Raw genomic sequence first — 115,343 nt, forward strand, 5'->3', positions numbered from 1 at the left:
AATAACGCCTTTATCATCCTGGATGAAAGCCAGAACACTACGCCGGAGCAGATGAAGATGTTCCTGACCCGGATCGGGTTCGGCTCAACTGCAGTAGTAACCGGGGACCCCACCCAGGTCGACCTGCCGAAAGGCGTTCCATCCGGTTTGGTTCAAGCATTGAAAGTGCTTGAAGACGTCAAAGGCGTCAGCGTCACCAAATTCCTGAGCAAAGACGTAGTGCGTCACCCACTCGTACAAAGAATTGTTGATGCGTACGAAGCATTTAACAAAAATTCCATTTGAAAAACGCCGCCGAAGCCCATATAAACGAAGCAAACGCATCTAAATAAGCAGTTTATGAGTCTCGACGTCGATATCCAGATAGCCTCGGAAGAGGCTGACCTTCCAAGCGAAGAACAGCTGATTCTGTGGGCGCAGGCAGCCCTGCGCGAAACGGGCGACCGTGAGGTGACCATCCGTATCGTTGACGCGGAGGAAAGCCGGGAGCTGAACGCGCAGTATCGCGGCAAAGACAAGCCGACCAATGTCCTGTCCTTCCCTTTTGAAAACCCGCCAGGATTAACTTTACCCCTATTGGGGGACTTGGTTATTTGCGCGCCGGTAGTGTTCAACGAAGCCGTGGAACAGCAAAAAACCGCCGCCGCGCACTGGGCGCATATGGTCATTCATGGGATGCTGCATTTACAGGGATACGACCATATAATTGACGAGGAAGCAGAGGTTATGGAAAGTCTCGAAACAGAACTGGTGACCAGTCTGGGCTTTCCCCCTCCCTACGCCACCAACAGTTCGTTAGCTGAAGGGTAACACAACATCAATGAGTGACGATCATTCGGGTAGCCAGCAAATCTCTCGCTCATGGCTTGACCGTATAACCCAGGCCTTTTCCGATGAACCGCAGAACAAGGAAGAACTCCTGCAAATCATGCGGGAGGCGGAAAACCGCAACATCATAGATCCCGACTCCCTGAGCCTGATTGAAGGCGCCATGCAGGTCACAGACATGCAGGTCAGGGAAATCATGATTCCTCGCGCCCAAATGAGCGTCGTCAAGGCCTCACAAAGCCCTCAGGAATACATGGACGAGCTGCTTGAGTCCGCTCATTCCCGCTACCCCGTCATCGGCGAGTCCAAAGACGAAGTAGTGGGCATTCTGCTGGCCAAGGACTTGCTTGGACTGGCGTTGAAAAACGAACTAAACAAAAGCAAAGTTCAGGATATCCTGCGCCCTGTATGGTTTATTCCAGAAAGTAAGCGCTTGAATCAGTTGCTGAAAGAATTCAAGGAAAACCGCAATCACATGGCGATTGTGGTGGACGAGTATGGCGGTGTAGCAGGTCTGGTGACAATTGAAGACGTGCTTGAACAAATAGTAGGCGAGATCGAAGACGAACATGACTTCGACGAAGAAAGCCTTATCAAGTGCACCGGCCACAACCAATATGTCGTCAAGGCGCTGACGCCGGTGGAAGAGTTTAATGAATACTTCACCACCAAATTGGACGAAGAAGAGTTCGACACAATCGGCGGACTGGTCATCAAGCAGTTTGGCCGCCTGCCGAAACGAGGCGAAACCGTCTCCTTCCACGGCTTCGACATCAAAATACTCAATGCAGACAGCCGCCAGATTCGCCTGATTCAGGTCAGCCGCACGGCATGAAGTCCGCCTTGCTATGGAACTGGGTGGCGCCGGCCGCCGCAGGCGGGCTGTTCACTCTTTGTTTCGCCCCCTACAACCTGTGGTTCTGCGCTTTTCCCGCCGCCCTGATCTTGCTGAACGTCTTTCAGTTCGGCAAGGTCAAACAGGCCCTCGCGCAAGGCTGGGCGTTTGGCCTCGGACTGTTTGGCTCCGGCGCCTCCTGGGTTTACGTCAGCATCCATGAACACGGAAACGCCAGCGCAGTGCTGGCCTTTATCCTGACCGCCGCCTTTGTCGCGGGCATCGCTTTATTCCCTACGCTGCAATTTGCAATAACCGCCCGCCTGACCCGGAGACGCTTATCACCAAGCTTGGAAGGGCTAATTTTTATCGCTATGTGGGTTTTGTTCGAGTGGGTCAGGTCCTGGCTGCTTACAGGCTTCCCCTGGCTGCTCCTCGGCGTCGCTTTTATTGATGCGCCGTTAGCTGGCTGGGCTCCTGTCTTTGGAGTCTATGGGGTCACGCTCCTGCTACTGTTAACTTGTCACGCGTTAAGCCTAAGTTACCGCAACCGCAAATCTCCCACTGTTCTGGCTTGTAACGCGGCGCTAATTGCGGGGATTTGGGGCGGAGGCGCCTTACTGCAGCAGCTGGAATGGACAACGCCGCGAGGAGACCCCATCCAAGTCAGTATGGTGCAAGCAAACATTGCCCAAGAGGTAAAATGGCTCAGAGAGAATCGCGAGGTTATTACAGAGACCTATCTGACTCTCACCGAGCCGCTATGGGACAGTGACCTGATTATCTGGCCGGAAACCGCTCTCCCTTATTTCAGCAGCCAGGCGGGCCCACTGCTCAAACAGCTGGACAAGCAAGCCACAGAAAACAGCACTGCCTTGATGATGGGCATTCTCAGCGCGGATAGAGGTGAAGACGCCAGGATAAATGTTTACAACAGCTTTATCGCGCTGGGTCAGGGCGAAGGCGCCTACAACAAGCAAAAGCTGGTGCCATTTGGTGAGTATGTACCCTTGGAATCATGGCTGCGCGGGCTCATCGACTTCTTCAATTTGCCTATGTCCAGCATGCAAAAAGGCTCTCCAACACAAGCCCCAATTCGTTTTCGGGACGCAACCCTGATGCCTTTCATCTGCTACGAGGTCGTGTATCCGGATTTCGTTGCAAAGTTGGCGCAACAACCTGAGCTATTAGTGACGGTCAGCAATGATAGTTGGTTCGGCGCCTCTATCGGCCCGCATCAGCATCTACAAATCGCACAGATGAGAGCCCTGGAGAACGACAAGTACATGTTACGCTCCACCAATAACGGCATTACCGCCATCATTGACCCCCATGGCCGCATTGCCTCCCGGGCGCCGCAGTTTCAGGCGACAACCTTAAGTGGAACGGTAGAACTGCGCCAAGGAGCCACCCTCTTCTCACGCCTGGGGTCCTGGCCAATCCTGATCATCGCGACGCTGTTGCTGGCTGGCGCATTACTGCTGGGACGGCGCGAGCAGACTGAGGCTCCCGCCGCCGCTTTGGAACAGGCGGGCTAATCTCCGCCTTCCGAATCTCTCTCTCCTTCAAGCTCCGGCTCATAAGGCCAACGGGACGTAAGCCGTTGAAAATAGATACCCTGGCACCGGTGACAGGCGTCGATATGCGAAGTTTCCACCAAGCAAACCATTTTGCCGCACTGATCACATCTTAGGACACCAGGGCAAGCGACCTCTCCGGCAACATAGGTTCCCGGATCATGGTGTAGTTGATAGTCCAACTTTTCCAAGTCCACCAATGTCTTATCAGCGATAGACAATAACGCGTCGCCGATGCGCTGCTCAATCAGGTCAAGGTCCAGCTTCAGCCACTCGCGCAGCCCCTTGCCGGTCTCTGCGACAAAGTGGTAAAGCTCTTTCATGTCGCGTTTGACGTAGGCTTCCAGAAGATTCCATTCCTCCTTGGTCAGTTTCGCCAGCCCCTGCTCAAACTCGACAGCCTGATCAATCTCCTGCTTAATGGTCTCCCATGTCTTTACTTCAACATCAGCGAGAGATTTCTCAACGCGTTGCAGAATATTGTTGTACGCCTGCACGACATGTTCAGGCGCTTTATCCTCCTGCTTCATACCTTAACCTCCCGGATATGCGAGATCTTGTTTTCAACCCTACTCCAACCCTATCTGTAGTCAACACTATTAGGTTAGAATAAACGGCTTTCATGGCGGAAAGTCCGCCATTAACCCATTGTGTTTACACGCCCCAGCGCCTTGCCGACGCAGAGTCCATCAGTAAGGATTATGTCATGCTTGCAAGCCGACGTTTTTGATCCGGGGCGATAAACCTTAATTAAAGCGATCAGGCGACAAAAGACGACCGATGGAAGAACTGTACCACCCAAAAAAAGTTGAGCAGGAAGCGCAAAAGTTCTGGGAAGAAACCGATGCATTCAAAGTGGACGAGGAGCCAGGCAAAGAGAAGTTCTACTGCCTATCCATGTTCCCCTACCCCAGCGGCAAGCTCCACATGGGCCATGTCCGTAACTACACCATCGGCGACGTCATCTCCCGCTACCAGCGGATGCAGGGTAAGAACGTTCTCCAACCCATGGGCTGGGACGCATTCGGTCTCCCGGCGGAAAACGCAGCGCTGAAAAACAACGTCGCGCCAGCCAAGTGGACTTACGAAAACATCGCTTACATGAAAAACCAGTTGAAGCTGTTGGGCTTCGGTTATGACTGGAATCGCGAGCTGGCCACTTGCCGCCCGGAATACTACAAATGGGAGCAGTGGTTCTTCACCCGTCTTTACGAGAAAGGGCTGGTCTACAAAAAAATGTCCACGGTCAACTGGGACCCCGTGGATGAAACCGTATTGGCCAATGAGCAGGTTATTGACGGTAAAGGCTGGCGCTCCGGCGCGGTTGTGGAGCGTCGCGAAATCCCGCAATGGTTCATTAAAATCACGGATTACGCGGAGCAACTGCTCAATGATCTGGACAAGCTGGAGAATTGGCCCGAACAGGTCAAAACCATGCAGCGCAACTGGATCAACAAGTCAGAAGGGGTCGAGTTTCACTTCAAACTGAAAGATCACGATGGCGATCTGCAGGTATACACCACGCGTCCAGACACGATTATGGGCGTGACTTATGTCGCTATCGCGCCGCAACATCCGTTGGCGCTGGAAGCCGCCGCCAGTAATCCCCAGTTGGCGAAGTTCCTGGATGAGTGCAAAAACACCAAAGTCGCGGAAGCCGACATGGCCACGATGGAAAAGCGCGGCATGGACACCGGGTTCTTTGTCATCCACCCGCTTACAAATGAGCCTGCGCCAATCTGGGTCGCCAATTTCGTCTTGATGGACTACGGTTCAGGCGCTGTCATGTCTGTCCCTGGTCACGATGAGCGCGACCACGAATTTGCGCTGAAATACGGCTTGCCCATCAAGCAGGTTATTTCCGTCATCGACGCCGATGAGGTGGATATTCAGGAAAAAGCCATTACAGAAAAGGGTATCCTGGTCAACTCCGGCGAATTTACCGGCATGACTTCCCAGGAAGCTTTCGATGCGGTCGCTGAAAAACTGACCGCCATGGGAATCGGCGAGAAAAAAATCAACTATCGTCTGCGTGATTGGGGCGTATCCCGTCAGCGTTATTGGGGCGCGCCAATCCCCATGATGACGCAGGAAGATGGAACAGAAGTTCCCGTTCCTTTAGCGGACCTTCCAGTAAGGTTGCCTGAAGACGTGGAAATGGATGGCGTCAAATCCCCCATTAAAGCCGACCCTAACTGGAGCAAACGCAGCTACAACGGCCAGCCCGCCACTCAGGAAACCGACACTTTCGACACCTTCATGGAATCCTCCTGGTATTACGCGCGTTTCTGCTGCCCCAACCTGGAGTCAGCCATGCTGGACCCTGCGGCCGCCAACTACTGGTTGCCTGTAGATTATTACGTAGGCGGCATCGAGCACGCCATTTTGCACCTGCTGTACTCGCGCTTCTTCCACAAATTGTTGCGTGACGAAGGCTTGGTGGACAGTGACGAACCATTCAAGAAGCTGTTGTGCCAGGGTATGGTGATCGCGGAAACCTTCTACCGCGAAGATCCATCCAGCAAGAAAACCTATTTCAATCCCAGGGACGTTCGCGTTGAGCTCGATACCCAAGGCAATTCGCCAAAGGCGTTTCTCATCGAAGATGGTCAGCCTGTTATCATTGGACCCAAGGAGAAAATGTCCAAGTCCAAGAACAACGGCGTTGATCCGCAAGAGCTGATCGACAAGTACGGCGCCGACACCGTTCGACTGTTCACTATGTTTGCGGCCCCGCCCGAGCAATCGTTGGAGTGGTCAGAGTCCGGCGTTGAAGGACAACATCGCTTCCTGCGCCGCCTGTGGAAACTGGTGCATACGCACGTTGAAAAGAAAGGAGCTGCGCCGCTGAATGTGGCCGAGCTGAACGAGACCCAGCGCACACTGCGCCGCAAAACTCATGAAACCATCAAGAAGATGACCGATGAGTTCAATCACCGCATGGCGATCAACACTGGCATCGCTATGGTGATGGAACTGTTGAATGAGTTAAGCCGTTTTGAAGATGACTCCCCCCAAGGTTTGGCGGTTGTGCAGGAGGCGCTTGAAACAGCAGTGCTGGTGTTGGCTCCGATTGTTCCCCACATCAGCCACGGCCTGTGGCGCGAGCTGGGACATGAGGACGTCGTCATGAACGCCCCCTGGCCGCAACTGGATGAAAAAGCGCTGGAGAAAGACAGCATCGAACTGGTCGTTCAGGTGAACGGAAAACTGCGCGCGCGTATTCAGGCGGCGGCAAGCGCCAACAAAGATGAGCTGGAGAAACTGGCGTTCGATGATGAAAACGTTCAACGTTTCATGGAAGACAAAACCGTCGTTAAAGTCATCGTCGTACCAGGAAAACTGGTCAACATCGTGGTGAAGTAAAGCGATGCATATCGGTATCAGACTAATGCTGGCGGGGATTGTCAGCGTTCTCGTCAGCGCCTGCGGCTTTCATTTGCGCGGTCAGATGGAGCTATCCCCTTCCCTCCAGGCGCTCAATCTGAGCTGCCCGGAGGGCGACGCCAGGGTGCTTTGCGGACAAATTCGCGAGCGCCTGCAGAAAGCTTCCGTTCAAGTCAGCGATGGTGGAGCGGATGCACCCACCCTGGCGATAGGCGGCATTGAAAATAGCCGTCGCGCCGTCAGTTTGGACAGCAGCGCCAACGCCGCAGAATATGAGCTTTCCCGCAAAGTCACTTTCAGCCTGACTGACGCTCAGGGAGAATCGTTGATTCAAACAACGTCGCTACAGCAATTCCAGTCTTACCAATATGACAAACTCAGCGTACTTGGCAAAGAAAAGGAAGAGAACAGCATCCGCGACGATCTGGACAAGTTACTCGCCACGGAAATACTCAATCGTCTGGCGGTATATAGCGAGCAAGCTTCGGCGCCGGCGGCGAACTGAGTCTTTCTCATGCGCATCAAACCGGAGCAGCTGCAAAGTAACCTGAACAAACATCCCCCCGCCGTATTTGTGGTGAGCGGGGATGAACCACTGTTGCGTCAGGAAGCCTGCGACGAGATACGCGCATTCAGCCGTAAACAGGGATTCAGCGAGCGCATCGTCTTTCACGCTCCCAAAAACTTCGACTGGAGCGCTCTTGACGAGCACACTCAGTCTTTCTCCCTCTTTGGCGAGAAGAAGTTACTTGAAGTTCACTTGGACAGTCTGCCAAACGATGGCGGCAAAAAACGGCTCGCCGCCTTTAGCGAAAACCCACCTGAAGACTGCCTGATGCTGATTATCAGTGATCGCATTGAGTCCTCCACCCTTAATACAAAGTGGTTCAAGTCAATTGAGACACATAGTCTTCACGTTCAGGTATGGCCGGTCAGTCATGATCAACTGCCCAACTGGATAAATCAGCGCCTGCACAAATTAGGATTCACCCCTACATCCGGCGCAGTGAAAGCATTATGCGATCATGTTGAGGGCAATTTACTGGCGGCCCGACAGGAGATGGAGAAACTGCGTCTATTGTCCGACGACGCCAATCTGGACGAAGAGCAAGTCCTGCGCGGCATATCCAACAGCAACAAGTTCACCGTGTTTAATCTGGTGGACGCCTGTCTGGAGCGAAACCCGAAGCAAGCGCTGAAAGTCCTGCAAACTCTGCAGGCGGAATCCTTCGAGCCCAGCATAGTACTTTGGTCATTGGCCCGCGAAGTGCGACTGCTCGCCAAACTCTACAAACACTCGCAAACCTCCCAGGGCTTGGAGCAGGCGCTGCAGAAAGAGAGGGTTTTCAAGAATCGCTGGACCTTATACAAACGCTTTATACCTCGCTTTAACGCAGCCCGACTGCGAAACATCCACCAAGCCTGTCAGGCCGCTGACAGGTCCATAAAGGGCTTGGATAGTACTCCTGTTTGGTCTACCCTGACTTACGCCGCGTTGGAGCTGGCGGGCGCAGGATTATCTGCTTCCTGACCGAAAATCCGTCACTGAAAAGCCACCCCAGGTTGATGCAGATCAACCATTTAACGCCGTTGCTGTCTATGATTAATGGAACTTAAATCATCGGGAGAGATGAAGCATGAGCACACTGCAAGACGAAATCAAAAGACTTAAAGACTCACTCAAGCAGGAAAGGGACGAGTTACGGCTACAGCTGAATCTGGCCAAGGCGGAAGTCCGGGACGAGTGGGAGGATCTTGAAAAAGAGTGGGATAAGTTTGTCGGCAAACTGCAGCAGGCAGGCCAGGAAGCGGGCCAAACTGGCAAGGAAATCAGTGAAACCGCAAAAAAAATGGGCGAAGAGTTACGTAGCGGCTATCAACGAATCAAAGATCGCCTCAAGTAACCCTGCCGGGGTTAACGCCCTGCGCTTAGTCGCCCCACCGACCCCCTATCATCGGAAGCGGGCCTGTTTACACTGTACTTTGCTGACAATTTGTAATATAGGTGTAAATGGGTCCGCTTAGCCCTGACCATGTCAACGGCCCTGCGTATCACCGAATAAAAACAATCAGATTACGGATCCGCAAATGAGGAACACAGTCACCGTCCTACTGGGTGTTTTCATGGCGGGCTTGCTTAACGTCACCCATGCCCAGACCAAATTCAATGATCCCAAGCAGACACTCAAGGAAGAATTCTGGGGCAAGCTTTATGCCGATGGCGGCAAGACTTTCTTTTGCAAAAAAGAGTTCAGCAAGAAAAGTATTCTGGTCACCGAAAGTTATATCTATTCGTCGCTTTGGATCAGAGACAATCTGGAGTGCGGCACACCCCGACAATGCAGGGAGAACAACGAGGCATATCGCCGCATGGCGTCTGATCTGCACAACATCTATCCGGAAGACGCCCGTTTTGAACTGGAGCGCCGTGCAGCCAAATTCGAAGAGTTAGGCAATGAAGTCAAAGCCGACGAGTGCGGCATCCGCCAGGTATTCGGCATTATCGATCCTCCTGACGATATAAAAGGCGACATTGCTCGAAGCCTTCTCTATATGCACACGACTTACAATCTGCCTTTATACGGCAACCTGGACCAATTAAAGCGCTGGTCCCGCGCCGATCCTCCTACCCCGGAGGAGATCGCTCGAGATATACAGATTCGCGAGCTGCAGGGCAACAGCAACCCCTTTATCACCCATCCCGAGTCCGCCGACCGAGTCACGCTGAATCGCTGATTTTCTTTACAGCCAAGGCTCGTAATTGCATTCAGACAGCCACAAAAAAGCCCGCTAAGCGGGCTTCTTAAGTTATTTCTCAGAGCAACTTAGAACTGTTCTACATCAAGCGCCATCATATCGCTGCTACCGGACTTGATGGACTCAGCCAGAGACACAGTACGCGGCAGAAGGCGACGGAAGTAAAAACGAGCGGTTTTCAGCTTGGCGTCATAGAAACCAGAGCTGTCGCCAGCCTGTTTCTCAATCGCCACTTTCGCCATCATCGCCCAGACATGCGCAAATGCTGCATAGCCGAACAGATCCAGATACTCAACACTGGCCGCGCCGACAGCGTTAGGATCCTGCTCGACCGTCTCCAGCACATACTCCGTCACATCTGACAGACGTTCAAAGACAGCCGCCAGCGGTTCTACAAACTCCTGCAGCTCACTGCGGTCCCGGTTGGCTTCAATAAAGTCGGCCACTTCGCCAGCGTATAACTCGACGAATTTGCCGCCATTCATAGCCACTTTACGCCCCATCAGGTCAAGCGCCTGAATGCCATTAGTGCCTTCGTAAATCTGCGCAATGCGCACATCGCGCACCAACTGCTCCTGCCCCCATTCACGGATGTAGCCATGGCCGCCAAAGACCTGCTGGCCAAGCACAGTGCTATCCAGACCACGATCCGTCAAAAACGCCTTGGCGACTGGCGTCAACAGAGCCACCATCGCTTCAGCATGCTGCTTGGCGGTAGCGTCGTCGGAGTACTTGGAGATATCCAGATACTTCGCTACATAGGTGGAGAACGCCCGGCTGCCTTCAATCAGGGCGCGCATGGTCATTAACATTCTGCGTACATCTGGATGCACAATAATAGGATCAGCCGCTTTGTCCTTAGCGACCACACCGGTGGCGGAACGCCCTTGGATACGGTCTTTCGCATACTCAACCGCATTTTGATAGGAACGCTCCGCCGCCGCCAAACCTTGCACGCCAACGCCAAGGCGCTCATAGTTCATCATGGTGAACATACAGGCCAGCCCCTTGTTCGGCTCGCCGACCAACCAACCTTGCGCGCCATCAAAGTTCATCACACAGGTAGCAGAAGCTTTAATGCCCATTTTGTGTTCGATCGAACCGCAAAACACTGGGTTGCGCTCACCAACGCCACCTTCTTCAGTAACTTTGAATTTAGGCGCCAGAAACAGGGAGATACCTCTTGAACCTGCTGGAGCGTCAGGCAATTTCGCCAGCACCAAGTGAATGATGTTTTCACTTAGGTCATGCTCACCGCCAGTAATAAAAATCTTTGTGCCAGTGATAGCGTAAGAACCGTCGCCATTAGGCTCGGCTTTGGTTCTGATAATGCCAAGATCCGTTCCCGAGTGCGGCTCAGTCAAACACATGGAGCCCGCCCATACGCCTGAATATAGATTCGGCAAATAAGTTTGCTTCAACTCTTCGCTTGCGTGAGCGTCAATCGCCAGACAAGCGCCAGCTGTCAACATGGGGTACAAACCAAAAGAAATATTCGCGGATTGCACCATCTCTTCAACCTGGGCGCCCAACATCTTCGGCATGCCCATGCCACCGAAGTCGGGGTTGCCGCCCAACCCGCACCAACCGCCTTCGATAAAGGTGTTATAGGCCTCTTTAAAGCCCTTGGGCGTTGTCACGACTCCCTCATTCCATTGGCAACCTTCTTCATCTCCGCTCCGGTTGAGGGGCGCCAGCAAAGAGGAGGCTATTTTGGCGGCCTCTTCCAGGATGGCGTCCGCAGTATCCGGGTCAACAGTGTCGCGCGCGCCCGGCAAGCTGAGCCAAAGTTTATCGGCTTCAAACACTTCTTTGAGTAGAAACTGCATGTCACGAAGCGGCGCAGAATAATCAGCCATGGTTACTCCCTCGAGCTAAATCGCTTTGTCTGAATGAATGTCTTTCTGTTTGTGCTTATTGTCGCGCTATTATCTGGCTATTACGAATCCGGCCACATACCGGTTCGCATCGATATGTAAAAAAGCCCGCAACAGCGGGCTTATTTTGTCCCTACACGGAATCAGAACGCAAAGTTTTCCACTTCCATATCCATCATGCAGCCAGCGCCGTTGAGCGCGGACTGGGCATGAGACAGGGTACGGGGCAGGATGCGTTTGAAGTAGAAACGCGCAGTTTGCAGTTTGGCTGTGTAGAAACCAGTTTCTGTGGTTCCTTCCGCCAGCTTCTGCTGCGCCACCAGCGCCATACGCGCCCAGAAATAGGCCAGTACGGCATAGCCGGAGTACATCAGATAGTCAACGGAGGCGGCGCCTACTTCGTCGCGGTTCTTCATCGCAGCCATACCGATCTTCATAGTGAGGTCTCCCCACTCTTTGTTCAGCTTGGCCAGCGGCTCAACAAACTCGTTCATATCCGCATTTTCCGCCTGCTCTTTGCAGAATACGTGCACCAGCTTGGTGAAGCGCTTCAGAGATTCACCCTGAGTCATCAAGATTTTACGACCCAGCAGGTCAAGCGCCTGAATGCCAGTGGTGCCCTCGTACATCAATGCGATACGAGTATCACGAACGATCTGCTCCATACCCCACTCGGAGATAAAGCCATGACCGCCATAAACCTGCATCCCCAAATTAGCGGATTCATAACCGATTTCGGTCAGGAACGCTTTAGCGATTGGAGTCAGGAAACCCATCAACTCGTCTGCTTCATTGCGAACTTCTTCAGTAGCGCCATGGTGAACGAAATCGCCTTGCACTGCTGTGTAATAAATCAGTGCGCGTGAACCTTCAGTAAACGCCTTTTGCGTCAACAACATACGACGTACGTCAGGGTGTACGATAATGGGGTCGGCAGGACCGTTCGGGTTCTTCACGCCGGACAGAGAACGCATCGCCAAACGATCTTTTGCATAGGTCAAAGCGCCTTGGAAGGACAGCTCGGATGCACTCAAACCTTGAATGGCAGTTCCCAGACGAGCAAAGTTCATGAAGGTGAACATGCACGCCAAGCCTTTGTTCTCTGGTCCGATCAGGTAACCTTTGGCGCCATCGAAATTCATGACGCACGTAGAGTTGCCATGAATCCCCATTTTATGTTCGATAGAACCGCAAGTAACACTGTTACGCTCGCCCAGGCTACCGTCTTCATTAACCAGGAACTTAGGAACGATGAACAGGGAAATGCCCTTGGTGCCTTGCGGTGCGTCTGGCAAACGCGCCAAACAGATATGGACGATGTTTTCCGCCATGTCGTGTTCGCCAGCGGAAATAAAAATCTTGGTTCCAGTGATGCTGTAGCTGCCATCTGCATTCGGCTCAGCTTTAGAGCGCAGAATACCCAGATCGGAACCGCAATGCGGTTCAGTCAGACACATAGTGCCAGTCCATTCGCCGCTAACCAGTTTAGGCAGGTACATCGCCTTCTGCTCTTCAGAGCCATGCAGGATGACGGTGTTAACCGCGCCATGACTCAAACCTGGGTACATACCCCAAGCCCAGTTGGATGAACCAACCATTTCACTCATAACCAGACCGAGAGACTCGGGCAGACCTTGGCCGCCGAAATCTTCTGGCGCAGTCATTGAAGGCCAGCCGCCTTCCACGTATTGCTGATAAGCTTCTTTGAAGCCGGTGGGGGTGGTTACGCCGTCTTCGCTCCAGGTACAACCTTCCTCGTCTCCCACCCGGTTAAGGGGAGACAAGACCTGCTCACAGAACTTTGCTCCTTCCTGGATTATTGCGTCCACCATGTCTGGGGTCGTCATTTCCGCACTCGGTAATTCCCTGTAATGAGACTGCACATTCAACAGTTCATCCATCACAAACCTGATATCGCGTAAAGGAGCTTTATATTCCGGCATAACGTTTACCTCAATCTCTACTCGGCGCAGCAACACGAGGCCGCTACCTTTTTATTCCATGTTCTGGATTTTTTTCACAGTGAGCCACAATACTCACCGATATATCAAACAAGTGTTTGAAACATACGTTTGCTTACGGTGATTGTCAAGAACGATTAGAGTTAAAGTTCCAATTTTTAATAGCCGTTCGTCAAAGGGTACGCAACAATACTTATCATGGTTTTTTAATCTTTTAAAAAACAAATACTTATGCGTTACAAAAACCGACTTGGCACCCAACGCCAGAAGTGATGAATGGGTAAAATTTTGTAAGTGAAGGCCTTTGCCTAAGCGGCGCAAACAAACGCCGGACAAGGTTAAGAATCAGTAAAGAAGGTTTAGATCACTTCGTCTAATTGAATGCTGGGCTGTAATCCCTGCTCGAAAGCTTGTCCTATACGGATCAAGTCAAGATAGGTGCGAATGGCTTCGCTTTCACGCTCACTGGAAGAACCGCGACTCTCCTCCTGCTGCCGCTGCTCACGTTCCTGTTGTTGTTCAGCCTGCAACTCCGCGCGCTCATCCGCCTGTTGCTGTACAAGCTCGGAACGCGCCTGCAAAATGGCCTGAGTCGCACGCGCAGCGACAGAGCGGTCCTGAGTAGAAGGCTCCGCCGGCGCCAACGCCGCTCTTCGAACCTGCTCCATTTTCCTTATAGTGGCCTCAGGGTTCCCAGGCACTAACGACACATCAATCGGCACTTCACCGCCAACAGCGTAGGAGCGTCCATCCGGCCCACGGGAATAGGAATATTGGGGAGCGCCCGCATAGAGACCGCCAACAGACACGTGCGCCTGCTCATGCTGCCGCACTTCAAGATCCCGTCGCGCCAATTGGGAGATTGCTGCTAAATCACTTTCACTCAGCCCACCACCAGAGTCGTCAGGGGCCGAGCGCCTGGGCTGCTCAGCCTGGCTCGACGCTGCAGGCGCTCCATCTTCACCGCCTCTTTCCTGGATAGCTCCAGACCCCCCTTCAACCGCTTCTCCACCATCACCATTATTTGGCGATACAGGCGCGGTCTGTACAGCAGGTGCTTCTTGACCAGTAACCACCACCGCCCCATCCTCCTCCGTAGTTGTGGGCTGGACTACCTGAGGCGTCACGCTTGAGGTTTGCGCAAAGCGATTGTAGATAACAGTAGGAAAAGAGTTGGAGGAGGAAGAAGAAGCGCTGGGCTCCAATGGTTGCACCGGCGGCAGGGTGGATTCCAGGTCAGAAATAGAGACAGCCGAGCTGCTCACCTTCGTGGGAGGCGAGTATGGGGTAACAGAACTGATGGCGGGTTGTCCCGCTCCGGCTATCTGCACCTTATGCTCCCGTTAACCTCGCTAAACCCTGTTGCGGCCGCAACTATTCAGGCTTTGATATCCAGCAGCGTTCCCAGGGTTTCGTCGGCGGTTTTAATGACTTTCGCCGAAGCTTTAACGCCATTCTCGTACAACTTAAGGTCCACAATGGACTCCACAGCATCGTCTACTGTGCGCAGTTCACCGGACTCTTCGACGGGTTGTCCTACTTTGGCGATTTCAGTCGCCGCTTTTTCCATCCCTTGGAGATTTTGCTTTACACCCTGCACTCCGCTTTGCAAAACGCTTGAAATCATCGCATTACCACTCGGCGATCAGACTAACTCAACTTTGATTGTACCCACCAATTCGTTTAATTTTCAACCAGCGGTAAAGTTTCTTCACAATCTTGCAACCCAAACGCGATTCCTGTCGGGTCTATACTTCAAACAATGGAGCCAGCCGCAAGGCGGTCTGAACACTGGGACTGTCCGGCGCCTCAGCTCTGGGAACGACGCCCAGGCAGGGTGCGGATATTCTTGCGCTCAGCGTCTCGAGATTATCCGACAATTGGGGCATGGTTTCCTCCGAGACCTGATTCGCCACCCATCCCGCCAGCTTCAAACGGCGACCACGCAGCGCTTCTACTGTCAGCAAGGCGTGATTGATACAGCCCAAACGCATGCCCACCACGAGAATGACAGGAATATCCAACATCGCGGCGAGGTCACTTAAATATTCCCGCGGATTCAACGGCGTCAACCAGCCGCCAGCGCCCTCCACCAAAGAAAAGTCATGCGGCGTCATCAAGGCGCCTCGACACAATCCGACCAAGCGAGGAGCTGATAATGTTCGCCCCGCCTGCTGCGCAGCAATATGGGGCGCAATCGCAGGCTCTAGAGCAACCGGATTTACTTGAGCGTAAGGAAGCTTCACCGTGGCGTACTGCTGTAATGCTAATGCGTCTTCATTTCGAAGCCCTTCAGGCGTCTGCTCGCACCCGGACGCCACCGGCTTCAATCCTAGCGTACGCTTCCCCATCGCCGCCGCCGCGTGCAGTAACGCAGCGGAGACAAAAGTCTTACCAACTTCAGTATCTGTCCCGGTTACAAAAAACGTTTTAGCCATGAATTAGATCCTGCTGTATACACAGACGCCAACATGATATGTAGCGGGCACACCCTGCTCCTGTCTGCATTTTTCATAATTCTCGATAACACGACGGAGTCGGCGCTTACCAGTCAGTCCTTGCGGGCGCTCAGATTGAATATTATGGGCGCCGATGCCTTTAAGTTCTTTCATTACATCAAGCGCTGAGTCATGAAAGCGTACGTACAAAGACTCTCTGCATTCCCCTCGCAATCCACAGGAAACCGCAGCTTCGGCAACCTGTTCAGCACTCAGAAAGCGATTGACGTGGCGGCCCCCATCCACTCCATGCCATGCCTGCTCCAGTTCAAACAGTGTTTGCGTCAGTAATGTGGAGCAAATCAGTCGGCCTCCAGGCCGTAACACCCTGCTCGCCTCGGCAAACCAGGCACGAGGATCATCCAGCCACTGCATCGCCATATTGCTGAACACAAGATCCTGACTCGCATTGGCCACAGGCAGGGACTCCATATCGGCGACAGCCCAGATCTCCGCCACGTTATCGTGATGCGCAAGGGCGTACTCAATCATCCCAGGCGACAGGTCATAGGCGCATAATCTCGCTTCAGGAAAGCTGTTTTTCAGGCGATGAGTCAACCACCCCGTACCACACCCCACATCGATAATATCTTGCGGACAGCCTTCCCGACTGAGCGACACCAGGCTCTCACCCACTTCTTTTTGCATGCCGGCCAGAAGGTCATAAGTCGCAGCCGCGGCGCTAAATGATTCCGCCACTTTGGATTTATCCACGGCGCCACGCTCCAAATCTGAAAGAGGGGAAGTCGATACAAAGGATTTAATAGTTACTGCATGATTCATCGAGTTAATCCACGCGTTTCATCCTGACTGCAAGCTTTCCGCGATGAAACGGCTTGCTTCCGCATCAGGGAAATGGCTCATACCACCCACTATTTCCACTTGGTGGCAGGGATAGTTTTGTTGCAGGCATTGCGCTAGAGCGACCGGCGCAATGGCATCCGCTTCCCCTAGAAAGTGGGTGACCGGGACATCAAGGTATGCCAATTCATCACGTAAATCCCAGCTCCGCAACCACTCTAACGAAGCGCTTAACTGCTGCTCTGACCAGGACTCGATTGCAGAAGCGAAGTTTAAAGTCTGCCGAGCTTGCGCTCGCGCCGCCGCTGCGCCCTGTGTCTGCAACAGATTGAAACGCCTCAGCAATCGCACGCGATCAGAGTTCAAGTCGTCGGCAAAGCCGTCGAGCAATTCCAAACCAACCCCTGGCCACCCACTATCCCCGGCGAAAAATGGATTACACGCCACCAGCGCCAGGCGAGCTACTTTCAGGTTTTCCGCAGCTAACCTACGAATCGCCAAAGAACCGCCTAACGACCATCCCACGATCAGGGTTCGTTCATTCCACTGGGCGGATAGCCGTCGAGTAAGCGCGGCATAGGAATCACTCAGCGTCCAAGTCGTAACGACTGAAATTCCGCCTAATGCCTGCGCTAAAGGTTCGAGCGCCGCCTGTGGTTGCGCCCAGCCGCCAATCAGATGAACCGAATCAATGCGTCCGTCAGGCATTCGCCACTCCAGCGATATTGGTGGCGCCACGGTATTTATGGAGAACTTCCAATAATTGGTTCAGGTCATCATCCGTATGAGCGGCGCTAAACGTGACGCGCAGGCGTGAGGTGTTTGCCGGAACAGTTGGGGGACGAATCGCTGTTATCAAAATGCCTTCTTTACGTAACGCCTGGCTCAGTTCCATTGCCGCCGCTGCGTCACCTATAAAAACAGGTTGTATTGGAGTGGAAGAGGCCGCCAACTGATAGCCCATTCCTATTGCCTCTTTACGGAAGCGCGTCACCAATTCATTCAATCGTTCACGGCGCCAAGTCTCCTCCCGGCTTATCCGCAGACTGACGCGCGCCGCCGCAGCGATAGCCGGAGGCATGGAAGTGGTGTAAATATAAGTCCGGGCGAATTGCACCAGCGTTTCTATCAATTCGCCAGAACCAGCAACGAAGGCCCCTGCCGCGCCATAGGACTTTCCGAGCGTTCCCATCAGTACTGGAACCTGAACCTGGTTCATCTGAAAATGCGCAGCACATCCTCCCCCCTCGGTTCCCAACACGCCGAAGCCATGAGCATCATCCACCATCAGCATGGCGTCTTTGCTGTGACATACCTGCGCTATCGCATCTAAGGGAGCTATGTCGCCATCCATACTAAATACGCCGTCCGTAATGACCAAAGCCCGACTATCGCCCACCTCATCCAGACGCAACGCCAAATGCTCGGCGTCCGCATGGCGATAGCGCAGCAGTCTCGCCCCGGATAACATTCCCGCATCCAACAGCGAGGCATGGTTCAGTTTGTCCTCAATGACATAATCGCCCCTACCCAATAGGGCAGACGCCACGCCGAGGTTAGCCATATACCCGGTTGAAAAAAGCAAGGCGCGGTCGCGCCCGGTGAATTCGGCCAGATCCAGTTCCAGCTCATGATGGGCGCGGTGGTGTCCAATAACGAGATGGGATGCCCCGCCGCCAAGACCAAACTCGCTTAAAGCCTGCTGTGCGGCGGCGATGAGCCGCGGGTCGTTGGCCAACCCCAGATAATCATTACTGCAGAAAGCGAGATACTCTCGCCCCTCTATCATGACCCGAGGCGCTTGAGGGCTATCTATCGTCAGGCGACTGCGATAAAGATCCTGCTGTTTCCGCGCAGTCAGCGTCTGCGCCAAATGCCCCCATTTCGACATGACGTTTACGCAGTTTTTGTCGCGTCGTAGAACATGCTTTCCATGCGCTGTTGCTGGTCATGCGCCTGAATGACGTCATGCAGGTACGCTTCCTGCTGGTCCTCTGAATGCGCTTGCTCGCGCTGCTCTGGACGAATACCCAGTTTCTTGAACAACATCATATCTTTATCTGCTTCCGGGTTGGGCGTGGTCAGCAGTTTTTCACCATAAAAAATAGAGTTGGCGCCCGCCAGGAAGCACATCGCCTGCATCTGTTCGTTCATATCCTCACGTCCTGCGGACAAGCGCACATGAGACCTGGGCATCAGGATGCGAGCTACAGCGATGGTGCGGATGAAATCAAACGGATCTATGTCTTCCTGCACTTCCAGTGGCGTACCCTTAACTTTGACTAGCATATTGATCGGTACGCTTTCAGGATGGCTGGGCAGGTTCGCCAGTTGAGCAAGCAAAGCAGCGCGGTCGCGGGCGCTTTCACCCATGCCCATAATGCCGCCGCAGCAGACTTTCATGCCCGCGTCTCTAACATTTTGCAGCGTTTCCAGACGATCGGAGTAAGTCCGCGTGGTGATAATTTCACCATAGTAATTCTCGGAAGTATCCAGGTTATGGTTGTAATAATCCAAACCTGCGCCAGCAAGCTCCGACGCCTGATCAGCCGTCAGCATGCCCAGGGTCATGCAGGTTTCCATGCCGAGAGACTTCACCTGTTTGACCATCTCAAGGACATAAGGCATATCCTTGGCGCGGGGATTTCTCCAGGCCGCTCCCATACAAAAACGGCTGGCGCCTTTCTCTTTGGCGGCCTTGGCCTCGTTCACCACTTTTTCCACTTCCAGCAGCTTCTCTTTCTCAAGACCAGTATTGTAGTGGCCGCTCTGTGGACAGTATTTACAGTCTTCAGGGCAGGCGCCGGTCTTAATAGAAAGCAGAGTACTGACCTGCACTTCATTCGGATCGAAGTTCCGCCTATGCGTGACTTGCGCCTGGAATAGTAAGTCATTGAAAGGTAGCGCGAAGAGAGCTTCAACCTCTTCCAGAGACCAGTCATGGCGGATGGGTGATTGCATGGTGCTGTCATATCAAACTCTTGCTGTTATACAAAACTAGCCGGGGCCTGAGATATAATCCGCCTCGACACAGGAAAGTGGACCCAAATACGAGAGAAATTCATGGAAGACATAATAAGCCGGACCAAAAAGCTGTCAACCTTTCTCAGAGAAAAGGTTAACAGCTTACAACTAAAGCATTGCCTGCTTTGCCTCGAATCAGGTGGTAGCGCCCATATTTGCACCGCCTGCTCCACAGACTTAACGCCTCCCAAACATCCCTGCTCCCGCTGCGGCGTCAGCCGGATAGCCTCCGACGCAGTTCCCTGCGGTCGCTGTCTTCGACAACCCCCACACTTTGACGCCAGCACCAGCGCCTTTGACTATATCTTTCCAATGAATCACATCATCGGACAGCTGAAGTATGGAGACAAACGATATTGGGCCAGGGCGTTAGCGCAGGCGGCCCTCCCTGCGTTTCAACAGGCCTACGCACACATTTCCGCCCCCATTCTGATACCGGTTCCAATGCACAAGAGCAAGCAACGTAAACGCGGATTCAACCAGGCGGAACTGCTGGCTCGAAGCCTCGCTCGCTACGCCAATGCAAAGTACAGCAACAAACTGTGTCGCAGGATAAAGGCGTCTCCTCCTCAAACCGGACTAAATCGAAAAAGCAGACGCAGTAATGTGAAGAATGGATTTGAGGCCTCATCCAAACTCCCTCAGCAGCCGCTGATTATTATTGACGACGTCGTCACCACCGGCAGCACAGTAGATGAGCTTGCGCGCACGCTGAAACAGGCGGGCGCGCTTGAGGTTTATGTTTTTAGCATTGCGAGACGCTCCATGGACTGATCGTTTAACGATTTAATATCCGTTTCGACACCGTCTCAGCCAGAGCAAGCGAAGCCGTCAAACCTGGGGATTCAATACCGAACAGGTTATACCATCCTGCAACACCGTTGTGTTCAGGCGTATCGATGACAAAGTCCTCTGCGCGCGCGCCTTGCGACGACAATTTGGGGCGAACTCCTGCATACGCCGGCTGCAGCATGCCTTCCTGCAGCGCAGGCCAGTAATTGCGTATAGCCTGAGCGAACTTAGCCATCCGTTGGGGGTTTACACTGAACTCCGGCCGATCGACCCACTCAACATCCGGGCCGAACCGCGCCTGTCCGCCCATGTCCAAGGTCAGGTGCACTCCCAGTCCGCCTGCTTCCGGCACAGGGTATATCAAACGTTGAAAAGGGCTGCGCCCTGATAAAGAAAAGTAACTTCCTTTGGCGAAATAGATCGGAGGAATTCCAGCAACAGGATATCCATCCACGTTAGCAAGCACTCCCATCGCATCCAGTCCAGCGCAATTCACAACCACTTCCGCACGCACCTGGCAGGGCGCCGCGCCGCCAACGTTCAAAGCAACCCGCCCCGCATCAATACGCCCGCCCAGCAGTGGCGCATTGAACGCTGTCATTCCGCCCGCGCGCTCAAAGTCGCCCTGCAAAGACAACATATACTGATGACTGTCGATAATGCCGGTGGAAGGAGAGTGCAGCGCGCCGACAGAACTTAACTCGGGCTCCATCGCCAGGGCTTGGGCCTGGGTCAACCACTGCAAGTCCGTCACGCCATTGGCGGCAGCCGTCTCAGATATTTGCTGCAAGGCATCCATCTGTTCAGGGTGAGTTGCAACAATGAGCTTCCCGCAACGCTTATGAGGAATCCCGCGAGAAGCGCAGTATTCGTACAACAACGCTTTACCTCTTACGCAGGTTTCGGCTTTCAGGCTGCCTTGCGGATAGTAGATACCTGCATGAATCACTTCACTATTGCGAGATGATATACCGGAGCCAATAAGACTCTCGCGCTCCAACAGCAGCACATCCTGTCCACCTTCCGCCAAAGCTTTGGCGACGCTTAGTCCCACGACGCCTGCGCCAATCACTACAATGGATGTTTCAAAAAGCTCCATAATCAGTTCGTCGCTCTCATCTGCTTAATGATTGATATAAACGGAAAAATTGGCCGAACAGATAGAATTTATCCTAGAATTGGAAGCCCCGGAAGCCCTTACAGCAGGACCCGGCGTTCTCCCGCCTTGCCAGCAACCCAAAAGGACCCGCGCAGTGAGCGACGTCAATGCCTCAGATTCACTCTTTTTTCGAATAGCGCCTTACCTGGGGCTGGCGGGAACGTCATTATTTTGGGCGGGCAACGCACTGGTGGCGCGCGGTTTCAATGACAGCATTCCTCCTTTGGCGCTGTCATTCCATCGCTGGCTGGTTTGTGCGCTCCTTATCTCACCATTTATTTTACGGGCTTTCCTGCGCCATAAAGACATCATCAAGCAGCACTGGGGCAAGATTGGCGTGCTCGCTTTTCTCGGCGTGGCGACCTACAACTCGCTGCTGTATACCTCCGCGCAATTCACCTCTGCGCTCAATATTACGCTGGTGAACTCGTTATTGCCGGTAGCGACTCTGGTCTTGGCGATGCCTTTGCTTGGCCAGCGCCTGAACCTTAAAAGCGGGGTCGGCGTGTTGTTCGCCTTTCTCGGCGCGTTATACGTGATACTACATGGGGAACCAAGCGCATTGCTCTCTTTGCAGATGAACGCCGGCGACAGCATCATGGCGGCGGCGATGGTTATTTGGTCACTGTATTCAGTTTTATTGAGGAAATGGGCCATCCCTATCCCCGGCTTCGACCTGTTCGCTATCTTGCTGGGATTGGGGCTGCCGATGATCCTGCCCTTTTATGTACTGGAGCATCATATTAAAGGCGGATTCGAATGGAGTTATGACTTAGCGGCGGTTATCGCTTACGTGGCGATATTTCCATCACTCTGCGCATACCTGTTGTGGAACTACGGCGTCACCAAGACTTCTCCCAGCACCGCCGCTTTATTCGCTTATTTGACGCCGCTGCTTACCGCATTGTTATCCATCCCGTTTCTTGGCGAGCACCCTGAGAGCTACCATCTAATCGGCGGCGGAGCAATTCTAGCCGGGCTGTGGCTCTCTCAGGATATGGGCAAAAGCGTCAAGCCGCCGACTCCAAAACCTCGAACTTAACGCCTCGTTGCTGTAATCGATCCATCAATGAGCGCCCCATCGCCATGACGGGGGTGATTACACCGTATGATTTGGGTAATTTGCGTCGATCCAGCGCCAAGCACAAACCGCTTTCCGCCAGCATTTTTGAGGTTTCTCCATAACCCGGGTCGCCACCGCTGACCTGTGTCTTTATCCGGCGACCGTTACAGGAACCAATAAACACTACCTTAAACCAGCCCCGGCTACGCTGCTCTGGCGTTGGTCCCTGCCCCGCCGGCTTGAGACTTAAAAGCCAGTTACGCGTAGGCTTGAGTTGAGCCAAGGCGAATACGCCACCAACAAACGCCGCGCCTGCGAGAACCCTCGGCAGTTTTTTCACCTGGACATAATGGCCATATTTGAACTCTTGACCATATTGCTCAAGCGCCCTGGCGCTGCGTTTCACTACTTGAGGGTCAATCGTAGGAAAGGGGCACGCCCAAGCGTTAATTTCCTTACGAAAACGCAAATTGAAATCCACACTTCCAACTTGGCGGGTGGATTCAGGTATGCGCGGCCTGTTGCGTTTATTGGCTTGCGCCTGCCGGGCTCTGGAAAATGCGTGGACGGCGGAGTGCCAAGTCCCACCGGAAAAAGCGCCGCCTGCGCGTACAAATCCTTCCAGTTTTACTGGGTTGGCGGCCAAAGCGTCTGCCGGCAAGCCCTGGGTCAGTTCAGTCACCGTATAATAAGCCCCCAGATCGTGGGGGATACTATCAAAACCGCAGCAGTTTACTATTCTGACTTTGTTACGTTTGGCGACTTCATCGTATTGACTGATCATTGCGTCTACGAATTCCGGCTCTCCTGTAAGGTCTGCGTAATCCGCGCCTTGCGTAACGCAGGCCTTGATCACCGGCTCCCCAAACTTGATATAGGGGCCAACCGTATTAATCACCGCCTTGGCGTCTTTGGCCATCGTATCCAGGCTGGCCTGGTCTTCGATATCCGCCTGAATCACATGCAAACGACTGCGCACATCCGGATTGATAGAGCAAAGACGCTTTTTCAGTCGTTCCAGCTTTTCCGGATTCCGACCGGCAATCGCCCAAACGAAGTCCTCACGCATCATCGCCCTCGCCAGATACTCGGCGGTCAACTCTCCTGTGTATCCTGTCGCTCCAAATAGAACCAGATCATAAATTTTCTTGTTCGCCATGTGGAATATCCTTGTACCGACTTGACAGTATGCTTAGCGCCACGCGTTAATAAGCCGTTCGACCTAGGACGCGAGAATCCGCCTATTCTCATCTGAATGCAAATACATACATTAATAATCCGGTTATAATACCCCCCGCCCAAGGTAAAACAACAGACAATCCGGGGGCTTAACGCTAATGAAACTTGGAATAGAATTACCGACATGTCGGATAAAAAACAATTTGCCATAGTGATGCTGGTATCGGCGCTGTTTGTATTATGGATTTTATACGGCAGCCTGGAGATAGTTTTCATAAACGACGAGCTCAAAGAAGACCCTGTACTTTCAAAATACCCTTACAATTTCAGGGTCATAGAGAAAGATGGTCGTGTCGCTGTCATGGGCACCCTGCATTCCAATCAGAAAACGCTAGCAAAAGCGTTGCGTATTGTGTTTCCAGAGCTAAGGGACGAGAGGGACAACTCACGCGCTTTGCTACAGGCTGAAAAAGATTTCGCCAGGATGCAGACTTATGCGCAGGATCTCGTGTTAAAGAATGAAGCTTTCGATTTTGTTCGCTGGGAGCTTGATGAAAACTGGCTTCGAGTTCAGGGCGTACCTTTTGAAATGCAAGGCCCGGACGCAGCGCCTCCCATGTCTGAGGCCGACGCCAACTAGGCCCGCATACGAAAAACGCCCCAAAAGGGGCGTTTTTTATATCTCTCAGCAAGGGGCTAAACGCCCCTTCAATTTATGCTGAGAATGGGTGTCTCAATGTGATCGTTTCGTTCCGATCAGGGCCAGTGGAAATAACATCGATCGGCGCTTCGATCTGCTTCTCCAAGAAGGCAATATAGTCTTGCGCGTTCTTAGGTAGATCCTCTACGCGCTTGACGCCAAAAGTACTCTCTTTCCAGCCTGGCAGCTCTTCGTAAACTGGCTCCACTTCACCAAACGCCTCACAGTCGATTGGCGGACGCGTAATTTCAGCGCCATCCGCAGTGCGGTAGCCAACGCATACTTTCACAACATCCAGACCATCCAAAACGTCCAGCTTGGTCAGGCAGATTCCAGATACGCTGTTGATTTGGATGGCGTGACGCAGAGCCACGGCGTCAAACCAACCACAACGACGAGGACGGCCAGTCGTAGCGCCAAACTCATTACCTTTCTTCGCCAAATAGGCGCCAACGTCATCGAACAGTTCCGTGGGGAATGGGCCGGAGCCTACGCGCGTCGCATAAGCCTTGGTGATGCCCAACACATAGTCGAGATACATTGGACCGAAACCGCTGCCGGTCGCAGTGCCGCCCGCAGTGGTGTTGGAAGAGGTCACATAGGGGTATGTACCCAGGTCGATGTCCAGCAAGGAACCTTGAGCGCCCTCAAAAAGCACGTTCTCGTCACGCTTTCTGAATTCATGCAGCATGTCGGTGACGTCCGCCATCATCGGCAGTAACTCTTCCGCCATTTTCAGGGTTTCGTCAAGCGTCTTCTGATAGTCGATCGGGGCGACCTTGTAGTAGTGCTCCAGAACAAAATTCTGGTATTGCATGATTTCCTTCAGCTTCTCAGCAAAGCGCTCAGGCTTCGCCAAATCGCCAAGGCGCACGCCGCGACGCGCCACTTTGTCTTCATAGGCGGGACCAATGCCGCGTCCCGTCGTACCGATTTTCGCCGAACCCAGACGCTCTTCCCGCGCCAAGTCGAGGGCCTTGTGGTAAGGCAAAATCAGAGGGCACGCAGGGCTCAGGAACAAACGCTGACGAACAGGCACGCCCTTGTCTTCAAGAGTCTTGATTTCCGACAGCAATGCATCCGGCGCCAATACTACGCCGTTACCAATAAGGCAGGCGACATTGCTGCGCAAAATCCCTGAAGGAATCAGGTGCAGAACAGTTTTCTGTCCGTCTATCACCAAAGTGTGCCCGGCGTTGTGTCCGCCCTGGAAACGAGCCACCGCAGCGACTTCTTCCGTCAGCAGATCCACAATCTTACCTTTGCCCTCGTCACCCCATTGAGTGCCGAGAATGACCACATTTTTGCCCATGATAATTAAATCTCTATTTAACGTGATTAGGATTGAATTCGGTTAAGGGCTTTACGATCCATTGCCCCGACTCGTCCCGTACGATTTGGCGATCGCAGTGGGAGGCCCAGTGGCCGGCTTCCTCACCGGGCATCAGTTGTATAACTCTGTTGCTCCGCCGCAACTGCCTGATCAGCTCCCATAACTCTGCATCCTGACCGTTTGGAGCCAAAATAGCGCCCGCCGGTTGCGCCCATTCGCGCTTACCCATGCGGTATAAAGCTTTCAAATCCACGCTGAAGCCCATCGCGGGGCGTCCCCGTCCGAAATCGCGCCCTACTTCGTCATAACGCCCGCCTTTCGCCACCGCCTGCCCCAAGCCTTCGGTATAGGCGGCGAACACCAGACCGGTGTAATACTTGTAGCCGCGCATTTCACAGAAGTCGAAGTAAATCTCCACTTCAGGGTAGCGCTCGCCAATAACTGCGGCGACCTGGCTCATTTCGTCCAACGCGTACTCAATATCTGGATTGCCCGCAAAGATTTTGCGCGCCTCTTTCATTTTCTCTTTGCCGCCCGCCAGCCTCGGCAGCGCCATCACTTTCTGGCGAATCGCCTTATCAGGAATGGTCGCAGCAATCTCATCCACTTCGGGAATCGCCTTCCTGCGTAATGCCTCGAACAACTCTTCAGACTGAATTTTGGACAGCTTCGCTTCCGCAAGGATCGCCTGATAAACGCCAACATGAGCGATATCCATGTGTAGAGGGCTGATTTTCGCCAAATTCAGCGTCTCCAACATCAAAGAGATAATCTCAATATCGGCGGCGGACCCCACCACGCCATAAAGCTCGCACCCAGTCTGAATTGGAGTGCGAGAGGAAAACATGCTGGGAGATTTAGTGCGCAAAACGCTGCCGATGTAACAGAATCGACTAGCGACATCATGTGAACGTCGTGAGTCTATACGAGCCACCTGGGGCGTCATATCCGCTCGAATCCCCATCAAACGGCCGGTGAGCTGATCTGTAACTTTGAACATTTCCAACTCCAGGTCGCGTCCGACGCCGATAAGCAGAGAGTCCAAGAATTCCAGCAGGGGCGGTACGATCATTTCGTATCCCCAGGAATGATACAGGTCCAGCAACTGTCGTCTCAGTTCCTCAATACGTGTGGCCTCTGGCGGTAATAATTCTTCCACGCCATCAGGGAGAAGCCATAAATCAGATTCGGACATTGACTGCGTATCGCCAAACATTCATTTCACCTTTTGGTGCGCAACGTTTTGTGTGGACGGAGGGTCACTGATTGATCAGATATAAAAGGGCGGTTCCCACCAACATGCTTACAAGGCCTGCAATCCGCATGGTCCTATCGTCAACCTGCGCCAATCTGGCCACCATGTTCCGCCAGCGTCGCGGATACAGAAAAGGGATGACGCCTTCCAACACCAATATCAGACAGAGCGCAATTCCCAGTTCCCGCCACATTGGGGTCACCCGTTACCTCGCTTTGCGACACTCAAATGTGAGAGCAAAGCCACACAAATATATACAGTTGCCAGTATTTAATCACAAAAAAACCGGGATAGTTCCCGGTTGCAGAATATTACCACTATTTCGACGGCTTCCCAATGCTTTTTACGGCTGGGTTAATTCCCCTGGGAAGCGCCTTGTGGTTGTTTCAGGTATCTAAGAAATTCACTGTCCGGCTGCAGGATCAGCAAGTCTCCCTTACTGGAGAAGGTCTGCTCGTAAGCGCCCATACTCCGATAGAAAGAATAGAACTCTGGATTTTTACTGAATGCGTCAGCGTAGATTTTGGAAGCGACGGAATCGCCCTCGCCTCGAAGCTGTTCCGCCTCTTTGTACGCGTTGGCGTCAATTACCGTTCTTTCCGCATCCGCAGCGGCGCGCACAGCTTCCGCCTGCTCTTCACCTTGCGAGCGATGCTGCTGAGCAATTTTTAGACGCTCAGACTCCATTCTTTCGTAAACAGAGTCACTGACGCGAGTTGGCAATTCAATCGCACGAACGCGGATATCGTTGATTTCGATACCAAATTCAGCGCGGGCAATCTGATCCAGACTCTTAGTCAGTTCTTCCATCAGTTCTTCCCGCTCGCCCGCAACCACTTCATGCATGGTGCGACGACCAAATTGGTCACGCAAGCCGTTGTCTATACGTGACTCAAGCAAACGCACCGCATTGTTTTCATCACCCGCAGTGGAGCGATAAAACTGGCCGACATTCACAATGCGCCATGTCGCATATGAATCCACGTCAAGCGGTTTTTGCTCGCCAGTCAGATAGCTTTTAGTTGGCAGATCCATCACTAGTACGCGGATATCAAACTTGCGCGCCACATCCACAAACGGGATTTTAAAGTGCAGTCCAGCCTCGATATCGGATTCAACCATGCCGCCAAAGCGCAACAACACGGCTCTGTGCGTTTCCGGAACAATGTATACGCCCTGCATGACAACAATAATGGCCAGCAAGATAGCGCCGAGAGAAATTGCAAATCTTGTAGTCATTATTGCCCCCTGCTTCTGCTCAGAACTTCATTACGGGAACGGAAATCTTCCACCGCTCGAGACGCTCCACTGGAGCCCGTATCGACATTACGCGGAATAATAGCGCCAGCCGCGGGAGCAGCATCCGCACGATTCAGCATCTTATCCAATGGAAGATACATGATGTTGTTCCCTTGCCCTTGGTCCACCAGCACTTTGCTGCTGCCAGACAGAACTTTCTCCATCGTATCGATGTACAGACGCTCGCGGGTTACCCCAGGCGCACTCTCGTAGACCTCAAGCACTTTCAGGAAGCGCTGGGTTTCACCTTCAGCTTGCGCGATAACCTGATCCCGGTAGGCCTTGGCTTCTTCAATAACCCGTTGCGCCTTACCTCTTGCTTCAGGTACGACCTGATTCTTGTAAGCTTGCGCCCGGTTGATCACCTTCTGCTCATCCTCTTTCGCGCGTTGTACTTCTTCAAACGCGGACTTAACTGCGGCAGGAGGCTGCGCGGCGTTGATGTTGACCTTCTTCACCTCAATGCCGGAACCATAGAAGTCAAGATAGCGCTGCAAACGGTCTTGTACATTAATAGCCAGAATCGCGCGCCCCTCTGTCAGGACTTTATCCATAGATTCAGAGCCGACTTCGTGACGCAGAGCGCTGTCTATCGCAAAGTCCAAGGTTGTCACGGGGTCACGCATTACCAGAGTGTACTTGCGCAGGTCGCCAATGACGTACTGAACGGTCAGATCAATATCAACGATATTTTCGTCTTCCGTCAGCATGTGTCCTTTTTTCTTCTGATTGCGAACCGAGGTGACTTCCTCGATAAAGACTTGGTCGATCAGGGGGATTTTAAATTGCAGACCAGGCTGACGCGTATCCAGATACTTACCAAAACGCAGCACAATTGCGTTTTCCTTTTCGTCCACCCGGAATACGGAACTGGAGACAGCGAGCAGCACCAATACGACGATTATAATCGCCGCCACGCCGCCGGAGACTCCCCCTCCACCAGAGGAGCCGCCTCGGGAAGACTTGCCGCCAAACAATCCACCGACTTTTTCCAAACCTTTGCGAATCACCTCATCGAGATCCGGCGGTCCGTCATTCTTGTTGCCGCGACGGCCTGAGCCCCATGGGTCCTGATTATTATTTCCGCCTGGTTCATTCCAAGCCATTTTATTCCCCTTCGTTGTGAAGATTTAAAACCTGCGCGTAATACTATTTATCTATGTCTCGATCAGCAAGGCTCTGAAATGTAATTAAGATAACGCCGACATACAATACAGCGCGCCCAGATGGTCGATACGCACAACTTCTGAGCTTAGCAGACTTGTCCGGTAAGCTGCTCAAGTTTCACGCCTTCCTTATGCGCTAATTGCAGCCAGTCAGTTTTCGGCATTTTTATGTGTACAGAAAAGGAACCGTCCTCCCTCACCTCTTCTGACAGCACCGCCTCTCTTTCATAAAGCCTGGCCCTTAGGCGACCCAATGCAGGCGGAATGCAAAGTGTCTCATCGACCATATCGGCGCCCAATAGCTTTCCGGTCGCCTGCTCCAGTAACTTAAGCCCTTCTCCGGTGACAGCCGAAACCCAAACACGAATCGGCTCACCATTTTCATTCAATTCCAGGCGAGGCTCAGCGACCTCCAGTCGGTCCACTTTGTTAAAAACAAATAGGGAAGGAATATCGTCAGCGCCAATTTCCTTCAAAACCTCCTCAACTTGCTCGATGTTTTCCCTGCGCTTCGGGTCACTCGCATCCACGACGTGAAGCAATAACGAGGCGTTACACGTCTCTTCCAGTGTCGCACGAAACGCATCAACAAGCTTATGAGGAAGGTGGCGAATGAATCCAACCGTGTCGGCCAAAACCACAGGTCCGTAGTTTTCCAGGTTAATACGTCTCAACGTCGGGTCCAGAGTAGCGAACAATTGATCCGCAGCGTAGACATCAGATAAGGAAATACGATTAAAGAGAGTAGATTTGCCGGCGTTAGTGTAGCCAACAAGAGAAATAGTCGGCACTTCCGCCCGACGGCGGGCGCGACGCCCTTGTTCACGTTGTTTGCGAACCTTTTCCAGGCGCTTATGTATGGACTTGATACGACCGCGAATGAGCCGTCTGTCAGTTTCGAGCTGGGTCTCGCCTGGCCCACGCAGACCGATGCCGCCTTTCTGACGCTCAAGGTGGGTCCAGCCCCGCACCAGTCTCGTCGACAAGTGCTCAAGCTGAGCCAGCTCCACCTGAAGCTTGCCTTCATGAGTGCGCGCTCGCTGGGCGAAGATATCCAGGATCAGCCCCGTCCTGTCCAGGACCCGTACTTGCAGATCCTTTTCCAGGTTTCGTTCCTGACTAGGAGTAAGAGAATGATTGAACAGTACGACTTCCGCCTCATGTTCAATTACCGCAACCCTGATTTCCTCCAGCTTACCGCTGCCGACAAAATACCGCGGACTGGGCTGATTACGGGTTCCGGTGACCAACGCAACAGGCTCTGCGCCGGCCGATAAAGCTAGTTCCGTAAGCTCGCGAGGGTCTTCTCGATCTTTTTCTTCCAGCATATCCAGGTGAACAAGTACAGCTCGCTCACCCGCTTTAGGACGCTCAAACAATCAGGCGCTGCTCCGCATTAAGCGTTAGATGCTTCGTTTTCTCCTTCGCCTTGCGCGGCGATACGTACGTTCCGGGCAGGGACGACGGTGGAGATAGCGTGCTTGTAAACCATTTGGCTGACGGTGTTTTTCAACAGAATTACAAACTGATCGAACGATTCAATTTGTCCCTGCAGTTTGATGCCGTTTACCAGGAATATGGATACCGGGATGCGTTCCTTCCGTAGCGCATTTAAATAAGGGTCTTGTAAAGACTGCCCTTTTGACATTGGAATTCTCCTACTTTTAGTTCTAATTATCGGTGATTAAATTACTAACTCGTGTATGTATTATCACCAGGGACGGTTTGCCAGCACTTTGGACAGCATTGAGTAATAGTATAGCGCTAACCTGCGATCTGACCTATAGTGGATTACACGATTGTAACCGTTGTGAAATCAGTCGCATAGCGGCTTCGACTAATTGTGTATCATCTGCAGACAACCAATTTATCTCGGGCCAGGAGCGCAACCAAGTCATTTGCCTTTTCGCCAACTGGCGAGTGGCCGCAGTCGCTTTTTCCACCATTTCTTCCCGACCGAACTCCCCTTCGAGATAAGACCACACCTGACGATAACCTACCGCCCTGATAGAGGGCAGCTCCACATTCAAATCGCCTCGCCGACGTAACTGTTCGACTTCATCTATCATTCCCTGCTCCAGCATGATTTGAAAGCGTTTGGCGATACGGGCGTGCAAATCCTCCCGCTTAACGGGAGCCAGAGCTAAGTTTAGCGCATTGTAAGGCAAAGCTGCGCCATTCACACTGTCCCAATTGAGTTCATTTTCTGGATTCGCTCCATCCGCCGCCCAATAATGCGAGAGCGGCTTCCCCGTCAGTCGATACACTTCCAAAGCGCGCTGAATACGCTGACGGTTATTCGGGTGGATTTTAGCCGCCGCCACCGGATCAACTTGGCGTAACTGTTCATGCAGCGCCGGCCAGCCTACCTGTTCAGCCTCAGCCAATATCTGACCACGCACATTCTCGTCTGCGCTGGGCATATCGCCCAACCCCTGGCACAAAGCTTTATAGTACATAATTGTGCCGCCCACCAGCAGAGGAATCCGTCCGGCGTTAACGCTTTGCTCCATAAGACGCAAAGCATCGGTGCGAAACTCTGCTGCGGAATAGGGTTCCGCCGGGTCGCGAATGTCAATCAAATGATGGGGATAGCGGGTCAGAGTGTCCGGGTCCGGCTTGGCGGAACCAATATCCATACCGCGATACACCATGACGGAGTCAACGCTTATCAAATCACAAGGCAGACGCTCGCTCAGCGCCATAGCGAGGTCCGTTTTACCTGACGCGGTTGGTCCCATTAACAGTATGGCAGGCGGCAGCGCCTTGTTATCCGACACTATCGCCCCCGTAAAAACAGTTTATCCAACTCAGACATTGTCAACTGCACCCATGTTGGTCGGCCGTGATTACATTGTCCGCTGCGCTCGGTGTCCTCCATGTCACGCAACAGCGCATTCATTTCTGCAATGGTCAACTGGCGATTGGCTCTGACAGCGCCATGGCAGGCCATGGTCCCCAACAGCTCATTCATCGTCTCTTCCACTTTGCGGGTGGAGCCATGCTCTGCAAGTTCCGCTATCACATCCCGCACCAAAGCCTCAACATTCGCATTCCGCAACAACGCCGGAACTTGCCGAACAATTATAGACTCTGCGCCGGCTGCTGTGATTTCCAGACCCAATTGCCGCAACGTCTCCGCATTTTCTTCTACCGCCAGCGACTCCCGGCGACTGACAGCCAGATTCATCGGCACCAACATAGGCTGCGTGGTCACACCGCTATTGTGCAGGGAGCGCTTCATCCGCTCGTAGACAATGCGCTCATGCGCCGCATGCATATCAACCAGAACCATGCCTTGTGCGTTCTGCGCCAGCACGAAAACGCCATGTAGCTGTGCAATCGCATAACCCAACGGAGCTTCAACAGCGTCATCGACGACAGACAAGACCTTCTCGGGCGCAGCGCCAAACATATCGCTAAGCCCGGATTTATCATGCAACTGTCCGTAGGCGGAAATCTGATCTCTGACAGCGCTGGCCGGGGGATTTCCGGTCATAGAGAACCCGGAAGCCGCAGGTTGCTGTCTTAAAGGCAGGGCGTCTTGCGTAGGCCACTGCATGACCGGCCGTTCTTGCTCCACTACCGGCAAGGTTTCCACCGCGGCGGCTTGAGGCTTTACTTCAGCTAACGCCCTATGCAAACTGCGAAACAGGAAATCATGCACCATACGCCCTTCGCGGAAGCGTACTTCGTGCTTGGTGGGATGAACATTCACGTCGACCGTGGCGGGGTCCAGCTCCAAGTACAAAACAAATGCTGGATGACGTCCGTGATAAAGCACATCCTGATAGGCCTGCCGCACAGCGTGCGCCACCAGCTTATCGCGAATTACGCGACCATTTACAAAGAAGTACTGCAAGTCAGCCTGACTACGTGAAAACGTCGGCTTGGCCACCCACCCAGTCAGAGACAGTCCCGATGCAGAAACATTAATGGGAATAGCGCTCTCAATGAAGTTGGCGCCGCAAAGCTGTCCTATGCGACGAATGTGGTCCTCTTCCGACGCGGCTGGACGCAGCTGATGCACGACCTTCTGGTTATGCCGCAAAGTAAACGCGACGCTTAGCCGGCCCAGCGCCTGCCGTTTGATGATTTCCTCAATATGTCCGAACTCTGTTTTTTCGGTGCGCATAAATTTACGGCGCGCAGGGGTGTTGTAAAACAGGTCACGGACTTCCACTGTAGTGCCGGGAGTATGCGCGGCTGGAGAAATTTCCGGCTTCATCTCGCGACCTTCCACTTCCACCTTCCAGGCTTCCCCCTGATTTTGCGGGCGCGAAGTCAGAGCAAGGCGGGAAACGGAACAGATACTGGCGAGCGCTTCGCCGCGAAACCCCAATGTAGCGACCGCCTCCAGGTCCTCAAGGGTTTCAATCTTGCTGGTGGCGTGACGCGACAGCGCCAACGGCAAATCCTCTCGCGGGATACCACCGCCATCGTCGCGAATTCGTATCAGTTTGACGCCGCCATTTTCGATATCGACTTCTATTTTGCGCGCGCCAGCGTCAAGCGCGTTCTCCACCAACTCCTTCACCACAGACGAGGGCCGCTCGACGACCTCTCCAGCAGCTATCTGGTTAGCCAATCGGGGGGAAAGTAAATGAATCTTCGACATCAGGTATTTCGACAAATTATCAGGAAGTGAGTCGCCCCGGCGCTAAGTGGACAGGTGCTCAGCGAGGGCGCACAGTTGTCGCAGATGGTAACAGATGTCGACAGGCAACAGAACCGGCGCCGCCAAGCGCCGGTTCAATAGTGGCAGGCTCGATCAGGTAGCGGGAATCATCAAGACCTGCCCTATCCGCAAGGATTCAGTGGTCAAGCCGTTGTGGTTCATCAGATCATTCAGGCTGATATTGTTTCTCTGGGCGATGCTGCTAAGCGTATCGCCCTTTTCGATCACATAAGTCTGCCCAAGCTTGCCCTGCCCAGACTGTTTTCGCCAAGCCATCAAAGTTCCCGGCGGCGGCGCATCGACAAAGTACTTTTGCAGCCCGCTGTAAATAGCCGCGGCGATTTTCTTCTGATACTTGCTGGTTTTCAGCCGCTGCGCTTCCGATGGGTTGGAGATAAAACCGGTCTCCACCAAAATGGAGGGAATATCCGGCGACTTCAACACCACAAAGCCCGCCTGCTCTACCCTTTTCTTGTGCAATCGGGATACCCCGCCCATCGATCTCAGCACGCTGTCGCCCACGGTAAGACTGGCCTTCAGGCTGGCGGTCATAGACAAATCCAGCAATACGCCCGCCAACACCTGATCCTTGTCCTCCAGACTCACGCCGCCTACACCGCCAATCAAGTCGGACGTATTCTCCTTTTCCGCCAGCCAACGCGCCGTTTCACTGGTGGCGCCGCGTTTGGAGAGCGCAAAGACGGAAGCTCCGCTGGCCTCTGGACTCTTGAACGCATCCGCGTGCACTGACACCAATAAATCCGCATTGTATTCACGGGCCAACGCTGTGCGGTTGCGCAATGGGACAAAATAGTCGCCTTTACGGGTTAAACGGCTGGAAAAGCCGCGCTCTTGGTCCAGCAGCGACTGCAACTCGCGGGAGATCGCCAACACCACATCCTTTTCACGAACGCCTTTAGGGCCAAGCGCTCCGGGATCTTCACCACCATGCCCCGCATCTATGACAACTATGATATCGCGCTTCTGCGTATGGTCGTCAGCCTGCTTCTTGACCTGCTGCACGCCGCCCGATCCATACAGGTCGATGACCAAACGATGTCCGTACTGATCATTCGGCTGTAGCGCAAAACTTTTTGGGTTAACGCCTTCTCTTAGGTCCAGCACTACGCGCAGGTCCTTGGAGCCGCGACGGGCGCTGCGGATACGCTGAATCGGCGTCCCCTCGTAACTGACGGCGGAAAAGTCAGTTTCCAAAGAGGCCTGCGATATATCAATCACCAACCGGTCCGGCTTCGCCAAAGCGAATACTTTGTGATCCACCGGCCCACTCATATCAAAAACCAAACGAGTATGGTCAGGAGCCGGCCAGACACGGACATTACTGACCGTGGCCGCTCCCGCAACGGAAGAAATCAGTATCACACTGAGTAATATCAGTCTGAGCGCTACTGTCATCTTATAAACCTCATTGCCCAGTATAGTGGTTACTCCCGGGACTGTTTTGCGTCATACGCCTCCAGCCATTGACAACCTCGCGTGGTGTGCGCCAGCAGCTTGATTCTGCGGCCTTTCATCAACACCTGGATATCCACCGTGAGGTCAGGCTCCGGCAACAATGGAGCGCCTTTATCCGGCCACTCCACCAAACAAATCGAATTCTCGTGGAAATAGTCGCGGATGCCGAGAAACTCCAGCTCCTCGGGGTCCGCCAATCGATACAGATCAAAATGAAAAACCAGCTTATCTTCCAATTGATAGGGTTCGACCAGAGTATAGGTGGGACTCTTAACCAAACCTGAATATCCCATTCCTCGCATCATGGCGCGCGTCAGCGTGGTTTTACCTGCACCCAGTTGTCCCTGTAGATAGACCACCCCGGGCGCGGCAAAGCATTGCGACAACTGATCGCCCAAGACCGCCATAGCCTCCTCATCAGGAGCCACTACCTGCCTGGATGAAAGCATTTGTGTCATACCCTCGCCTCGCGCATTACCGCCCCTAACTGCTTTAATAAGTCGCCGGCCATTAGCGATGCCTGCGCAACACTTTCCGTCGCCGAGTCCGCCGCCGCACCATGCCATGCCGCCGCCAGTTCGGCCGCCGCCAGCGGCGCCATGCCCTGCGCCAGCAACCCCGCCGCGAGACCTGTCAACACGTCCCCCATACCCCCGCACGCCATCCCCGGATTACCCGCCTGTACGACGACCAGCTCTTCTTGATCCGGAGCCGCCAGCAATGTGCCGACGCCCTTCAATAGGACATGACAATTATAGGACTCCGCCAAATCCCGCGCCGCCGCAAAACGGTCCTGCATGACATCCGCCACTGAGCACTCCAGTAAACGCGCAGCTTCTCCCGGATGCGGCGTCATTAACGAACGCGGATTGAGCTGAAGCTTGCGAGCAGCAATCATATTCAGGGCGTCAGCGTCGACGACCATAGGTTTATCAGCATCCAGGCAGGTTTGCAGACACATCTGCCCCCAGGGCTCCTTCCCCAAACCGGGACCAAGAGCGATTACCTCTGCGGCGTCAAGCATGGCCAATAGCTCACCCCGACTGTTGATTTCCCGAAACATGACCTCAGGGACTCGAGCCAACCCTGCGCCAACGTGCGCAGCGCGGGTGGCGCAGGACACCAGCCCACATCCGGCGCGATATGCGGCTTCCGCCGCCATGATCGCCGCTCCGCCGAAGCCTGTATCTCCACCGACCACCAACACGCGACCGAACATGCCTTTGTGCGACGATGGCTTGCGAATGGGCGCCAAACCGACAGCCTGAGAAAAATCAGAACGCCGGCAAGCCGTCGGCAGTTTACTATAAATGTCTGCAGGAACCTCTAACTCGTCAAATACAAGCTCGCCGGTGTAATCCGGCGCCTCGCCCGTTACCAGCCCTCGTTTCATACCGATAAAAGTCACCGTCATCGCCGCGTTAACGGTAGGCCCCAAGGGCATGCCAGAATCCGCGCACAAGCCGGAGGGGATATCCAAAGCGATGACTGGCCTGCCAGCCGTGTTGATGGCGTTAATCGCCGCAGCATAGTCTTCGCGTACTGCGCCGGACAGGCCTGTCCCCAGCATGGCGTCGACAATCACATCGCCGCTTATTAGACAGTCAGGAGACCATATAGCGACATCGACGCCGGCCGCACAGCAACTTGCAAAGGCCTGCGCCGCCTCGCCTCGTAATTTCTCAGGGTCGCTTAATGCGAATACTTCGACCTGCAGGTTATGACGGCGCGCCAGCTCGGCCACCACATAACCATCGCCGCCGTTATTGCCGCCACCGCAGAACAGGGTCAATCTTGCCGCTTCAGGCCAACGACGCACCAGCGCGCGGAACGCCGAACGTCCCGCCCGCTGCATCAGTTCATAGCCGTTTTCAGCCGCCATGGACTGTATGGCCAGCGCATCGAGCTGACGCACTTGCGCCGCTGTGAATAGGTCCTTCGGCATAGGATGGGAGACCCGCACAGATGACATTTCAAGAATCCACTTCAATTAATAGCGCTATACATATGTAAATTTTAGCAAAATACTCGAAAAAGACCATTTCGTAAACAACCATGCGCCGATGTGTCACAATAGCCCCCTGGATGAAAGCGGTAACTTATGACGAACGATACTTACAGCCAACCTCAACTTAATCAGTTGGCGGGCGACATCAAGCAGTGGGCGCAAGAGCTGGGATTTCAGCAGTGCGGCGTCACCGATGTCGACCTCGGCCACCATGAAGATGCGCTCAAAGACTGGCTGAGCAAAGGCTACCATGGCTCCATGAATTATATGGCGGACCATGGAAATAAACGCAGTCGCCCAGCCGAACTGTTGCCTGGCGCACTGCGCGTCATCAGTGTGCGGATGGACTACTGGCCCGAACAAAAAGGCAAGGCGCAAGCGCGTCTGGAGCAGGATCAGTCCGCCTATGTCTCCCGCTACGCCGTCGGCAGAGACTATCACAAACTCATGCGTAAGCGGCTCGCACAGCTTGGCAAGCGTATTCAGGAAGAAATTGCGGAGTCCGCTTATCGGGTCTTTGTCGACAGCGCGCCGGTTCTGGAGCGGGCTTTGGCGCAAAAGGCGGGCTTGGGATGGATTGGCAAAAACACCATGCTGATCAACCCCAAGGCGGGATCTTACTTCTTCCTGGGCGAGCTGTTCACCGACCTGCCCCTGCCCATAGACGCACCTTATCCCAAGTACCATTGCGGCAGTTGCAGCGCGTGTCTGGACTTATGCCCCACCAAAGCATTCGTGGCGCCTCATATTCTGGACGCCCGCCGCTGCATCTCCTATTTAACGATAGAATTAAAGGGCGATATTCCGGAAGAGCTTCGTCCCATGATGGGAAACCGTATCTTCGGCTGCGATGATTGTCAGATGGTTTGCCCTTGGAACAAGTTCTCCCGGCTTACCGGCGAAAAAGATTTCTCGCCCCGTCACCGTCTCGACAGCGCAGAATTGCTGGAGTTATTCGAATGGACGGAGGAGCAGTTTCTCAACAATACAGAAGGATCAGCGATACGCCGTACAGGACATGAAAGCTGGCTGCGCAATATCGCCGTCGCGCTGGGCAATGCGCCGACTACGCCAACTATTATCGCCGCATTGAAGGGCAAGCTATCGCACCCTTCCGTCATCGTTCAGGAGCATGTACGCTGGGCGCTGGCGCGACATGGCGAGCCGCTCGCAGAGACGACGGAGCGACAAGAAACGGACAAATCTTCAGTCCGTTAAACGCAGGAAGTGTTCGCGGTAGTAACGCAGCTCTTCCACAGACTCCCTGATATCTTCCAAAGCCTGATGCGAGCCTTTTTTCTTGATCCCTGCGGCCACTTCCGGCCGCCAGCGACGAGCCAGCTCTTTCAGCGTACTGACATCCAGGTTGCGATAATGGAAGAACTTCTCCAGATCCTTCATATAGCGGGCGAGAAAACGCCGGTCCTGACCAATGGAGTTGCCGCACATGGGGGAACACCCTGCGTCCACATGTTGCGCCAGAAAATCCAGTATTTGTTTCTCCGCGTCAGCCTCTCCGATTGTGCTGCCCTTGACCCGCCCCGTGAGTCCGCTGGCCCCATGCGTGTTGCGATTCCAGTCGTCCATCAGCGCTAATACGCTATCTGGCTGATGCACTGCGATAACCGGGCCTTCGGCGACCAACTCCAGGTTGCTAGTGGTGACAACCACCGCCATTTCGATAATTCGGTCCGAGTCCGGGTCCAGTCCGGTCATCTCCAAGTCGATCCAAATCAGGTTATCGCGACGTGACATAACTTCTCCATCGTTTTACAGTAGCACCGGCGTCAAACGGCGACTTCAGAAAAATCAGGCAGTTTAGCGGCATCCATGGCCGTTTGTAAGCTTTAAGTCGCCAGCGGCATGCATACCGAAGGCCATCAGGCTGTATATTAAACTAGTGTAGTTCATAGGATAGTTAAGCCCCCCGATTATGGCGAAGCGAAAACTCAGCAAACAGCAAAAATGGCGCATCCAGAAGATCCAGGACGAGCGCACCAAGCGCGCGACCCGCAAGGAGACGCAACTGGAAAGCCAATTGAGCGGAGGAGAACTGTCGGCGGAGCAGGAAGGTCTGATCATCGCCCACTACGGCCAGCAACTTGCGGTCGAAGCCCTGGAGCCGCCTCACGCAGGCCAGATATTTCGCTGCTACGTCCGCGCCAATATTGATTCCCTGGTCACCGGCGACCTAGTGATCTGGCGCGCAGGTCCTGATAATTCCGGCGTCATAGTCGCCCGACAACCGCGCGAGTCGGCCCTGAAACGTCCAGACAAGTTCGGCCAACTGAAACCCATCGCCGCCAATATTGACCAAATTCTGATCGTCATCGCGGCGGAGCCGGAACCTCATCACAACCTGGTTGATCGCTATCTGGTGGCCTCAGAGGCTGTCGGCATTCCCCCCCTGATCATTCTTAACAAACAGGATCTGATCAACGACGCCAACCGCGACGCGCTGCAACAGTTCAAAGATCAGTACCAGCAATTGGGCTATGAGTGGATTGACGCCTCCACCAATACACAATCAGGCCTGGACGACCTCAAGCAACACTTGGCCCACAAGACCAGCATCTTCGTCGGTCAATCCGGCGTTGGGAAATCTTCGTTGATAAAAATGCTGCTGCCGGAGGAGGACGTCAAAGTTGGCGACCTGTCGGAGAACGTTCGCAAAGGCACACATACCACCACCACGGCCAAACTGTTTCACCTTCCGTCCGGCGGCGACTTAATCGACTCCCCCGGCATCCGGGAATTCGGCTTGTGGCATATTGATGAGCACACCCTGGAGGACGGCTTCGTCGAGTTTCGCCCCCATCTTGGCCATTGTCGCTTCCGTAACTGTCGGCATATTCAAGAACCGGGTTGCGCCTTACAGTCAGCGCAGGAAAGCGGGGAGATTCTGACCAGCCGCATGGAAAGCTTTCTGCGCATCAGAGAATCGCTGCAGGAACAGGATATCCACGAGGAAAATCTTTAGGCCATTTACCAGGTCAGACCATCGGTGTTCGGCGCAGGCTTATCGTCTACGGGCAGATCTTTGTCTGGATCGAACTCCGGTTTGCGTCCCTGACGGTCCAAAGTGCGATCTAACTCTTCCAGTAAATCCGATGTAGAGATGGCGCTGTCCGCTTGTTCAGCGCCTTCAATGTCCTCTTGCGTCTTTTTATTCAGCACCAGGATGGAAATACGGCGGTTGACCGGGTTGTAAGGGTCTTTTTCATCGAACAGCACTGATGACGCCAACCCGACCACCCTGGCCATGCGCCCCTCCGGCAGCCCTCCCTCCACCAATGCGCGGCGCGCAGCATTGGCGCGATCCGCCGAAAGCTCCCAGTTGCTGTAGTTGTCTCTGCCTAAAAAAGGCTGCGCGTCAGTATGCCCCGATACGCTGATCTTATTTCTGACTTTGGCGATGCTTTTCGCCAGTTCAAACAAGATTTCCTCAAAGTAAGGCTGGAGTTCAGAGCGGCCGCTGTCGAACATGGGACGCTGGCGCTTGTCGACAATCTGAATGCGCAAGCCTTCATCAGTGATATCCAGCAGCAGTTGATCTTTGAACGCATTCAGTTTGGGGTTTTTCTCGATCTGCGCCATGATTTCCTGCATCAGCTGGGTCAGCTTCTGCTGCTCAAGTTGCGCCGCAAGATCCTGAATGGTGTCTTCGCGCATGCGCACTTCCGGTTGGTCTTGCGGCTTACCGGCGGTGTCCTGAGTCACCGTAACAGTGACGCTGCCTCCGAGATCAATCACATAGGGGCTGCCGCCTTGCTCAAAGCCTACTGGATCTGTGAAGTAGCCGGAAATCGCATCTTTCTGCTCCTTGGTGGCCGCCTCGCTCAGCCAGAGCACCAGAAAAAACGCCATCATAGCAGTGGCGAAGTCTGCAAACGCCACCTTCCAGGCGCCGCCGTGGGCGTGGTGACCTTTGCGGACGCGACGAACGATAATCGGCGGACGTTCCTCCATCATATCCCGCCTCCTTTACACTTCCGCCAGCGCGCTTCAGACATAACCGCTTTCGCCTATTTGGAGCGAACGTAGTCGTTAAGCTCCTGAAAACTGGGACGTACGTCCGAGTTCAGGGCCTTGCGCCCAAATTCGATGGCCAATTGCGGCGCCAGGCCGGTCATGGTCGCCAGTATGCTGACCTTGACGCACTCATAAGCTTTTATTTCCTGTGCGGCCAAGTTATGCATCGCGTGGGAGGCGGGGCCGACAAAGCCATAGGCCGCCAAGATCCCCAGAAAGGTCCCAACCAGGGCGGCGGCGACATGCACGCCCAATTCATCAGGCGGCCCTCCGAGCGATTTCATCGTGATGACGATCCCCAACACAGCGGCGACAATCCCGAATCCCGGCAGAGCGTCGGCCACACGATTGACCGCATCGGCGGGCTTTTCCAGCTCCTGCATCCGGGTTTCCAGCTCCATGTCCATCAAGCCCTCCAACTCATGAGGGGCCATATTGCCGGTGCTCACTATGCGCAGATAATCGGTAATGAAATCGCGTAGTTTATCCATGCGCACAATGGCGGGATAACGATTGAATATTTCACTGTTGAGAGGATCGTCCACGTCCGCTTCTATCGCCATAACGCCGGAGCGCCGCGCTTTATCAAACAGGTCGTACATCAAACTGAGAAGATCCATATACACTACCCGGTTGAAGGGCGACCCCATGATCATTTTCGGAATGGTATGAAGGATCTGTTTGATAACTTTGAAGGGATTGGAGATCAGAAAGGCGCCAAACGCCGCGCCGCAGATGATAATTAACTCGAAAGGCTGCCACAGAGCGGCCAGCTCCCCGTGCGACAACACATATCCGCCCAACACGCTGGCCAGAACGACGATCACTCCAAGAATTAAAAGCATACCAGGAACATTCTCTGCTTAAGTGACAAGGCAGCCACTATTAACTACTTTTATATTGATAGTTAAGTTCAAAACCAGCGATTTCACAAATACTTATGCAGGATACCGCACCGCCCCAGCAATCTACGGCGTGGGTGGATCAGTTGGTTAAAAAACCGCTGCCCCCCGTTACCGCCACCAATAAAATTCTGTTGGGACTGCTCAGCAAATCCTCCTTGTCCTACCAGGGGATGAGCGACTTCATAAAAAACGACCCCGTGCTGGCGCTGACCGTTCTCGGCAAAGCCAACGTGGCGATTCGCAGCGACGAAAGCCTGGTGAAAACGCTGGCGCACGCCATCAGTCTGCTGGGAGTGGGGTTTCTGGAAAAACTACTGAAAGAGACGCCGCCGCCTGAATCGGATCGAGAAGAACCGGTGCGACGTTACCATCAGGCCATCGCCACCAGCTTTTTCGCCGGTCATCTCGCATCCTACATTGCTGCGCACAAACACAAAGGTAAGGAAGAAGAGTATTTCTGGGGAGGCCTGTTCTGGGGGGCGCCGACCTGGTATCTATGGCGCTACACGCCCAAGAAAATGCAGGCCTGGACGCAAAGACTCGAGCACTCTTCGACACATCGCCGCTCTGTTGAGGAAAAAGTGTTTGGTGCTCCGTTTATTGCGGTTTGGAGCAAAATCCAGGAAGCGTTCGCCTTGCCGCAGACAGCCGTGGATGAACATTACCTACATGATCTTCCTCTGATGAGGCAGCTTGTGCGCATCTCCCGTCGCTACAAAAGCACCGGGTCCGGCGATTTATCCGAAGACCGCGACCTGCGTTTGTTTGTAAACAAGCCGGAATTCATCGTTGGTTTAAGCAACCTTATCGCCTTTCATGCTCAGCTCAATTGGCGCAGCAGCATATTCAACCGCCTCTGCAAAGTGCTGGCGGTGTATCTGAACAGCTCTCTCAGCGAGGTGATTCGGCAAACGCATCTCATCGCCATCGAATCGGCGCGCCTACACCCATTAGCATCAGGAAACCGGCTGGCGGAGTCGCTCTTGTGGGACCCGAAGCTACCCAATCGTCAGGAAGAAGACGCGCCCGCCGCCCCTGTAGCCGCCCCTGTAGCCGCCCCCTCTCCCGCTCAGGAGCCCAGGCCCACCCCAAGCAAAGAACCCAAAGTCGCTATGCCGCCTCCGCCACTTGTAGAAGAGGACAATACAGAAGAGCCCTTTTTTCGCGCGCAAACCGAACCGAAAGAAAAACCCGTTCCGCCCACTCGCCAGACCGCCCAGGCCGATGTCAGAAAATTACGCCATGGCAATCGAGACCTTTACGCCGAACTGACCAACATGATGCTGCAGTCGCCGCATCAGTTTAAAGACATCGCCTTTCTCATGAACAACGCCGCCCGCTGCGTAAAATACGGGGTGGGCCTGCATACCTGCGTCATCGCCCTGATCAACACCAAGCGCACACGCCTCAAGGGATATTATGCAGTAGGCGCGGAAGATCGTCCCGACCTGCCTCGTATCGACCTGGACCTGACTGAAGCCAGCCTGTTCAGCAAGCTGATGGAGAAGCCATCCAGCCTTTGGGTCAAGCCCGGCAGCTCTCCCAAAGTAAAAGCCATGATCCCCGACAGCTTCAAGGCGCTCAACAAAATGGACGACTTCTTTCTTATGTCCCTGTTCGTGAAAACCCGCCCCGTTGCATTATTTTATGCGGACGCAGGCCTTGGTAGCCTGCCTCTCAGCGAGTATGAATATGAAAGCTTCAAGCATGTCTGTAGCTCGGCGACTCATGTTCTGCACCACTTCGCCGTACGCAATCAGCAGAATAAGAATGCATAGCGCTCACCTCTGAAAGCGCTATGCGCAAATAACCGCATTTGCTAACATCCGAGGCTTTCAACCGCCGCCCGACCTGCCACTCAGCGGCGCCTCTATATCTTACCGCCCAACCAAAAGAGAGCATCCCGATGGCGAATAACCTGGACTCCCTGCCATTAATTCTTGAACCAGAACAGCTGGAGCCGCTGCTTGGCTCGCCCGGCTTGATCCTCGTTGACCTTTGCCGCACGGAAAACTATCAAGCGGCGCATTTGCCGGGAGCGATTCATATACCGCCGGGGGCGACGCAGTATGGTCGTCCGCCCGCGCCCGGCCTGTTACCCGAGGAGTCTCAGCTACAAGCCATTGTTCAACACATTGGGTTACGTACGGACAGCCACGTAGTGGTGTACGACGATGAAGGCGGCGGCTGGGCCGGTCGCATGATCTGGTTACTTGATAGCATTGGATTTCAGCGATACAGCTACTTGAATGGCGGACTGGTCGCCTGGCATGACGAAGGGAGACCGCTCACTCGCGAGGAGCCGACCGTCACGGCCGGCAATTACGATATTCGGTTGCGCTCAGAATCCACAGTGACCCTGGATCAATTACAAACCGAGCTGGGCGACCCCGCCCTGGGGATCTGGGACGCCCGATCACCGCAGGAATATCAAGGTCTACGCCAAGCAGCGATGCGCAATGGCCATATTCCCGGCGCCGTTAATTACGAGTGGACCCGGGCGATGGACCCGTCCGCGGGCTTGCGCCTGCGCGACCTGACGGTAATCAAAGCGGAACTGGAAGCACTTGGCCTTAACGCGGAAAAACGCATCGTCACTCACTGCCAATCCCATCACCGCTCTGGACTGACTTATTTGCTCGGAAAGGCGTTGGGCTTTAATATGCGCGCCTACGCTGGGTCTTGGGGCGAGTGGGGCAACCACCCCGATACGCCGATCGACCAGCCCTGACAAGCCGCGTTTGCGGTAGTTTTACGCACGGAACACAACATGTCCTTATTTGACCGTCTTTTTATTCTGAGCCAGCATCTGACTCCACAGCACGCGCTGTCGCGCGCCATTGGCAAGCTGGCGGATTCCAGGACGCCGTTTATAAAGAACACCTTCATCAAGTGGTTCATCAAGCGTTACAACGTAAACATGCAGGAAGCGCTGCTTCCGTCTGCGGAAGATTACACCTGCTTCAACGACTTTTTTACCCGAGCGTTAAAGGATGGCGCACGCCCTATCCACCCGGACGTCTCAAGACTGGTTACGCCGGTGGACGGCGCAGTATCACAGGCTGGTTCTATCGATTACGGCAAGATCTTCCAGGCCAAAGGCCACAGCTTCAGTCTCGTCGAGTTACTGGGGGGCGATCTGCAAAGAGCGCAGCCATTTATTGGCGGAGAATTCGCCACTATTTATCTATCCCCGAAGGACTACCACCGCATCCACATGCCGATCGACGGTGAATTGCGGGAGATGATCTTCGTTCCCGGCAAACTTTATTCCGTCAACCCGCTTACGACTGAGAACGTACCCGCCCTGTTCGCGCGCAATGAGCGCGTAGTGTGCATTTTTGACACGCCGCTGGGGCCGATGTCCATGACGCTGGTCGGCGCCATGATCGTCGCCAGCGTAGAAACGATTTGGGCAGGTAGAGTGGCGCCAATGAGCAAAACTGTGCGCAGCTACACCTACAAACCAGGCGAAGTCACGATCAAACGTGGCGAAGAAATGGGGCGTTTCTGCCTGGGCTCAACCGTTGTGATGACCTTCCCTAAAGGCGCCATGCGCTGGCGCGAAGGCCTCAAAGCGGAGACGCCGGTGCGTTTGGGCGAAGATCTGGGCAAAATTTTGCAGACCGTAGCGACCGTTGACGAACAAAAAACGGATTAAAATGACGACGGGCGACAGGCCGCTTCGGTCTGTCGCCGCGACGTTTCAGCTAGATTCTATCCGCCGGAAATCCCAACACATCCTCTAACCGGCTTTTCCCTTCGAGCACCATGAACAACCTATCTACGCCCAATGCAATGCCAGAGGACTCCGGCATATAAGGCAGCGCCGCCAGTAAACGCTCATCCACTGGGATAACCGGTTTCTTCGCCGCCGATCTGGCGATATTGTCTTCTTCAAAGCGCCGTCTTTGCTCAACAGGATCTATCAACTCGTCATAAGCATTAGCAATCTCAACTCCATTGATGTACAGCTCAAAGCGGAAAGCCACCGCGTCGCCCTCTGCGTCTTCGCCGACCCTGGCCAACGCCGCCTGACTCGGCGGATAGTCACGGATAAACACAGCCCCCAAGGGTTTCAACGCCGGCTCGACCCTGTGAGTCATCAGCACATCCAACGCCTCATCCCGGCTCAACTCTGACGCCGTCATGCCGCTGGCCTGCGCCGCAGCTTCCTGCAGCACCGACGCGCCCGCCCGATACGGGTCCAGATCGACAAAGCGCTGAAACGCCTCCCGATAACTCATACATTCCGCTTTTTCTTCATAGCCCAGACTGGCCAGAAGCTCCTCCACCTCCCTTTGCAGGTCCTGAAGAGAAAAGCCAGGACGATACCACTCCAGCATAGCGAACTCCGGATTATGACGGGCGCCAATTTCACCGCGCCGAAACGCGCGGGTAATCTGGTAGATAGGTCCCGAACCGGCGGCGAGCAATCGCTTCATGGCGTGCTCTGGCGAAGTCAGTAGATAGCGAGGCTCTGAGTCGGCGCTAATAACATCAAAGCTGTCCAGGTTAAGGTCCGTCGCGGTAACGCTGCTCAGTAAAGGCGTATCCACTTCCAGGACCTGCCGGGCATCGAAGAAGGCGCGGATACGCTTAACGAAATCAGCTCTTTTGCGAAGGGTGTCGATTGCGGCGCTTGGGCGCCAGTCTGGCTGTTGCATAGTGGGATAAGAAAAAGCATCAGTCTGAAACAATAAAAAAAGGCGAATCCAACGAATTCGCCTTTCCTGAGTCAACGCGCAGCCTTCACAGGCCTTTACGGTCTTATCAGCTCTTAACGCGGCTCACGTATTCACCGGAACGAGTGTCGACTTTGATCATTTCGCCCTGGTTAATAAACAGAGGAACGGCCACCACAGCGCCGGTGGTCAGTTTGGCTGGCTTGCTGCCGCCCTGAGCGGTGTCGCCGCGCACGCCGGGATCGGTTTCAACAATTTCCAGCTCGACAAAGTTGGGCGGAGATACAGACAAAGGCGCGCCGTTGTATAAGGTCACGGTGTAGACGTCCTGCTCTTTCAGCCACTTAGTGGTGTCGCCGACAGCGGAAACGTCCGCCGCGTGCTGTTCGAAAGAGCCGTCAGTCAGCATGAAGTGATAGAATTCGCCGTCGGTGTACAGGTATTCCATATCCAGATCCACGACATCCGCGCCTTCCACGGAATCACCGGATTTGAAAGTGCGCTCGCCGACGCGGCCAGACTTCAGGTTACGGAACTTGACCCGGTTGAACGCCTGTCCTTTTCCGGGTTTGACAAACTCGTTCTCAATAATGGAACAAGGGTCTCCGTCCAGCATAATCTTGAGACCTGATTTGAATTCGTTGGTAGAATAGTTGGCCATACTTCCTCTTGAAACAGAATGATCGCCAGACGGCGACGCATGTTAAAATTCGGTCAGAACCTGACGTGTGGTGCAAATTTGTAAATGATAGCCCGAAATCCGGTTGCAGTAGAAGTCTGCGACGCGAAACTTGACGCCCAATCCGCCCCCTCACTCTCCTGGAACCAGCAAATTGCCGACATGATCAAGTCGCCGCAGGAACTGCTGTCGCTCCTGGAGTTGCCGGAAGCGCTGTTGCAAGATGCGCTTCCCGGGCATGCGCAGTTTCCAGTGCGGGCCACTCGCGATTACGTGCGCCGCATGAAAAAAGGCGACCCGAGCGACCCTCTGCTATTACAGGTGCTCCCCCTGCATCTGGAACAGCAGGAAATGATCGGTTATAGCGCAGATCCACTGAGCGAAGCGGATTACACTGCATCCAAAGGCATTTTGCAGAAGTACCACGGCCGCGCCTTGCTTATTACTACAAGCGCCTGCGCCATCCATTGCCGCTATTGCTTCCGACGCCATTTTCCCTACAGTGAACACCGCCAAAGCCGTGCGCAATGGAAGGAAGCGCTAGCAACCTTGCCAGGCGACGGAGGCGTCAGTGAAATCATTCTTAGCGGCGGCGATCCGCTTATGCTGAATAACCCGGTTCTCGATGAACTGCTTACTCTCATCGCAGAGCTGCCGCAGATCAGCAAGGTGAGACTACATACCCGCCTGCCAATCATGCTGCCGGACCGCATAGACCAGGGGCTACTGGATCTGCTCTCCAACCGTCCGTTTAAAACTATCATGGTGATCCACGCCAACCATGGCGCGGAGCTGGACGCCTCAGTGGAAAAAGCATTGGCGCGACTGCGTCCAGTCGTTCACATGATGCTGAATCAAACAGTTCTGTTGAAAGGCGTTAATGATGACTCATCCACCCTCGCCGCTCTCAGCGAGAGATTGTTTGAATGCGGCGTCACACCCTATTACCTGCATCAACTCGACAAAGTTCAGGGCGCCGCTCATTTTGACTGTGGCGACGAACGCCTTTCTTCTTTAATGCAAGCGTTAAGAGCCAAGCTACCAGGATACCTGGTTCCACGCCTGGTCAGAGAGATCCCCGGAGCGCCCTCCAAAACGCCCATCTTCGCTTAAGCGGAGACAAGGGCGCAGCGCAAAAAAGTTTTGACAGGGATGACTGGTTATGTAACTTTTTGTCGCTTTGTGTTACACCCGTGTTAATCGTAAAAGTTTGCAAAAGCAGGGATTTTGGAGGCCCCTCCACTCCCTTTGAAGAATCTTTGCTATTCTAAAAGCAAGAATTTTCATTTATTTTGAAAAAACGCGCGTATCTCGCTGGATTCATTAAGTTATCGGCAGGCATGCGTTCAGGTCACCACGAAAACTACAATGGTTGTCATGCATGGACGGTCAAAGTACTGCGCCGAAAATAACTGTTCCTGAGCTCAAGCTCACCTCGCTGTCCTTCTGCGAACCTAACGTTAAGCAGTTGGAGCATTGGGTGAGTCAGCTGCCCATCGCCAACATTGGCGAAACCGCCAAACGGCTATACCATGCGATTATTGAACTCAACCAGCTAATTACCGCACCCGCTAACCGTTTTCAATTAATGGAAGTCGTCCGTGGACCTATTTATTACGTCTGCACGGAGTTATCAAAGCACTTTCTTAACCACTCAATAGTCCTGCCGGAAAAACAGCGCAAAATCGCCAACCTCGCCCAAGCCCTTCAGTTACATCTGGCTAACGGCTATAAATTGGTGATTCACGACCAGCTCAGCGCCTCCATGTCGGATCGCGCCAAAAAGTCTCTGGCGACGGCCTGCCATCGCGCAATCAGCGACCTTTCCCGTTGCGTATTACGCGCCTGCCAGCTGTATTGCCAAAGCCCGACCAATGTCTGGCTGGAAATTCATCAGCTCTACAAATTCGCGCGCACCTATAAATTCGCCAACGCAAAAGTACGTGACGAGCAGTCTAAGTTATTTGAAGAAACCACACTGGAGCATATCTATAAGCGCGTGCTGCTGCTTGGCTGCTGCAAACCCAATCAGATGCGCCAGAATGATATCGCCGCCGCTTTCGAGGCCTTCGAGTCTTGGGCGCAATTCACGGATGTGTTGGACGACGTCGAGACGAATGCGCTATTCATCGTCAATCCCGGCGCAGATGCGGCGCCCCACTATCGTAGCCTGCAAAGCGCAGCGCCCACCCTGGACTCTTTCGGTTTCGACACCGCCCGCCTGGTGGACAGGCTGACGGACTACATCGCCTACGTGAACACCCATAAGAAAACGCCGGAAGGCGTTTTGGACATGCCTGTGCGGATGACCGACAACGTATTGTCCTCACTGAGCCAGGCGTTGGGCATTCTGACGAAACGCACTTTTAAGCGCATGTCCAGCACAGGTCGCGTCTTCCTGAGCGTCGGCCTCTCCGCCACACACTTTTTCTGCGCCAACGGCGTCGAGTTCAACACACTGCTGATGTCGAAGAACGACGATGAAGATGACGTCAATTATTTCATGCAGCGCGCGCGCAAAACCGATGTCTGGAACTCCTCTTTCGACGCAGGCCCCACTCGTGATGATCGCGGCCGTGCGGCGGAAATGTCGCCCATCAACTATCCCGGCATCAACCGCATCAAACAGACGGAAACCAAAGCCAACTACATGCAGCATATCGTGCCTCTGGTGAACACCAGTCCGGGCGGTTACTGCATTCAATGGGTGGGCGACGTGCCCGGCAATGTGCAGGCCGGCGAGTTACTCGGCGTGCGTGAAGATGAGTCTCATCCCTGGAGCATTTCCGTCATCCGCTGGATTCGCCAGATCAAGCAACACGGCACCCAGTTCGGCGTGGAGTTGCTCGCTCCGAGCGCCAAGCCTTGCGGCGTACAGCTCACGCAGAAAACCGGTGAAGGCAGCGAGTTCTTGCGCGGACTGTTATTGCCGGAGCTTCCCTCCATCGGGCAGCCGGCGACGCTCATCACCCCACGCCTGCCGTTCCAGGTGGGCCATAAAGTCATCATCAACAAACAGGGACGCGAAACCAAAGTGCAGCTTTGCCGCCGAGTGTCCGCTACCGGCAGTTTCAGCCAGTTTGAGATTAAGTTTTTAAATCAATCGCTTAATCAAGCTCAGGAAGAGGTCAAAACCACTGGCGCAAGCGAAGATGATTTTGATTCATTGTGGCCGTCCTTATAGGAACGAACGTCAAATTACTTAATATATTTCCTTGTCGCATAATAAAGAGCGACCTAGAATAACTTACATATATAAAACTTTGTAAAATCTAGGCTGTAGGGCGTTCTTTAGATACGTTCGGCGGCAAGGTTTACGCCAATTGACTGGAGTTTGATCAATTCACGTTCATGCAAAAAAAAAATCCAACGGTACATTTGCTGATCCTGGACGCCTCGCAAAATGATGCCGAAAAAGTAGTCAGCCTACTTCGGAATGCAGGGAGAGCCACGCGAGCTCACCGAGTCACCAGTCTGGAGGATTTGGAAGAGTCGCTAAACTCCCAGGTGTGGGATCTGTTCATCGCCAAAGAAGTCGACGGGGAAGTCACCTATAAGCACTGCCTCGAACAAATTAAAAGACTGGAAAAAGACCTTCCCTTTATCCTTCTGACACAGACCTTCGACGAGGACTCCGCCCTGGAAGGACTGAAGCTGGGCGCACGCGAAGTATTGCCGGTAGACGCGCTTCCGCGAATGGTGTTTTCCGTCAAGCGCGAGCTGAGCGACCTGGAGGAACGACGTCGCCGCCGCAACATCGAAGTACATCTACGAGAAGCGGAAAAGCGCTGCAATCTGTTGCTCGAAAGCTCCATGGACGCCATCGCCTACATCAACGAAGGCATGCACGTTTTCGCCAACAAAGCCTATTTGGACTTGTTCGGCTATGAAGACATCGACGAATTGATGTGTATCCCCGTCATGGACGTTCTGTCCAGTGGCAGCCAGGAACCCTTCAAGGACTTTCTTAAAGCGTTTAATGACGCCCAGCAAAATCAGCAGCATAAAGAGCTGACCTGCACTATTCGCAAGAGCGACGACTCCGAAGTGGAAGTGGTGATCAGCTGCTCACAGGCGACCTACGACGGCGAAGCCTGCACACAGATTATCGTGCGCCCGGAAGTCGATCCCGAGCTGGAAGAAAAATTACGTAAGTTCAGTAGCGAAGACTTGTTGACCGGCCTCTACAACAAGGTGCACTTTATGGAGCACCTGGAAGGCGCGATAGACAAGGCGCTCAACAACGATCTGCAGGGCAGCCTCCTGTATCTGGAGCTGGACGATTTCTCCACTGCCCGCAACGATTACGGCATTCCTGGCTCAGACAGCATTCTCGGCGACTTCGCCAACATGTTGAAGTCTATTTGTCCTGAGAATTACTCATTGGCTCGTCTTGGCGACGACACGTTCGCCATATTGGCGACCCAGGTCGATGATAAAGGCTCCGAGCAACTGGCGGAAAATATCCGCAAGCAAACGGAAGAACATCTGTTTGAAGTCGGCGACCGCACCGCGCAGGTCACTGTCAGCATCGGCATCGCCCGCATCAATGAGAACGCCCCAAAAGCGGAAGACCTTATGAGTCGCGCCCACAGGGCCTGTTCCCACATTCACAGCCTGGAAGGCAAGAAGAAAGGCAACGGGGTTTACTTGTATAACGCCGTGGACTTCGACGCCACCCAACCTTTGGATGAAGACATGGTGGCCGTACTGCAGCGCAGCCTGGACAATGGCCGCTTCCGCCTGCTGTTCCAGCCCATCATTGGTTTACGCGGCGAAGGCGAAGAGCACTACGAAGCTTTCCTGCGCATGTTGAACGACAAGAACGAAGAAATCAGCCCTTCTGAGTTTTTGCCTATCGACAGCAACGCAGAGCTTGCCATCAAGCTTGATCGCTGGGTGATCCTGCAGAACATCAAGAGCCTCAGCGCGCATCGCGCCAAAGGGCACGACACCAAGCTGTTCTTGAATATCACTCCCTACACAGTGCTGGATAAAACCTTCGTACAATGGTTGGGCTTGGCGTTGAAGGCGGCCAAACTGCCTGGCGGCGCCTTGATATTCCAGATCGCCGAAGAAAACGCCATCGAGTATCTGAAACAAGCCAAAGAGTTCGCTGCAGGCATTAAACGCCTGGGCGGCAAGATTTCTATTGGACGTTTCGGCTGCGCCTTGAACCCATTCAACACCATCAAGCACGTTGAATGCGATTACATCAAGATGGATGGCTCATTCACCGAAGAAATTCAGAAAGACGAGCGCTCCAAAGAGAAGCTGAAGGAAATGATCACTCAGCTGCAAGAGTTGAAGAAACTGACGGTCGTACCTTTCGTGGAAAACGCTTCCGTGCTGTCCACCTTGTGGCAGGCGGGCGTCAACTACATCCAGGGGTACTATCTGCAAGAGCCCTCACCAGAAATGAATTACGACTTCAGCGAGGGCGAGTAGCCTCGCAGAAGTCGACATTCGTTCCTTTTGCTGTGTTCTCGGCGGGCCTGAGGCCCGCCTTTTTTGTTGTGGATGTCCCGACCTGAATAGAGTTGACGCCTATTCGGACTAGACAGGAGGGCAGCTTACTCGCCGCCCGCCAACAAAGCAGTATCGCTTTCCCGCAATCCCAGCAAGTAAAGGATGCTGTCGAGCCCCAAATTGGAAATAGCATGCTTGGCGGACTCTTTCACCAGCGGTTTAGCGCGGAAGGCGATGCCCAGTCCAGCAGCGCTCAGCATCGGCAAGTCGTTAGCGCCGTCGCCCACCGCGATGACTTGCTCCAGGCGCAAACCTTCTTTCTCCGCAATTTCCCGCAATAGCTCCGCCTTACGCGCGCCATCGACAATTCTGCCGGTCACTTCACCCGTGACTGCGCCATCTTTAATATCCAGTTCGTTGGCGTAGACATAGTCGATGCCCAGCCTGGCCTGAAGCAACTTCGCGAAATAGGTGAAGCCGCCGGATAGAATCGCTGTCTTATAACCCAGCATACGCAGATGGGAAATCAGTTTTTCCGCGCCTTCCGTCATCACCAGTCGCGCCTGCACCCTTTCCAGAACGCTCTCAGAAAGCCCTTTTAGCAACCCTACCCGCTTGCGGAAGCTTTGCGAAAAGTCCAGTTCGCCACGCATGGCCCTTTCGGTGATTTCTGCGACCTGGTCCCCCACACCTGCTTCTTTAGCAAGCTCATCAATGACTTCCGCTTCGATCAGCGTGGAATCCATATCGAAAACCACCAGACGGCGATTACGGCGATAGATGTCGTCTTTCTGAAACGCGATATCCAGATTCAGATCATTCGACACATGCAGGAACTCCGCCTTTAAAGCATCCAGGTTCTGAGGCGTGCCGCGTACGGCGAACTCTACGCAGGCTTGAGCATTGGTGCGGTCTTCATAAAGCGACAGCCGACTGGACAGGCGACTGATGTTGTCAATATTCAAATGGTGATCGGCAGTGATGCTTGATACTCGCGCGATTTGCTCTGCGGTAATCTCCCGGGCCAACAGCGTGACAATATAACGCTCCTTGCCTTTGCCTTTCGCCCACTCGGAATATTCCTGCTCTGAAACCGGCTTGAACTGCACCTGCAAATTCAAGGCGTGAATACAAAACAGCAGCTCCTTCAGCACATTCGCGGATTCCTCACTGTCAGGAATCTGCACCAATATGCCCCAGGTCAGGTAATCGTGGATGACGGCCTGGCCGATATCCAAAATAATCAGCCCGTGCTCCGCCATGATCCGGGTGATCGAGGAAGTCAGTCCCGGTTTGTCGTATCCCGAGACATTAATAAGTAGTATTTCGCTCACGGCGTATTCCACCTCAATCTAACTGCTTAGCTCAATAATTGTGGTCATTGCGCGCCCGAACGAGCGCGCAGAAGAGATTCACTCGCCTTCCGGGGATACCGGTTCGGCGCTTTCATCAACGATGATTTCCACCCGATCAACACGCTGTAAGCCACGTGGCAGCTTATGCCCGCGTCGACCGCGCTCGCCCAGGTAATGACTTAAGTCGTCGAAGGTCAGCTTGAGGAAACGCTTACCGGCGTGCAGCACCAAAGTGTCTTTTTCTCCCACCACCGCGAGATTGCTCATCACCTCTTCACGGGCTTGCGCACGAGCGCTGGGGATACCGATGATCTTGTTGCCCTTGCCTTTGGCCAGCTCTGGAAGTTCGCTCACTGGAAACACCAGCATTCGACCTTCATTGCTGATCGCCACCAAGTGAGGATTGTTTTGCCGCTCCAATAGAATCGGCGGCGATACGCACGCCCCTTTCGGCAAGGAAATCAAGGCTTTGCCAGCGCGGTTTTTCGATTGCAAATCTTCCAGTCTGGCCACAAAGCCGTAGCCAGCGTCCGACGCCAGCACCACCTTCATGGAATCCGGCCCCATCAACACATGGGTAAAGCCCGCGCCCGAAGGCGGATTGACTCGCCCGGTGAGCGGCTCGCCCTGCCCCCTGGCGGAAGGCAGTGAATGCGCCGCCACGCAATAGGAACGTCCGGTATCATCCAGGAAAATAGCATTCTGATGACTGCGCCCCTTGGCGGCGGCGAGGAACTTATCGCCAGCTTTATAACTGAGGCCTTGGGCGTCGATATCATGGCCTTTGGCGGCCCTCACCCAGCCTTTCTCCGACAATACCACCGTAACCGGTTCAGAGGCGATCAAATCGGTTTCGCTGAACGCCTGCGCTTCCTTACGTTCAACAATGGGAGAGCGGCGTTCGTCGCCAAACGTCTCCATATCCTGTTTCAGCTCCGTCTTGACCAGCTTACGCAGTTTGGCTTCAGAACCCAGGATGTCTTCGAGTTTCTTACGCTCTTTCTCCAGCTCATCCTGCTCTGCCCTGATTTTCATCTCTTCCAGGCGGGCCAGTTGCCGTAATTTCGTATCCAGAACGTATTCAGCCTGCACATCACTCAAGCCAAAGCGCTCCATCAGAACCGGTTTCGGCTTGTCTTCACTGCGGATGATGGCGATAACTTCATCGATATTCAGGAACGCGACCAACAAGCCTTCCAAAATATGCAGGCGCGCCAATACCTTCTGTAAGCGGTATTCCAGCCTGCGTCTGACCGTTTGCGTGCGGAACGTCAGCCATTCCTGCAGCAGCACGCGCAGATCTTTGACCGCAGGACGTCCGTCCAGGCCTACCACATTAAGGTTGACCCGATAGTTCTTCTCCAGATCGGTAGTGGCGAACAGGTGCGCCATCAAAGGCTCTGCGTCAATACGATTTGAGCGGGGAATAATGACCAGTCGAGTCGGATTTTCATGATCAGACTCATCCCGCAGATCCGCCACCATGGGCAGCTTCTTGGCCTGCATTTGCTGGGCGATCTGCTCCATGATCCGAGCGCCGGACACTTGGTGCGGAAGCTCGGTGACGACGATGTCCTGACCTTCTTTGGTGTATTTCGCACGCATTTTGACTGAGCCGCGCCCCGTTTCGTAGATCTGGCGCAGATCGCTGCGAGAAGTGACGATTTCCCCGCCTGACGGGAAATCCGGGCCTTCTATATACTCACACAGCTCTTCCACCGTGGCTTTCGGGTGGTCCAGCATATGAATGCAAGCTTGCGTTACTTCCCGCAGGTTGTGAGGAGGAATGTCAGTCGCCATACCGACGGCGATGCCGGTGGTTCCATTTAATAACAGGTTGGGTAAACGGGCCGGCAATAAAGAAGGCTCATCCAGACTGCCGTCAAAGTTGGGAACCCAGTCCACCGTACCCTGCCCTATTTCGCTCAGCAGCACTTCCGCGTATTTCGCCAAGCGAGCCTCGGTGTAACGCATGGCCGCGAACGATTTTGGATCGTCCGCGGAACCCCAGTTACCCTGACCATCGATTAATGGATAACGATAGGAAAAAGGCTGCGCCATCAACACCATGGCTTCATAACAGGCGGAATCGCCATGAGGATGGAATTTACCCAACACGTCGCCGACTGTACGGGCGGACTTTTTATGCTTGGCGGCCGCGCTCAGGCCAAGTTCGGACATGGCGTAAACAATGCGCCGTTGCACCGGCTTCAGGCCATCGCCGATATGGGGAAGCGCCCGATCCAGAATGACGTACATGGAATAATCAAGGTAGGCTTTTTCCGTATATTCCTTTAGCGGACGACGCTCAATCCCCTCTTCAAACATCATGCTCATAGATTCTTAAATGCTCGCTCAGCTCGTCATTCGGGTTTGTCAAAACCCGTACTCTACGCAAGGTCTGACCCAAGATAAAGTCAAATTCGCATTGCTACGTAGCGGCTTGTACGCATTTTGAGCAAGGTCTGCAATCACTAAGATCGCCTCACTCCATTTAACAAAGGAGGCTAACTTGTTATTCAAAATTTTCGTGCAACAGAAAGAGCAGTTGGCCGCAGCCAAGCCTTCCGCTCCGCAGCTTCCAGCAAAATTTCCAGTGCTCGGAGCCAAACTGGCCCCGTTCCTGTTTCCATTTTGCATGAGCGCGTTCCTGGTGATGATGGCGATGGATTATCTCATTTCAGGACATTGGCAGGCGGCGCCCTACTACTTAAGCGCCAGCATTGTTTTGGCGAGCATTATCGCCGCAGTAAGAACCATCAAGAAAAAGCAGTAGCCGGATTTATCCGCCCTCTCATACATAATAAGAGCTTATACGCTCATCCCTAACGCCACTTTCCACAGGCTGGAAACCCGAGTCACCGCAGGCGACTAAAAACAACAAGCCTACGCGGGCCGACCGGAAAGCCTGGCGAACTCATCCATATAGCGCATTACTTTCCTGACATACTGATATGTTTCAGTCGGCGCGCCCTGCTGCAGCGCTTTTAGCACTTGCTCCCGGGTTTGCAGCGGAGATTTTCCGATAAGTTTGCGACGCACATTGCTCGGCCCCCAATTGTAGGCGGCCAAAACCAGCATCGTCTGCGCCATCCGATCTTCAACCTGACCGAAATAGCGATGTCTCAGTATTTTCAGATAAGCGCCGCCCAGCTTGAGATTGGTGTAAGGGTCCGCCAGTTCTTTTTCTGTGGGGTTGCGCGACTTTTTATACAGACGTTTGTAAGCTTCACGACCTCCCGCTCCCGCCACCACCTGCATCAGGCCCACAGCGCCCCTGTCGCTACGCGCGTCTGGTCGAAAACTGGACTCTGTCCTGGCGACGGCGTACAGCAGACTTTCTTCCAAGTCCAACTCCACCGCCACCTTGCGCACTTCTTTGGCGTAGGCGTACTGAGGCACATGTCCTGGAAAGCGATCCATATCGTGAATAGGATCTGCATTGGAATAGTAGGCGGCGTGCAAGGCGTCAGCGTCCGGCAGCAGTGGCTTATGGCTGGGTTGTGCGTTAAACAGGCTCTGCATCCCCCCGAAACGCCAGGCGCTGACAAGCAGGCCGAGCATACAGGCGGCGATAAATGCGATAAACAGTGGCGTGATATATTGTTCAATTAAAGGGTGAGCGGCGACGACTTTCTGCTTCATTCCCACGTTCTCCATCACATCTGTATGGAGTCATTCTAAATTTCGAGAGAATTTAAGCTGTTTAAGCCGCGTTGGTATTTTGTTATTGAAAATTAAGCAAAAGCAAAATAATTAAAAAAACGCGACGGCTTCGGGCTGGCGGGCTCACTTGACGTTTAGTACCAGTCTGTGAGCAACACCCCAAAGCCAATCCTTTGCGTGCGATGGTTGTAGTCAATCAAACTCTCGCCATACCCATCGTAATACTCGATATACCCCTTCAAGCGTCCTTGTAGCGGGAAGCTATAAGACAGCTGCACCGTTGTGTGGTTGTCATTACGGCGGAAGTTGTTGAACAGGCGCAGGCTGGCCACGTTCTCATCATGCTTGTAGGTCGCTCCAAACTCTGCGTACCCCATATAGTTGTGAATGTCGGGGTTGTCGTCGTCATCACCGCTTTCCGGCAGACGCCACCAGGGTTTGACGCTGAAAGTCATGCTGCCCTGGTTGAACAGAAATGCAGTGTAGATGCGGTTCCAGCTTCGTGACGCCGGCTCGGTGCGCCCATTAGACTGATGACTCAATCCCAACACGTAATGCTCGGAGGTGTAGCCGAACAGGCTCAGGTTATTACGGAACAAAAAGATCAGTTCGGGCTCGTAATTGGTTTCCCGGAAAGGGGCCGACAACGACTGGTTATACAGCTGCCAGAACGAAACCTGGGTGTAGGCGAACCATAGGCTCATCGGCTCGGGAATAAAGTTACGCGCCAGTTGCACTTTGAAACTGATCTGAAACTTAGTCTCCGAATGCTTCTGGCTCTCCAGCTCCATTATGGGTTCTCTGGTCGGGCTATGAGGCATTTCGTTGGGGTCGTCCACATAGGAGTACAACAGCAAGTAGTTGGGCTTATGAGGAATAATCAGAAAGCGGTTGTCTGAGAGAGAGGTTTCAAACTCCAAGCGCTTGTCGATGTCGCTTGGCTGCCTGATATCACCGAGGGGGTCCTCATGATGCGCTTCTATCGCGCTCGTTTGGGGCTCGTCCTCTTCGCCCAAGGATTTTGCGACCCTGTCATAGCATTGCAGACGTTGCTGTATATCGTCTAATTCATAGCACGCCAATATAGGCGCCTCATTTTCTTCGGCGAAAACCGTCGCCGCCCCGAGTAGCAAAAGACACACTCCCCAACGCATTAAATCACCATATATTCCTAACCCACTGAAGCAAAAGCGTATTTAACATCCTACGCGAAAGCTTACAATCATTTATGTTTGAGCCCGAAATTACGATCCGAACATACCGCAGAAATTTCTGTTGCCGTCCCCAAACAAAATACTGTACATTTAAACAGTATTTTGGAGGCAGATTATGCAATACGGCGAAGCAAGCAAAGGGCGTGGAACCGGGACCAACCCACACAATCGTTTTCAATCGCAGCGCAGTGAGATCGACTCCGCGGAGCTCGCCGCGTGGAGCGAAGTCCACGACGAAGCTTATCAGAAGCACCCGCAGACGGAATATATCCAGCAAAGCTGTCAGTCCATTGTCAGCAAGAATAATTCGCCCGATATTCCCTTTACTTACTCCATCAATCCCTACCAGGGCTGCGAGCATGGGTGTGTCTATTGCTACGCCCGCCCCAGCCATGAGTACCTGGATTTGTCGCTGGGCCTCGACTTTGAGACCAAAATCTACTGCAAAACCAACGCCGCGGAAAAACTTCGCATCTTTCTCGATCAGCGCAATTACCGCTGCGAAACCATCGCTATCGGGGGCAACACCGACCCTTACCAGCCATCCGAACGAAGCCTGAAAATAACCCGCAACCTGTTGAGCGTCATGGTCGAGACCAAACACCCGGTCACACTGATCACGAAAAGCAATCTCATATTGCGGGATATAGATCTTCTGCGGGAGCTGGCGTTTCAGGATCTGGTCAAAGTCATGATCAGCGTCACCACCATGGACGTGAAACTGAAAAATATCCTGGAGCCCCGCGCCGCCAGTCCCAAAGCGCGCCTCAAGACTATCGAGACCTTGCGCCGGGAAGGCATTCCGGTTGGGGCCATGGTGGCGCCGGTGATTCCCGGCATCAACGACCCGGAGATTGAGGATATCGTCACCCAATGCGCCAATGCCGGCGCGCTCAACGCGGGCTATATCCTGTTACGGCTGCCTCATCAGTTAAAGGAGCTTTACGAAAACTGGCTCCAACAGCACTACCCGCTGCGCAAAGAGAAAGCGCTCAATCTACTGAGGGAGTGCAGGAATGGCGAGCTGTATCAGTCTGATTTCCGCACTCGCCAAAGCGGAGTGGGTCCCTTCGCCCGCCTGATCGAACAACGTTTCAGCATCGCCGCCAAACGCAATGGGCTTAATCTTCGACGAGACTCCCCACTGCGCACGGACCTGTTCACACCACCAGGCGCATCCAGGCAGATTGACCTGTTTTCTTTGTAGAGCGAGCCTGATGACTCGCTCCGCGCCGTTTAGCCAAATACCGTTACGGTCTGCTGACTGAGCGCCACTAACTCCCCTTTGGCGTTCCAAAGCTTGGAACGGGTATAAGCATACCCTTCCGAAGCCTGCTCAACGTATGCCTTATACAGACACAGCTCATCCGGCTGTATGGTTGGCGTTGGATGCGGGAACTGGATAGACCAAGTCAGCGTACTGGCTGGAACCGGCGTTTTCACCCAAGGCAAGGTCGCTGGCGGCCAGGCGTCCACCAGTCCGAGTATGTGGCCCAGAGTAATCGCAGGCTCCGGCTGACGAAAGCGCACCCAGCCGCCCATTTCTCGCGACTGCACGCCGGAGAACGGCAGGTTGCCGTAGGCGTAGTAGTAATTGAAATGCTGGGTAAACTCAGGCGTGACGCCTTTGATGTACGGCATTTCAATACACTGATCAGGGTCCTTCGCTTCCGGCATCGCTTCCCCAGATGCATTGATGATGGTGTCCCGCGCCTTGCCGAAACTGGCGAAAGCGCTGGCTTTCACCTCCCCTTGTTGAATAGCGCGGCCCAACACCTGGCTTACTGAGCCGCCTTCGCGCAATAGTTCGCTGGCGACAGTCAGTCTGGTGGGAGCGACGGGGGATACAAACGAGATATTAAATTCACGCAGAGGGCGATCCTCGGAGAGCGACTGGCGCATGGCTTCGTAGATAAACGCCGCCACCAGACCTCCAAAGGTCGAGCGACCTTGGGACCAGTCCTCGGCGATTTCTACATCGCATACTGAGTCGCTAACTTCTCCCAGGAGCTTGGAAAAAAGCATTGGAATTCACCTTTATTGCTTACATTGCTTCATAACGAAAATGTCCTGGCCTCCTGACGTCATACTGCTACACGCCATCAGGCGCACACAGGATCGGGCGTTATTCGCCGGCCGCCGTCATCAGCGGCCGAACGATGTTTACAGCATTAACTTTAAATTGCAAGACTCCGACAGACGCCTTCCAGTCGGTTTCGATCCCATCGACTTAAAGCCAAAAGACGGAGCCTGCTCGGACGGGATACCGCCGTCCCCGTTCACTACTATGACACAAAACCTGCTACAGAGAGCCCTGCGCCGCCATCTCCATATATTTACTGGTAAAGCGCAGTTTGACGTTCTTCTCGTCGCCCAACACTTTGCCGTTATCAAACTGAATGCCGACAAAATCCGCCGATTGTGCGGTAGCGCCGAACAGGCCTTTATCGAAGCTGAACTGACGCACGTATTCCATGGTCTTCTCGATCGCGTCGGACTTGGTGTAGTCGCGGGCTTCGGCCGGCGTGTAGAACATAGCCGTCGTGCGTAATTGCGCCTTGAATTCAGGGACTGTGGCGCCGGTGGCTTCCGCCATATGCTCGATCGCTTCTTTGCCGCCAGGGCCTCCGCTGATGATGGCCATGGTTTCATACCATGCGCCGGTAAGCGCTTTTTTGAAACGCTCGTCGGCGTTTGTCTTCACAAATGTAATATCCAGAATTTCGCCTGGGATCATGGATGAGTCAAAAATCATCTGTGCGCCTTTGGCGTTGCGCGCCTGTTGTAAAGGCGGATTCCAGGTCACCACCGCGCCCTTGGAACTGGAGATGAAGGCGCTGGCGATGTCCGCATCGGAGGTATTCACCACCGTGACGTCTCTTTCAGACATGCCGTTTTTATCCAGCGCCCGCGCCAGCATGTAGTGAGAAACGGAGAATTCCACCAGATTGATTTCCCGGCCTTTCAACTCCGCCACGCTGTGCACGCCTTTCACCACAATGCCGTCATTGCCGTTGGAATAGTCGCCCACGATAATCGCCTGGGTATCCACGCCACTGACGGAAGGAATCGTCAGCGCATCCATATTGGTGGCGGTGACGGCGTCGAAGTCGCTGGCGGTATACAGGTTGATGGACTCGACGTAGTCATTGATCAACTGCACTTCAATTTCAATGCCGTATTTGTCCGCCCATTTCTTGACGATGCCCTGGTCCGCTGCGTAGCCCCAGGGCTCCCAGCCAGTGTAGTGGGACCAGGCCAGTTTGAACTTATCCGCCGCTGAAGCGGAGGCGGAAACCGCCAGACACATCATGATGGAGGCTATGCTTCGTACCATAAATCTTTTTCCTTGTTGCAAAGTATTGCGTCCGTCTTGGGTAACGGACCGCCGGTTATTCTTTATTGATATCGATAATTTCAATGGCGTCTTCCAGAGAAACGCGGGCTTCCTCAGCCCCTTCCATTTTCTGGATGGATTTCTCCATTTTGCCGCTCAGATCATCCATATCCACAATGGATTGCGCCATCTTGGGCAAAGCGTTGCGACGGAAACTGCTGAGTTCTTCCAGCGCCGCCTGCACGTCGGTAAAGGCTTTCTTCAATGTATTGATGTCCAGCTGCGCCTGAGACGCCTGCTTTTGAATCTCCACCCCCTGAGTGCGCAACGTGCTGGCGGTTTCCGCGATCAGATCGTTGGTGGTTTGAGTCACCGCCTGCACGCCTTTCAGCACCTTCTTCTGCGCCTGTAGCGCCAACGCCAGCGTCGAAGCCGTGGACAATGCGGTCACTGTGACGTTGCAGGCGCGATCAACGCCGCGCACCAGCTCCTGGTTGTTGCGAATGATGACTTCAGTGGACAGCACGCCTTGCTGGTTCACCGCCAGCATTTGCTGCAGGTCGATAATGCGCTGGCGCAACGGGAACAGTACTTCCTCTTCCAGAAACTTGCGTTTCTCCTCGTCTTCCTGACGCTCCACCTGAGAAGTCAGCTGTCTGTCCAGCAACTGCCCCAGCTTGATGTAATCCTGCAGCAGGAAGGTCAGTTCGCGCATACGCTTCTGATCGTTGCGCAAGGTGACGTTATCCCGCTCCAGCTGCGACTTGCCGTCTTTCAGCGTCGCCACAATGTCCTGAATGACGCCTTCAACGCTTTGATAGCGAGCAAACCAGCGCGCCAGAGGCGTGCCCACGCCTGGTATCATCGATAGAAGGCGACGAAAACCGCCCATATTGAAATCAACCCGGTTCGGGTTGATGTCCGTCACCTGCTCCTGCAACGTCAACAGACCTTGCGCCACCGGACCGCCATCCTGGGCGTCGCGCAATAGATTGGCCATGGGCTGTTTCAACATCGCGCTTTGCTGCGCCATATTACGCGTCACAGTTTCACCCAGATTGGCCACGGCCCGGGCCTGGGCGTCACGCTGGTCCAGATTGCGGAGATCGATGCCGACCAGTTTCTCCACCAGCTCGTCAGCCTGCGCTTGCAGCTTGGGATCAACCTCTTCAGATTTGGAGGTTTCCGCAATGACCTGCTTCTCAATTTTTTCTTTCTCGGTCAGGATTAAATTGCTCACTGGTTATTCCTCATCACTTTTTTTGCGCATATTGCTGCGAGTTTTCAATTAGTGTGGTCAGTTCCTTGATCGCCTGCTCCATATCCATGGCGGCGCGACCGCTACTGAAATCTGTATTGGCGAGACGGGCGCTGACCTGGTCCAGTTTGGTCAACGCTTCCTCGTTTTCCGCATAAAGGGAGCGCACTCGTTGCATTTGCTCATCGAACAATTGCAAGCGGCCGCGCAGCTGCTCGCGGGTTCTTTCCGCTTCCGCTGAAACAACGCCGTCCATACGCTGCAGCTTGCTTTCGATTGCTGCCCGGTCAATCGCACTGACCGACTGCAAGGACAGAGAGACGCCTTCCAGATTATCCAGGCCGTTCAGATAAACCTGCTCCGCCATAGCCAGATAGCGGTTATAGGTCAGTTCCGTGGACTGCAGTTTGCGATTGAGCACCTGGTTGAATATCTCAAACTTCTTTTGAAATAACTGCAGCTGTTGTATGGCGTCATCCGCATTCAGTTTAGACAACTCCGTATTAAGGTGAGCGATGGCCTGCTTGCGCTGTACTTCCAGCGCTTTGCGATATCGCTCAATGTAGCGGTTGGCGTGGGCGCCGCCTTTGGCGAAATACTCCCAGGACCAACCACCCAACGCCAATACGGCGCCGCCCACCAAGGCTCCCAGCGTCGCGCCGCCCACACCGAAAAACATGGTCGCGGCGCCGCCCAGAAAGCCGACCAAAGCGGGATATAGCGTTACTGGCTGGGTCAGCGAGGTTTTCAATGTCTCCGCTTTGATCTTGGCGGGTTTGATCGCTTTGGTGTCAAAGGTCATACCTAGATTTCCCCGCTCACCAAGACGATTTCCACCCGCGGCAGGCGGTAGTTGTAGGCGCGCAGTGACTCGTTCGGCAGTTGCGGCAGCGGCTTTTCCCCGCCAAAGCCGACAAAGCGGAACCGGTTCGGATCGACTTCATAAGTCACTTCAATATAGCGATAGACGGCTTCGGCGCGATCCAGGGAGAGTTGTTTGTTCGCCTCCGCGTCGCCTCTGACGCCGGTATGTCCGCGAATCTCCACACGAAAGTTCGGGTAGTGCTGCAGGTTTTCCATCAACAGGTCCACTTCACGCTTCCCTTCCAGCGTCAGTTCCGAAGTTCCGCTGGCGAAGATAATCGGGCGTACTTTCAGCGCGCCGAACTCCCGTAAACGCTCCCACTCTGACGCCGCAAGCGCGCGAAAACGCGCTATCTCCGCCGAGCCTTCTCCTGCGAACTCCCCTGTGGCCAGCGTGTCATAAAGCTCTTTGATCGGAGCGCTGGTAAGCAGACGATAAGGGTCGTTGTTAGGTATGGGATTGCGACTGAACACTTTGTCGTCGAGCAGAATCCCCACCGCGGACTCAATGGTGTCCACCAGATACTCGCGGCCTGCGTTGCGACGTCCGACGCCAAACCAGTCTTCCGCATTTTCGGTGAGGCTCTTCCATTCCACGCCGCTGAGCAGTTCTTTGGATTGCTGGGCGTCGAGGTCATATTCGTCACGCAGCGCTTTCACCAGCTCATCCTGATTGCGACGATAGTGCTGCAGCGTCTGGTAATAGGATTTCAAGAACACCGCAACCATCTCCGGCTCCTTGCGTAGCACAGCGGCGTTGGCCACCAACACATCCACAATCAGTTTCTGGGTATCCTCGGTCCCCAACAGGCGCACAATGCCCTCGTTAGACAAGGCCCGGGTCACTTCCGGCTCCCACACCACCGCCACGTCGACCTGGCCTTTTAGTAGCGCATCCAACGCCTCACCGGAACCATTGGTGGGCAGTTTCCAGGAAGCGGACTGGTTCAAAGCGGTCAGGTCAAAATGGCTGCGGATCGCTCTTAACAGATGCTCGCTGGGCGAGTTGGGCGTAAACGCCACTTTAACGTCGTTTGCGCTGCGCAAATCCTCAATGCCCGCCACTTTGGACTGACGCGCCACAATAGCGTCGCCGCCCTTGCTTTCGTCAATTACAGAGATGATGGGGCCGGGATAGTTCACCCCCGCTCCGTTCTGCACATAACTGTCCACCGTGGCGACGATAAAGGTGTACTCGCCTTTGCTCAAACGCTTGAAGCGGTCCTGATAGTCAGCCTGATCGTCCACGCATTCGAGCAGGTAACCCTGGCGGCGCAGGCGCGCGGTCATTTCCGGCGAACACAAGGGGAAGTAGCCAACCCAGCTGTCCCTGGCCAGGCGAATGGTTCCCTTGGTGTTCTTGGCGTCGGTGGTCTGCAGTTGGCGGTCTTCCTGGGATTGCAGCAGGAATAACTTGACTCCCGCCATCACCAGCAGCCCACCCACCAGCAGGAAGATTACAATCTTAACGTGCGCTTTCATGCATCCAGTCTCTACAGCCTGAGGTCGCTTTGCGTTCTATTGTTGAAATTCCAGGAGCGTGAAGTCCGGCGCTTCGGCCAGTACTTCGTTCAGCCCCGCCATCAAACTATCCGGATCGCTCGCAGAGCGGTAAAAGGTCAAGCCGGGTTGATGCAAGGAATGATCGTCGCCGATACAGAAACCAATAGTATGAATGTTAATCGGCGTATCCTGCAGAATGGTCTGCACCGCCCCGTCGGTTTCATAACCCAGGCTGGCCAGTCCGTCAGTGATGATCACCAGATGATACTCGCCATATCCCAACTGCTTGCCCGCCTGCGCAGTCAACGCGGCTTTGCCGTCTTCAAGGCCGGCGGAGAGGGGCGTGCCGCCGCCAGCAACCAGCTGGTCGATCATCTGTTTCACTAGCGGTCGATTCTGTGTGGCGAGGTGTGTACGCTCGCCAACACCCTGGCCGTCGAAGGCGTATACGCCCACATTAGCGTCCGCCGGCAACTGCTCGACGAACTTTTTCACCGCGGTTTTAGCCACGTCCAATTTACGTTTTCCGTCGCCGCAGTCAGTGTTGTCCATGCTGCCGGAGCCGTCGAAGACAATGTAATAGTTCTTGGCCAGCAGATGGCCGCTCAACTCGCTTTGTCCCTGGGTCGCGGGCCAGCGGTTATCCGCCGGGCGCATGGCGTAAAGCGTCGTGGGTTTGGCCGCCAGCGCCGGCTTCGCCTCCGAGGTCGCCGCCGGGGCGGAGGACGAGGCCGGCGAGGTAGAACCGTCGCACCCCGCCAGCGCCGCCAGGGCGATATAGGCTGAGAATTTCTTCAACATCGCATATCCCCTTATAACGGCATGAATACGTCAGATTCAGCTTCAACCTGAATGATGCGGAACTCCACCCGCATATTCGAACGCCATTCCTGCTGGTTTTTGGGCGCACAGGGCTCCGCGCCGCAAATACCGGTTTTCGGGTTGGCGATGCCGTTGCCCACCACCGCGAACTGGGATGGGTCCAGACTGATGTTCTTGCCCGCCGCATATTGAATGATGTTGTCGCGTACTTCCTGCGCGCGGGCCAGGCTCAGGTTGCGGGCGGACTGTTTGATGCGTCCCAGCACAACCGCCTGCTCGCCTTTTTTCTTGGCGCGCAGGTATTCCATCGGGTCGGAGTTGCCTTCTACGGTGATGATGGCGCCGCCGTAAGTGCTGGCCAGCTCGACCACTTTATCAAAAGAGTCCTGATACAGGTCGATAGAGAAAGACTTCTGATTAGGCTGGAAGAAAACCTCGAAAGAGAACAGCTCACCTTCAGCCAGACTCTGTTGCTGCTGACGCTGATTCACCAGTTGCGCCACCTTCTCTTCATCGAAACGAGGTTTGGCCGCTTCCGCTTTCACATTGACCGCAGCGCCCAGAAAGCCATAGTCGAACGCCGCTTTCGCCAGCGCCGCCGACTTACTCAGAATACCAGCCTGCTGCAAACCCGTTTGCACTTCACTGCTCAGGGCGTCAAAACGACGGGGGAAGTTGCTATCGGTAAAGAATTGCTTGTTGCCTTGCAGGCCAACGAAAGTCGCGTCTGCATACAGCCCTTCCACGTCAGCGGTGGCTTCTTCGCTGTCCAGCAACAGTTTGCCAGCCGCCGCCAGCATTTCCCGGTAAGGTTTGGCGTCCTTGGTTTTGTTCTCGAACAATTTGTCCAGCGCCTCTTCGCCTTCCAGCAGGCCGGCGACAAAGGCTTCCACTTCATTGCGGTGCGCGTCGAAGTAATCCTTTCTCACTGCGTAAACGTCAGCGATCACTTTGTCCGCCGTGCGGGTGGACAGCAGAATGCGCGCGCCTTTTACCGAGTCTTCAGAGCCGGAGCCCACATTGCCGCCAGACGTCAGCGCCAATGCGTCGGGAATAATCACAAACGCCGCATCTACGTCCTGCTCATAAAACGCCGCCATAGGCGCATTGTTGGTTCCGGTGAGATCCGGCAACCAGCGAACGGTGACGTCTTTGAAGCTCAGGCCCGCGTCTTTCAGAATCCGGGCGGCGTAATCCACATGCGGGCCATACGCCTGAATTGCGATGGTTTTGCCTTTCAAATCCTTGGCGTTGCGAATATTGGATTTCACCACCAGCGCATCGCCGCCGGAAGACCAGGTCAGTTGATAAATCACCACTGGCTGCGTGCGCGGGTCTTTGTTCAGCAACTCCGCTGCGGCGCTGATCATGCCGACGGTGCCGCGCAGAAATGGCGTTTCTCCGGCCACATAGCTTTTGACCTGATTGACGAAGGCGTCTTCCCGATACAGTTTCAGTTGCAGGCCTTTCTTATCGAAAATGGAGCCTTTCGCGGTTTGCGTCTGATTGCCGTTGGCCAGCAGCGTAGCGATATCGCCGCCCCAGGTAATGACCGGCGCGCTGAGGCTGCGGGTGTTCACCTCGCCTACATTGAGTTTGACCACTTCGCTGATCGGCTTGTAGTCAATGTAGGCGGGCTTGGCGTGGGAAAACACGCTGAAGGCGGCGGCCAGCAGCGCCAGTACCGAAATGAGAGAGCGTTTAACCATAATGGATTCCTTATAACTTACCGTCGATATTCCGCATCCAGCAAGGTTTGGAATGAGTCCGGATGTTTGAGGTTGAAATCTTTGACGTGTTGCAGGTATTCAGGATCAAACCCTTCCTGCTTCACTTGTTCTATTAATTCTTTGAAGGCGTCCGTGTGCATGACTTCACGGCTGGTGGCCACCTTCGGCAGCGGGTGGTCCGCGACAATTTTGCCGCCCCGACCAGCGAAGTGACGATCGCCGCGATCATCGGAGTAGTACTGGGACAACACCAGCAGTCGCGTACCCAGCAAGCAGGCCTCATGCATGTCGTGAGTCACGAAGAACACGGTTAGCTGCTCCTTTTCCCACAACTCCAGCAAATGCACCTGCAGGTCCGCGCGGGTGTCCGGGTCCAGAGCGCCGAACGGCTCGTCCATCAGCAGAATGGGCGGCTTCATGATCAACGCCTGAGCGATGGCGACCCGCTGTTGCATGCCGCCGGACAGCTCATGGGGATACTTGCGCGCCGCGTCCGCCAGACGCACCTGCGCCAGCATCGCCATGGCTTCTTCTTCGTGGGCTTTATTGCGATACCAGGGATTCCACCACTGACCTTGCGTCAACGTTTTGCCCAGCATGACGTTGTCCAACACAGTGCGATTGGGAAACAGGGAATAACGTTGATACACAATGCCGCGACTGAGGTCCGGCAACAGCGCTGGCGCGCCGGCTATCTCCACTTTGCCGGAAGTCGGCTGCTCCTGCCCCAGGATGAGTCTCAATAATGTGGACTTACCGCACCCGCTGGGCCCGACTACTGTACAGAACTCGCCTTTGCGCACTGACAAATCAATATTGTCGAGCACTTGTTTATCACCGTACTGCTTGTATACGTCTTCTATTTGAAGCAATGGCTGCATTGTTTCCAATCCTAAGATTCAAGCGTCGCCGGTCTGCGCCGGTCCGTTCCGCTATGTCGCATTCAATCAGGGTAGCCCGCAAATGCGGGTCCCGCTCGATTCCCGCTATTGTTCGTACCACTTGTAACGCCACTTCAATATCAAGCGCAGCGCCCAGTCCATCAAAAAGCCCAGCAAGGTGATCCATATAACGTAGGGAATGATCACATCCATGCTCAAATAACGCCGCACCAGAAAGATGCGGTATCCCAACCCTTCCGTCGCCGCGATGGCTTCAGAGGCGATAAGAAACAGCCATGCGGAGCCGATGCTCAGACGCAACGCCGTAATCAGACGCGGCATCATCTGCGGCAGCAGTATTTTGTATACCACCGCCAGATCGGAAGCGCCCAGGGTTTTGGCTTTCACTACCTGCTCGCGAGGAAAGCTGCGCACGGACAGCGCCATATCCCGGGTCATGATGGGAAATACCCCGATAAAAATAAGCGCGACTTTACCCAACTCGCCGATGCCCAGGGAAATGAACAGTATCGGCAGCAACGCCAGCGGAGGAATCATGGCGATAAAGGTAAGAATGGGATTGCCCAGAGAATAGAGACCGTTGAACGCGCCCATGTTAAGGCCAATGATCAGCGCCACCAATGTGGAGAGCGCCAGCCCTATCGCCAGACGTTGCAGACTGGCCAGCGTGTCGGCCCAGAACACATAGTCGCCGCTGCGCCGATCCGGCTCAAAGGCGAGCCGGTGAATGGCGTCCCCCATCTGCTGAAGGCTGGGCAGCAGTTTGTCGCTGGGGTTATCGGCCAGGCGGATATCGGAAGCAATGAGATAGGTCGCGATCAATATCACAAATGGCGCCAGCGCCAGAACCACGTTCAACAGTCGCGGCGGCTGGGCGAAGAGTCCCAGCATGGCGGGTCTTTTCATCTAAATCCCTTATTAATAATTATTGAATGATGGCTGTCGGCGTCCGCCGCTTAAAGGTTCCGCTGCGACTCCCGGCTGTCTGGATAACGCTTTTTCTCGATGGCGAAATACGCCTTCAGCAGGTCCACCTCCAGGCCAATGGCTTCGCGCGCATCCTTCAAGGAATGATTGGAGTACTGTTCAAAATCCACCGTATCCAGTGGCGTGCAATCGGAAACGTACCCCAGTCTAACGGCGTCTTTGAAGACTTGCAGGTCTTCGTCGTTCATCTGATAGACCTTGGGGTAGAGATACTTGGCGAAGAAGCTGTACAAACGTTCTTCCGTCGTCGTAACCCGGTTGGTGCTGCCCATGGTGAAGCCCAGCACAAAGGCTTCATCTTTCGGCGCCACGCCTCGCCCCAACAGGACGTGGATATAATCATGCGCTTTCAGTCCGGTGGCGCCGTTGAACAGATTGATGCCGGGGATGTCAAATTTGGGATTCTCCACCAACTGGATAATCAGCGGGATGTCTTCCTGTTTCAGAGCGATGCTCTGGATGCTGGCGAATGCTTCCGCCACAGTCATTTGGTCATCGTCCAGCTTGATGTGCCATTTTGCCACGCGTTCGGGTAATGCCATGGGGGTCTCCATGAGTTTGAGCGAGCCAGCGAATGTTTAAACGTCAGTTACACAGTATAGGCCGGGCGTCTGGAGATGAGACGACGCACGGGCATAAAGCGCCGTTTCTCATGACTTTCCGTCATTTAATTATAAATTTCAATCGCATAAGCGCTTATAACGCATCTGCACCAGCCCACTGGAGAAGGTCTCCGCCAACTGAAAATCCAGGCGCGCGCAGGCGTCCACGGGAGGAAACAGCGGAATGCCCCGACCCAGTAAAACAGGAACATAGGAAATAATATACTCATCCACCAGATCTTCTTCCTGGAAGGAGGCCAGCAGCTCGCCGCCGCCCACCAACCAGACCCGCTTATAATCCAGCGCCCGGAAATGCGCCACTATGGTTGATGGATCGCCGGCGCAACGCTCCACGCCGGGCGCGAGCTTTAAATCCTCCTGCCGCGAGAAAACCCACACAGGTTTCCCTTCATAAGGCCAGGCGCCCAACTCCAGCACTTTAAGATAGGTCTTGCTGCCCATCACCAAAGCGTCAACGCCCTGATAAAACGTATCGTAGCCATAATCTTCGTTTTCGTCCGCCACAGACGCCAGCCAGTCCACTTTCCCTTGAGGATCGGCGATGTAGCCGTCAAGACTGGCGGCCACGTAATACACTATTTCCATACCCTAAAGACCTTAACTGTTTTCAATGGTTGTCGATGATCGCCAAATAAAACCACGCTGATTACACGCTCTCTGGGAATGCAGCTAGAATTAAATGCAAGACAACGTCACATGCTTAAGCCCGGAAATAATAAGCTCCCACGAGCGCTCTGTACTTTCTGGGCAAGTAATGCCTGTTTTTTAGCGCATGACGAAGGGGCGATGATAGAACAATGAACTTTTTTAATCATCCGTGGCGCCGCGCTGTATTGCTGGCCGTCATTGCGCAATGGTTTCTTTTATCCCCGAGTGTCCATGCTCAGGACGCCCCGGCTAACGCGTCGGAAAGCAGGCTGATCAGATTCAATATGAGCGACGGCGGCGGCTTTCCGCCGTTCACCTACTATGACGAACATAATCAGCCGCAAGGCATTATGTATGAAGTGCTGGCCACGGTGGCGAGCCGGCGCAATTACCAACTCAAGTTAATGGCCCTGCCTCGCAAGCGACTTGACAGTATGCTGGCCGCCGGCGATGTAGAAGTCGTTCCTCTGGCGAAGGAGTGGACGGATGCGCCAACACAGTTTCTATGGTCAAAACCGGTGATCCCACATCGCGACGTGATTTTTTCTCTGCGCGATCGCAATCTGCAATTTAAGAAAGTCGATGAATTAGTGGGAATGACGCTAGTGGTGCGTTTCGGCTACCACTACCCCCTACTGGACCCCTACTTTGAGGAAGGTCTGATTGAGCGACAGGAAGATTACAGCGAGAGCATCATGCTGTCGCATCTGTTGAAAACGCCGGACCGGGTCGACGGGGCCGTTATCAATGAGATGGTTGGTCTTTGGCTGATCAAGGAAAAACGCCTGGGTAATAAATTCGTCCTCTCTGAGCAGGACGTCAGCACCGTGTGGTATCGTTTCGCCGTGACCCCACAGCGCAAGCAATTACTGGCCGATATTGACGCCGTGCTGCAGGAGCTGAAAGATTCCGGCGATCTGCAGGAAATCATCGCCCGCTATCAACCATAACAGCGTTGCAGGCTACGCAGCGAATTCCGACACCCGATACTCCGCCTTGATGACCACCTCCAGAAAGTCCGAGTGATTCATCGCCAGCTCAAAGCCTTCACTGTCATCGCCCCCTCCAGGCCCTCTGGCTTTCATCAGACTGCGGCTGCGCGTCAGCCCCGCCATCGCCTGACGGTTGGGTTCATCCCATTTAGGATAGAGGCTGTGCACGGCGATCAGGCGCACGCCCAAGGCGTCCGCCAGCTCCAACGCCTGCTTTTTGTTTTCCCTGGCGGCGGACTTCATGATCTCCAGCTTCCTGGTCTCCAGGTAGGAGTACTCCCACTGGATGTCTTCCAGAGAGATATTCTTCGTACTCGCCGCCAAAGCCAGGGTCTGCGGCACATCAGCGATCGCCAATGACTGCAGCTTGAGCGTGAACGTCACCGAAGAAGCCCCGGCGAACATGCCGGATTTAGAAGTTACGCGGATATTTTCAAGGGATAACTTACTTTCATCCACTCCCAGCCGCTTCAAACCATCGATAAGGCTCTTCACATCTTTCAACTTCTTCAGCGCTTCGGTGGTGAACACCGAAGATTCCCCCGATACCTTGAGCGCCAGCGTCGCCGCGTCGGGAGACACCTTCACTTTCTCCACAGTTTCCATGGTGATTCTATCGGGATATTTTTCGCTCATGCTCTAGCTCTCCGGTTATTGCAGCATTTCTCGCAAAGGAATCAGGCTACGGGCGCCATCAGGCGACACAATCGCCACTGTCTGGGCCGGTATGGCCGATTGCCCCGTTTTACGTTCCTGAGAGGAAAAATTCGCGGTAATCGTCGTACCGTCCGCAAAGCGAGTGGATTGCAGCAGACGATCCAGCGACAGGAACTCAAACCCCGTCATGCGCGTACGGTAAAGCTTTTCATGCCAGGGACGGAACACTTTATCATAGGCGGCGATCACAGGCAGATCGCGCTTCAGATTCGCCGCGTTCAGATGGTACATCGGCGGAATCATGTACAACAACTGCAACAGCCCCACGTCCACGCGGGTTTCTTTAAACTTCAGCGAGGGGTATTCCCAGTGCAGGGTCGCCACCACGCTCTCGTGCAACGCCAATTGATACAGCGGCAGGCGATAGGCCGGGTTGTAATAAATATTGCGCAGCGCCGGCTTGATCGGTTTGGTGGCGAAGAACAGCGAGGGCGCCTCGGGCGGCCAGTAGTTGCCACGATAATAGGTGGACTGGCGGTTCTTGCCGGTATCCGGGTCCGTCCAGCTGAACGGCGTAATAGTCATGCCATGCGCGAACTCAATGGCGTTTGCAAACAAGGCGGAGCCGCCTTCGCTGCCCGTGACCAGCGCCAGCTCTTCCCGTGGAAAATTCAAGCGTTGGGTGCGCGCCGCCACATCCTGAGCGTCACTGGTTTTGCGCCCTTCCGTGTAGTCTTCATAGATCATGCCAGTGGCGTCCACATCCAGGAACAGGCTATTGAGCCTGGCCTCTCGCGTCACCGCAGTCATGCGCTGCTCCGCATATTCCTTAATCGCCAATGGATTGGCGTAGGCGCCCACACTGGAGAAACCGGAGACGATACTGCCGTCTTCCCGTCTATACGGCGCCTTCTCCCAGTTTTCACGCCCGACCTGGGCGGTCAACCAAGTGCGTGGCTCATCCGGCGCGTGAATGCTGCCGTAGCTGTCATAGACTCCGACCAGATAACCCGCCGCCTTCGCCTCTTTCACCGATTGCGGATGCCATAAGGCGTCCAGCCAATCGTTGGCGCCCAGCCAGGCGCTGGTCAGCCCGGCCTTGCGCAACGCAGCGATGGTGTCGGTGGAGAAACCGCCGCCCCAGGATTCCGGTTGAGTCATCATGGCGCCGAACGCTTGCTGCATCGCCGTACGCATGGCGTCTCCCCGCAGCACTTCCATCGCTGGATCATGTCCGCCCGGCAAGGGATGCTGCGCTGGCGCATCGATGGCTTTGATCAACGCGTCATTCACCGCCCTGACGATGGCGTCGCGAGAGTAGTTCGACACAAACCCGGCGTCGCCCTGCGCTTCCTTGAAAGCCTGGGTGAACATCTTGCGCGCTTCTTTATCAAACAGCGCCCAGAGTTTTTGCGCCAGATGGCCTGACGTCTGATACTTGGCGGCGAATTCACGTACGAAGGGACGCCAGCTCTTAATATCCTCCGGCTTGATCAAACCGCTGCTCCACAGGTAGATATGCGGCGCCCCGGCCAGTTTGGCCACATTGGGGTTGTGCGCGATTTTATCGTCCAACGTCAGTAAACCCTGACGCTCCAACAGCTCGCGATAAGTCAATGCGCCGGCGACAGGCGTAGCCGCCCCTGTCTGCACCCGCACCAGATAGGGCCGATCCTGCATCAGCGGCGAGAATTCATGACTCACGCCAAGACGCAACGCCGCCTCGTCCCGATCGAAAGTCATGGCGGTATTGAAGGGGTTCTCCAGAGTCCAGGTCAATGAATAGCCCGCTTTCCCTTCGCCGCCAGAGCGCACTTCGGTCCAAAACGGCATAGACAACAACTCCGTCAGTGCCGACTCATCATATTTTTCCTGCAACCAATCCGCCCACGCCGCATCATCGGCCGGAATATAAAAGCCCTCGCCCAATGGCAGACCATAAGCGGACACCTCACGCGCCGCCGACACCGGCCAGTTGATATGCGTCTTCGGCTTATCGGCGCTAATGGCGAAAGTCAGCGCGCCATGATCGACAGCCACTTTCACGTCAAACGCATTGTCTTCCAGGGCAATACGCCAATGGCGCGGGTCCCCCTCCACAAACACCACACTTTTTACGTCTTCGGCGGCAAATGCCGCAGCAGAAGCGGGGGATTGAGCTTGCTTCACCTGCACCCTCACCGCCAGCGTGGCGGGATCGATCAGATACAGGTCGTCGCCGACAGTCACCTGCACCGGCTGGGCGCTCACGGACGCAGCCCAGGTCTGTTGCAACGCCATAGATAACAGCGCCGCCAATACGGAAATTCGTTTCATCATTGCGTATAACTTGAGTAGAAATTGGATAGAGGTATTGCTTTAAACCACGTTGGTTTCCCTAAAGGATCGCCGGGAGCACTTCGGCGCGGACTTATGTTTCGCCATGATATGCATAAGTCATTGATTGCAGTGACCGATGGGCTCTGGAAAACTTAAACGTGTAAGCCGATGCACTATAAAATAAAAGTTTCCCGGTTTCTTCATGACGAGGGCCCGTCCTTTTTGCTGATTGCCTTGAAAGCCGTGGCGGCGTAGGAAAGAGACGGAGTTATGAAATTTTATTCATGGGAGCGAAGCGACTAAAACCCATATCTTAGCGCCACATACAGGTTGCTATTGTCCTTGAGCTGGCCAAAGAAGGTTTCCACTTTTTCTCCATAGAAAACATTAGCGCCGCTCTCCACCCGCCAATGATCGTCCACTTTATAGTTCGCCTTCAGGCGCAGGTAGCCATCTTCTTCATTGGGGCTCCAGAAGTTGAACAGAGACAGGGTCAGATTCTGATTCATCAGCAGCTTGGTCAGACGCAATGTTACTACCTGACGATGCGCGTCCTTGATATAAGCGCTCGGCGGCTGCGAGGCCTTGAAGGCGTCATAATCCTGCATGGACTCGACGTAGAACTGCATGGCGCCAGTCAGTTCCGGCAGCAGCTCACGCTCGTAGCCCAATAAAGCGCGCCACTCACTGTTACGCACCCAGGGATCGTCGCCGCGGTCATCCTCCAGGCTGTCATAATAGCCCAGCTCCGCATTGGCTACGCCGCCGGCGACAGGGCCGCGCACGCTCGCGCCCCACACTTGCAGCTCAGGAAAGGTATACAGGCCGCTGCCTGGATTCACGCCCGCCGGGCTTTTCCAGAAGCCGCGATAATAATAGGCGGCCAGTTCGTACGGACCCAATAGACGATACGCCCGCAGCGCCAGTTCATCCTCTTGCAAAGCGTTTTGACGCCCTTCCACCCGCACGGGCTGATTACGCCCCACCACTTCACCATCGCCCGCGCTGTAGTAGGAAATCCGCTCGCCATCAATGTAGCGGTCAGCATCGAATTGCGGCGTATAGACAAGGTCCAGGTTCACCGCGTCACTGAAAAAGGAAAACTTGGCCGCATCCGATGGCGCCTTCAGGTATTCTTCATCGCGACCGATCATCAGCGCGTTCCAGTCTTTGGGAAACAGGTCGTTGATGAACAGCAGGTCGCCGGTTCCCCAGGTGAGGATCTGACGCCCCAACTTGATATCCACGGCGTCCGCCGGACGCATCAGGACGTTAGCCTCGCGCAAGTCCAGCCAGCCTTCGCCGCGCTCAAGATCGATATGATGATGGTCCAAAACCGGGTCGTACAGAAAGTCCGCCACGCCTTTCAATGTCATCGACTCCAAGAACGCCTCCGCCTGCCATTGCGCCCGCGCTTCGCCAATAGACGCCCGCTTTTGTGTCGGATCATTCTGCAACCGGGCGCCGAGACGGGTTTCCGCAAAGCCGGACATTTGCAACGGAACCCCAGTAAGCCCTGCTTCCGCCTCCTTATCCTCACCATTCGACTCGGGCTCCGCCAGATCCAGGCCGACAGGCAGATCCGGCTCAGTGGCGGACGGTTTCGCAGGTTCTCCCAATCCAGAGGGCAATTGCGGCTCCTCCGCTCTCAGCCCCACAGGCAAAGCCGGCTCTTCCGCCCAGGCGCGGACGCTCCAAAGCAGGATCGCGACGATTCGAAGCAGTGTTTTCATCAGTGCTCCCGCCTTGCCTCAGCGTAGATACTGACGCGGCGCACTGCGCAAATAACGTTCGCTGAAAATGTCTTCTGGAATAGCCACGTCGTAGTCCACTTTGCTGTAACGCATCTGAGTGTAACCGCCGATGCGGGTGTCGCTCATTTTGGATTCCGTCACCGTCTGATAGCCGTCCACCATTTCCACCCGCGTCGCCTGATAGGTGCGATAAGCCCGGTCTGACGCGTCGTAAAACTCGGTTTTAACAGGAATAAAGGTGGTTTTGTGAATCCAGTTTTTGTAGTAGGCGAACTCCACATTGCCCGAATTCTTTGGCGTGCTTTTCAAGACGTAGTAGTTGTCCGTCTCTTCCAGCAAAACATGATTGTCTTCATCTGGAGTGCGCCCGGACACATCCTCATAGAAAAAATGGGAGCCCATGAAGCTGGTGCGCTCGTCGCTGGCGGAAATGCGTTTCACCAGATCCAGAGCGGGAAGATACAGCCAACGGTCGTCATCCCCTTTCACATGTTTCCAGACCAGGAAGACGCTTTTGCTCACGTCCGCCGGACTGTGAAAGTACACATAAAACTTCTGATCGCCATCGTCCGCGTCGTCAATGTCTTTCCGCAATATGGTGAATTCCCGCGAGCGCTCCCGGTTCTGGGCGTCGAAGATACGCATATCCACCCTCGCCTTGCCGTCCACGCCCTGATAATAGGCCGCGTGGCTGGCCTTGCGTACGATGTCATCCACTTTCGCCTGATCCGCGGCGCCCGCCGGCGTCGTCGAAATTCCCGCCATGGCGAATACCCAGGCCGCCGTCCACCGCTTGAATGAAAGACTCATATTTCAGCCTCCCTGGTTGGTTGCAGATTTTTAAACAGAAAGCGATCAAAGGCCGTCAACAGCGCGGGCAGGATCAACAAGGTCGCCACGCCGGCGAACAGCAAAATGGAAGAAATAAACACCCCGACAGTCTGGTAGGGAATCAACGGCGCCGCCAGCAACGGCAGGAACCCCACGCCAATGACAATCACGTTGCGGGTGATCGCGCGCGCCGGCTCCCCGAACACCGCATCCACCGTCTCCCGCCAGGAGCCGGTCTGCCGATACAGAAAACGGCTGCGGGCCAGAAAGTGAATAGCGTAGTCCACCGCCAACCCAAGACTCAGCGCAGACAACACCGCCACTGGCATATCGTAGTCTTTGCCAATCCAGCCGATGACGCCGTAGATCGCGCCAATCGTGACCGTCAGCGGCAGCATACTAAGCAGCCCCCACCATAATGAGCGGAACAAAAACGCCATCATCGCCAGCACAATCAGGAAGCTGCCGAGAAACGCCTCCAGCATCCCGCTCACCATTTTTTCCTGCCACACCACATTGATGTAGGTCAGCCCAAACCATTCGTGCTTGAGGGCCGCTGGAGCTGGACTCTCCTCCAAGAAGCGATCAACCGCCGCGACCACCGCCGCCATGTCCTTGTTGTCGCCGCTCTTTAATTGAATCCACAAATTGGTATTGCGATAGTCCGGCGTCACGAAGCGCCACAAATCCTGGGGACGATGACTGCTCTGATAGGTAATCAGCGTCTGCCCCACCGCCGGAGCGCTGGCGGGGATGCGAAACGCCTCCGCTTCCCCCTGCATCAATTCCCGATGCACGGTTTTGACAATGTCCGGTAGCGCATTGCTCTTACCCACCAGACCAGTTTCCTGCAGGTACTTTTGCAGGGTTTCGATATAAGCCAGGATCTCAGGCTGTTTGAAGGTTTCAGCGCTTTGTCTCACGCTATCCAGTCCCTGCCCCAACGCATCCCAGGCGTCCCATAGTGCGTCGGTATCCGCCTGTTCGCGGGCGTCCGCCACCGCATCCTGCGCCTCACGCAGCCACTCGTCTCGGGTTTGCGCAGTCGTCCCGGCAATGATGGCGCGAGCCGGTTCCTGAATGGCCGCATCCGTCTCGTCCAATAAAGCAGCGACTCGATTGCGGGCGTCGTCCAACGTGGCCGGCGCCGCGGGTTGCAGGGCCAGATAAGCCATGTAGGTTCCAGCAAAACGTTCATTCAGCGCTTGATCCGCAACCCGAATCGGATGACTTTCCGCAAACCATTTCACCGGGTTGTCATTAATCTGGATTTTACTGATTCCATAGCCCGCGCCGACCGCTACCACCAGCGTCGCCAGCAACACCAGCTTGGCGCGGCGATAAGTGAAACGACCCAGCGCATGAAGAAACCGCGCCAGCGCCGTATGCTCCTCACCTTCCTTGTCCGCGCTCATACCAAACCCCTGCAACGAATCCTCCGGCATCAACATGATGTAGGCGGGAACCAGGGTTATCGTCAGCAGCCAGGCCAGTCCCACGCCAATGGAAACGAACACGCCAAACACCTGCACGGGAGGAATCGGCGTGAACGCCAATGAAGCGAAGCCCGCGCAGGTGGTGATCGAGGTGTACAGCATCGGCGCCGACAGCTCTTCCATCACTTCGCGAATGGTTTTGTTGCGGTCGCGAATACGGGGATAACGGTCAAAGAAGTCCGACAGGATATGCACCGCGTCCAGCACAGCGATGGGCATGACAAAAATGGGGATCATCGAACTCATGATATGCACGGTATTGCCGGTGACCACTAACAGCCCCATGGTCAGGATCACGGAAATCATGGCCACCGCCAGCGGCGCCAGCACCAAACGCAAGTGACGGAAGAACCACCACATCAGCAGGAAAATCAGCAGCATGGCCAGCGGCGCAGAAATCGCCATCTGCTTGAACATCTCCACGCCAAACTGATCCTGAGCGACAGGCAGGCCGGTAATGTGATATTCGTCATCCGAGTCGAACTCAGCGACCTTGGCGCGCAGCTTCTCCGCGATCTGGTAGCTTATGTCCTTTGATGTAATGGGAACGTACAGCGCCAGCGCTTTCTGGTCCGATGACACCAGCGTATCGCGCAGCATGGGAATGCGCATGGCTTTTTCAGCGACCTGCAAAGCAGCGGCGTCATTAGCCGGAGGCGACGGCATCAGCCACTCGAAGCGCACCGTTCCCAATCCGGCCTGTTCAATATTGTCCACCGTGGACGGAGCCATCAGATCCACGCCCACCACGCCCTGCTCACGGCCGTTCTCCTCCCAGCGCAAACCTTGCGTGAAAGCGGCCAAGTCGTACACGTCCTTCAGTGAGCGCGCATTGAATACGCCCTGAGGATGATCGCGGTTGATCACCCCTACCACGACAACGTCGTACAGGCTGAATTCCTGCTTCAGATGGTTGTGTGTCACCCTGACAGGCTCATCCTCCCGCAGCATGTTTTCCGGATCGGTATCAATGTGTAGAGGGTTCAGGAAGGAAAACGTCGCGGGGCTCAGTGTTGGAGCCGCCGCCAGAAGAATCAGCAGCAGGCAAAGAGCCCCGCTCAGGCGGAACCAAAACTTGGGGTGTCGGGAGGCATGTTCTGATAAAGTCAGCATAGCAGGGCCTCAGCGAAAGGCGCTTCCGGGACGGAACCCCAGTTTTTTCAACACCATGGCTAACGGACAAAAGCCGGTGAACGCCGCCTGAAACATATTCAGGCCGACAAAGGCGGAAAGCAGGAACCAATAGGGACTCACCCAGTAACCCAGAATCAAACCGAGAGAAACCATGAAACCTGCGAATGCGAAGACCAGTCGATCAATGTTCATAGAGACCTACTCCTGTTCGGACAGCTGAAGGCTTAGCTGCTGATTGTTTATTTAGAATAATCTAAATGATCTTTTGCTAATTTAGATTATTCTAAAATATTAGTCAATTCATTAGATGTATGGCTTCAAATTATGCTGGATAACGAATTTGACCCTGAAGGTTTTGAAAAGGCTTTGTCGTTAATCAAATCCATGGACAATCGCAATCGATTGTTCATTCTCTGCCTGCTGTGCGACGGCGAGCGTACGGTGACGGAAATGGCGGAGGCGGCGGAGCTGAGCCTGTCCGCCATGTCGCAGCATTTAAGCGTGCTGCGTCAGGCGGATCTGGTGGAGACGGAGAAGTATCAGCAGAGCGTGACTTATCGTCTTAAAGGCAATGAAGTCAAACAGATGATTGCGCTGCTGAAAAAGCTGTACTGCGACAGCGCCGCCAAATAGCGGCGCCTGCAGTGCAGACGCTCTAATGAGCGCCCTGAGGCGCGCCAACGCCGCTGCGGGGTAACGGCTTCAGCTTCCATACCAGCGGAATCAGCAACGCAAACATAACCGCCAGCAACTTGAAGCTGTCCATGAATGCGATAAAACGCGCCTGCTCGGCCACCTGCTGATTGGCCATCATCAGTGCGCGAGTGGCGTCGCCGGAGATCTGCTGCAACTGCATATAGTGATGGCTCCAGACCTCGCTGACCGGGCTGGTGTTAGCCACCAGATGACCGCGATTCACGGTCGCAACGCGATCCAGGAACGTCATCAGCAAGGCGATGCCGACGCCGCCCCCCAGATTACGCATGAACGACAGCATAGCCGCCGCCTGATTATTCGCCGAGGTGGGCAATCCAACATAAGCGCTGGACGTCGTGGGAATGAACAGGAACGCCAGACCCAACGTCTGCCACACCCGGGCCATCGCCAGCTGGTCCCGATCCACCGCCAGAGTCAACTCCCCCAGATTCCAAAGCGCCAGACTGCTGACGCCCAGTCCCAGCGTCAGCAGAATACGGGAATCCACGGCGCCAACCAGACGCCCCACGATAGGCATCATAAACATGATCGCGAATCCGCCCGGCGACAGCACCAGACCCGCGTCGAAAGCCGAATACCCCATCAGCGTCTGCATCAGCAGCGGCAACAAGGCGGTGGAGCCGAACAGCACAAAGCCCATCATAAACATGATGACATTCGCCATCGCGAAGTTGGGATAACGGTACAGCGTCAGGTCGACGATAGGATTCTTCTGATCGAAAGAACGCACGATATAGGTTAACAGCGCCACCACCACAATCACCGCCAAGGCGACGATCTGCGGCGACTCAAACCAGTCTTCGCGCTGTCCGGTATCGAGCATCCATTGCAGACAGCCCAGGCCGATGGCGATCAGGGCGAAGCCGAAATAATCCACCTTGGAGCCGTCATGATTGGCGGGCTCATCCGGCAAATAACGTTTGACCAGCATGATCAGCACAATGCCGACCGGCACGTTGATCAGAAAGATCCAGCGCCAACTGAACTCATCCGTAATCCAGCCGCCCAGGGTAGGACCAATCGCCGGCGCCGCCACCACGGCGATACCGTACATGGCGAACGCCATGCCGCGCTTTTCCAAGGGGAAACTGTCCGCCAGTATCGCTTGAGATACCGGCTGCAACGCGCCGCCAGCCAGACCCTGTACGGCGCGAAAGATAATCAGCATTTCCAGCCCTGGAGCCATGCCGCAGGCCAGAGACGCCAGCGTAAAACCGATAATGCTGCCGATAAAGAAGCGCGTACGCCCAAAATAGTCGGACAGCCAGCCGGCGATGGGCAGCGCGATGGCGTTGGTGACCAGATAGGAGGTCAGTATCCAGGTGGTTTCTTCCGGTCCCGCTCCCAGACTGCCGGCGATATGCTGCAGCGAGACGTTGGCGATGGAGATGTCCAGCACCTCCATAAAGGCGGCGAGCGCCACCAGCGGCGCGATCAGCCAGGGATTAACGGCTTTCCGCCCTGCGTTCGCTGACATCAGGAGCCGCTGACATAGACAGTGGGAATGACCGACATGCCCGGCCACAGCTGCACCCCGTCGGGGACTTCATCAAAAATGATTTTTACCGGCACGCGCTGCACCACTTTCACGTAGTTGCCGGAGGCGTTTTCCGGCGGCAGCAGACTGAAACGGGAACCCGTGCCGGGCTGGAAAGACTCCACCTTGGCGCTGAAAGTCACCCCAGGATAAGCGTCGACTTCAACGCTGACTTTATCGCCGACTCTTACGTCGCCGATCTGAGTCTCCTTGAAGTTGGCCTTGACCCATGCAGCGCCGGTGACTTCGATGGCGAAATTGGTCTGGGGACTGACAAAGCTGCCGGGGTGCTTTTCAACGCGGCTGATCCAGCCATTAGACGTGGCGCGGATTTCCGTCCACTGCAACGCCAGACTGGCGCGCGCTTCATCCGCCTGCGCCTGCTTGAGCGCCGCTTCGCTCTGCCCGATCGCCGCGCGCAGAACAGCGATATTGCGCTCATCGGAAGCGACGGTTTTCTGTTGGGAGTGCGCTGCCGCGACTTTGCTGGCTGCGACGTCGATGGACGCTTTTACGGTCTCGCGTTCGGCGCTCAGCGTAGCCAGATTGGTTTTCGCATCTTCCAAAGCCTGCTCGGAAACCTGTTTACGCCCGGCAAGACGTTCATAACGATCCACATCTCTCCGCGCCTGCGCAATTTGCGCATCCAGGCGCGCCAGGTTGCTTTCATGATGCTGCTTCTCTGCTTTGGCTACATTCACTTGCGCCAGGGCGTCTTGCTTACGCGCCTCCAAACGTGCGACAAACGCCTCCAGATCCGCCTGCGCCTTCACCATCGCCGCCTGCTGCATGGCCACCCGGGCGGATGCGCTTTGCAGCTCCGCCTCGTAGGGTTTAGGGTCAATGCGGGCGAGCAAGTCTCCCGTCGCCACCTTCTGGTTATCGCTCACCAACACCTCCACCAGCACGCCGGAGACCCGAGGCGTCAGGTAGATCACGTCCCGCTCGACAAACGCATCGTCGGTTGAAACCTTGCCGGCATGCCAGAGGTAATAGCCGCAGCCAGCGACGCCAGCCAGGCTGAAAAACAACATCAGTCGGATCATTTTCTTTGACATGGAACAGTCCCACGTTCGCTAAAGAGATTCAGGATAAAGACGGGCCCGCGGACGGAAATTCTGAGTAAAGAGTCGGACTTTGGCCCCAACTTCTGATTTTCAGCCGCCGCCGGGTTAAAATTATGTCGATTGCAATTAGAAAAACTGAACCGTACAGTTCAGTTTTCGCATTCTACTCTGATATGACGGATAAGCACAAAGGCAATTTAACGACCACCATGGCACTTAACCCACAACGCACTGAACAAATACTTGAAGCCGCCAAGAACGTTTTTCATCAAAGCGGATACGCCCGCGCCTCCATGGACCGGGTAGCGAAAGAAGCCGGCGTGTCCAAGGCGACGCTGTACAACCACTTCAAGAGCAAAACGGTGTTATTTCAGGCCGTGGTGTCCAGCGCCAGCGCCAGATTCATTCAGGAGTTGAGCGACCTGCAAACCGACGAACGCCGCCTGGAGCCAGCCCTGCGCATCATCGCGGAACGCTTCCTCACCTTCCTGCTATGCCCGCACAATCTGGCGGCCATCCGCATGATTCTGGCGGAGATTCAAGCAGACCCAGAACTGGGCGAGGCCTTTTATCAGTCCGGTCCCGCTGTCGCTGAGAGCGCTATCGGAAGTTTTCTGGACAAGCGCATGCGGAAAGGGGAGATCCCGCAGACAGATCCCGTTCGCGCAGGCCGTCACTTCATGGCGCTACTGCGGGGGGATTTATTCTGGCGCGCCCTGCTCGGCGTCGCGTTACCCCAGGACGAGATCAATGCGCACCTGGACAGCGTCGTCAAACAGTTCATGCAAGGGGTCGCCGGGATGGCCGCCAATCACGGCAATGCTGATATTCGTAACAATCCAGCGTCCGGTTCTTGAGCGTCGCCGCTTCCGGAATCAGGCCAGACTGACGGAAGCCGCACTTTTCCAATACACGGCTCGATGAAGGGTTGGCGATGGAGACCACGGCGAGCAGACGGCGCAGTCCCAGCCGGTCATAGGCTTCGTCAATCAGACGCCTTACCGCACCGGTGGCCAACCCACGTCCGCAATAGTTCTCCGCCACACGATAACCGATCCAGGCGTCGCCGCTGTCATGGCGGATTCCCCGCAAATTGGCGCGCCCTACTACAACCTGGCTTGCAGAGCCTGACGCCTCATTTCCCCACAGTAAAAATGGAAGCTGACGCCCCTGCTCCCATCCTCGCAAATAGTCTTCAATGTGATCGGCCACGCCTTCCCTGGTGTAGAAAGCATCGGGCCGGGGCTCGATGAAGGCTTCAAACCAGTCCCTGTTGGCCAATTCGAATTCAAACAAAGCGTCCAGGTCGTCCTGAGTCAATAATCTGCATTCCATCACATGTCCTTACTATTAATCAGGCAGGCCTCTCTTTCCCGCATCTCGCTCCTGTCTCGCCGTCACTGAACGGCGCTTGTCGCGGAGAGTGCATGGCGGGTTCTCTCCCGGCCTGTTTCTCTCATATACTGTCCGCGCTCAAGCATACACAGGACCTGAAACGCCATGAAAGTCATCCGTAGCAAAGAATTCACCGCGGATCGCGCCTGGGGCGCGCTCGATATCGCCAACATGAGCGGCGTCACCTGCCGTCTGCACTGGACGGATCAGCCGTATAAGTGGCATGTTAATGATGGCGAAGAGGTTTTCGCCGTCCTGGACGGAACAGTGGACATGCACTACAAGGAGCACGGAGAGATTACAGTCGCCACCCTGCAAACTGGCGACGTCTTCTACGCCGCAGTCGGGACCGAACATGTCGCCCATCCCGTTGGCGCCGCCAGGATTCTGGTGATCGAAAAAGAAGGCTCCGTGTAAGCCGCCCTCCCTTCCCACGAATAAAACCATACACAGCTAGAGGAATACATGACGGATATCAGCATCAGGCAAGCCACCGCAGACGACGCCGCACTCATTCTTAGATTCATCACTGAGCTGGCGATCTATGAGAAAGCGGAGCATGAAGTGAAAACCAATGCGGAGGAGATTCAGCAATCTCTATTCGGGCCTGATTCCAGCACCCACGCCTTGATTTGTTCAGTTAACGGCGAACCCGTGGGCTATGCGGTTTACTTCTTTAACTACTCCACCTGGCTGGGCAAACACGGTATTTACCTGGAAGACCTCTACATTTCTCCCGAATGCCGCGGCGCCGGCGCCGGCAAAGCGCTGCTTCGCCACATCGCAAAAATCGCCGTCGCCAAGGGCTGCGGCCGCTTTGAGTGGAGCGTACTGGACTGGAATGAGCCCGCCATCAATTTTTATAAATCCATCGGCGCCAAGCCCATGGATGAATGGGTGATTTATCGTCTGACCGGCGACGCGTTGACCACTTTCGCCAACGGTTAAACTGAGACAGCGAACATGCAACCCGACGCCACCGCGATCCGCGCCCGCCTGCTCAGCCTCGGCAATGAAGCTATCGCCGCACACTCCCTGCGTTTTTTTAAAACCGAACCAGGAGAGTATGGCGCTGGCGACCGGTTTCTGGGCATCCGCATGCCGACGTTACGCAAACTGGCGTCCGAGTTTCGCGGCGTCAGTTTGTCGGAAACGTTACTGTCACTAAAATCCCCCTATCATGAAGAGCGCATGCTCGCCTTATTGTTGCTAGTGACGCTGTATCAGAAAGGGGGCCCAGAGCAAAAGCAGGCGATATACGAGGCCTACCTGGCCAACACCCGGCTCATCAACAACTGGGATCTGGTGGACGGCTCCGCACGTTTTATCGTCGGGCCTTATCTTGAAGATAAAGATCGCAGTCAGCTCTATACGCTGGCGGCGTCACCCGATTTGTGGGAACGACGCATCGCCGTGCTGGCCACTTACCATTACATCACCCGCCATGACTTTACGGACATTCTGCAGCTCGCAGAAATCCTGCTACAGGATAGCGAGGATCTGATCCAGAAAGCGGTGGGCTGGATGTTGCGGGAAGTGGGCAATCGGGATAAGCGAACAGAGGAGGATTTCCTGCTCAAACATTACCGCGCCATGCCCCGCACCATGTTGCGCTACGCCATCGAGAAGTTTCCAAAGGAGGAAAGAAAGCAGTATCTCCAGGGGATGCGGTAACCCTCGGACATCGGGCCCTCAGGGCAAACCAGCAGCTCCGCGACATTCCGTGCGCCATACCCGGAAGCCGCAAGTTGCGACCAGCAGTAATTACTAAGGAACAGTATGTACACACGTTATTCCAAAATCGCCCTGGTATGGGCCGCCGCTTTATTCGCCACCCTGGTGGCTTTCAACAACCTGACGGACTACGGCTCCAACTTCGCCTTCGTCTCCCACGTATTAAGCATGGACACCACCTTCCCTGACAATCAGGGCATGTGGCGCGCCCTTAACTCTCCCGCGATACACCACAGCGCTTACGCCCTGATCATCGCAACGGAATCTTTGGTGGCGATTCTGTGCTGGATGGGCGGCTACCGTCTGCTCAGAAGCGCGAAAGACGCTGAGCGCTTCAATCAAGCCAAAGGGCTGGCCATTGTGGGGCTGACTCTGGGCGTGATCCTCTGGTTCACCGGCTTTATCGCCATTGGCGGAGAGTGGTTTTTGATGTGGCAGTCCAAAATCTGGAATGGACAACAAGGCGCGTTCCGATTCACGGTCATTCTTGGCGTCACGATGATCTACCTCAATATGCCGGACACAAACACCCAGTCTTGAGTCTGCGTATTTTGCAGCGTTCCCCTTTCTTTGCTATACCTTGAGCAGGGTTTCGGCGAGCGCTGAGCACACATTTTTATTGGGACCCAAGCATGTCACCACCTAAGCAACGCCCGCGTTTTCTGACGCTGTTCCTGCTTTTACTACTGAGTGTCACCACGGCGGCGGATCATGATGTCGTCTTTTACCTTGAAGATGAACCTATCTACACCAGTAAGTCCATACAATCTCCCGGCTTTCTGATGGAAGTGGTGGGAGAGATGAACAAGCTGATGAAATTGAAGGTCAGCGCCAACTTTCTGCCTTGGAACCGGGCGCAGTATATGGCTATTAAAACGCCCAATGCCGTTATCTTTCCACTCAGCCGCACCAAAGACAGGGAGGCCAATTACACCTGGATCTGCAAGGTGTTCGACGTCCCCGTGATGTTCATTACCAAGGAAGGACGCCCGCCTATCAACGATTTCCATACCGCTCGCGAAATGCGAGGCATTGGCGTCATTATCGGCACGCCGCAGGAAGAAATGCTCAAAGCGGAGGATGTGCCTTACATCGCGCTTACCGGTAAGCAGCTGTATGAAGCTTTAGCCGATGATCAGGTGAAAGCCATCTACACCGCCAAGCCCGAGGCCATGCTGGGGTGGAAGCAGGGAGAGTACTCGCAGAAGCTCCAATATGGGCGCCCATTACAAACGCTTCCCCTATGGATCGCCGCCAGCAAGAAATCTCCTAACGTCAAAGTGCAGGATTGGAACGATGCGCTTGACCAGCTCAAAGCGTCAGGGAGGTTCGATAACCTGCGTAAGAAGTATTTCGGCGACGACCCGAAGCTGTTCAGCACGGCTTACGACTTGGACGCGTTATCTCCGTCCAGTAACTGAGGATACTTGCGCAGCGCGGCGCGCAGTTGATGGTAGGTCAGTCCCAGCGCGTCCGCCGCCCGCTTCTGATGAAATTGATTGGCGGCGAGCGCCTCTGCAATCAGGCGCTGCTCAAACTGCGCCATGCGGGTGCGCAAATCCAGGCTCTCCGCCTCCGCTATGGAATCCGGCTCAGGCTGCATGGTTTTCGGCTCAACCGGCTTCGCCTCTTCGACTAAACCAGACGGCCGCCAAGGGCTGTCAAAGGGATCGATTACGACTTCCCTTAACACCTGTTCCTGCGCCCCGTGCCGGTAAACGCTGCGCTCCACCACATTCTTCAGTTCTCGCACATTGCCCGGCCAGTGGTAGTTCATCAATTGCGTCATCGCCTCTGGAGCGAAACCAGCGAACCAGTCATACCCCAGTTCGATGCTCATCTTCAGCGCAAAATGCTCAGCCAGTTCGCGAATATCGTCTTTGCGAAACCGTAGCGGCGGCAGGCTGATAACATCGAACGCGAGCCGGTCCAGCAGATCTCCGCGAAAGCGCCCGCCCGCCGCCATCGTGGGCAAGTCCGCATTGGTGGCGGCGACCACCCGGACATCCACATGCAGCGTCTTGTTGCCGCCGAGACGCTCGAAACGGCCATATTCGATCACCCGCAGCAGCTTTTCCTGCACCTGCATGGAAGCAGTCGCCAGTTCGTCCAAAAACAGCGTGCCGCCATCCGCCCTTTCGAACAGTCCCGCCCTGCCCCGCGTAGCCCCCGTGAAGGCGCCTGCGTCATGACCAAACAGTTCAGACTCCAGCAGCGTCTCACTCATCGCGGCGCAATTCACTTGCAGATAAGGCTGCTCCCAACGGGAAGAGAGGTAGTGCAGACGCTCTGCAATCAACTCCTTGCCTGTTCCTCGCTCACCGATAATCAGTACCGGCCGGTTCAAAGGAGCCACTTGAGACACCTGCTGCAGCACGCGATGCAGCTCTTCCGAACTACCAATCAGGGTTTGGCGACGACCATCCATTAAAAAACCATTTATTAGCTAATTAGGCTAAAAATAAGCTTTAAAAGCCACTTAAGACAACCCAGGAATGAAGAAATATCGCCACAAAATCAAACAAATCCAATATTTTCATGTATTTACAAAAATTGGCACAAGACTCGCTAAGGTCATAGCAACGTTACAACCGACTTCAAAAGCCATCGCGCTTATAGAGAGTGCGCAGGCTATACAGCAAAGGAGATTGATTTATGGGTATTTTCTCTCGTTTCGGCGACATCATTAATGCAAACCTGACCGCCCTGCTCGATCGCGCGGAAGATCCCGCCAAAATGATTCGCATGATGATCCAGGAAATGGAGGAAACGCTGATCGAAGTGCGCACCACCTCCGCCCGAGTCATCGCGGACCGTAAAGAACTCGAGCGGCGCATGGATTACCTGCGTCAGGAGTCCGAAAACTGGGAAGGCAAAGCCCGTCTGGCTCTGAGCAAAAACCGCGAAGACCTCGCCCGCGCAGCTCTGGCGGAAAAAAGCGCCATTGAAGAGAATCTACAGATCGCCGGCAAAGAGTTGAAGGCGATAGAGGAACAGCTCGAAGTGCTGCACGAAGAGATCGCCCAACTGCAGCAGAAACTGGACGACGCCAAGGCCAAGCAGAAATCCCTGGTGGTGCGCGAACAGACCGCTCGCTCCCGCATGGATATCCGTCGCTCCAGCAATCGGGACAAATTGGAAGAAGCCTTCAACAAGTTTGAGGCCTACGAGCGTAAAATGGATGATCTGGAGGCGCAGGTGGAATCCTATGATCTCGGCCGCACCGGCTCTCTGATGGATGAGTTTTCCGAGCTGGAGCGTAACGACAAGGTTGAGCAGGCGCTGGCGGATTTGAAAGAGCGCATGAACGCCGATAGCGGGAGTAAAAACTAATGTCGTCCATTATGGTTTTCTTTTTCGTGCCGACCGTAATCTTCCTCAGTCTGGTCGCCCCGATCTGGCTGATCCTGCATTACCGGACCAAGAGCAAAATACGCCGCAGCCTGTCCGAAGACGAGCGCGACCTGCTGGAAAGCGCGCTGAGGACCGCAGAGCGACTGGAGCAGCGCATTAACGCGCTGGAAACCATATTAGATGCGGATCATGGCGGCTGGCGCACTTACGACAACCGTCATGATCGTCCGCAGCACCATTAAGGAGTACGCCATGAACGAAGCCAACAAGCAAAACGGCTACAACCGCAATCTGTATCGCGACCCTGACGCGGGCTGGATCGCCGGCGTCTGCGCAGGACTGGCGGAAAGTTACGGGCAGCCGGTCTGGCTGGCGCGCATTATCATGCTGTCGGTCTTCATCTTCAGCGGCAGCCTTGGGGTTCTGCTTTATATCGCCGGCGTCGTGTTGCTGGCGAAGCGCCCACGCAACAGCTACGCGCCCAGCCATGGACGCCCGTTGTTTGATTACGGCGAAAGCGCTTCCGACCGCGCCCGTCAGCTCAAAGAGCGCATGCGCGCACTGGAAATGCGTTTGCAGTCCATGGAGCGTTACGTCACGTCCAATCGCTTTAACGTCAACAAAGAGTTCAAGAATCTTTGAGCAGGCGGCGAAGATTAAGATGGGCGGGGTAAGTCCAGAGAAAATCCACGGGGCGACTCAAGTCGCCCCGTTTTCTTTTGGGTAAGCCTATTTGGCTTTCTTCACATACTTGGTGAGAATCACAATCTGCTGGCCGTTGACCCGACCTTCGATATGCTCGGGATTATCCGCCACCAGAGAGATGCCTCGCACGGCCGTGCCGCGCTTGGCGGTGAAGTTGGCGCCTTTCACGTCCAGATCTTTGATCAATGTGACCGTATCCCCCGCTTCCAGCACCGCGCCATTGCTGTCCAGATGACGCACCGCCTCTTCCTTGGCTTCGCCCTCGCCTGTCGCTTTCGCCCACGTCAGCGTATCGTCATCCAGATACAGCATGTCGCTCAAGTCCTGAGCCCAGGGCTCTGCGCTCAATCGCTTAAGCATACGCCACGCCATTACCTGCACCGCGGGAACCTGACTCCACATGCTGTCGTTCAGGCAACGCCAGTGATTAACCTCCAACGTGTCCGGCTCATCCATCTGCCCCCGGCAAACCGCACAAGCCAGAATGCATTGGTCAGCGGAACCATCAGACGCAGGCGGCACTTCATAGATCCCGAGATTATCCGTCGCGCCGCAAAGCTCGCATTTTGATTCGCTACGCGCATGCAATGTCTGTTCTGTACTCATACCTTATCACTCACATCTGAATTTAAATCCGGGACCAGCGCCAAGCGCCGACAAGGGGCGCAAAGATAGCAGATTGGAGCCATATTTTGACATCGATTTAATGAGGATAGACGCAATCCAGATCAATATATGCAGCTGAAGTCGGCTAAAAGCTTTCCTGTATCTGAAGCATCCCTATAATGCCCCCCTCAGACAAGGCCGACCATGGACTTGGCCCGCTACAGGAGGATAAAACATGCGCCCATCACATAAAGCCGCCGCCACATTACTCGCCAGCCTTTTGCTAACAGGCTGCGACGGCCTGATCGACTTGGCGGGAGAAAAGTTTCAAAAGTCGTACTTGATAGAAACCTGCGGCGAAGACGACCCCGCCTGCATCTCAGCCGTGGAAGCCCAATTCGACGCCTGCCACGCCAAACATAAAAAACACTGGGACGCTTACATGGCAGCAAGCGAAAAAGAAGAAGACATTCAACTGGAGCGCTATTCACAAGGCTTATATGAATGCATCGTTGACGAAAACGGCGACCCTTATTTTTATTATGATCCTGATGCTTGATAGGCCATCAAGCATCCGTTTTCCACGATGAAGAGCTAACAATCAGTCACATCAAAAGCTCGCCCTCCCAATAAAGTCCCTCCTATCGCTTTGCCCTTTTTAATAGACATAACCCCACCAAAAAACTACATGAACAAGCTATTCAAAGCTCTCTCATTAAAGGTTATGGTGTGAATAGGCTAAGCGACTAAATGGCTTTCGCGGGGAAAGATGATCGAGAACTTCAAAAAGCAGCTCGGCGAGAATCTAAAAGTCTTAATCAAGTCAGGTCTCATACCTGGCTACTCCGGTATAGGCGCCAAAGAACTTTGCAAAGTAGAAGAATATGCTTTGGGCTCGCTCCCCTATGTTTACAAGGAGTTCCTTATAACTTGCGGCAAGGAGCCATCCCGCTATTTCAAGGAAGTTTCCATTGATCTGTACCCTGACTTATTAGAACTCAAAGATGTATTTGACGAAGCTAACTCAGAAGCAAAATCCCCTGTGACGCTAGAAAGCGACGTATTTCTTATTGGCGAATACTCCGGCGAGCAATTCTGGTATTTCAAAATGAGCGATGGTAACGACCCTGCTGTATACTTTTTATCAATATGGGACAACCATACATACAAAGAAGATGACCATCTATCAAACTTCCTGCTATCGATTTCTGGTGTAAGGACATAGCAGGATAGCCTGAATCTAATGCAATTCAACTTACCGACAGATACTTGGCGATACAAGATAGGACTAGCATGCTGGGATCTTGATGTGATGCACCCTGAATTTATAAGTAGTGATTCAGATAAGCAAACTCTCCTTAGAACATCTGTCTTACGCACACTCAGTTCTCTTGGCGACTTCGCCAAACTGGGAAGTCTGTCAATTACGACAAGCTCTGTAGGAGAGGATGCTGCGCAGTTTAATCCTGATGCCAGTGAGGAATCACTGGAAAACTTCCTGCTCAATTACCACGACATTTTAGAGGTAGAGGCAGACTTGGATTTAAGCCTAGTAGGCAATGATGGCATTGAAAACTGGTTAAAAGGAGGAGTTACACTCTGGTTTCAGTTAGAAGATGAGACAGATAGAAGCTCACCTCTTCGTTTACTTATGTCCTTAAACGTAGATATTTATTTTTCAGAAACATCTGGTGAAATAAAAGACAACCATGCTCTTTCATCAATGAATGCGCCTCGACTTAACAACTTCTTAACCAGACTGACAAAAGAACAAGCAAAAATAATGGATATAGATGCGCCAGGATACTTGGGCCAAATTGATAAAAGGGGGTTAATAAAGCCAACATGACCCCAGGCGAATTTAAAATAGCAATTATCGAAAATGAGTTAGCTACCGCAGATGAGCTAATTGGCGCAGCGCCCAGCGATATTATAAACCTAGAAAAGTCGTTTTCCGTCCAACTTCCAGATAGTTATAAAAGCTTCCTTCTTTGCTGAGGTAAGAATATGGGGAAGCTTGGCTCCACGCTAATTTTATCTTATCCCGACATACTGAACCTAAGAGACTCATTGGATAACTTAATAGAAGAAGAGGAATTGGGAATAAGAACCCCTAAAAAGTCATTTGTTTTTTCTTCTTTTGATGAGTTGATATTTGACTTTTTTATCTGCAACGGAAATCCAGACCCTGTTGTATATAGAATAGACGAAGGAAGAAGCCACATAGAAGATAGAGGGTCAACCTTCACTGACTATTTTTTCAGGCTAATTGAAACCTGTGACAAATCAAAAAGTAACGGCGCATTCAAGTACTATTGGAATGGCGAAGGCGTTATCAAAGAGCCTTTTAAGTAGCTCCTTCTTGCATACATCCTCTTATACCAAAATATCACTCACATTTTATCACCACCATTAACCAACCTCCTGTAATTGTTCGCAAAAACAACGTACACAATCACCAAAGCACCTCCATATACTTGGGCATTCCCATTGATATATCCACGATAAAGCATGGCGCCAAGAAACAGATACATAATCACCTGCATAAGACGCCCAAACGCCAAGTAGGCGGCGTAGGCTTTAAATGGCAGGCGTTGTTTCAGGAACTGGTCCGCTTTGTTTAGGCATGTTCCCACTAGATACAGTGCGGCAAGGGCGCTGACAATGATTAAGATGACTTTCCAAAAACTCCAGGAGATTAGCCAGGAGAATGACGAAAGCTTCAGTTCGAGTAAAAGCGGAATGATGAAGCCAAAGAACAGGATCAGGGAGAACACGCTGATAAATACTATCAAGGGTGTTTTCAGTGCGGAGACAACTTGTCTTCTTGTGTATTTTTCGCTCATAAAATCCTGTTAAGGCGGGCCGAATTCAAACTAAGCAGCGTAAAACATCTTCGTTATCTAGAGGCGCATTCCCATCCAGATTACAGCTTCTGTGCACTGGCTGATAATGTTGTAGTAGGGACGATAGAAGATGCAGTCCTGATTAGCTTCCATTCCAACTTGTTGGTGTTCTTCTTCGTCTTTAACGATCTTGGCTACGGCGTCATAGGCGGCTTGGTCGCCCAGTTTTTCTAACGCCTGAAGCTGCTCGCGTAAGTGTTTCAGAACCACGGTTTCCACCGCCGCGGTGCAGGCCAGCACCGAATTTTTGCCCAACAGGCCGGATATCAGTCCCAGCACAAAACCGCCTACGCCACACAGCCAAAGACTGGGACAGCGACGAATGCCCCTGCGTTTGAGCTCTGCTCCAAAAATGCGGTGATGCTCTTTTTCGTGGACTAAAAATTCTTCCAGAAGCCCCAGGTGTTTGGCGCCAGTGAGGCGTGCGACGACAATCTGCGCGCGATAGATGTTGATGGCGCCGAATTCGCCAGCGTGGTTAACCTGAAGAATTTTACCCGGCGTATTTTTAGACCCGTCTGCGAGGGCGCTGAGATCCATGATTGACTGCTACTTCTGTTTACAACTACTGGGCCGCACACAATATCCGCAGTCTGGATATTAAACAAGCAAAGGCACCGTTCAGGCGCCTTCGGAGTCGTATTGATCTATACAGTGCTGACGGTTACAGACCGAATTGCTCGAAGTACGCCTTATGGCTCTTGGAGAACTCGTAATTGTTGAACTTGTCCCAGTTGATGGACCAGGTCATCAGCCCCCGCATATTGGGATAAACGCCTTTAGGCTGATAAGTTCCGCAGTTCTCTTTCTTCATCAGGCAGTCCAGCGCGGTTTGCACGTCCTGTACGGAGGTGAAGCCGCCGCCGGCGTTAACGCTGGCCGGCAGACCAATCGCGATCTGGCTCTGCTTGAGCGCAGGAAACATCATGTTGGGGTCTTTCTGCACGGGAAAGCCCGCCAGCAGCATATCCGTCATCGCCACGTGGAAATCCGCCGTGCCCATGGTGTGGTACTGGTCGTCCAGTCCGACTATAGGTCCTGAGTTGTAATCCTGCACATGCAGCAACGTCAGATCATTACGCATCGCGTAGATCACCGGCAGATACGCGCCACAACGAGGATCGGCGCCACCCCATTGACCACTGCCGTAAAAGCTATAGCCGTTCTGCACAAAGAAGGTCTCCGGCGCCATGGTCAGCACGAAGCCTGCGCCATACTTGGCTTTGAGCTCTTTCAGGGCGGCAATCAAATTGACGATAACCGGCGTGGTCGGATTACGGAAATCATTGTCGCCGGAGTTCAGATACAACGAGTGTCCTTCAAAATCGATGTCCAGACCGTCCAGACCATATTTGTCGATAATCGCCGACACAGACCGCACGAACGCGTCTTTCGCTTCCGTACTGGTCAACTGCACCTGTCCGTTGGCGCCGCCAATGGAAATCAGCACTTTTTTGCCCTTGGCCTGTTTGGCGCGAATCGCGGCTTTGAAGTCCGCTTCGGACTCCACATTGGCGCATTCGGATACCGGACACAGATGAAACTCCACTTCTCCAGAGGTTGGAGAGGTCGGTTCTGCAAATGACAGGTTGATCACATCCCAGTCATTGGAAACGTCCGCCATGCGCACATAGCCGGAGCCATTGGCGAAGCTCGCATGCAGATAGCCGATCAGGGCGTGTTTGGGCAAGCCGCTGACAGGGCCTGGGCCGCCGTCGTCAGGATTGCCGCCATCGCCATCTCCGGGGGTGTCTCCGTCACCATCTCCCGGTGTATCGCCATCACCGTCGCCGGGATTATCCCCGTCGCCGTCTCCGGGATCGTTTCCCCCGTCATCGCATTCGCCTTTTTGCTCCCACAAGGTTGGCGTGGAAGCCGGGTTCCAATTGGCGCCTACATGCGCGGTGTGAGTCACCAACGCGGTGTACACGGACCCGCTGTATGACGCCACATCCCCTGCCTGATAAGTCACGCCCTCCCGCCATACTGCGCAACTGGACGGGTCAGTAGGGTCTGTCGGATCAGTAGGGCCGCCTGGGTCGGTTGGGTCCGTTGGATCAATCGGGTCTGTAGGACCGCCGGGGTCGGTTGGGTCCGTGGGATCGGTCGGCGCGCCGCCATCATCATCGCAGACGCCAATTTCTTTCCAGACGCCCCATTGACCGGACTGAGAAGGCGTCTCGCCCTGAGTCCACCACTTCGCCTCGTAAACCTTTCCGTCATAACTGACCTTCATGCCCTGGGTGTACACCGCAGATGCGCTCCAGACGGTAATATCGCAGGCACCCGGGTCAGTTGGGTCAGTTGGATCGGTTGGATCGGTTGGATCGGTTGGATCGGTTGGATCGGTTGGATCGGTTGGATCGGTTGGATCGGTTGGATCGGTTGGATCGGTTGGATCGGTTGGATCGGTTGGATCAGTTGGATCGGTTGGATCGGTTGAGCCGCTTACCACATCCCAAATAGTTTTCATCAAGGACGTGTCGTCATGAGTATCCTGGGAAATTTCCCAGAACATGACGCCCCCGGCTTCAGCCAGGGCCAGCTCCGCTTTGGCGCGAATCGTAGGCTGACCGTTGTAATCCAGGCCGCCGGCGTCATCACGCTGAGCCGCGGAAGCGCCGTAGCGGGCGATCACGTCTTTATAGGCGACCCAGTCTTTATGAGAATAGAAAGGCACGCCCAATACGGCTTTTTCCTGCGGCAGGCCTTCATTGAACTTCCAGTGACTTAAAGCGCTTTGAGCATGTTCATACGTGGAATGAGGATAGCCCAGGTCGTATACCATCAAATTCAGAAAATCGACGCTGCTGATTACGTCAGCGTCCACACTGCCGGGAAAGTCTGTGGCGGTGACGGCGGCGGTAAGGATTTTACCTTTGGCGTGCAGCGCCTCGCCAAGCTCCTGCATCAGCACCTTGAAATTACTCGCTTCGGCGCCCGCTTCAGGATATTCCCAGTCCAGATCAACGCCGTCCAGACCATATTGGTCCACCATACTCATGAGATTCTGGATAAAAGCAGCGCGGGTTCCGCTGTTTGCTGACAAAGCCGCGAAGGCGGAATCATCGCCATCGTTCCAACCGCCGACAGCGATCTGTACTTTCACGCCGGCGGCGTGCGCTTGCTGCACCAGGGCGCTCAGCCGTTGCGAACCGCCTTCCAGAGGTTGCAAGCCGCCATTGGCGGTGGGAAGCACAAAGGAATAATTGATATGAGTGACTTTGTCATAAGGAATGCTGTTCACATCCCCCTGCCAGGTGGGGAAATATCCCACCACCTTGAACTCCGCCAGCGCCTGACCGGCCATCAATCCGGTCGTCAGCGCCAGCGAGAGCATACCTGTTCTCTTGAGTGGATTCATATTATCACCCTTCCATTGACTATTATGGCCTTATTGGTACGCCAATGGTTATACATTAAACAACCAATTGGTATCATCCGGAGTTATGATTTTTTCTATGCTATTTGGGTGATGACCTGCCTGCGCCTTTCAAGCCGTAAGGCGCGCCGCAGCCCTTTTGGGTATGAACTACACTTGTTGGATATTTTCCGCGTATATAACAATTAGACCCTGGGCAGACAGTCATAACGTAAAGGAATTCCAGCGACGCCTGCATGCGCAAAACTTCCAATCGAATACTTTCCGCACTGTTGCTGATCACGGTGGTCGCGCTGGCGGCCACGCTGTTCCAACACTGGCAGTTGCATTTCGTCAGCGACATGTCGCGAAAAATCATTGATCAGGACCGGCTGCTGTTCAAACACCTTGATCAGGTGGGGCTGGGCTTCACGCGACTCTACGCCACCCTCGAGCGTCTCCCCATGGAGTCGGACCCTGAAGCCCGCGGCGCGACTCAGGCGCGCTTTTTGGAAAGGTATAAAAGCCTGTCCGAACTGATAAACCTCTCACCGTCACGGGCTATCATGGAAAACACCTCCGCCATTGATGATGAGCTAAACAGGCATCTGCGGGAAATCGCCCTGCTTGGCGAACAAATGTTTCACTACATGGAGTCTGCGTCGCCGGGCGCCGCCATGAATATTCTCCATGAAAAAATATCCCCTCTGCGGGATAACGCCATCAATCTGCTGAACCGTCAGCAAGAGCTCGTCGATCATTACGTGCATCGCTCCTCCCAAGGTATTGAGGAAAGACTGCGTTTTATTGAAGGCGTCACTGTCATCAGCGTCGTTGTATTACTCATCACCTGCCTCGGCTCCGGCTTCCGGTTAACTCACACCATCATCCGCCCTTTCAGAAGGGTCACCCGTCACCTTCGCGCCATGCAGGATCAGCCGCAGTTCATCAACCTGCCGGAAAAGGATCGCGACGACGACCTGGGGCTGTTCATACGCACTCTGCACAATTTGTTGCAGCGCCTGCAGCAAGCCAATCAATTACTGGCGGGCGCAAAGAACGTAGCGGAAAGCGAGGCGGAGAATCGACGGGAGGCCGAGCGGCAAACCCGCGTGCAAAAAGACATGCTGGCCAGCATTATCGACCACATTCCCGTCGCGGTTTTCGCCAAGGACGTCAAAAACGACTACCGCTTTTTAATCTGGAACAGCCTGGCGGAAAAGCTGTTTGAAGCGAACCGCGAAGATATCATCGGCAAGACTGACTACGACATCTTCCCCAATAAGGAAGAAGTGGATTTCTTTCGCAGCATCGACGAACAAGTAATGCGATCCGGAGAAGTGGTTAACGTTGAGGTAGAACCAATCACCACTTCCCGCGGCACCTGGTTGGCGCATACCACCAAAGTGCCGATTTTCGACGAAAAAGGCGAGCCGGAAACGCTGCTTGGCATACTGGAGGACATCACCGAAAAACAGCGCGCGGACGAGCAACTGCGAGAATATGCGCAGCAATTGGAGCGACAAACCCGGGAGCTGACCGCCGCGAAAGAAAAAGCGGAGCGCGCCAACCGGGTGAAATCCCAGTTTCTGGCCAACATGTCCCATGAACTGCGCACTCCGGTGCACGCCATTCTTGGTTTCACCAGCCTGTGCCTGAAGCGGGTCAAAAATGTGGACGAACTGGCGTACGAGCACCTAAGTGAAGTCAAAACCAGCGCGGAGGGGTTGCTGGATCTGTTGAATAACCTGCTGGATCTGGCGAAACTGGAGTCCGGCCGCATGGTTTACGCTTTCACACCCGTGGACATCCTCGCCGTTCAGGAAAAGCTTCTGAAAGAACTGCGCCCGCTTTGGGAGAAAAAGGAATTGCAGATAGTGACGGAAGACTTGCTGGACTCGCCCTATGTTGTGTGCGACGGCGCGAAAATAACCCAGGTCCTGCGCAACCTGCTCAGCAACGCCATTAAGTTTTCCCCACAACAGGGCCGCATTAGGCTACGCATCGCCCATCGCATGCCGGATATGCATGAACTGCTTGGCCTGCACGGTTTGACGCTGGAGCGCCTGAACAAAAAAACGGCGCAGTTACTGCAACAGCCCGCCAAGCTCATACAACTCTTCACTTCTCCTGCGCCTTGTTTAAATGAGGCCGGGTCCGCCATGGAGCTCTCCTATACTTCCGCCCCGGAAGAGAACTGCCTGACGGACACCTTACGTCGGCTCAACCGCGAGCTGCCCTGGGACGAGAGTCACTCGGCGATCTACCTGATTCAAGAGGGCGACGTAATCGCCCCTACTCATCTGGAAGGCGTCCGCGCCCACTTCGATGGCGAGCCAACCAGCGTCTACGCCTGTAACTGGCGCCGCGCAGGAGGGCTGAGCGAGCGTAAGGCGGAGAAGCTGGCGAAGCTGGCGCAGGAAGTCGGCGTGCTGCAGGGCCCCTGTTGGAAATTGGCGGATGTGGGGGAGCTACAGAGAAAAATTGTAGGTTTGGCCCCCCTGCCCCATGAATCGCAAAACAACATATTGCTGCTAGAGTTATCTTTGATGGACACGGACGAGCCAGTGTTCGCCTTCAGCGTTTCCGATCAAGGCGCCGGCATTCCGGAAGCAGAGCTGGAAAGTATTTTCGATAAGTTCGTTCAAAGCAGCAGCACGGACACTGGCGCAGGCGGGACCGGACTGGGTCTGGCCATATGCCGTGAAATCATCAAAGCTCACCGAGGGCTCATATACGCCCGCAATCATGAACAGGGCGGCGCCGACTTCACTGCGCTGATACCGGAAGCGGAGCCCTCGCCCACCTGATATCAACATGGCAATGATATTGGCATGTCAATGTCAGGCGCATGGATGCGCCTGCGTAGCGGCTAGCCGTGGGAGACAGGGCCTGACCTGTGCGGGCCCTGTCGTTGCAGGCAAATAGAAGGAAGCTATTTGTCTGCCTGATTAATAACAACAAGGACAAGAGCGCTCAGCATGCATGAACAAATACTTGCGATAGACGACGATGAACGCAATCTGCGCTTGATCCGCGCCTATCTGGCCGATACCGGCTATGACCTCATCACGGCGGCGGACGGAGAGGAAGGCTGGGGGACGCTGGAGCGCCACCTTTTCAAGGTGGACCTTATCCTGTTGGACCGCATGATGCCGAAAATGGACGGCATCGCCTTTCTCCAGCGCCTCAAAGAGCACCCCAGCGCCAAAGACATCCCTGTGATCATGCAAACCGCCGCGGCGGAGTCCGGGCAAATCCGGGAGGGCATTGACGCCGGCGCCTATTACTACCTCACCAAGCCCTATGAAGAAGAAGTGCTGATCTCGATCATCAAAGCCGCCCTGGAATTCGGCAAAGAGTCCCACAAGCTCATGATGGAGCTGGGAAAAAATAAATCCCTGCGACATATGGCGCGCCAACTTACATTGAGTTTCGCCACCGTGGAGGAAGCCGAACAGGCGTCGATTCTGCTGGCGGACCTGTTTCCCTTCCCTCCCAAAGTGGTGACCGGGCTGGCGGAGCTGCTGGTTAACGCCGTGGAGCACGGCAACCTCGGCATCACCTATGACGAGAAGACCGACCTCAATCTGCAGGGAGAGTGGATGAACGAAGTACAGCGACGCCAAAAGCTCCCGGAAAACCAGAACAAGCGCGTGCAGGTGGAATTTGCAAGAACCGACGACGCCATCACCATCGCCATTACCGATCAGGGACCGGGCTTCAACTGGCGAGAGTACCTGCAGATCAGTGTGGAGCGGGCCACGGACAACCACGGAAGAGGCATCGCCATGGCCAACTTGCTGAGCTTCGACGAGATGACCTATGAAGGCGACGGCAACCGGGTCGTCTGCAAAGTGCTCTTGTAACGATGGCGGCCCTGAAGCAGAAAGCGATTAACAAAGCGAGGAGAAAAAAACGTATCGAACTCCGTGAATAATACCATTCCCATAAACGCAAATAAGAATCATTATTGACAGAAGTCATTTTTTATTAAATGATAATCATTATCATTTAACTGTCGATAGTGGTTGTTCGTGTCGCATAAATCTCACCCTTTTCTACTAGTTACACTCACCGCCCCTCTCGTCGTTGCGCTTCCGCAACAGGCGCTGGGCGATACGGCGGCGACAGCGCTCGACACCGTCGTGGTCACCGGCACCCGCAGCGAAAAGCTGTTGATGGAAACGCCCGTGCGCACAGAGGTGGTGACGCGAGAAGAAATCGAACGCAAACACGCCCGTGACGTGAAAGAAGCGCTTGAAGACGTCCCCGGCCTGATGCTGAAACGAATTCACGGCAAAAGCGGTTATGAAGTCTGGCTGCAAGGCCTGGACAGCAACCGCGTCAAAGTGCTTATCGACGGCGAACCGGTCGCCGCCAGCACCGGCTCCAGTGTGGACGTCACCCAGATCGGCAGTCTCAATATCGAACGCATCGAAGTCGTCAAAGGCGCCACCTCCGCGCTTTACGGCAGCGCCGCCATGGGCGGCGTCATCAACATCATCACCCGGGATATCGAACCGGGCCTGCATTACGAAGCCCTGGCGGAAGCCGCCAGTTTCGGCAAAGACAATATCGGCGGTGAAACGGCGGACATCGGGACGCGCCGCGCTTCAGCAAGACTGTCTGGACGGGACGGCGTCTGGTATGGCGCGCTCAGCATGGACTATCGCGACAGCGACGGTTTCGACGCCACGCCGGAAGACTGGAACACCCAGGGCGCCGAAGGCGAGCGCGGCGACTGGTCGGCACGCCTGGGCTGGGAGCCCGACCAGAACCAGTCCTACGAGCTGCTGGGCGGCTATTATCGCGAAGACCTCAATCATCGCATTTCCACCAACGCCGCCGGTAAAGAGATTCGCAAGATCAAAGAGGAAGAAGCGGAACGCACCCGTCTGGGCGCATCCGCCGCCTGGCGCACGGCTGTCGGCGATATCCAGGCCCGCTTGCTGCAGGAGCAGTTCGATGACGTCACTTACCAGGACGCCATCGCCACCGCCGTTAAGGAAGACCGCCGCAGCGCCAGCATGGAGAGCCGCAGGGCGACCCTGGACTGGAGCTACGCCCTGAATGACGACCACCTGCTTTCCGCAGGCCTGGAAGGGTTCGAAGAAACGCTGGAGCAGCGTCACGACGACACCATCGAAGTGCCCGCCGGCACAGATCGCCACAGCATCGAAATGTACCTTCAGGACGACTATTTCGTGAATGACCGCCTGGAAATCATCCCCGGCGTCCGCCTGCAGCGAGACAGCGACTTCGGCTCTTACGCCGCCCCCAAAATCAATGCGCGCTATGAACTGATGCGCGCAGACAGCCTGACCCTGTTTCTGCGCGGCGGCGTAGGCCGCGGGTATCGCGTGCCCAACCTGAAAGAGCGTTACTACGTGTTTGATCACAGCCACCTCGGTTACATGGTGCTGGGTAATCCGGATCTGCAACCGGAAAAGTCCGCGAGCTATCAGCTGGGGTTCGGCGTTTACGGTGATCAGGGCGCTTATGTGGATCTCAACCTGTTCTACAACGACATTACCGACCTGATCGAGACCGCTTTCGACCCGGAAGCGACTGCGGACCGGGGAGACGGAGTATCCGTACACCGCTACACCAATATCGCCGAAGCCAGAACCCAAGGCGTGGAAATCAGCGCCGCCTATCCGCTGTCGTCACAATGGAAAATCCATGGCGGCTATACCTGGATGGAAAGTGAAGACAAGCGCACCGGACTGGAGCTGCCGAAACGCCCGCGCCATCAGGTAAAACTGGGCGCCGATTACAGCTTCGCCGACTGGGGTACGCAGTTGTCTCTGGACGGCGTCTATCAATCCCGGGAGTTCATCGACGTCGCCGGCTCCATGGAATCGCCGTCCTGGAGCACGCTGGATTTCAAGGTCAATCAGCCGCTGCCCTGGGGCGTCACCCTGTTCGGAGGGGTCGACAACCTGACTGACACACAACGGGATTTCAAGGACTCCAGCGACTTCCGCCCGGACGAGGGACGATTTTTCTACCTGGGCGTGCGCATCAAAGGATGACGCCTGCGCCCGGACATAACTCAGCAATACGAAAATAACCCACTCACACAAACCAATAACAGACAAAGGCAACGCTATGAAACCAGTCTCCTCCCCCCTTGCAGTCAAATCCGGCGCTATCGCCGCCGCTCTGATATTACTCAGCGCCTGCTCCAGCGGCGGAGGCTCCGGCGATCCCGACAACAATACGCCTGGCGACGGCGGCTCAACGCCAGACAATGGCTCCGACGCGGCCTACACCTCTCTGATCGTCGACGCCAGCAGCCGCGACGCTTACACCTACGTCAACCTCGCCACAGGCCAAACCCTGGCGCTGACGGAAGCGCAAGCCGCATCTTCCACTGACTGGCATATCGGTTTCCGCCGCACTGGCGTCGTACTCAACGGCGGCGCTTCCGGCCCCGGTGAGGTGCGCGGCGCGCTGGCGGCGGCGCAGCAGGATTTCTACACGGACGGCGGCGATCCCAACGCCAACGTATTTCTCAACGCCACGCCGGACTCGGAAGAAGAGCACCTGCTCGCGGCGGTGAACACAGCCAGTCTGACCTTCACCAGCGACGGCGTCCTGAGCGCCATTACCGCCTCTGGAGACAGAACCGGCAACGTCATGGATCTGGGCTGGTACAACTACGATATATCCACTCATACGGTGTCCCTGAACGACGCCAACGGCTGGTTGCTGCGCTCCAACTCCGGCGCGAGTTACGCCCGTTTCCACGCCACTGCGTTGACCTATAACCCCGGCGCCAACCTGGACGTCACCTTCAGTTTCGACGTACACCCCTCCGACGCCAGCGGCTTCACCGGCAACGCCACTTTCGCCGCGTCCGTCCCCGTCAGCGGCGGCAGCCAGTGCTTTGATTTCGACGCCGATGCGGTGGTCGACTGCAACGGCGCAGCCTGGGACCTGAAGCTGGAAATCAATGGATTCAACTGGACCCTCTGGACCAACAGCGGCCCCTCCGGCAGCGGCGCTGGCGGCGCATTCGGCCCCTTGCCGGTGGCGGACCTGAACAACTATGTCTCCGGCGCCCAGTCCGACACTGGCGCGGACATCAGCATGCATTACACAGCCGACGCCACCGCGGGCATTTTCGAAGACTCGCCCTGGTACGCCTATAACCTGCAAGGCCAGCACAAAATCTGGTCCAACTACCGGGTCTACGTGATCGAAACCCAAAGCGGCGGCGATGACGCCACCAAATACAAACTGCAGATCACTAATTACTACTCCGACGCAGGAGAAAGCGGACATCCCAACATCCGCTCCACGCCCGTCGCCAACTGACCCGCGATCTCCACAGGAACCATTGCACAAATAACGAGGTGAACACATGACGGCTCAAGCGGTTCTCAACAGAGACGAGGCGCTCAGACAACCTGTCGAGGGGTTGAAAGAGTCCTGGACGCAAATGCGGCGCGAGCAGCCCCGCCTGCGCATCCGCAATGCGGCGGAGCAACTGGGAGTAAGCGAACTGGCGCTGCTGCTGACGCAGATGGAGCAGCACGTACAGCCCCTTGCCGGCGACTTCGCGGAGATGCTGACATCCATCGAGTCTGTAGGACGGGTGATGGCGCTGACCCGCAACGATCAGGCCGTGCATGAACGCCATGGCGTCTATCATGACTTCAAGGCCAACGCCGCCGGCGTTATGGGGTTATGCCTGGGCGACATCGACCTGCGCGTCTTCTTCAAGCACTGGCGTTACGCCTATGCGGTGACAGAGGGCCCGAGCGAGCAAGTCCGACGCAGCATTCAGTTCTTCGACGCCTCTGGAACGGCGACGCACAAAATATACGCCACCGAGCACACCGATATGGCGGCCTGGGATCAGTGGATAAACGCCCATCTCGCCGTCGATGCGGAGCTGTTTTTCGTACCTGAGGCGAAGACGCCGCCGCGTTATCCCAATGCCGGCAAGGTGACGGAAGCCGATGTACGGCAGCCCTGGTCGGAACTGAAGGATGTCCACCACTTCAACGCCATGCTGAGCAAACTGGGCGTTGATCGCCTGGAGGCGTTGCAGTTGGCGGGTCAGGAGTACGCCCATCGCCTGCCGACGGACGCCATGGAGCAGGCGTTGCGATTCGCCGCCAATTGCCAGTTGGAGATCATGGCGTTTGTCGGCAACGACGGCGTCGTGCAGATCCATACCGGAACCGTGAATAAACTGCTGCGCACCGGCCCCTGGTTCAATGTATTGGACCCGGACTTCAATCTGCACCTGAACACGGAGCAACTGGCGAGCTGCTGGGCGGTGCGTCGTCCCACCAGCGACGGCGTGGTGACCTCTCTGGAGTGCTTCAATCACGACCGTAAACTGGTGCTGACGCTGTTCGGCGCGCGCAAGCCCGGCAAACCTGAACTGACCGAATGGCGCGAACTGGTGGCGTCCGTGGAGAACCTGTCATGATCTCAGTCGGGGCCTCAGTTCGAAACCTCAGCGCGGGTTGGATGTGCGCAGCGCTGTTGAGCATCTTCAGCGTTGCAGCTCAGGCTGCGACGCCGACGCCGGCCCCCGAGCGTATGCAGCGCATTCTCTCCGTCGGCGGCGCCGTGACGGAAATTGTCTATGCGCTGGATCAGGAGCAGCGCCTGATCGGCTCCGACATCACCAGCTACTTTCCAGCAGAGGCGGAAAATATGCCGAAGGTGGGCTATCAACGCTCCCTCTCCGCCGAGGGCATCCTCGCACTACGTCCGGATGCCGTGCTGGCCAGTGAGGAAGCTGGCCCGCCAACCGTCCTGAAGCAATTAAAAGGGGCTGGAACCACATGGTTTACCGTGCCGACGGCGCAGGACCTGGAAGGGGTTTACGCCAACATCCGCCAGATCGGTTACCTTCTTGGCGCGGAAACCAGGGCGGAAAAACTGATCACGGACATGCAGGCGCAGCAACAGCAGCTGGAACAGGAGAAAGCGCATGACCAGCGCCACGCGCGGGTGCTTTTCGTTCTTCAGCATAGCGGCGGCGCGCCCATGGTGGCCGGCGCCAACACCGCGGCGGACCGCATCATCCGCCTGTCCGGAGCAGTCAATGCGCTGCAGGGAGTGGAAGGCTACAAGCCCATGACGCCGGAGTCGCTGGCGCAAGCGCAACCGGACCTGATCCTGACCACCACGCTGGGAATGGAGCAAGTCGGTGGCGTCGACGCCATGCGCCACATTCCCGGCGTCAGCCTGACGCCGGCGGGACGCAATGAAAAGATCGTCGCCATGGACGGGCTGCTGCTGTTAGGTTTCGGGCCACGCACAGTGGTCGCCGCCCGCCAGCTTCGTCAAACCTGGATGGAGTAAACGCCAGTGCAGACCCTATCCGCCATGCAGTATAAGTCCACCCGCGTGTGGCTATTGCTGGGCGCCAGTCTGATCGCCGCCGCCCTGGGCGCCATCATGCTGGGCGCCTATTCTCTGACTTGGCGCTCCGTGCTGAGCTTCGATCTGAGCAGTCAGGATTGGATGATTTTATGGCATATCCGCCTGCCCAGAGTGCTATTGGCGGGCATAGTGGGCGCGGCGTTGGCGGTCAGCGGCGCAGCTTTACAGGGCTTGTTTCGCAACCCGCTGGCGGACCCGGGATTGATCGGCATCTCCAGCGGTTCAGCCCTGGCGGCGGCGCTGGTGATTGTGCTGTTTCCTTTCAGCGCAGGCTGGCTGGGTTTATATGGACTCAGCGTGGCCGCTTTCCTCGGCGGCGGCGCGACCTGCTGGTTGATATTCAAAGTCGGCCAGCTTGGCGCCGCGTCCAGTGTGGCGCATCTGATTCTGGCGGGCATCGCCGTTAATGCTCTGTGCGGCGCGGCGGTGGGGTTCATGACGTATCTCAGCACTTACGAGCAACAGCGCACGCTGGCTTTCTGGACCATGGGCAGCTTCGGCGGCGCGCTATGGCCGGCGGTGGGCGTGTCGTTCACCATTACGCTGCCGGTGATAGCGATGCTGATGCGCCACTCCGGCGATTTGAACCGTCTGCTGCTGGGAGAGCAGGAAGCCCGCTATCTGGGCACGGATACGGAGAAACTGAAAACCCGCGTCATCCTGCTCTCCGCTGTGACGGTGGGAGCCGCGGTGGCGGTTTCCGGCATCGTCGGTTTCGTGGGATTGGTGGCCCCGCATTTGGTTCGCTTACTGTGGAAGGCGGATCACAGAGTGTTGATCCCTGCCTCCGCCGTACTTGGCGCTGTGCTGACCATCTCCGCCGACACCCTGGCGCGGACCCTGTTCGCCCCTGCGGAAATGCCAGTGGGAATATTGACCAGCCTGATCGGCGGTCCCTTCTTTTTGTGGTTGCTGCTGAGCCGGAAATCCGGGGTGCGACAATGAAGCCGCTTACTGACAGACATCGCCATCGCAGCCCGGGAGGTCGCCTATGATTCACGCTTTCGCCGTATCCGTTATCCGCCACGAAAGAACCTTGCTGGAACAGATCAATTTTCGTCTCAATCCGGGCGAACTGGTGGTGACCCTGGGGCCGAACGGGGCCGGTAAATCCACGCTGCTGAAAACACTGGCGGGGGATCTTCCGCCTTCTCACGGTCATGTGTTATTGGACGACGAACCCATCAGTCAATTCAGCCTGAGCCAACTGAGCCGCCGTCGGGCGGTGCTATCCCAGTCCGTGCACCTCGATTTTCCCTTCAGCGCGATGGAAGTCGTGTTGATGGGCGCCCAACGCACGCTTTCTGGAGGCGATCCTTTCCGTCTGAGTCAACAAGCATTGGAGGAAGTGGACGCAGGCCATCTGGCGCAGCGCAATTATCAGGATCTCTCTGGCGGCGAACGCCAGCGCGTGCAGATCGCCCGCGCTCTTACCCAACTGTGGACAGGCGTCGGCGCCGGACCGCAATACCTGATGCTGGACGAACCCACTTCCGCGCTGGACCTGAAACACCAATCCGCGCTCTTGAAGTTAGCGCGCAAGCTGGCGGGCAAAGGCGTCGGCGTCTTCTGCGTGCTTCACGACCTGCATCTGGCGGCGCAATATGCGGACCGTATCCTGCTGATGAACCACGGGCGTATTGTGGCGGAAGGCGCGCCGGAGACATTGATCACCACGGCGAACGTCAGAGAGGTGTATCAGGTGGACAGCCGCATACTGCCTCACCCGGTGACGCAACGACCGATGGTGATGATCGACTGAAACCGCCGCGCTTTACGCGGCGGTTCAAGGTAAGACTTACTTTTTATATTCGCCGCGGCGGGAAGCTTCAATCATTTTATCGTACTCGCCGCTGTCCTTCAGCGCCTGCAGTCCGCGGTTAAACGCGTCCATCAGTTTTTTGTTTTCCGGCTGCGACTTGTTAAGAATCAGGTGGTAAGACTTCTCTTTGATGGGTTTGGGATGCACTTCAACCTGATCCATCACGCCCATGCTGTTCATCAGTTCGCTGCCTACGTCAAGGTCTTCCATGTAGGCGTCCAGGCGCCCCGCCAGCAGTTTTTTCACGTTGGCGTCCGCGCTGGAGACCCGCTCAATGCTGACCAGTCCGGATTTTTCCTCATCATCGAAGCCGTAGCTGTAGCCTGTGACGCCGCCCAGTTTTTTGCCTTTCATCGACGCCGCGTCGCTCCAGTCAAAACCGCTGCCCTTCTTGTAAAAAGCGACTGTCTTCAAGTCGATAACGGTGTCGCTGTAGTCGAAATCCTTTTCCCGATCCTCGGTGCGACTCCAAATCAACGAGCCGTTCAGCTTGCCGCTTTTGGCGTCTTCATAACCTCGCTTCCAAGGCAGGAAGACATACTCCACCTCAATATTTTCTTTGGCGAACGCTTTCTTCACCACATCGGAAATCACACCGTATTCTTTCAAATTTTCCGACAGATAGGGCGCCCATTCACCGTTGGCGAGAGTCACTTTTTCAGCAGCGCTGGCCCCGGAAAAGACCATCGCGGCGGACAATACAAACACATTCATCAGGCGATTGAATAACGTCTTTTTCATTTTATTACCTTTCATTTTTACTACGGAGAAGCTCCGCAACCTATTATTGGTTATCGCAGGTAAGGCTAGCAGAAGACGTTAAAGCCGCCAGTGAGGACACGAGCGTCAGGGCGCAAGTCAGAAACAAGTGAAATGCGGGCGAGATTCTGAATAAGCGCTATAATATCGCGTATCTGCATGAGTTCGGGCGCAAAACGCCCTTAACTGAGATTGGAAATATAGGAATTTGTAGTGGAAGGGTTTGACAATTTTTTACAAAAACACGGCTTAAAGGAATCCCATATATACCTGCTTGAGCTGATTCCCCTGATTGAAATGATCTGGGCGGACGGTCGTTGCCAGGACGCCGAAGTAAAAATTCTCTACCGCTACACCATCGAACACCTGAGCCGGGTCAGTCGCGAGTCGCCGGATATCGAATTCATTTCCGAGGATGATATCAACGAGTTTCTCGACCGCTTTACGCAAACCCGTCCCGACCCGGAGATGCTGCGCGAGCTAAGAGAGCTGTGCCTGAGCCGTATGGAGAACAAATCCCAATATCAGGATCAGATGGAAAGCAAACAGGCCATGATGAATTACTGCCTGGATATCGCCGCCGCCAGCGTCAATCGCTACCCCTACAAATTCAACGAACGCATCATCGCTGAAGAAAAAGACCTGCTGAAGGAACTGTTTCACGCCCTGTCTTCCCGCTGATTTTTCATCATGAGTCGTAGTAAACCGTCACTGGCGAAAAGCATACATCCGTCGTGGTTCAACGCGCTGTCGCGCCGGGTCAGGCTCGGCAACAAGGTGCAGGCCGCAGCGGCTTGTCTCTGGTTCGCCGCAGCGTTATCCGCCTACGGCGGCTCCTATGAGTCGATGGATCAATCGCCGTCGCTATGGCCGGTTGCTCTACTGGGGAGCGCGTTGTTATTACAGGCGGTCGGTTTGCTTTTTTTCAATGCTAAACACAGAGCGGCGGAGTGATGCGGAACGACGTGGAAACCTATCAGGTCATCACTCGCGGCAAGCTCGCCAGCGGCCGGGAACTTACTCAGGTTCAGCGTAATTTACAAACGCAGCTACGTCTGAACGACGCCATGACCTCTAAGCTGTTCGCCGGCGCGCCAGTGAAACTGAAGAGCAACCTGACCTGGGAGCAGGCCCAGGACTGGCAAAAAAAACTGCACCAGCTTGGTCTGCTGACGGAACTGGCGCTGCAATTGAACCCCGCCTGTCTGCAAGCAGGTTTACAGACCGCCACGCTGGAAACTGCTCCAGAGGAACCGGAAGAGCAAATACTGCTGTTCGAGGCTGGCAAGCTGACGCCGCATCTGGTCCAGTTTTCCGAATCCCTCACAGTGTCTAATGAGTCCGGGACGCCCGTCGCCCGTTTCGTCAGTCACAACGCTTACTGGAGTCCGCTGGCGCTGATGCTGGCCTCCACCGGCCTGGCTCTGACGTTGCAAAATCATCTATTGCGGGTGATGACGCACTACCTGCAATGGGGCGCTCTGGCCAGCGCACTCAGCATTGTTTTCCTGTTGCTGACCATTATCTGTCTGCCCCGGCTCCTGCAACCGCGCATGCTGCAGTCAATCGCTGACCCTCGCGGCGCGCACCGCATTTACCAGCAGGAGCTTCCCGTCTATTGGGTCGGCGCCAAAAAGCATCGGCTGATCGATGCGGAGCAACAGGACCTCGGCGTCATTGAACGCAAACAACAAAGCGCCGCCTTGACGGCCGCGGACGGCGCAGTCGTCTATGAATGGCGTCAGGCTGTGCGCGTCCACGAAAGCAGCAAAGACGCTCTGGGCAAGATTCAGGAAAAACTGGTGGAAGACACCGCGTTGGGGCCGGTCGCCGAATACCTGGGCCATGCGAAGAAGGTTCTGGATTTCCTCAAACGCAGGCGCGCCAAGTCTGCGGCCTCCCCTTCCTGGGACCCGCAGAACGCCATGGCGGTGCTGGATCAAGAGGGCAATTTGGCGGCGCTGGCCTACGTCACGCCAGAGCCCGCCGTACAGATTCGCAAGCCCAATCTCACTCCACAGGAGAGGTTGCGGCTCCTGGCCTTCTGCGCCTGTTTGCTCAGGAGTCCTCTTGTATGAAGCAGTTTTCCTTCGAGTTCAGAGGTCAGCTATCTCCCGGCGCGGATCAGGCGAAAGTCCAGGCCAGGCTGGCCAAGTTGTTTCAAACCGCTCCTGCGCAATTGGCGCCTTTGTTCAACGGCGAAGCCATATTTCTTCGCGAAGGATTAAACGAGTTCACCGCTAAATCTTATCTGCAGCAATTCGCCCGCGTCGGCGCCGTTGGCGCAGTGAGAGAGCAGACGACGCACACCGCTCCCGCCTCCGACGCAATCCACACGGTTAACACAATCCACACAACGAAACCTGGTCACAACATTTCAGTCTCACCGACGTCACCGCCAAAGGCGACGGAAATGTCGCCCAAGTCTGACGACCGCTCCCGCTGCCCGAAATGCCAGTCGCTGAATATCGACGCCATTCAATGCCTGGACTGCGGCGTCATTCTGGAAAAATATCGTCAGATGCAGGAACGACTGCAAAACCCTCCGCCGCAGCCAGCCCCTGTGCAGGCGGAGCCGTTTCGGCTGGAAGAAGCGGACCGGGAGCAGAAACGGGCGGCGAAATGGCTGTCCTGGGCCGGCCTGATCCTGACCATTGTGTTTGTCTCCGACAACTACTTGTTGAAGATGAACTTTCTTTACTCCGCTGGCATTGACCTGGGCTATATCCCCTTTTTCATTGGCCATCTCGTCCTGCTGCGCGGCTGCATTCTCTATGCGGAAAGCAAAGGCTACAGCATGCTGGTGGGGCTCTTGGGCTTATTCAGCCTGGCGGGGCTGTCTATTCTGATACTGCTGCCGGATCACCGGCGGGATAAATCCGGCGTCACCGGCAAACACCTCGCTACTGCAGGAGCCTGTATTCTGGTCTGCGTCGTATGGTTAGCCGGCTTCTTCAATAAACTGCATGACATGAGTGAAATCGCCAACGGAGCTCAACAGCTCAGCGCTGGTCGCCATGAATATCCAGACCCTGCTTTGGACAGCGCGCCAGACGTTTACGAACGCGAACAAAAAGAGATGCAGGCCTATCTGGAAAAGTCGCTGAAAACCATCAAGGACGGCTCATTCCGCCCCAGTGAAATCACCACATTGGCGGATGTCATGTTCGGCGCGCTGGCGCGCTATGAAACCTGGCGCAACTACCAACGCTACCGCCATGTGGCCGAACAACAGCCTTTGCCAGAACCCTTGGCGTCGGACTGGACCAAGCAAAACCAGAGGTTGTTCGCGACTCTGTTGTATAAAAACATTGATAGAGAAAAGCAGAGACGTCTGTATACCGAAAAGCAGAACTGGCTGGTCGGCGCCAATCCGGATCAAGTAGGCCCGTTCTGGGACAAATTCAGCCGTTACCTGTTCGATGTCCTGAGCGACTATATGGCCGCATATCGCAATGCGCTATATCTCCAGCCTTACAACAATGACAAAAACGCGCCGCCTCCGGTCGTCACCCTCGACCTGCGCGAAATGAACCTCCCCGATTACGCCAAACTGCGCAAGGAAGTCACCCTGGACACCGTCACCTACAGCGCCACACTGGGCCAGCTGTCCCATACGCCACTGACCGTCGCCTTCTACCTGGAACCCTATACTCAACGCTTCGGCAAGCAAGGCGTCCTGACCAAAGGCGTCGTCATCTCCCCCGACTTTCCCAGCAAATACCTGTACGGGCACTTTAATGTGTTTAATCGGTATCCGGTGGAGCAGGAATTGAGGGAGTAGCGTCTAAGATTCATGACGATCAAATACGTGATGTCGTCTTCAAACCGGTTTAACGAAACCCACCAAGACATGTTTACTATTAATCAGGCAGACAAATAGCTTCCTTCTATTTGTCTGCAACGACAGGGCCTGCACAGGTCAGGCCCTGTCTCCCGCGGCCAGCCGCCGCGCAGGCGCATCCATGCGCCTGATGATTAACATGCCAATATCATTGCCATATTAATACTAGGAATAGAGCGCGCATGTGCGCCTATTCCGCTACCCCCTCTGACTCAACAGCACCCCGCCGCCCATGGTGATAAACAATCCGCCCGAGACTTTTGATATCTTCCGCTCGATATCCCGTGCGAGAAAACGTTGCCCGACTCGACTCATTAACATGGCGTAGCCCAGGTGAACACAGGCGACTATCACGCATATTGAAACGTACATAACGCCAAACTGCTCCAAATGCGACCGCTCCGCATTGATGAACTGAGGTAGAAAGGCGGATAAGAATATCAATGTTTTAGGATTGCTTGCGGAGACAAGAAAAGCTTCAGTGTAGCGCTTTCGCGAGCTGAATTGGGTCTGCCGCCCCGTCTTATCCGGCAAAGACAGGTTAGACCTGCCATCAGCCCTTAAGCTTTTGAAACCAAGATAGATAAGATACGCCCCACCCAAT

General features: G+C 54.7%; 109 protein-coding genes (2 of these 109 cut by a window edge). 49 read left to right on the plus strand and 60 right to left on the minus strand.

From position 1 onward, the window contains the following. The 4 genes in view from HCH_RS24025 to lnt are tightly spaced (at most 54 nt apart) and all read left to right on the plus strand, a layout consistent with a single transcriptional unit that may run on beyond the window. A protein-coding gene (locus tag HCH_RS24025) for a PhoH family protein (protein WP_011399085.1) crosses the window boundary here: on the plus strand, positions 1 to 285 show its end. The gene continues 684 nt to the left of window position 1, outside the view; 285 of the gene's 969 nt are visible here — the last part of the coding sequence; its start codon lies beyond the left edge, outside the window; its stop codon occupies positions 283 to 285. Positions 286 to 339: 54 nt separating this feature from the next. After that, on the plus strand, positions 340 to 810 hold the full coding sequence (gene ybeY / locus HCH_RS24030; RefSeq protein ID WP_011399086.1) for an rRNA maturation RNase YbeY: 471 nt from the start codon (positions 340 to 342) through the stop codon (positions 808 to 810). 10 nt (positions 811 to 820) lie between these two features. Next, on the plus strand, positions 821 to 1,663 hold the full coding sequence (locus tag HCH_RS24035; RefSeq protein ID WP_011399087.1) for an HlyC/CorC family transporter: 843 nt from the start codon (positions 821 to 823) through the stop codon (positions 1,661 to 1,663). Next, on the plus strand, positions 1,660 to 3,201 hold the full coding sequence (lnt, locus tag HCH_RS24040) for an apolipoprotein N-acyltransferase (protein ID WP_011399088.1): 1,542 nt from the start codon (positions 1,660 to 1,662) through the stop codon (positions 3,199 to 3,201). The genes HCH_RS24035 and lnt overlap by 4 nt, the downstream gene beginning before the upstream one ends. On the opposite strand, the gene HCH_RS24045 is transcribed toward lnt, so the two are convergent. Beyond that, entirely contained in the window at positions 3,198 to 3,770 is a 573-nt protein-coding gene (locus tag HCH_RS24045) for a zinc ribbon-containing protein (RefSeq protein WP_011399089.1), read from the minus strand. The two genes, lnt and HCH_RS24045, sit on opposite strands and share 4 nt — an antisense overlap. A 250-nt stretch (positions 3,771 to 4,020) precedes the next feature. Between HCH_RS24045 and leuS the strand changes: the two genes are divergently transcribed. From leuS to HCH_RS24070, 5 genes are all read left to right on the plus strand, one after another. Beyond that, on the plus strand, positions 4,021 to 6,606 hold the full coding sequence (gene leuS, locus HCH_RS24050; RefSeq protein ID WP_011399091.1) for a leucine--tRNA ligase: 2,586 nt from the start codon (positions 4,021 to 4,023) through the stop codon (positions 6,604 to 6,606). A 4-nt stretch (positions 6,607 to 6,610) separates the two neighbouring features. Next, positions 6,611 to 7,132 (plus strand): LPS assembly lipoprotein LptE, encoded by a 522-nt coding sequence (lptE, locus tag HCH_RS24055; RefSeq protein ID WP_011399092.1) that lies wholly within the window; start codon positions 6,611 to 6,613, stop codon positions 7,130 to 7,132. A 9-nt stretch (positions 7,133 to 7,141) separates the two neighbouring features. Further along, entirely contained in the window at positions 7,142 to 8,158 is a 1,017-nt protein-coding gene (holA, locus tag HCH_RS24060) for a DNA polymerase III subunit delta (RefSeq protein WP_011399093.1), read from the plus strand. A 106-nt stretch (positions 8,159 to 8,264) separates the two neighbouring features. Beyond that, positions 8,265 to 8,531 carry a hypothetical protein gene (locus HCH_RS24065; protein WP_011399094.1) on the plus strand — a complete coding sequence of 89 codons (267 nt, stop codon included), beginning with the start codon at positions 8,265 to 8,267 and terminating at the stop codon, positions 8,529 to 8,531. Between the two features lie 184 nt (positions 8,532 to 8,715). Beyond that, positions 8,716 to 9,363 (plus strand): endonuclease, encoded by a 648-nt coding sequence (locus HCH_RS24070; RefSeq protein ID WP_041598900.1) that lies wholly within the window; start codon positions 8,716 to 8,718, stop codon positions 9,361 to 9,363. Positions 9,364 to 9,452: 89 nt separating this feature from the next. On the opposite strand, the gene HCH_RS24075 is transcribed toward HCH_RS24070, so the two are convergent. The 9 genes from HCH_RS24075 to bioB all read right to left on the minus strand — a co-directional run bounded on the left by HCH_RS24075 (position 9,453) and on the right by bioB (position 19,482). Beyond that, the gene (locus HCH_RS24075; protein ID WP_011399096.1) at positions 9,453 to 11,243 is read right to left on the minus strand and encodes an acyl-CoA dehydrogenase C-terminal domain-containing protein; all 1,791 of its coding nucleotides are present in this window, start codon (positions 11,241 to 11,243) and stop codon (positions 9,453 to 9,455) included. A 161-nt stretch (positions 11,244 to 11,404) separates the two neighbouring features. After that, on the minus strand, positions 11,405 to 13,204 hold the full coding sequence (locus HCH_RS24080; protein WP_011399097.1) for an acyl-CoA dehydrogenase C-terminal domain-containing protein: 1,800 nt from the start codon (positions 13,202 to 13,204) through the stop codon (positions 11,405 to 11,407). A 377-nt stretch (positions 13,205 to 13,581) separates the two neighbouring features. Beyond that, entirely contained in the window at positions 13,582 to 14,553 is a 972-nt protein-coding gene (locus tag HCH_RS33265) for a putative metalloprotease CJM1_0395 family protein (RefSeq protein ID WP_011399098.1), read from the minus strand. A 47-nt stretch (positions 14,554 to 14,600) separates the two neighbouring features. Beyond that, positions 14,601 to 14,849 carry a hypothetical protein gene (locus HCH_RS24090; protein ID WP_011399099.1) on the minus strand — a complete coding sequence of 83 codons (249 nt, stop codon included), beginning with the start codon at positions 14,847 to 14,849 and terminating at the stop codon, positions 14,601 to 14,603. Positions 14,850 to 14,970: 121 nt separating this feature from the next. Further along, positions 14,971 to 15,660 (minus strand): dethiobiotin synthase, encoded by a 690-nt coding sequence (gene bioD / locus HCH_RS24095; protein ID WP_011399100.1) that lies wholly within the window; start codon positions 15,658 to 15,660, stop codon positions 14,971 to 14,973. A 3-nt stretch (positions 15,661 to 15,663) separates the two neighbouring features. Next, the gene (gene bioC, locus HCH_RS24100; RefSeq protein ID WP_011399101.1) at positions 15,664 to 16,503 is read right to left on the minus strand and encodes a malonyl-ACP O-methyltransferase BioC; all 840 of its coding nucleotides are present in this window, start codon (positions 16,501 to 16,503) and stop codon (positions 15,664 to 15,666) included. An 18-nt stretch (positions 16,504 to 16,521) separates the two neighbouring features. Next, positions 16,522 to 17,229, minus strand: coding sequence for an alpha/beta fold hydrolase (locus tag HCH_RS24105; protein ID WP_011399102.1), 708 nt, complete (start codon positions 17,227 to 17,229; stop codon positions 16,522 to 16,524). Next, a complete protein-coding gene (gene bioF, locus HCH_RS24110) occupies positions 17,222 to 18,412 on the minus strand; it encodes an 8-amino-7-oxononanoate synthase (protein WP_011399103.1) in 1,191 nt (396 codons plus the stop codon). Before bioF ends, HCH_RS24105 begins: the two co-directional genes overlap by 8 nt. A gap of 5 nt (positions 18,413 to 18,417) precedes the next feature. Then, entirely contained in the window at positions 18,418 to 19,482 is a 1,065-nt protein-coding gene (bioB, locus tag HCH_RS24115) for a biotin synthase BioB (RefSeq protein WP_011399104.1), read from the minus strand. Between the two features lie 102 nt (positions 19,483 to 19,584). Between bioB and HCH_RS33955 the strand changes: the two genes are divergently transcribed. Then, the gene (locus tag HCH_RS33955; protein WP_011399105.1) at positions 19,585 to 20,319 is read left to right on the plus strand and encodes a ComF family protein; all 735 of its coding nucleotides are present in this window, start codon (positions 19,585 to 19,587) and stop codon (positions 20,317 to 20,319) included. A gap of 4 nt (positions 20,320 to 20,323) precedes the next feature. Here HCH_RS33955 and HCH_RS24125 read toward each other — a convergent pair whose 3' ends face one another. Further along, positions 20,324 to 21,436, minus strand: a complete 1,113-nt coding sequence (locus tag HCH_RS24125; protein ID WP_011399106.1) for an NAD(P)/FAD-dependent oxidoreductase — start codon at positions 21,434 to 21,436, stop codon at positions 20,324 to 20,326. Between the two features lie 154 nt (positions 21,437 to 21,590). On the opposite strand from HCH_RS24125, the gene HCH_RS24130 reads away from it, so the two are divergent. Next, entirely contained in the window at positions 21,591 to 22,538 is a 948-nt protein-coding gene (locus HCH_RS24130) for a DMT family transporter (protein ID WP_011399107.1), read from the plus strand. Here the strand turns inward: HCH_RS24130 and HCH_RS24135 are convergent. Further along, the gene (locus HCH_RS24135; RefSeq protein WP_011399108.1) at positions 22,507 to 23,718 is read right to left on the minus strand and encodes a saccharopine dehydrogenase family protein; all 1,212 of its coding nucleotides are present in this window, start codon (positions 23,716 to 23,718) and stop codon (positions 22,507 to 22,509) included. The two genes, HCH_RS24130 and HCH_RS24135, sit on opposite strands and share 32 nt — an antisense overlap. Before the next feature lie 204 nt (positions 23,719 to 23,922). Between HCH_RS24135 and HCH_RS24140 the strand changes: the two genes are divergently transcribed. Continuing rightward, positions 23,923 to 24,378: a hypothetical protein gene (locus HCH_RS24140; RefSeq protein ID WP_011399109.1), complete on the plus strand. Its 456-nt coding sequence runs from the start codon at positions 23,923 to 23,925 to the stop codon at positions 24,376 to 24,378. A 73-nt stretch (positions 24,379 to 24,451) separates the two neighbouring features. Here the strand turns inward: HCH_RS24140 and HCH_RS24145 are convergent, their stop codons facing one another. The 12 genes from HCH_RS24145 to HCH_RS24200 all read right to left on the minus strand — a co-directional run bounded on the left by HCH_RS24145 (position 24,452) and on the right by HCH_RS24200 (position 37,590). Then, positions 24,452 to 25,750: an adenylosuccinate synthase gene (locus HCH_RS24145; protein ID WP_011399110.1), complete on the minus strand. Its 1,299-nt coding sequence runs from the start codon at positions 25,748 to 25,750 to the stop codon at positions 24,452 to 24,454. Positions 25,751 to 25,763: 13 nt separating this feature from the next. Then, entirely contained in the window at positions 25,764 to 26,966 is a 1,203-nt protein-coding gene (locus HCH_RS24150) for an ATP phosphoribosyltransferase regulatory subunit (RefSeq protein ID WP_041599905.1), read from the minus strand. A 64-nt stretch (positions 26,967 to 27,030) separates the two neighbouring features. Continuing rightward, complete coding sequence (locus tag HCH_RS24155) at positions 27,031 to 27,219, minus strand: DUF2065 domain-containing protein (protein WP_041598901.1); 189 nt, start codon at positions 27,217 to 27,219, stop codon at positions 27,031 to 27,033. Between the two features lie 161 nt (positions 27,220 to 27,380). Then, on the minus strand, positions 27,381 to 28,265 hold the full coding sequence (gene hflC / locus HCH_RS24160) for a protease modulator HflC (RefSeq protein ID WP_011399113.1): 885 nt from the start codon (positions 28,263 to 28,265) through the stop codon (positions 27,381 to 27,383). Further along, on the minus strand, positions 28,265 to 29,431 hold the full coding sequence (gene hflK / locus HCH_RS24165; RefSeq protein WP_011399114.1) for an FtsH protease activity modulator HflK: 1,167 nt from the start codon (positions 29,429 to 29,431) through the stop codon (positions 28,265 to 28,267). Before hflK ends, hflC begins: the two co-directional genes overlap by 1 nt. Before the next feature lie 146 nt (positions 29,432 to 29,577). Then, positions 29,578 to 30,870, minus strand: a complete 1,293-nt coding sequence (gene hflX / locus HCH_RS24170) for a ribosome rescue GTPase HflX (protein ID WP_011399115.1) — start codon at positions 30,868 to 30,870, stop codon at positions 29,578 to 29,580. A gap of 17 nt (positions 30,871 to 30,887) precedes the next feature. Next, positions 30,888 to 31,139 carry an RNA chaperone Hfq gene (hfq, locus tag HCH_RS24175; RefSeq protein WP_011399116.1) on the minus strand — a complete coding sequence of 84 codons (252 nt, stop codon included), beginning with the start codon at positions 31,137 to 31,139 and terminating at the stop codon, positions 30,888 to 30,890. 133 nt (positions 31,140 to 31,272) lie between these two features. Further along, on the minus strand, positions 31,273 to 32,271 hold the full coding sequence (miaA, locus tag HCH_RS24180) for a tRNA (adenosine(37)-N6)-dimethylallyltransferase MiaA (RefSeq protein ID WP_011399117.1): 999 nt from the start codon (positions 32,269 to 32,271) through the stop codon (positions 31,273 to 31,275). After that, on the minus strand, positions 32,271 to 34,109 hold the full coding sequence (gene mutL, locus HCH_RS24185) for a DNA mismatch repair endonuclease MutL (protein ID WP_011399118.1): 1,839 nt from the start codon (positions 34,107 to 34,109) through the stop codon (positions 32,271 to 32,273). Before mutL ends, miaA begins: the two co-directional genes overlap by 1 nt. A 153-nt stretch (positions 34,110 to 34,262) precedes the next feature. Further along, on the minus strand, positions 34,263 to 35,585 hold the full coding sequence (locus HCH_RS24190; protein WP_011399120.1) for an N-acetylmuramoyl-L-alanine amidase: 1,323 nt from the start codon (positions 35,583 to 35,585) through the stop codon (positions 34,263 to 34,265). 29 nt (positions 35,586 to 35,614) lie between these two features. After that, positions 35,615 to 36,094 carry a tRNA (adenosine(37)-N6)-threonylcarbamoyltransferase complex ATPase subunit type 1 TsaE gene (gene tsaE / locus HCH_RS24195; RefSeq protein ID WP_011399121.1) on the minus strand — a complete coding sequence of 160 codons (480 nt, stop codon included), beginning with the start codon at positions 36,092 to 36,094 and terminating at the stop codon, positions 35,615 to 35,617. A 5-nt stretch (positions 36,095 to 36,099) separates the two neighbouring features. After that, positions 36,100 to 37,590, minus strand: a complete 1,491-nt coding sequence (locus HCH_RS24200) for a bifunctional ADP-dependent NAD(P)H-hydrate dehydratase/NAD(P)H-hydrate epimerase (protein ID WP_011399122.1) — start codon at positions 37,588 to 37,590, stop codon at positions 36,100 to 36,102. 156 nt (positions 37,591 to 37,746) lie between these two features. Between HCH_RS24200 and queG the strand changes: the two genes are divergently transcribed. Further along, positions 37,747 to 38,871, plus strand: a complete 1,125-nt coding sequence (gene queG / locus HCH_RS24205; RefSeq protein ID WP_011399123.1) for a tRNA epoxyqueuosine(34) reductase QueG — start codon at positions 37,747 to 37,749, stop codon at positions 38,869 to 38,871. Here the strand turns inward: queG and orn are convergent. Beyond that, positions 38,860 to 39,408, minus strand: coding sequence for an oligoribonuclease (gene orn / locus HCH_RS24210; protein ID WP_011399124.1), 549 nt, complete (start codon positions 39,406 to 39,408; stop codon positions 38,860 to 38,862). The two genes, queG and orn, sit on opposite strands and share 12 nt — an antisense overlap. Before the next feature lie 178 nt (positions 39,409 to 39,586). Between orn and rsgA the strand changes: the two genes are divergently transcribed. Next, complete coding sequence (rsgA, locus tag HCH_RS24215; RefSeq protein WP_011399125.1) at positions 39,587 to 40,633, plus strand: small ribosomal subunit biogenesis GTPase RsgA; 1,047 nt, start codon at positions 39,587 to 39,589, stop codon at positions 40,631 to 40,633. A gap of 5 nt (positions 40,634 to 40,638) precedes the next feature. Here the strand turns inward: rsgA and motB are convergent, their stop codons facing one another. Together motB and motA are read right to left on the minus strand one after the other, a co-directional pair. After that, on the minus strand, positions 40,639 to 41,625 hold the full coding sequence (gene motB, locus HCH_RS24220) for a flagellar motor protein MotB (RefSeq protein WP_011399126.1): 987 nt from the start codon (positions 41,623 to 41,625) through the stop codon (positions 40,639 to 40,641). Positions 41,626 to 41,678: 53 nt separating this feature from the next. Further along, a complete protein-coding gene (gene motA, locus HCH_RS24225) occupies positions 41,679 to 42,530 on the minus strand; it encodes a flagellar motor stator protein MotA (RefSeq protein WP_011399127.1) in 852 nt (283 codons plus the stop codon). Between the two features lie 95 nt (positions 42,531 to 42,625). Between motA and HCH_RS24230 the strand changes: the two genes are divergently transcribed. The 3 genes from HCH_RS24230 (at position 42,626) to asd (ending at position 46,251) form a co-directional block, all read left to right on the plus strand. Further along, on the plus strand, positions 42,626 to 44,368 hold the full coding sequence (locus HCH_RS24230) for an HDOD domain-containing protein (protein ID WP_011399128.1): 1,743 nt from the start codon (positions 42,626 to 42,628) through the stop codon (positions 44,366 to 44,368). A gap of 128 nt (positions 44,369 to 44,496) precedes the next feature. Continuing rightward, on the plus strand, positions 44,497 to 45,321 hold the full coding sequence (locus HCH_RS24235; protein WP_011399129.1) for a rhodanese-like domain-containing protein: 825 nt from the start codon (positions 44,497 to 44,499) through the stop codon (positions 45,319 to 45,321). Between the two features lie 39 nt (positions 45,322 to 45,360). Next, on the plus strand, positions 45,361 to 46,251 hold the full coding sequence (gene asd, locus HCH_RS24240) for an archaetidylserine decarboxylase (RefSeq protein WP_011399130.1): 891 nt from the start codon (positions 45,361 to 45,363) through the stop codon (positions 46,249 to 46,251). A gap of 49 nt (positions 46,252 to 46,300) precedes the next feature. On the opposite strand, the gene epmA is transcribed toward asd, so the two are convergent. Both epmA and efp read right to left on the minus strand, forming a co-directional pair. Continuing rightward, a complete protein-coding gene (epmA, locus tag HCH_RS24245) occupies positions 46,301 to 47,257 on the minus strand; it encodes an EF-P lysine aminoacylase EpmA (RefSeq protein ID WP_011399131.1) in 957 nt (318 codons plus the stop codon). 106 nt (positions 47,258 to 47,363) lie between these two features. After that, a complete protein-coding gene (gene efp / locus HCH_RS24250) occupies positions 47,364 to 47,936 on the minus strand; it encodes an elongation factor P (RefSeq protein WP_011399132.1) in 573 nt (190 codons plus the stop codon). Between the two features lie 84 nt (positions 47,937 to 48,020). On the opposite strand from efp, the gene epmB reads away from it, so the two are divergent. The 3 genes from epmB (at position 48,021) to HCH_RS24265 (ending at position 53,402) form a co-directional block, all read left to right on the plus strand. After that, positions 48,021 to 49,067, plus strand: a complete 1,047-nt coding sequence (gene epmB / locus HCH_RS24255; RefSeq protein ID WP_011399133.1) for an EF-P beta-lysylation protein EpmB — start codon at positions 48,021 to 48,023, stop codon at positions 49,065 to 49,067. 268 nt (positions 49,068 to 49,335) lie between these two features. Beyond that, on the plus strand, positions 49,336 to 51,138 hold the full coding sequence (locus HCH_RS24260) for a hypothetical protein (protein ID WP_011399134.1): 1,803 nt from the start codon (positions 49,336 to 49,338) through the stop codon (positions 51,136 to 51,138). 167 nt (positions 51,139 to 51,305) lie between these two features. Continuing rightward, positions 51,306 to 53,402, plus strand: coding sequence for an EAL domain-containing response regulator (locus HCH_RS24265; RefSeq protein WP_011399135.1), 2,097 nt, complete (start codon positions 51,306 to 51,308; stop codon positions 53,400 to 53,402). A 125-nt stretch (positions 53,403 to 53,527) separates the two neighbouring features. On the opposite strand, the gene serB is transcribed toward HCH_RS24265, so the two are convergent. Then, the gene (gene serB, locus HCH_RS24270) at positions 53,528 to 54,757 is read right to left on the minus strand and encodes a phosphoserine phosphatase SerB (RefSeq protein WP_011399136.1); all 1,230 of its coding nucleotides are present in this window, start codon (positions 54,755 to 54,757) and stop codon (positions 53,528 to 53,530) included. A gap of 78 nt (positions 54,758 to 54,835) precedes the next feature. After that, positions 54,836 to 57,115 (minus strand): DNA topoisomerase IV subunit A, encoded by a 2,280-nt coding sequence (gene parC / locus HCH_RS24275; RefSeq protein ID WP_011399137.1) that lies wholly within the window; start codon positions 57,113 to 57,115, stop codon positions 54,836 to 54,838. 175 nt (positions 57,116 to 57,290) lie between these two features. On the opposite strand from parC, the gene HCH_RS24280 reads away from it, so the two are divergent. Continuing rightward, positions 57,291 to 57,554 (plus strand): hypothetical protein, encoded by a 264-nt coding sequence (locus tag HCH_RS24280; RefSeq protein ID WP_041598903.1) that lies wholly within the window; start codon positions 57,291 to 57,293, stop codon positions 57,552 to 57,554. A gap of 110 nt (positions 57,555 to 57,664) precedes the next feature. On the opposite strand, the gene HCH_RS32705 is transcribed toward HCH_RS24280, so the two are convergent. Together HCH_RS32705 and HCH_RS24290 are read right to left on the minus strand one after the other, a co-directional pair. Continuing rightward, positions 57,665 to 58,423, minus strand: a complete 759-nt coding sequence (locus tag HCH_RS32705; protein WP_011399139.1) for a transglycosylase SLT domain-containing protein — start codon at positions 58,421 to 58,423, stop codon at positions 57,665 to 57,667. Between the two features lie 155 nt (positions 58,424 to 58,578). Then, entirely contained in the window at positions 58,579 to 59,598 is a 1,020-nt protein-coding gene (locus tag HCH_RS24290; RefSeq protein ID WP_011399140.1) for a phospholipase A, read from the minus strand. A gap of 175 nt (positions 59,599 to 59,773) precedes the next feature. Here HCH_RS24290 and HCH_RS24295 point away from each other — a divergent pair, with 175 nt between their 5' ends. Next, positions 59,774 to 60,865: a PA0069 family radical SAM protein gene (locus HCH_RS24295; protein ID WP_011399141.1), complete on the plus strand. Its 1,092-nt coding sequence runs from the start codon at positions 59,774 to 59,776 to the stop codon at positions 60,863 to 60,865. 29 nt (positions 60,866 to 60,894) lie between these two features. Here the strand turns inward: HCH_RS24295 and HCH_RS24300 are convergent, their stop codons facing one another. The 11 genes from HCH_RS24300 to HCH_RS24350 form a co-directional block, all read right to left on the minus strand. Beyond that, positions 60,895 to 61,683: an acyl-CoA thioesterase gene (locus HCH_RS24300; protein ID WP_011399142.1), complete on the minus strand. Its 789-nt coding sequence runs from the start codon at positions 61,681 to 61,683 to the stop codon at positions 60,895 to 60,897. 277 nt (positions 61,684 to 61,960) lie between these two features. After that, positions 61,961 to 62,995 (minus strand): putative urea ABC transporter substrate-binding protein, encoded by a 1,035-nt coding sequence (locus tag HCH_RS24305; RefSeq protein WP_011399143.1) that lies wholly within the window; start codon positions 62,993 to 62,995, stop codon positions 61,961 to 61,963. A 55-nt stretch (positions 62,996 to 63,050) separates the two neighbouring features. Next, positions 63,051 to 64,235, minus strand: a complete 1,185-nt coding sequence (locus HCH_RS24310; RefSeq protein WP_011399144.1) for a toxic anion resistance protein — start codon at positions 64,233 to 64,235, stop codon at positions 63,051 to 63,053. A gap of 13 nt (positions 64,236 to 64,248) precedes the next feature. Next, positions 64,249 to 65,055, minus strand: coding sequence for a hypothetical protein (locus HCH_RS24315; RefSeq protein WP_011399145.1), 807 nt, complete (start codon positions 65,053 to 65,055; stop codon positions 64,249 to 64,251). 2 nt (positions 65,056 to 65,057) lie between these two features. Further along, positions 65,058 to 66,599: a phosphate ABC transporter substrate-binding/OmpA family protein gene (locus HCH_RS24320; RefSeq protein WP_011399146.1), complete on the minus strand. Its 1,542-nt coding sequence runs from the start codon at positions 66,597 to 66,599 to the stop codon at positions 65,058 to 65,060. 36 nt (positions 66,600 to 66,635) lie between these two features. Next, complete coding sequence (locus HCH_RS24325; protein ID WP_011399147.1) at positions 66,636 to 67,421, minus strand: vWA domain-containing protein; 786 nt, start codon at positions 67,419 to 67,421, stop codon at positions 66,636 to 66,638. A gap of 11 nt (positions 67,422 to 67,432) precedes the next feature. Further along, positions 67,433 to 69,151 carry an ABC transporter substrate-binding protein gene (locus HCH_RS24330; protein ID WP_011399148.1) on the minus strand — a complete coding sequence of 573 codons (1,719 nt, stop codon included), beginning with the start codon at positions 69,149 to 69,151 and terminating at the stop codon, positions 67,433 to 67,435. A 17-nt stretch (positions 69,152 to 69,168) separates the two neighbouring features. Then, the gene (locus HCH_RS24335) at positions 69,169 to 70,053 is read right to left on the minus strand and encodes an ABC transporter ATP-binding protein (protein WP_011399149.1); all 885 of its coding nucleotides are present in this window, start codon (positions 70,051 to 70,053) and stop codon (positions 69,169 to 69,171) included. Between the two features lie 105 nt (positions 70,054 to 70,158). After that, positions 70,159 to 70,980 (minus strand): ABC transporter permease, encoded by an 822-nt coding sequence (locus tag HCH_RS24340; protein ID WP_011399150.1) that lies wholly within the window; start codon positions 70,978 to 70,980, stop codon positions 70,159 to 70,161. Positions 70,981 to 71,030: 50 nt separating this feature from the next. Beyond that, entirely contained in the window at positions 71,031 to 71,603 is a 573-nt protein-coding gene (locus HCH_RS24345) for a hypothetical protein (protein ID WP_011399152.1), read from the minus strand. A gap of 138 nt (positions 71,604 to 71,741) precedes the next feature. Continuing rightward, entirely contained in the window at positions 71,742 to 72,269 is a 528-nt protein-coding gene (locus HCH_RS24350; RefSeq protein ID WP_011399153.1) for a dihydrofolate reductase family protein, read from the minus strand. A gap of 212 nt (positions 72,270 to 72,481) precedes the next feature. On the opposite strand from HCH_RS24350, the gene HCH_RS24355 reads away from it, so the two are divergent. Next, complete coding sequence (locus tag HCH_RS24355; protein ID WP_011399154.1) at positions 72,482 to 73,282, plus strand: substrate-binding periplasmic protein; 801 nt, start codon at positions 72,482 to 72,484, stop codon at positions 73,280 to 73,282. Positions 73,283 to 73,294: 12 nt separating this feature from the next. On the opposite strand, the gene HCH_RS24360 is transcribed toward HCH_RS24355, so the two are convergent. The 6 genes from HCH_RS24360 to HCH_RS24385 all read right to left on the minus strand — a co-directional run bounded on the left by HCH_RS24360 (position 73,295) and on the right by HCH_RS24385 (position 81,707). Continuing rightward, a complete protein-coding gene (locus HCH_RS24360; protein WP_011399155.1) occupies positions 73,295 to 73,960 on the minus strand; it encodes an SIMPL domain-containing protein in 666 nt (221 codons plus the stop codon). A gap of 15 nt (positions 73,961 to 73,975) precedes the next feature. After that, complete coding sequence (locus tag HCH_RS24365; RefSeq protein WP_011399156.1) at positions 73,976 to 76,300, minus strand: glycoside hydrolase; 2,325 nt, start codon at positions 76,298 to 76,300, stop codon at positions 73,976 to 73,978. Positions 76,301 to 76,599: 299 nt separating this feature from the next. Beyond that, positions 76,600 to 78,033, minus strand: a complete 1,434-nt coding sequence (locus HCH_RS24370) for a DUF1302 family protein (protein ID WP_011399157.1) — start codon at positions 78,031 to 78,033, stop codon at positions 76,600 to 76,602. 18 nt (positions 78,034 to 78,051) lie between these two features. Then, positions 78,052 to 78,864 carry an outer membrane lipoprotein-sorting protein gene (locus tag HCH_RS24375; protein WP_011399158.1) on the minus strand — a complete coding sequence of 271 codons (813 nt, stop codon included), beginning with the start codon at positions 78,862 to 78,864 and terminating at the stop codon, positions 78,052 to 78,054. Continuing rightward, a complete protein-coding gene (locus HCH_RS24380; RefSeq protein WP_011399159.1) occupies positions 78,861 to 81,494 on the minus strand; it encodes an efflux RND transporter permease subunit in 2,634 nt (877 codons plus the stop codon). The genes HCH_RS24375 and HCH_RS24380 overlap by 4 nt, the downstream gene beginning before the upstream one ends. 9 nt (positions 81,495 to 81,503) lie before the next feature. After that, a complete protein-coding gene (locus HCH_RS24385; protein WP_011399160.1) occupies positions 81,504 to 81,707 on the minus strand; it encodes a YgaP family membrane protein in 204 nt (67 codons plus the stop codon). Positions 81,708 to 81,839: 132 nt separating this feature from the next. Between HCH_RS24385 and HCH_RS24390 the strand changes: the two genes are divergently transcribed. Further along, positions 81,840 to 82,148: an ArsR/SmtB family transcription factor gene (locus HCH_RS24390; protein ID WP_011399161.1), complete on the plus strand. Its 309-nt coding sequence runs from the start codon at positions 81,840 to 81,842 to the stop codon at positions 82,146 to 82,148. 22 nt (positions 82,149 to 82,170) lie between these two features. Here the strand turns inward: HCH_RS24390 and HCH_RS24395 are convergent, their stop codons facing one another. After that, the gene (locus HCH_RS24395; RefSeq protein WP_011399162.1) at positions 82,171 to 83,709 is read right to left on the minus strand and encodes a DHA2 family efflux MFS transporter permease subunit; all 1,539 of its coding nucleotides are present in this window, start codon (positions 83,707 to 83,709) and stop codon (positions 82,171 to 82,173) included. Beyond that, positions 83,709 to 84,827, minus strand: a complete 1,119-nt coding sequence (locus tag HCH_RS24400) for an HlyD family secretion protein (protein WP_011399163.1) — start codon at positions 84,825 to 84,827, stop codon at positions 83,709 to 83,711. Before HCH_RS24400 ends, HCH_RS24395 begins: the two co-directional genes overlap by 1 nt. 218 nt (positions 84,828 to 85,045) lie before the next feature. Between HCH_RS24400 and HCH_RS24405 the strand changes: the two genes are divergently transcribed. After that, positions 85,046 to 85,693, plus strand: a complete 648-nt coding sequence (locus HCH_RS24405) for a TetR/AcrR family transcriptional regulator (protein ID WP_158304992.1) — start codon at positions 85,046 to 85,048, stop codon at positions 85,691 to 85,693. Here HCH_RS24405 and HCH_RS33270 read toward each other — a convergent pair. Beyond that, positions 85,617 to 86,171, minus strand: a complete 555-nt coding sequence (locus HCH_RS33270) for a GNAT family N-acetyltransferase (RefSeq protein WP_011399165.1) — start codon at positions 86,169 to 86,171, stop codon at positions 85,617 to 85,619. The two genes, HCH_RS24405 and HCH_RS33270, sit on opposite strands and share 77 nt — an antisense overlap. A 165-nt stretch (positions 86,172 to 86,336) precedes the next feature. Here HCH_RS33270 and HCH_RS24410 point away from each other — a divergent pair, with 165 nt between their 5' ends. From HCH_RS24410 to HCH_RS24430, 5 genes are all read left to right on the plus strand, one after another. Next, the gene (locus tag HCH_RS24410; RefSeq protein ID WP_011399166.1) at positions 86,337 to 86,648 is read left to right on the plus strand and encodes a cupin; all 312 of its coding nucleotides are present in this window, start codon (positions 86,337 to 86,339) and stop codon (positions 86,646 to 86,648) included. A 48-nt stretch (positions 86,649 to 86,696) separates the two neighbouring features. After that, positions 86,697 to 87,179 (plus strand): GNAT family N-acetyltransferase, encoded by a 483-nt coding sequence (locus HCH_RS24415; protein ID WP_011399167.1) that lies wholly within the window; start codon positions 86,697 to 86,699, stop codon positions 87,177 to 87,179. 15 nt (positions 87,180 to 87,194) lie between these two features. Further along, positions 87,195 to 87,905 carry a DNA alkylation repair protein gene (locus HCH_RS24420; RefSeq protein WP_011399168.1) on the plus strand — a complete coding sequence of 237 codons (711 nt, stop codon included), beginning with the start codon at positions 87,195 to 87,197 and terminating at the stop codon, positions 87,903 to 87,905. Positions 87,906 to 88,010: 105 nt separating this feature from the next. After that, positions 88,011 to 88,505, plus strand: coding sequence for a DUF2165 family protein (locus HCH_RS24425; protein WP_011399169.1), 495 nt, complete (start codon positions 88,011 to 88,013; stop codon positions 88,503 to 88,505). A 92-nt stretch (positions 88,506 to 88,597) separates the two neighbouring features. Beyond that, positions 88,598 to 89,386, plus strand: a complete 789-nt coding sequence (locus HCH_RS24430; protein WP_011399170.1) for a substrate-binding periplasmic protein — start codon at positions 88,598 to 88,600, stop codon at positions 89,384 to 89,386. Here HCH_RS24430 and pspF read toward each other — a convergent pair. Next, the gene (pspF, locus tag HCH_RS24435; RefSeq protein WP_011399171.1) at positions 89,350 to 90,393 is read right to left on the minus strand and encodes a phage shock protein operon transcriptional activator; all 1,044 of its coding nucleotides are present in this window, start codon (positions 90,391 to 90,393) and stop codon (positions 89,350 to 89,352) included. The genes HCH_RS24430 and pspF overlap by 37 nt on opposite strands. Before the next feature lie 227 nt (positions 90,394 to 90,620). On the opposite strand from pspF, the gene pspA reads away from it, so the two are divergent. Genes pspA through pspC form a run of 3 tightly spaced genes read left to right on the plus strand, consistent with a single transcriptional unit; the run spans position 90,621 to position 91,961 of the window. Next, positions 90,621 to 91,298, plus strand: a complete 678-nt coding sequence (gene pspA / locus HCH_RS24440; RefSeq protein ID WP_011399172.1) for a phage shock protein PspA — start codon at positions 90,621 to 90,623, stop codon at positions 91,296 to 91,298. Then, the gene (gene pspB / locus HCH_RS24445; RefSeq protein ID WP_011399173.1) at positions 91,298 to 91,561 is read left to right on the plus strand and encodes an envelope stress response membrane protein PspB; all 264 of its coding nucleotides are present in this window, start codon (positions 91,298 to 91,300) and stop codon (positions 91,559 to 91,561) included. Before pspA ends, pspB begins: the two co-directional genes overlap by 1 nt. Before the next feature lie 10 nt (positions 91,562 to 91,571). After that, a complete protein-coding gene (pspC, locus tag HCH_RS24450; protein ID WP_011399174.1) occupies positions 91,572 to 91,961 on the plus strand; it encodes an envelope stress response membrane protein PspC in 390 nt (129 codons plus the stop codon). Between the two features lie 87 nt (positions 91,962 to 92,048). Here the strand turns inward: pspC and HCH_RS24455 are convergent, their stop codons facing one another. Further along, entirely contained in the window at positions 92,049 to 92,630 is a 582-nt protein-coding gene (locus HCH_RS24455) for a PhnA domain-containing protein (protein ID WP_011399175.1), read from the minus strand. A 235-nt stretch (positions 92,631 to 92,865) separates the two neighbouring features. Here HCH_RS24455 and HCH_RS24460 point away from each other — a divergent pair, with 235 nt between their 5' ends. The 4 genes from HCH_RS24460 to HCH_RS24475 all read left to right on the plus strand — a co-directional run bounded on the left by HCH_RS24460 (position 92,866) and on the right by HCH_RS24475 (position 94,985). After that, entirely contained in the window at positions 92,866 to 93,189 is a 324-nt protein-coding gene (locus HCH_RS24460; protein ID WP_011399176.1) for a hypothetical protein, read from the plus strand. A 210-nt stretch (positions 93,190 to 93,399) separates the two neighbouring features. Further along, positions 93,400 to 93,855, plus strand: coding sequence for an SMI1/KNR4 family protein (locus HCH_RS24465; protein WP_011399177.1), 456 nt, complete (start codon positions 93,400 to 93,402; stop codon positions 93,853 to 93,855). A gap of 18 nt (positions 93,856 to 93,873) precedes the next feature. Beyond that, positions 93,874 to 94,479 carry a hypothetical protein gene (locus HCH_RS24470; RefSeq protein ID WP_041598905.1) on the plus strand — a complete coding sequence of 202 codons (606 nt, stop codon included), beginning with the start codon at positions 93,874 to 93,876 and terminating at the stop codon, positions 94,477 to 94,479. A gap of 158 nt (positions 94,480 to 94,637) precedes the next feature. Beyond that, positions 94,638 to 94,985, plus strand: coding sequence for a hypothetical protein (locus HCH_RS24475; protein ID WP_011399179.1), 348 nt, complete (start codon positions 94,638 to 94,640; stop codon positions 94,983 to 94,985). Between the two features lie 38 nt (positions 94,986 to 95,023). Here HCH_RS24475 and HCH_RS24480 read toward each other — a convergent pair whose 3' ends face one another. From HCH_RS24480 to HCH_RS33490, 3 genes are all read right to left on the minus strand, one after another. After that, complete coding sequence (locus HCH_RS24480; RefSeq protein WP_011399180.1) at positions 95,024 to 95,476, minus strand: hypothetical protein; 453 nt, start codon at positions 95,474 to 95,476, stop codon at positions 95,024 to 95,026. Between the two features lie 57 nt (positions 95,477 to 95,533). Beyond that, positions 95,534 to 96,076 (minus strand): demethoxyubiquinone hydroxylase family protein, encoded by a 543-nt coding sequence (locus HCH_RS24485; protein ID WP_011399181.1) that lies wholly within the window; start codon positions 96,074 to 96,076, stop codon positions 95,534 to 95,536. Positions 96,077 to 96,200: 124 nt separating this feature from the next. Then, a complete protein-coding gene (locus tag HCH_RS33490) occupies positions 96,201 to 98,900 on the minus strand; it encodes a glycosyl hydrolase family 18 protein (RefSeq protein WP_011399182.1) in 2,700 nt (899 codons plus the stop codon). Positions 98,901 to 99,154: 254 nt separating this feature from the next. On the opposite strand from HCH_RS33490, the gene HCH_RS24495 reads away from it, so the two are divergent. The 8 genes from HCH_RS24495 to HCH_RS24530 all read left to right on the plus strand — a co-directional run bounded on the left by HCH_RS24495 (position 99,155) and on the right by HCH_RS24530 (position 110,076). Then, on the plus strand, positions 99,155 to 101,707 hold the full coding sequence (locus tag HCH_RS24495) for an ATP-binding protein (RefSeq protein ID WP_011399184.1): 2,553 nt from the start codon (positions 99,155 to 99,157) through the stop codon (positions 101,705 to 101,707). Between the two features lie 171 nt (positions 101,708 to 101,878). Next, a complete protein-coding gene (locus tag HCH_RS24500) occupies positions 101,879 to 102,766 on the plus strand; it encodes an ATP-binding response regulator (protein ID WP_011399185.1) in 888 nt (295 codons plus the stop codon). 168 nt (positions 102,767 to 102,934) lie between these two features. Continuing rightward, positions 102,935 to 104,935: a TonB-dependent receptor plug domain-containing protein gene (locus HCH_RS24505; protein WP_011399186.1), complete on the plus strand. Its 2,001-nt coding sequence runs from the start codon at positions 102,935 to 102,937 to the stop codon at positions 104,933 to 104,935. A gap of 76 nt (positions 104,936 to 105,011) precedes the next feature. After that, positions 105,012 to 106,223 carry an HmuY family protein gene (locus tag HCH_RS24510; protein WP_011399187.1) on the plus strand — a complete coding sequence of 404 codons (1,212 nt, stop codon included), beginning with the start codon at positions 105,012 to 105,014 and terminating at the stop codon, positions 106,221 to 106,223. Between the two features lie 46 nt (positions 106,224 to 106,269). Next, positions 106,270 to 107,349 (plus strand): hemin-degrading factor, encoded by a 1,080-nt coding sequence (locus HCH_RS24515; protein ID WP_011399188.1) that lies wholly within the window; start codon positions 106,270 to 106,272, stop codon positions 107,347 to 107,349. Further along, on the plus strand, positions 107,346 to 108,233 hold the full coding sequence (locus HCH_RS24520) for a heme/hemin ABC transporter substrate-binding protein (protein ID WP_011399189.1): 888 nt from the start codon (positions 107,346 to 107,348) through the stop codon (positions 108,231 to 108,233). Before HCH_RS24515 ends, HCH_RS24520 begins: the two co-directional genes overlap by 4 nt. A 6-nt stretch (positions 108,234 to 108,239) precedes the next feature. After that, positions 108,240 to 109,259 carry a FecCD family ABC transporter permease gene (locus HCH_RS24525; protein WP_011399190.1) on the plus strand — a complete coding sequence of 340 codons (1,020 nt, stop codon included), beginning with the start codon at positions 108,240 to 108,242 and terminating at the stop codon, positions 109,257 to 109,259. A gap of 46 nt (positions 109,260 to 109,305) precedes the next feature. After that, positions 109,306 to 110,076 carry a heme ABC transporter ATP-binding protein gene (locus HCH_RS24530; protein WP_011399191.1) on the plus strand — a complete coding sequence of 257 codons (771 nt, stop codon included), beginning with the start codon at positions 109,306 to 109,308 and terminating at the stop codon, positions 110,074 to 110,076. A 36-nt stretch (positions 110,077 to 110,112) separates the two neighbouring features. Here HCH_RS24530 and HCH_RS24535 read toward each other — a convergent pair whose 3' ends face one another. Beyond that, complete coding sequence (locus tag HCH_RS24535) at positions 110,113 to 110,877, minus strand: substrate-binding periplasmic protein (protein WP_011399192.1); 765 nt, start codon at positions 110,875 to 110,877, stop codon at positions 110,113 to 110,115. Positions 110,878 to 111,108: 231 nt separating this feature from the next. Here HCH_RS24535 and HCH_RS24540 point away from each other — a divergent pair, with 231 nt between their 5' ends. From HCH_RS24540 to HCH_RS24555, 4 genes are read left to right on the plus strand one after another with little or no spacing between them, the layout of a single operon-like run. Then, positions 111,109 to 111,576: a hypothetical protein gene (locus tag HCH_RS24540; RefSeq protein WP_011399193.1), complete on the plus strand. Its 468-nt coding sequence runs from the start codon at positions 111,109 to 111,111 to the stop codon at positions 111,574 to 111,576. A gap of 9 nt (positions 111,577 to 111,585) precedes the next feature. Next, positions 111,586 to 111,849 (plus strand): hypothetical protein, encoded by a 264-nt coding sequence (locus HCH_RS24545; protein WP_041598907.1) that lies wholly within the window; start codon positions 111,586 to 111,588, stop codon positions 111,847 to 111,849. Continuing rightward, entirely contained in the window at positions 111,846 to 112,973 is a 1,128-nt protein-coding gene (locus HCH_RS24550) for a hypothetical protein (RefSeq protein WP_148212653.1), read from the plus strand. The genes HCH_RS24545 and HCH_RS24550 overlap by 4 nt, the downstream gene beginning before the upstream one ends. After that, the gene (locus HCH_RS24555; protein ID WP_011399197.1) at positions 112,970 to 114,679 is read left to right on the plus strand and encodes a hypothetical protein; all 1,710 of its coding nucleotides are present in this window, start codon (positions 112,970 to 112,972) and stop codon (positions 114,677 to 114,679) included. The genes HCH_RS24550 and HCH_RS24555 overlap by 4 nt, the downstream gene beginning before the upstream one ends. Positions 114,680 to 114,937: 258 nt before the next feature. On the opposite strand, the gene HCH_RS24560 is transcribed toward HCH_RS24555, so the two are convergent. Then, a protein-coding gene (locus HCH_RS24560) for a LysE family translocator (RefSeq protein WP_238384927.1) crosses the window boundary here: on the minus strand, positions 114,938 to 115,343 show its 3' portion. Its footprint extends 233 nt past the window's final position; 406 of the gene's 639 nt are visible here — the last part of the coding sequence; the start codon falls outside the window, past its right edge — the gene reads right to left on this strand; the stop codon is at positions 114,938 to 114,940.

This window comes from Hahella chejuensis KCTC 2396 (assembly GCF_000012985.1).
Classification (GTDB): domain Bacteria; phylum Pseudomonadota; class Gammaproteobacteria; order Pseudomonadales; family Oleiphilaceae; genus Hahella; species Hahella chejuensis.

Excerpts from the sequence above, each read along its gene's own strand:
- HCH_RS24105 (WP_011399102.1), bottom strand. The coding sequence starts at position 17,229 with ATGCCTGACGGACGCATTGATTCGGTTCATCTGATTGGCGGCTGGGCG.
- hflK (WP_011399114.1), bottom strand. The coding sequence starts at position 29,431 with ATGGCTTGGAATGAACCAGGCGGAAATAATAATCAGGACCCATGGGGC.
- HCH_RS24385 (WP_011399160.1), bottom strand. The coding sequence starts at position 81,707 with ATGAACATTGATCGACTGGTCTTCGCATTCGCAGGTTTCATGGTTTCT.
- HCH_RS24345 (WP_011399152.1), bottom strand. The coding sequence starts at position 71,603 with ATGGCATTACCCGAACGCGTGGCAAAATGGCACATCAAGCTGGACGAT.
- bioC (WP_011399101.1), bottom strand. The coding sequence starts at position 16,503 with ATGAATCATGCAGTAACTATTAAATCCTTTGTATCGACTTCCCCTCTT.
- HCH_RS24465 (WP_011399177.1), top strand. The coding sequence starts at position 93,400 with ATGATCGAGAACTTCAAAAAGCAGCTCGGCGAGAATCTAAAAGTCTTA.
- HCH_RS24125 (WP_011399106.1), bottom strand. The coding sequence starts at position 21,436 with ATGGAGCTTTTTGAAACATCCATTGTAGTGATTGGCGCAGGCGTCGTG.
- HCH_RS24380 (WP_011399159.1), bottom strand. The coding sequence starts at position 81,494 with ATGCTGACTTTATCAGAACATGCCTCCCGACACCCCAAGTTTTGGTTC.
- HCH_RS24260 (WP_011399134.1), top strand. The coding sequence starts at position 49,336 with ATGGACGGTCAAAGTACTGCGCCGAAAATAACTGTTCCTGAGCTCAAG.
- parC (WP_011399137.1), bottom strand. The coding sequence starts at position 57,115 with ATGAGCATGATGTTTGAAGAGGGGATTGAGCGTCGTCCGCTAAAGGAA.
- HCH_RS24475 (WP_011399179.1), top strand. The coding sequence starts at position 94,638 with ATGGGGAAGCTTGGCTCCACGCTAATTTTATCTTATCCCGACATACTG.
- HCH_RS24265 (WP_011399135.1), top strand. The coding sequence starts at position 51,306 with ATGCAAAAAAAAAATCCAACGGTACATTTGCTGATCCTGGACGCCTCG.
- pspF (WP_011399171.1), bottom strand. The coding sequence starts at position 90,393 with ATGGATGGTCGTCGCCAAACCCTGATTGGTAGTTCGGAAGAGCTGCAT.
- HCH_RS24360 (WP_011399155.1), bottom strand. The coding sequence starts at position 73,960 with ATGAGCGAAAAATATCCCGATAGAATCACCATGGAAACTGTGGAGAAA.
- efp (WP_011399132.1), bottom strand. The coding sequence starts at position 47,936 with ATGGCCAACTATTCTACCAACGAATTCAAATCAGGTCTCAAGATTATG.
- HCH_RS24500 (WP_011399185.1), top strand. The coding sequence starts at position 101,879 with ATGCATGAACAAATACTTGCGATAGACGACGATGAACGCAATCTGCGC.
- HCH_RS24515 (WP_011399188.1), top strand. The coding sequence starts at position 106,270 with ATGACGGCTCAAGCGGTTCTCAACAGAGACGAGGCGCTCAGACAACCT.
- HCH_RS24080 (WP_011399097.1), bottom strand. The coding sequence starts at position 13,204 with ATGCCGGAATATAAAGCTCCTTTACGCGATATCAGGTTTGTGATGGAT.
- HCH_RS33955 (WP_011399105.1), top strand. The coding sequence starts at position 19,585 with ATGGAAGACATAATAAGCCGGACCAAAAAGCTGTCAACCTTTCTCAGA.
- queG (WP_011399123.1), top strand. The coding sequence starts at position 37,747 with ATGACGAACGATACTTACAGCCAACCTCAACTTAATCAGTTGGCGGGC.
- pspA (WP_011399172.1), top strand. The coding sequence starts at position 90,621 with ATGGGTATTTTCTCTCGTTTCGGCGACATCATTAATGCAAACCTGACC.
- epmB (WP_011399133.1), top strand. The coding sequence starts at position 48,021 with ATGATAGCCCGAAATCCGGTTGCAGTAGAAGTCTGCGACGCGAAACTT.
- HCH_RS24415 (WP_011399167.1), top strand. The coding sequence starts at position 86,697 with ATGACGGATATCAGCATCAGGCAAGCCACCGCAGACGACGCCGCACTC.
- HCH_RS24370 (WP_011399157.1), bottom strand. The coding sequence starts at position 78,033 with ATGAAAACACTGCTTCGAATCGTCGCGATCCTGCTTTGGAGCGTCCGC.
- HCH_RS24400 (WP_011399163.1), bottom strand. The coding sequence starts at position 84,827 with ATGTCAAAGAAAATGATCCGACTGATGTTGTTTTTCAGCCTGGCTGGC.
- HCH_RS24480 (WP_011399180.1), bottom strand. The coding sequence starts at position 95,476 with ATGAGCGAAAAATACACAAGAAGACAAGTTGTCTCCGCACTGAAAACA.
- holA (WP_011399093.1), top strand. The coding sequence starts at position 7,142 with ATGCGCATCAAACCGGAGCAGCTGCAAAGTAACCTGAACAAACATCCC.
- HCH_RS24485 (WP_011399181.1), bottom strand. The coding sequence starts at position 96,076 with ATGGATCTCAGCGCCCTCGCAGACGGGTCTAAAAATACGCCGGGTAAA.
- HCH_RS24545 (WP_041598907.1), top strand. The coding sequence starts at position 111,586 with ATGAGTCGTAGTAAACCGTCACTGGCGAAAAGCATACATCCGTCGTGG.
- HCH_RS24325 (WP_011399147.1), bottom strand. The coding sequence starts at position 67,421 with ATGTTGAAGAAATTCTCAGCCTATATCGCCCTGGCGGCGCTGGCGGGG.
- lptE (WP_011399092.1), top strand. The coding sequence starts at position 6,611 with ATGCATATCGGTATCAGACTAATGCTGGCGGGGATTGTCAGCGTTCTC.
- HCH_RS24070 (WP_041598900.1), top strand. The coding sequence starts at position 8,716 with ATGAGGAACACAGTCACCGTCCTACTGGGTGTTTTCATGGCGGGCTTG.
- HCH_RS24410 (WP_011399166.1), top strand. The coding sequence starts at position 86,337 with ATGAAAGTCATCCGTAGCAAAGAATTCACCGCGGATCGCGCCTGGGGC.
- HCH_RS24430 (WP_011399170.1), top strand. The coding sequence starts at position 88,598 with ATGTCACCACCTAAGCAACGCCCGCGTTTTCTGACGCTGTTCCTGCTT.
- motB (WP_011399126.1), bottom strand. The coding sequence starts at position 41,625 with ATGATGGAGGAACGTCCGCCGATTATCGTTCGTCGCGTCCGCAAAGGT.
- asd (WP_011399130.1), top strand. The coding sequence starts at position 45,361 with ATGTCCTTATTTGACCGTCTTTTTATTCTGAGCCAGCATCTGACTCCA.
- HCH_RS24200 (WP_011399122.1), bottom strand. The coding sequence starts at position 37,590 with ATGCCGAAGGACCTATTCACAGCGGCGCAAGTGCGTCAGCTCGATGCG.
- HCH_RS24300 (WP_011399142.1), bottom strand. The coding sequence starts at position 61,683 with ATGCTTTTTTCCAAGCTCCTGGGAGAAGTTAGCGACTCAGTATGCGAT.
- HCH_RS24405 (WP_158304992.1), top strand. The coding sequence starts at position 85,046 with ATGGCACTTAACCCACAACGCACTGAACAAATACTTGAAGCCGCCAAG.
- HCH_RS33270 (WP_011399165.1), bottom strand. The coding sequence starts at position 86,171 with ATGGAATGCAGATTATTGACTCAGGACGACCTGGACGCTTTGTTTGAA.
- HCH_RS24340 (WP_011399150.1), bottom strand. The coding sequence starts at position 70,980 with ATGAAAAGACCCGCCATGCTGGGACTCTTCGCCCAGCCGCCGCGACTG.
- motA (WP_011399127.1), bottom strand. The coding sequence starts at position 42,530 with ATGCTTTTAATTCTTGGAGTGATCGTCGTTCTGGCCAGCGTGTTGGGC.
- HCH_RS32705 (WP_011399139.1), bottom strand. The coding sequence starts at position 58,423 with ATGAAGCAGAAAGTCGTCGCCGCTCACCCTTTAATTGAACAATATATC.
- HCH_RS24395 (WP_011399162.1), bottom strand. The coding sequence starts at position 83,709 with ATGTCAGCGAACGCAGGGCGGAAAGCCGTTAATCCCTGGCTGATCGCG.
- HCH_RS24330 (WP_011399148.1), bottom strand. The coding sequence starts at position 69,151 with ATGGTTAAACGCTCTCTCATTTCGGTACTGGCGCTGCTGGCCGCCGCC.
- leuS (WP_011399091.1), top strand. The coding sequence starts at position 4,021 with ATGGAAGAACTGTACCACCCAAAAAAAGTTGAGCAGGAAGCGCAAAAG.
- HCH_RS24530 (WP_011399191.1), top strand. The coding sequence starts at position 109,306 with ATGATTCACGCTTTCGCCGTATCCGTTATCCGCCACGAAAGAACCTTG.
- HCH_RS33490 (WP_011399182.1), bottom strand. The coding sequence starts at position 98,900 with ATGAATCCACTCAAGAGAACAGGTATGCTCTCGCTGGCGCTGACGACC.
- HCH_RS24140 (WP_011399109.1), top strand. The coding sequence starts at position 23,923 with ATGTCGGATAAAAAACAATTTGCCATAGTGATGCTGGTATCGGCGCTG.
- HCH_RS24290 (WP_011399140.1), bottom strand. The coding sequence starts at position 59,598 with ATGCGTTGGGGAGTGTGTCTTTTGCTACTCGGGGCGGCGACGGTTTTC.
- tsaE (WP_011399121.1), bottom strand. The coding sequence starts at position 36,094 with ATGCTTTCATCCAGGCAGGTAGTGGCTCCTGATGAGGAGGCTATGGCG.
- HCH_RS24035 (WP_011399087.1), top strand. The coding sequence starts at position 821 with ATGAGTGACGATCATTCGGGTAGCCAGCAAATCTCTCGCTCATGGCTT.
- HCH_RS24315 (WP_011399145.1), bottom strand. The coding sequence starts at position 65,055 with ATGACCTTTGACACCAAAGCGATCAAACCCGCCAAGATCAAAGCGGAG.
- HCH_RS24555 (WP_011399197.1), top strand. The coding sequence starts at position 112,970 with ATGAAGCAGTTTTCCTTCGAGTTCAGAGGTCAGCTATCTCCCGGCGCG.
- HCH_RS24390 (WP_011399161.1), top strand. The coding sequence starts at position 81,840 with ATGCTGGATAACGAATTTGACCCTGAAGGTTTTGAAAAGGCTTTGTCG.
- HCH_RS24155 (WP_041598901.1), bottom strand. The coding sequence starts at position 27,219 with ATGTGGCGGGAACTGGGAATTGCGCTCTGTCTGATATTGGTGTTGGAA.
- HCH_RS24365 (WP_011399156.1), bottom strand. The coding sequence starts at position 76,300 with ATGATGAAACGAATTTCCGTATTGGCGGCGCTGTTATCTATGGCGTTG.
- HCH_RS24535 (WP_011399192.1), bottom strand. The coding sequence starts at position 110,877 with ATGAAAAAGACGTTATTCAATCGCCTGATGAATGTGTTTGTATTGTCC.
- lnt (WP_011399088.1), top strand. The coding sequence starts at position 1,660 with ATGAAGTCCGCCTTGCTATGGAACTGGGTGGCGCCGGCCGCCGCAGGC.
- HCH_RS24335 (WP_011399149.1), bottom strand. The coding sequence starts at position 70,053 with ATGCAGCCATTGCTTCAAATAGAAGACGTATACAAGCAGTACGGTGAT.
- HCH_RS24320 (WP_011399146.1), bottom strand. The coding sequence starts at position 66,599 with ATGAAAGCGCACGTTAAGATTGTAATCTTCCTGCTGGTGGGTGGGCTG.
- hflC (WP_011399113.1), bottom strand. The coding sequence starts at position 28,265 with ATGACTACAAGATTTGCAATTTCTCTCGGCGCTATCTTGCTGGCCATT.
- HCH_RS24190 (WP_011399120.1), bottom strand. The coding sequence starts at position 35,585 with ATGACAGTAGCGCTCAGACTGATATTACTCAGTGTGATACTGATTTCT.
- HCH_RS24510 (WP_011399187.1), top strand. The coding sequence starts at position 105,012 with ATGAAACCAGTCTCCTCCCCCCTTGCAGTCAAATCCGGCGCTATCGCC.
- HCH_RS24065 (WP_011399094.1), top strand. The coding sequence starts at position 8,265 with ATGAGCACACTGCAAGACGAAATCAAAAGACTTAAAGACTCACTCAAG.
- HCH_RS24230 (WP_011399128.1), top strand. The coding sequence starts at position 42,626 with ATGCAGGATACCGCACCGCCCCAGCAATCTACGGCGTGGGTGGATCAG.
- HCH_RS24470 (WP_041598905.1), top strand. The coding sequence starts at position 93,874 with ATGCAATTCAACTTACCGACAGATACTTGGCGATACAAGATAGGACTA.
- HCH_RS24355 (WP_011399154.1), top strand. The coding sequence starts at position 72,482 with ATGAACTTTTTTAATCATCCGTGGCGCCGCGCTGTATTGCTGGCCGTC.
- HCH_RS24305 (WP_011399143.1), bottom strand. The coding sequence starts at position 62,995 with ATGGTACGAAGCATAGCCTCCATCATGATGTGTCTGGCGGTTTCCGCC.
- hfq (WP_011399116.1), bottom strand. The coding sequence starts at position 31,139 with ATGTCAAAAGGGCAGTCTTTACAAGACCCTTATTTAAATGCGCTACGG.
- HCH_RS24455 (WP_011399175.1), bottom strand. The coding sequence starts at position 92,630 with ATGAGTACAGAACAGACATTGCATGCGCGTAGCGAATCAAAATGCGAG.
- HCH_RS24135 (WP_011399108.1), bottom strand. The coding sequence starts at position 23,718 with ATGGCGAACAAGAAAATTTATGATCTGGTTCTATTTGGAGCGACAGGA.
- HCH_RS24495 (WP_011399184.1), top strand. The coding sequence starts at position 99,155 with ATGCGCAAAACTTCCAATCGAATACTTTCCGCACTGTTGCTGATCACG.
- HCH_RS24145 (WP_011399110.1), bottom strand. The coding sequence starts at position 25,750 with ATGGGCAAAAATGTGGTCATTCTCGGCACTCAATGGGGTGACGAGGGC.
- bioF (WP_011399103.1), bottom strand. The coding sequence starts at position 18,412 with ATGTCGAAATGGGGGCATTTGGCGCAGACGCTGACTGCGCGGAAACAG.
- orn (WP_011399124.1), bottom strand. The coding sequence starts at position 39,408 with ATGTCACGTCGCGATAACCTGATTTGGATCGACTTGGAGATGACCGGA.
- HCH_RS24350 (WP_011399153.1), bottom strand. The coding sequence starts at position 72,269 with ATGGAAATAGTGTATTACGTGGCCGCCAGTCTTGACGGCTACATCGCC.
- HCH_RS24375 (WP_011399158.1), bottom strand. The coding sequence starts at position 78,864 with ATGAGTCTTTCATTCAAGCGGTGGACGGCGGCCTGGGTATTCGCCATG.
- bioB (WP_011399104.1), bottom strand. The coding sequence starts at position 19,482 with ATGCAATCACCCATCCGCCATGACTGGTCTCTGGAAGAGGTTGAAGCT.
- pspC (WP_011399174.1), top strand. The coding sequence starts at position 91,572 with ATGAACGAAGCCAACAAGCAAAACGGCTACAACCGCAATCTGTATCGC.
- HCH_RS24520 (WP_011399189.1), top strand. The coding sequence starts at position 107,346 with ATGATCTCAGTCGGGGCCTCAGTTCGAAACCTCAGCGCGGGTTGGATG.
- epmA (WP_011399131.1), bottom strand. The coding sequence starts at position 47,257 with ATGCAACAGCCAGACTGGCGCCCAAGCGCCGCAATCGACACCCTTCGC.
- HCH_RS24090 (WP_011399099.1), bottom strand. The coding sequence starts at position 14,849 with ATGATTTCAAGCGTTTTGCAAAGCGGAGTGCAGGGTGTAAAGCAAAAT.
- mutL (WP_011399118.1), bottom strand. The coding sequence starts at position 34,109 with ATGTCGAAGATTCATTTACTTTCCCCCCGATTGGCTAACCAGATAGCT.
- HCH_RS24045 (WP_011399089.1), bottom strand. The coding sequence starts at position 3,770 with ATGAAGCAGGAGGATAAAGCGCCTGAACATGTCGTGCAGGCGTACAAC.
- HCH_RS24150 (WP_041599905.1), bottom strand. The coding sequence starts at position 26,966 with ATGTCCGAATCTGATTTATGGCTTCTCCCTGATGGCGTGGAAGAATTA.
- HCH_RS24420 (WP_011399168.1), top strand. The coding sequence starts at position 87,195 with ATGCAACCCGACGCCACCGCGATCCGCGCCCGCCTGCTCAGCCTCGGC.
- pspB (WP_011399173.1), top strand. The coding sequence starts at position 91,298 with ATGTCGTCCATTATGGTTTTCTTTTTCGTGCCGACCGTAATCTTCCTC.
- HCH_RS24460 (WP_011399176.1), top strand. The coding sequence starts at position 92,866 with ATGCGCCCATCACATAAAGCCGCCGCCACATTACTCGCCAGCCTTTTG.
- HCH_RS24235 (WP_011399129.1), top strand. The coding sequence starts at position 44,497 with ATGGCGAATAACCTGGACTCCCTGCCATTAATTCTTGAACCAGAACAG.
- HCH_RS24075 (WP_011399096.1), bottom strand. The coding sequence starts at position 11,243 with ATGGCTGATTATTCTGCGCCGCTTCGTGACATGCAGTTTCTACTCAAA.
- ybeY (WP_011399086.1), top strand. The coding sequence starts at position 340 with ATGAGTCTCGACGTCGATATCCAGATAGCCTCGGAAGAGGCTGACCTT.
- HCH_RS24295 (WP_011399141.1), top strand. The coding sequence starts at position 59,774 with ATGCAATACGGCGAAGCAAGCAAAGGGCGTGGAACCGGGACCAACCCA.
- bioD (WP_011399100.1), bottom strand. The coding sequence starts at position 15,660 with ATGGCTAAAACGTTTTTTGTAACCGGGACAGATACTGAAGTTGGTAAG.
- rsgA (WP_011399125.1), top strand. The coding sequence starts at position 39,587 with ATGGCGAAGCGAAAACTCAGCAAACAGCAAAAATGGCGCATCCAGAAG.
- HCH_RS24425 (WP_011399169.1), top strand. The coding sequence starts at position 88,011 with ATGTACACACGTTATTCCAAAATCGCCCTGGTATGGGCCGCCGCTTTA.